The 115,343-nt window shown below is 59.1% G+C and carries 105 protein-coding genes, 2 tRNA genes and 1 pseudogene (2 of these 108 running past the window's edge); 51 read left to right on the top strand and 57 right to left on the bottom strand.

Features of this window, described 5'->3' with window-relative positions; genetic code table 11:
• Window positions 1-230: the 3' portion of a C40 family peptidase gene (locus WA928_RS08410; RefSeq protein WP_424302126.1), read on the top strand. It extends 424 nt beyond the left edge of the window; 230 of the gene's 654 nt are visible here — the last part of the coding sequence; the start codon falls outside the window, past its left edge; its stop codon occupies window positions 228-230.
• Between the two features lie 48 nt (window positions 231-278).
• Here WA928_RS08410 and WA928_RS08415 read toward each other — a convergent pair whose 3' ends face one another.
• Window positions 279-641, bottom strand: coding sequence for a DUF2325 domain-containing protein (locus WA928_RS08415; protein ID WP_424302129.1), 363 nt, complete (start codon window positions 639-641; stop codon window positions 279-281).
• 218 nt (window positions 642-859) lie between these two features.
• Here WA928_RS08415 and WA928_RS08420 point away from each other — a divergent pair, with 218 nt between their 5' ends.
• From WA928_RS08420 to WA928_RS08440, 5 genes are read left to right on the top strand one after another with little or no spacing between them, the layout of a single operon-like run.
• Entirely contained in the window at window positions 860-2,077 is a 1,218-nt protein-coding gene (locus tag WA928_RS08420) for an amino acid ABC transporter substrate-binding protein (RefSeq protein ID WP_424302131.1), read from the top strand.
• A 27-nt stretch (window positions 2,078-2,104) separates the two neighbouring features.
• Entirely contained in the window at window positions 2,105-2,968 is an 864-nt protein-coding gene (locus WA928_RS08425; RefSeq protein ID WP_424302134.1) for a branched-chain amino acid ABC transporter permease, read from the top strand.
• A complete protein-coding gene (locus WA928_RS08430; protein ID WP_424302136.1) occupies window positions 2,965-3,912 on the top strand; it encodes a branched-chain amino acid ABC transporter permease in 948 nt (315 codons plus the stop codon). The genes WA928_RS08425 and WA928_RS08430 overlap by 4 nt, the downstream gene beginning before the upstream one ends.
• Window positions 3,909-4,643 carry an ABC transporter ATP-binding protein gene (locus tag WA928_RS08435; RefSeq protein WP_417252323.1) on the top strand — a complete coding sequence of 245 codons (735 nt, stop codon included), beginning with the start codon at window positions 3,909-3,911 and terminating at the stop codon, window positions 4,641-4,643. The genes WA928_RS08430 and WA928_RS08435 overlap by 4 nt, the downstream gene beginning before the upstream one ends.
• Window positions 4,640-5,365, top strand: a complete 726-nt coding sequence (locus tag WA928_RS08440; protein ID WP_424302140.1) for an ABC transporter ATP-binding protein — start codon at window positions 4,640-4,642, stop codon at window positions 5,363-5,365. Before WA928_RS08435 ends, WA928_RS08440 begins: the two co-directional genes overlap by 4 nt.
• Window positions 5,366-5,412: 47 nt before the next feature.
• Here the strand turns inward: WA928_RS08440 and WA928_RS08445 are convergent, their stop codons facing one another.
• Window positions 5,413-6,375 (bottom strand): CysB family HTH-type transcriptional regulator, encoded by a 963-nt coding sequence (locus WA928_RS08445; RefSeq protein WP_424302143.1) that lies wholly within the window; start codon window positions 6,373-6,375, stop codon window positions 5,413-5,415.
• Between the two features lie 192 nt (window positions 6,376-6,567).
• On the bottom strand, window positions 6,568-8,061 hold the full coding sequence (locus WA928_RS08450; protein ID WP_424302146.1) for a CoA-acylating methylmalonate-semialdehyde dehydrogenase: 1,494 nt from the start codon (window positions 8,059-8,061) through the stop codon (window positions 6,568-6,570).
• 160 nt (window positions 8,062-8,221) lie between these two features.
• Here WA928_RS08450 and WA928_RS08455 point away from each other — a divergent pair.
• Window positions 8,222-9,130 (top strand): annotated as a pseudogene (locus WA928_RS08455) (LysR family transcriptional regulator); the annotation flags it as partial.
• 79 nt (window positions 9,131-9,209) lie between these two features.
• Here WA928_RS08455 and lptF read toward each other — a convergent pair.
• A complete protein-coding gene (gene lptF / locus WA928_RS08460) occupies window positions 9,210-10,328 on the bottom strand; it encodes an LPS export ABC transporter permease LptF (RefSeq protein ID WP_424302149.1) in 1,119 nt (372 codons plus the stop codon).
• A gap of 87 nt (window positions 10,329-10,415) precedes the next feature.
• On the opposite strand from lptF, the gene WA928_RS08465 reads away from it, so the two are divergent.
• The 3 genes from WA928_RS08465 to WA928_RS08475 all read left to right on the top strand — a co-directional run bounded on the left by WA928_RS08465 (window position 10,416) and on the right by WA928_RS08475 (window position 13,259).
• Entirely contained in the window at window positions 10,416-11,909 is a 1,494-nt protein-coding gene (locus WA928_RS08465) for a leucyl aminopeptidase (RefSeq protein ID WP_424302152.1), read from the top strand.
• Complete coding sequence (locus WA928_RS08470) at window positions 11,906-12,346, top strand: DNA polymerase III subunit chi (protein ID WP_424302155.1); 441 nt, start codon at window positions 11,906-11,908, stop codon at window positions 12,344-12,346. Before WA928_RS08465 ends, WA928_RS08470 begins: the two co-directional genes overlap by 4 nt.
• Window positions 12,347-12,557: 211 nt before the next feature.
• Window positions 12,558-13,259, top strand: coding sequence for a Bax inhibitor-1/YccA family protein (locus WA928_RS08475; protein ID WP_350381987.1), 702 nt, complete (start codon window positions 12,558-12,560; stop codon window positions 13,257-13,259).
• A gap of 3 nt (window positions 13,260-13,262) precedes the next feature.
• Here WA928_RS08475 and recO read toward each other — a convergent pair whose 3' ends face one another.
• The 17 genes from recO to WA928_RS08560 all read right to left on the bottom strand — a co-directional run bounded on the left by recO (window position 13,263) and on the right by WA928_RS08560 (window position 28,274).
• Window positions 13,263-13,856 (bottom strand): DNA repair protein RecO, encoded by a 594-nt coding sequence (gene recO / locus WA928_RS08480; protein WP_424302159.1) that lies wholly within the window; start codon window positions 13,854-13,856, stop codon window positions 13,263-13,265.
• Window positions 13,849-14,748 carry a GTPase Era gene (gene era / locus WA928_RS08485; RefSeq protein WP_424302162.1) on the bottom strand — a complete coding sequence of 300 codons (900 nt, stop codon included), beginning with the start codon at window positions 14,746-14,748 and terminating at the stop codon, window positions 13,849-13,851. Before era ends, recO begins: the two co-directional genes overlap by 8 nt.
• Window positions 14,745-15,503 (bottom strand): ribonuclease III, encoded by a 759-nt coding sequence (gene rnc, locus WA928_RS08490; protein ID WP_424302165.1) that lies wholly within the window; start codon window positions 15,501-15,503, stop codon window positions 14,745-14,747. The genes era and rnc overlap by 4 nt, the downstream gene beginning before the upstream one ends.
• Window positions 15,503-16,390, bottom strand: a complete 888-nt coding sequence (lepB, locus tag WA928_RS08495; protein WP_424302168.1) for a signal peptidase I — start codon at window positions 16,388-16,390, stop codon at window positions 15,503-15,505. The genes rnc and lepB overlap by 1 nt, the downstream gene beginning before the upstream one ends.
• A gap of 8 nt (window positions 16,391-16,398) precedes the next feature.
• The gene (gene lepA, locus WA928_RS08500) at window positions 16,399-18,192 is read right to left on the bottom strand and encodes a translation elongation factor 4 (protein ID WP_424302171.1); all 1,794 of its coding nucleotides are present in this window, start codon (window positions 18,190-18,192) and stop codon (window positions 16,399-16,401) included.
• 128 nt (window positions 18,193-18,320) lie between these two features.
• Window positions 18,321-19,820, bottom strand: coding sequence for a DegQ family serine endoprotease (locus tag WA928_RS08505; RefSeq protein ID WP_424302174.1), 1,500 nt, complete (start codon window positions 19,818-19,820; stop codon window positions 18,321-18,323).
• Between the two features lie 26 nt (window positions 19,821-19,846).
• Entirely contained in the window at window positions 19,847-20,848 is a 1,002-nt protein-coding gene (locus tag WA928_RS08510) for a MucB/RseB C-terminal domain-containing protein (protein ID WP_424302177.1), read from the bottom strand.
• On the bottom strand, window positions 20,848-21,351 hold the full coding sequence (locus WA928_RS08515) for a sigma-E factor negative regulatory protein (protein ID WP_424302180.1): 504 nt from the start codon (window positions 21,349-21,351) through the stop codon (window positions 20,848-20,850). Before WA928_RS08515 ends, WA928_RS08510 begins: the two co-directional genes overlap by 1 nt.
• A gap of 9 nt (window positions 21,352-21,360) precedes the next feature.
• Window positions 21,361-21,960, bottom strand: coding sequence for an RNA polymerase sigma factor RpoE (gene rpoE, locus WA928_RS08520; protein WP_424302183.1), 600 nt, complete (start codon window positions 21,958-21,960; stop codon window positions 21,361-21,363).
• A gap of 13 nt (window positions 21,961-21,973) precedes the next feature.
• Window positions 21,974-23,203, bottom strand: a complete 1,230-nt coding sequence (fabF, locus tag WA928_RS08525; protein ID WP_424302186.1) for a beta-ketoacyl-ACP synthase II — start codon at window positions 23,201-23,203, stop codon at window positions 21,974-21,976.
• Window positions 23,204-23,343: 140 nt separating this feature from the next.
• Window positions 23,344-23,583, bottom strand: coding sequence for an acyl carrier protein (acpP, locus tag WA928_RS08530; protein ID WP_043680887.1), 240 nt, complete (start codon window positions 23,581-23,583; stop codon window positions 23,344-23,346).
• Window positions 23,584-23,767: 184 nt separating this feature from the next.
• A complete protein-coding gene (gene fabG / locus WA928_RS08535) occupies window positions 23,768-24,508 on the bottom strand; it encodes a 3-oxoacyl-ACP reductase FabG (RefSeq protein ID WP_424302189.1) in 741 nt (246 codons plus the stop codon).
• 1 nt (window position 24,509) lies between these two features.
• Window positions 24,510-25,442 (bottom strand): ACP S-malonyltransferase, encoded by a 933-nt coding sequence (fabD, locus tag WA928_RS08540; RefSeq protein ID WP_424302192.1) that lies wholly within the window; start codon window positions 25,440-25,442, stop codon window positions 24,510-24,512.
• A gap of 12 nt (window positions 25,443-25,454) precedes the next feature.
• Window positions 25,455-26,429 (bottom strand): beta-ketoacyl-ACP synthase III, encoded by a 975-nt coding sequence (locus WA928_RS08545; RefSeq protein ID WP_424302195.1) that lies wholly within the window; start codon window positions 26,427-26,429, stop codon window positions 25,455-25,457.
• Between the two features lie 19 nt (window positions 26,430-26,448).
• The gene (gene plsX / locus WA928_RS08550) at window positions 26,449-27,507 is read right to left on the bottom strand and encodes a phosphate acyltransferase PlsX (protein WP_424302198.1); all 1,059 of its coding nucleotides are present in this window, start codon (window positions 27,505-27,507) and stop codon (window positions 26,449-26,451) included.
• Between the two features lie 27 nt (window positions 27,508-27,534).
• On the bottom strand, window positions 27,535-27,717 hold the full coding sequence (rpmF, locus tag WA928_RS08555) for a 50S ribosomal protein L32 (protein ID WP_424302201.1): 183 nt from the start codon (window positions 27,715-27,717) through the stop codon (window positions 27,535-27,537).
• 65 nt (window positions 27,718-27,782) lie between these two features.
• Window positions 27,783-28,274, bottom strand: coding sequence for a YceD family protein (locus WA928_RS08560; RefSeq protein WP_424302204.1), 492 nt, complete (start codon window positions 28,272-28,274; stop codon window positions 27,783-27,785).
• 151 nt (window positions 28,275-28,425) lie between these two features.
• Between WA928_RS08560 and WA928_RS08565 the strand changes: the two genes are divergently transcribed.
• On the top strand, window positions 28,426-29,004 hold the full coding sequence (locus tag WA928_RS08565; protein ID WP_424302528.1) for a Maf family nucleotide pyrophosphatase: 579 nt from the start codon (window positions 28,426-28,428) through the stop codon (window positions 29,002-29,004).
• Window positions 29,005-29,013: 9 nt separating this feature from the next.
• Window positions 29,014-29,721: an SAM-dependent methyltransferase gene (locus WA928_RS08570; protein ID WP_424302207.1), complete on the top strand. Its 708-nt coding sequence runs from the start codon at window positions 29,014-29,016 to the stop codon at window positions 29,719-29,721.
• Here WA928_RS08570 and WA928_RS08575 read toward each other — a convergent pair.
• Window positions 29,718-30,389 (bottom strand): HAD family hydrolase, encoded by a 672-nt coding sequence (locus WA928_RS08575; protein ID WP_424302210.1) that lies wholly within the window; start codon window positions 30,387-30,389, stop codon window positions 29,718-29,720. The genes WA928_RS08570 and WA928_RS08575 overlap by 4 nt on opposite strands.
• Window positions 30,386-31,345: an RluA family pseudouridine synthase gene (locus WA928_RS08580; RefSeq protein WP_424302213.1), complete on the bottom strand. Its 960-nt coding sequence runs from the start codon at window positions 31,343-31,345 to the stop codon at window positions 30,386-30,388. The genes WA928_RS08575 and WA928_RS08580 overlap by 4 nt, the downstream gene beginning before the upstream one ends.
• A 475-nt stretch (window positions 31,346-31,820) precedes the next feature.
• Here WA928_RS08580 and WA928_RS08585 point away from each other — a divergent pair, with 475 nt between their 5' ends.
• Entirely contained in the window at window positions 31,821-34,805 is a 2,985-nt protein-coding gene (locus WA928_RS08585) for an Rne/Rng family ribonuclease (RefSeq protein ID WP_424302216.1), read from the top strand.
• Window positions 34,806-34,907: 102 nt separating this feature from the next.
• On the opposite strand, the gene accD is transcribed toward WA928_RS08585, so the two are convergent.
• The 4 genes from accD to WA928_RS08605 form a co-directional block, all read right to left on the bottom strand.
• A complete protein-coding gene (accD, locus tag WA928_RS08590) occupies window positions 34,908-35,792 on the bottom strand; it encodes an acetyl-CoA carboxylase, carboxyltransferase subunit beta (protein ID WP_350381954.1) in 885 nt (294 codons plus the stop codon).
• Window positions 35,793-35,794: 2 nt separating this feature from the next.
• A complete protein-coding gene (gene trpA / locus WA928_RS08595) occupies window positions 35,795-36,622 on the bottom strand; it encodes a tryptophan synthase subunit alpha (protein WP_424302221.1) in 828 nt (275 codons plus the stop codon).
• Between the two features lie 9 nt (window positions 36,623-36,631).
• Window positions 36,632-37,831 (bottom strand): tryptophan synthase subunit beta, encoded by a 1,200-nt coding sequence (gene trpB / locus WA928_RS08600; protein WP_424302224.1) that lies wholly within the window; start codon window positions 37,829-37,831, stop codon window positions 36,632-36,634.
• Window positions 37,832-38,008: 177 nt separating this feature from the next.
• On the bottom strand, window positions 38,009-40,207 hold the full coding sequence (locus tag WA928_RS08605; protein ID WP_424302227.1) for a RelA/SpoT family protein: 2,199 nt from the start codon (window positions 40,205-40,207) through the stop codon (window positions 38,009-38,011).
• 197 nt (window positions 40,208-40,404) lie between these two features.
• Here WA928_RS08605 and fdxA point away from each other — a divergent pair, with 197 nt between their 5' ends.
• From fdxA to WA928_RS08650, 9 genes are all read left to right on the top strand, one after another.
• A complete protein-coding gene (gene fdxA / locus WA928_RS08610; RefSeq protein WP_350381948.1) occupies window positions 40,405-40,731 on the top strand; it encodes a ferredoxin FdxA in 327 nt (108 codons plus the stop codon).
• A 258-nt stretch (window positions 40,732-40,989) separates the two neighbouring features.
• Window positions 40,990-42,207, top strand: a complete 1,218-nt coding sequence (locus WA928_RS08615; RefSeq protein ID WP_424302232.1) for a polyhydroxyalkanoate depolymerase — start codon at window positions 40,990-40,992, stop codon at window positions 42,205-42,207.
• A gap of 26 nt (window positions 42,208-42,233) precedes the next feature.
• Window positions 42,234-42,845 (top strand): RnfABCDGE type electron transport complex subunit B, encoded by a 612-nt coding sequence (locus tag WA928_RS08620; RefSeq protein ID WP_424302235.1) that lies wholly within the window; start codon window positions 42,234-42,236, stop codon window positions 42,843-42,845.
• Window positions 42,842-43,480 (top strand): endonuclease III, encoded by a 639-nt coding sequence (gene nth / locus WA928_RS08625; RefSeq protein WP_424302238.1) that lies wholly within the window; start codon window positions 42,842-42,844, stop codon window positions 43,478-43,480. The genes WA928_RS08620 and nth overlap by 4 nt, the downstream gene beginning before the upstream one ends.
• 137 nt (window positions 43,481-43,617) lie before the next feature.
• Complete coding sequence (locus tag WA928_RS08630; protein WP_424302531.1) at window positions 43,618-44,400, top strand: ABC transporter ATP-binding protein; 783 nt, start codon at window positions 43,618-43,620, stop codon at window positions 44,398-44,400.
• Window positions 44,397-45,113, top strand: coding sequence for an ABC transporter ATP-binding protein (locus WA928_RS08635; RefSeq protein WP_424302241.1), 717 nt, complete (start codon window positions 44,397-44,399; stop codon window positions 45,111-45,113). The genes WA928_RS08630 and WA928_RS08635 overlap by 4 nt, the downstream gene beginning before the upstream one ends.
• Window positions 45,114-45,171: 58 nt before the next feature.
• A complete protein-coding gene (locus WA928_RS08640) occupies window positions 45,172-46,383 on the top strand; it encodes an ABC transporter substrate-binding protein (protein WP_350381938.1) in 1,212 nt (403 codons plus the stop codon).
• A gap of 101 nt (window positions 46,384-46,484) precedes the next feature.
• Window positions 46,485-47,372, top strand: coding sequence for a branched-chain amino acid ABC transporter permease (locus tag WA928_RS08645; RefSeq protein ID WP_424302245.1), 888 nt, complete (start codon window positions 46,485-46,487; stop codon window positions 47,370-47,372).
• On the top strand, window positions 47,369-48,352 hold the full coding sequence (locus WA928_RS08650; RefSeq protein ID WP_424302248.1) for a branched-chain amino acid ABC transporter permease: 984 nt from the start codon (window positions 47,369-47,371) through the stop codon (window positions 48,350-48,352). The genes WA928_RS08645 and WA928_RS08650 overlap by 4 nt, the downstream gene beginning before the upstream one ends.
• 89 nt (window positions 48,353-48,441) lie before the next feature.
• On the opposite strand, the gene WA928_RS08655 is transcribed toward WA928_RS08650, so the two are convergent.
• The 5 genes from WA928_RS08655 to WA928_RS08675 form a co-directional block, all read right to left on the bottom strand.
• A complete protein-coding gene (locus WA928_RS08655; RefSeq protein ID WP_424302251.1) occupies window positions 48,442-49,641 on the bottom strand; it encodes an ABC transporter substrate-binding protein in 1,200 nt (399 codons plus the stop codon).
• Window positions 49,642-49,838: 197 nt separating this feature from the next.
• Window positions 49,839-50,627 (bottom strand): ABC transporter ATP-binding protein, encoded by a 789-nt coding sequence (locus tag WA928_RS08660; protein ID WP_424302254.1) that lies wholly within the window; start codon window positions 50,625-50,627, stop codon window positions 49,839-49,841.
• Complete coding sequence (locus WA928_RS08665; protein ID WP_424302257.1) at window positions 50,624-52,522, bottom strand: ABC transporter permease subunit; 1,899 nt, start codon at window positions 52,520-52,522, stop codon at window positions 50,624-50,626. Before WA928_RS08665 ends, WA928_RS08660 begins: the two co-directional genes overlap by 4 nt.
• Window positions 52,523-52,525: 3 nt before the next feature.
• Window positions 52,526-53,563 carry a branched-chain amino acid ABC transporter permease gene (locus WA928_RS08670; RefSeq protein ID WP_424302260.1) on the bottom strand — a complete coding sequence of 346 codons (1,038 nt, stop codon included), beginning with the start codon at window positions 53,561-53,563 and terminating at the stop codon, window positions 52,526-52,528.
• 7 nt (window positions 53,564-53,570) lie between these two features.
• Entirely contained in the window at window positions 53,571-54,740 is a 1,170-nt protein-coding gene (locus WA928_RS08675; RefSeq protein WP_424302263.1) for an ABC transporter substrate-binding protein, read from the bottom strand.
• Between the two features lie 262 nt (window positions 54,741-55,002).
• Between WA928_RS08675 and msrB the strand changes: the two genes are divergently transcribed.
• Genes msrB through WA928_RS08695 form a run of 4 tightly spaced genes read left to right on the top strand, consistent with a single transcriptional unit; the run spans window position 55,003 to window position 57,090 of the window.
• Entirely contained in the window at window positions 55,003-55,410 is a 408-nt protein-coding gene (msrB, locus tag WA928_RS08680) for a peptide-methionine (R)-S-oxide reductase MsrB (protein ID WP_424302266.1), read from the top strand.
• Window positions 55,407-55,994 carry a septation protein A gene (locus WA928_RS08685; protein ID WP_424302269.1) on the top strand — a complete coding sequence of 196 codons (588 nt, stop codon included), beginning with the start codon at window positions 55,407-55,409 and terminating at the stop codon, window positions 55,992-55,994. Before msrB ends, WA928_RS08685 begins: the two co-directional genes overlap by 4 nt.
• Entirely contained in the window at window positions 55,991-56,296 is a 306-nt protein-coding gene (locus WA928_RS08690; RefSeq protein WP_424302272.1) for a BolA family protein, read from the top strand. Before WA928_RS08685 ends, WA928_RS08690 begins: the two co-directional genes overlap by 4 nt.
• Window positions 56,293-57,090, top strand: coding sequence for a peptidylprolyl isomerase (locus tag WA928_RS08695; protein ID WP_424302275.1), 798 nt, complete (start codon window positions 56,293-56,295; stop codon window positions 57,088-57,090). The genes WA928_RS08690 and WA928_RS08695 overlap by 4 nt, the downstream gene beginning before the upstream one ends.
• Before the next feature lie 70 nt (window positions 57,091-57,160).
• On the opposite strand, the gene wrbA is transcribed toward WA928_RS08695, so the two are convergent.
• Together wrbA and WA928_RS08705 are read right to left on the bottom strand one after the other, a co-directional pair.
• On the bottom strand, window positions 57,161-57,751 hold the full coding sequence (gene wrbA / locus WA928_RS08700) for an NAD(P)H:quinone oxidoreductase (RefSeq protein ID WP_350381925.1): 591 nt from the start codon (window positions 57,749-57,751) through the stop codon (window positions 57,161-57,163).
• 83 nt (window positions 57,752-57,834) lie between these two features.
• Window positions 57,835-58,155 carry a BON domain-containing protein gene (locus tag WA928_RS08705; RefSeq protein WP_417276429.1) on the bottom strand — a complete coding sequence of 107 codons (321 nt, stop codon included), beginning with the start codon at window positions 58,153-58,155 and terminating at the stop codon, window positions 57,835-57,837.
• A 265-nt stretch (window positions 58,156-58,420) separates the two neighbouring features.
• On the opposite strand from WA928_RS08705, the gene WA928_RS08710 reads away from it, so the two are divergent.
• Both WA928_RS08710 and WA928_RS08715 read left to right on the top strand, forming a co-directional pair.
• The gene (locus WA928_RS08710; RefSeq protein WP_424302280.1) at window positions 58,421-59,119 is read left to right on the top strand and encodes an MBL fold metallo-hydrolase; all 699 of its coding nucleotides are present in this window, start codon (window positions 58,421-58,423) and stop codon (window positions 59,117-59,119) included.
• A gap of 83 nt (window positions 59,120-59,202) precedes the next feature.
• Window positions 59,203-60,282 (top strand): permease, encoded by a 1,080-nt coding sequence (locus WA928_RS08715; protein WP_424302283.1) that lies wholly within the window; start codon window positions 59,203-59,205, stop codon window positions 60,280-60,282.
• A 98-nt stretch (window positions 60,283-60,380) separates the two neighbouring features.
• On the opposite strand, the gene WA928_RS08720 is transcribed toward WA928_RS08715, so the two are convergent.
• Window positions 60,381-61,376, bottom strand: a complete 996-nt coding sequence (locus WA928_RS08720; protein ID WP_424302286.1) for a glutathione S-transferase family protein — start codon at window positions 61,374-61,376, stop codon at window positions 60,381-60,383.
• Between the two features lie 138 nt (window positions 61,377-61,514).
• Entirely contained in the window at window positions 61,515-61,973 is a 459-nt protein-coding gene (locus tag WA928_RS08725; protein WP_424302289.1) for a DUF4148 domain-containing protein, read from the bottom strand.
• A 213-nt stretch (window positions 61,974-62,186) separates the two neighbouring features.
• On the opposite strand from WA928_RS08725, the gene WA928_RS08730 reads away from it, so the two are divergent.
• Window positions 62,187-63,101, top strand: a complete 915-nt coding sequence (locus WA928_RS08730) for a LysR family transcriptional regulator (protein ID WP_424302292.1) — start codon at window positions 62,187-62,189, stop codon at window positions 63,099-63,101.
• Between the two features lie 50 nt (window positions 63,102-63,151).
• Window positions 63,152-64,075 carry a 3-hydroxyacyl-CoA dehydrogenase family protein gene (locus WA928_RS08735; protein ID WP_424302295.1) on the top strand — a complete coding sequence of 308 codons (924 nt, stop codon included), beginning with the start codon at window positions 63,152-63,154 and terminating at the stop codon, window positions 64,073-64,075.
• Between the two features lie 96 nt (window positions 64,076-64,171).
• On the opposite strand, the gene WA928_RS08740 is transcribed toward WA928_RS08735, so the two are convergent.
• Complete coding sequence (locus WA928_RS08740; RefSeq protein ID WP_424302298.1) at window positions 64,172-64,870, bottom strand: GntR family transcriptional regulator; 699 nt, start codon at window positions 64,868-64,870, stop codon at window positions 64,172-64,174.
• A 120-nt stretch (window positions 64,871-64,990) separates the two neighbouring features.
• Here WA928_RS08740 and WA928_RS08745 point away from each other — a divergent pair, with 120 nt between their 5' ends.
• From WA928_RS08745 to WA928_RS08765, 5 genes are all read left to right on the top strand, one after another.
• Entirely contained in the window at window positions 64,991-65,713 is a 723-nt protein-coding gene (locus tag WA928_RS08745) for an aspartate/glutamate racemase family protein (protein ID WP_424302301.1), read from the top strand.
• Between the two features lie 76 nt (window positions 65,714-65,789).
• A complete protein-coding gene (locus WA928_RS08750) occupies window positions 65,790-67,295 on the top strand; it encodes an NCS1 family nucleobase:cation symporter-1 (RefSeq protein WP_424302304.1) in 1,506 nt (501 codons plus the stop codon).
• Between the two features lie 163 nt (window positions 67,296-67,458).
• On the top strand, window positions 67,459-68,256 hold the full coding sequence (locus WA928_RS08755; RefSeq protein ID WP_424302307.1) for an amino acid ABC transporter substrate-binding protein: 798 nt from the start codon (window positions 67,459-67,461) through the stop codon (window positions 68,254-68,256).
• A gap of 46 nt (window positions 68,257-68,302) precedes the next feature.
• Complete coding sequence (locus WA928_RS08760) at window positions 68,303-68,983, top strand: amino acid ABC transporter permease (protein WP_417252361.1); 681 nt, start codon at window positions 68,303-68,305, stop codon at window positions 68,981-68,983.
• Window positions 68,980-69,723 (top strand): amino acid ABC transporter ATP-binding protein, encoded by a 744-nt coding sequence (locus WA928_RS08765; RefSeq protein WP_424302310.1) that lies wholly within the window; start codon window positions 68,980-68,982, stop codon window positions 69,721-69,723. Before WA928_RS08760 ends, WA928_RS08765 begins: the two co-directional genes overlap by 4 nt.
• Window positions 69,724-69,777: 54 nt before the next feature.
• On the opposite strand, the gene WA928_RS08770 is transcribed toward WA928_RS08765, so the two are convergent.
• The 5 genes from WA928_RS08770 to WA928_RS08790 all read right to left on the bottom strand — a co-directional run bounded on the left by WA928_RS08770 (window position 69,778) and on the right by WA928_RS08790 (window position 74,648).
• Window positions 69,778-70,692: a Rossmann-like and DUF2520 domain-containing protein gene (locus WA928_RS08770; protein ID WP_424302313.1), complete on the bottom strand. Its 915-nt coding sequence runs from the start codon at window positions 70,690-70,692 to the stop codon at window positions 69,778-69,780.
• A 253-nt stretch (window positions 70,693-70,945) separates the two neighbouring features.
• On the bottom strand, window positions 70,946-71,935 hold the full coding sequence (locus WA928_RS08775) for an HNH endonuclease (protein ID WP_424302316.1): 990 nt from the start codon (window positions 71,933-71,935) through the stop codon (window positions 70,946-70,948).
• Between the two features lie 107 nt (window positions 71,936-72,042).
• A protein-coding gene (locus tag WA928_RS08780) for an IS3 family transposase (RefSeq protein WP_424302319.1) occupies window positions 72,043-73,403 on the bottom strand; the annotation gives its coding sequence in 2 pieces (ribosomal slippage) (window positions 72,043-72,923 and window positions 72,923-73,403; 1,362 coding nt in all).
• An 83-nt stretch (window positions 73,404-73,486) separates the two neighbouring features.
• A tRNA-Leu gene (locus WA928_RS08785) sits at window positions 73,487-73,571 on the bottom strand.
• Between the two features lie 42 nt (window positions 73,572-73,613).
• A complete protein-coding gene (locus WA928_RS08790; protein WP_424302322.1) occupies window positions 73,614-74,648 on the bottom strand; it encodes a GlxA family transcriptional regulator in 1,035 nt (344 codons plus the stop codon).
• Window positions 74,649-74,935: 287 nt separating this feature from the next.
• On the opposite strand from WA928_RS08790, the gene WA928_RS08795 reads away from it, so the two are divergent.
• On the top strand, window positions 74,936-76,363 hold the full coding sequence (locus WA928_RS08795; protein ID WP_424302325.1) for an L-serine ammonia-lyase: 1,428 nt from the start codon (window positions 74,936-74,938) through the stop codon (window positions 76,361-76,363).
• Window positions 76,364-76,380: 17 nt separating this feature from the next.
• Here WA928_RS08795 and WA928_RS08800 read toward each other — a convergent pair whose 3' ends face one another.
• The gene (locus WA928_RS08800) at window positions 76,381-77,229 is read right to left on the bottom strand and encodes an EamA family transporter (protein ID WP_424302328.1); all 849 of its coding nucleotides are present in this window, start codon (window positions 77,227-77,229) and stop codon (window positions 76,381-76,383) included.
• A 228-nt stretch (window positions 77,230-77,457) separates the two neighbouring features.
• Between WA928_RS08800 and WA928_RS08805 the strand changes: the two genes are divergently transcribed.
• Window positions 77,458-77,910 carry a PaaI family thioesterase gene (locus WA928_RS08805; RefSeq protein WP_424302331.1) on the top strand — a complete coding sequence of 151 codons (453 nt, stop codon included), beginning with the start codon at window positions 77,458-77,460 and terminating at the stop codon, window positions 77,908-77,910.
• The gene (locus tag WA928_RS08810) at window positions 77,907-78,890 is read left to right on the top strand and encodes an LLM class flavin-dependent oxidoreductase (protein ID WP_424302334.1); all 984 of its coding nucleotides are present in this window, start codon (window positions 77,907-77,909) and stop codon (window positions 78,888-78,890) included. The genes WA928_RS08805 and WA928_RS08810 overlap by 4 nt, the downstream gene beginning before the upstream one ends.
• On the opposite strand, the gene nadE is transcribed toward WA928_RS08810, so the two are convergent.
• The 3 genes from nadE to WA928_RS08825 all read right to left on the bottom strand — a co-directional run bounded on the left by nadE (window position 78,880) and on the right by WA928_RS08825 (window position 82,349).
• Window positions 78,880-79,656: an ammonia-dependent NAD(+) synthetase gene (nadE, locus tag WA928_RS08815; RefSeq protein ID WP_424302534.1), complete on the bottom strand. Its 777-nt coding sequence runs from the start codon at window positions 79,654-79,656 to the stop codon at window positions 78,880-78,882. The genes WA928_RS08810 and nadE overlap by 11 nt on opposite strands.
• A gap of 161 nt (window positions 79,657-79,817) precedes the next feature.
• Complete coding sequence (gene ilvD / locus WA928_RS08820) at window positions 79,818-81,506, bottom strand: dihydroxy-acid dehydratase (RefSeq protein WP_424302337.1); 1,689 nt, start codon at window positions 81,504-81,506, stop codon at window positions 79,818-79,820.
• 108 nt (window positions 81,507-81,614) lie between these two features.
• Window positions 81,615-82,349, bottom strand: coding sequence for a Crp/Fnr family transcriptional regulator (locus WA928_RS08825; RefSeq protein WP_424302340.1), 735 nt, complete (start codon window positions 82,347-82,349; stop codon window positions 81,615-81,617).
• A gap of 145 nt (window positions 82,350-82,494) precedes the next feature.
• Between WA928_RS08825 and ppc the strand changes: the two genes are divergently transcribed.
• Entirely contained in the window at window positions 82,495-85,437 is a 2,943-nt protein-coding gene (gene ppc / locus WA928_RS08830; protein WP_424302343.1) for a phosphoenolpyruvate carboxylase, read from the top strand.
• Window positions 85,438-85,513: 76 nt separating this feature from the next.
• Here ppc and WA928_RS08835 read toward each other — a convergent pair whose 3' ends face one another.
• On the bottom strand, window positions 85,514-88,030 hold the full coding sequence (locus tag WA928_RS08835) for a YbcC family protein (RefSeq protein WP_424302346.1): 2,517 nt from the start codon (window positions 88,028-88,030) through the stop codon (window positions 85,514-85,516).
• Window positions 88,027-89,607 carry an NADH-quinone oxidoreductase subunit L gene (locus WA928_RS08840; protein ID WP_424302349.1) on the bottom strand — a complete coding sequence of 527 codons (1,581 nt, stop codon included), beginning with the start codon at window positions 89,605-89,607 and terminating at the stop codon, window positions 88,027-88,029. The genes WA928_RS08835 and WA928_RS08840 overlap by 4 nt, the downstream gene beginning before the upstream one ends.
• A 117-nt stretch (window positions 89,608-89,724) precedes the next feature.
• Between WA928_RS08840 and WA928_RS08845 the strand changes: the two genes are divergently transcribed.
• Together WA928_RS08845 and WA928_RS08850 are read left to right on the top strand one after the other, a co-directional pair.
• Window positions 89,725-90,627, top strand: a complete 903-nt coding sequence (locus WA928_RS08845; RefSeq protein WP_424302352.1) for a LysR family transcriptional regulator — start codon at window positions 89,725-89,727, stop codon at window positions 90,625-90,627.
• A 101-nt stretch (window positions 90,628-90,728) separates the two neighbouring features.
• The gene (locus WA928_RS08850; RefSeq protein WP_424302355.1) at window positions 90,729-91,364 is read left to right on the top strand and encodes a carbonic anhydrase; all 636 of its coding nucleotides are present in this window, start codon (window positions 90,729-90,731) and stop codon (window positions 91,362-91,364) included.
• A 63-nt stretch (window positions 91,365-91,427) separates the two neighbouring features.
• On the opposite strand, the gene WA928_RS08855 is transcribed toward WA928_RS08850, so the two are convergent.
• Together WA928_RS08855 and WA928_RS08860 are read right to left on the bottom strand one after the other, a co-directional pair.
• A complete protein-coding gene (locus WA928_RS08855; protein ID WP_424302358.1) occupies window positions 91,428-92,009 on the bottom strand; it encodes an NUDIX domain-containing protein in 582 nt (193 codons plus the stop codon).
• Window positions 92,010-92,049: 40 nt separating this feature from the next.
• Window positions 92,050-94,650: a bifunctional diguanylate cyclase/phosphodiesterase gene (locus WA928_RS08860; RefSeq protein WP_424302361.1), complete on the bottom strand. Its 2,601-nt coding sequence runs from the start codon at window positions 94,648-94,650 to the stop codon at window positions 92,050-92,052.
• Between the two features lie 253 nt (window positions 94,651-94,903).
• Between WA928_RS08860 and WA928_RS08865 the strand changes: the two genes are divergently transcribed.
• Window positions 94,904-95,410 (top strand): GAF domain-containing protein, encoded by a 507-nt coding sequence (locus WA928_RS08865; protein ID WP_424302364.1) that lies wholly within the window; start codon window positions 94,904-94,906, stop codon window positions 95,408-95,410.
• A 71-nt stretch (window positions 95,411-95,481) separates the two neighbouring features.
• Here the strand turns inward: WA928_RS08865 and kdgD are convergent, their stop codons facing one another.
• The 3 genes from kdgD to WA928_RS08880 form a co-directional block, all read right to left on the bottom strand.
• Window positions 95,482-96,393, bottom strand: coding sequence for a 5-dehydro-4-deoxyglucarate dehydratase (gene kdgD, locus WA928_RS08870; protein ID WP_424302367.1), 912 nt, complete (start codon window positions 96,391-96,393; stop codon window positions 95,482-95,484).
• 259 nt (window positions 96,394-96,652) lie between these two features.
• Window positions 96,653-97,396, bottom strand: a complete 744-nt coding sequence (locus WA928_RS08875) for a FadR/GntR family transcriptional regulator (RefSeq protein WP_424302370.1) — start codon at window positions 97,394-97,396, stop codon at window positions 96,653-96,655.
• A gap of 84 nt (window positions 97,397-97,480) precedes the next feature.
• Window positions 97,481-98,755, bottom strand: coding sequence for a glucarate dehydratase family protein (locus tag WA928_RS08880; protein ID WP_424302373.1), 1,275 nt, complete (start codon window positions 98,753-98,755; stop codon window positions 97,481-97,483).
• A gap of 370 nt (window positions 98,756-99,125) precedes the next feature.
• Between WA928_RS08880 and WA928_RS08885 the strand changes: the two genes are divergently transcribed.
• The 7 genes from WA928_RS08885 (at window position 99,126) to WA928_RS08915 (ending at window position 107,893) form a co-directional block, all read left to right on the top strand.
• A complete protein-coding gene (locus WA928_RS08885; RefSeq protein WP_424302376.1) occupies window positions 99,126-100,694 on the top strand; it encodes an aldehyde dehydrogenase (NADP(+)) in 1,569 nt (522 codons plus the stop codon).
• 23 nt (window positions 100,695-100,717) lie between these two features.
• Complete coding sequence (locus WA928_RS08890; RefSeq protein WP_424302379.1) at window positions 100,718-102,049, top strand: enolase C-terminal domain-like protein; 1,332 nt, start codon at window positions 100,718-100,720, stop codon at window positions 102,047-102,049.
• A 326-nt stretch (window positions 102,050-102,375) separates the two neighbouring features.
• Window positions 102,376-103,350 carry a Bug family tripartite tricarboxylate transporter substrate binding protein gene (locus WA928_RS08895; RefSeq protein WP_424302382.1) on the top strand — a complete coding sequence of 325 codons (975 nt, stop codon included), beginning with the start codon at window positions 102,376-102,378 and terminating at the stop codon, window positions 103,348-103,350.
• A gap of 92 nt (window positions 103,351-103,442) precedes the next feature.
• Entirely contained in the window at window positions 103,443-103,892 is a 450-nt protein-coding gene (locus WA928_RS08900) for a tripartite tricarboxylate transporter TctB family protein (protein ID WP_417252582.1), read from the top strand.
• 11 nt (window positions 103,893-103,903) lie between these two features.
• Entirely contained in the window at window positions 103,904-105,409 is a 1,506-nt protein-coding gene (locus tag WA928_RS08905; protein ID WP_424302386.1) for a tripartite tricarboxylate transporter permease, read from the top strand.
• Window positions 105,410-105,627: 218 nt separating this feature from the next.
• On the top strand, window positions 105,628-107,034 hold the full coding sequence (locus tag WA928_RS08910; RefSeq protein ID WP_424302389.1) for an MmgE/PrpD family protein: 1,407 nt from the start codon (window positions 105,628-105,630) through the stop codon (window positions 107,032-107,034).
• A 13-nt stretch (window positions 107,035-107,047) separates the two neighbouring features.
• Window positions 107,048-107,893, top strand: coding sequence for a phosphosulfolactate synthase (locus WA928_RS08915; RefSeq protein ID WP_424302392.1), 846 nt, complete (start codon window positions 107,048-107,050; stop codon window positions 107,891-107,893).
• 98 nt (window positions 107,894-107,991) lie between these two features.
• Here the strand turns inward: WA928_RS08915 and WA928_RS08920 are convergent.
• Together WA928_RS08920 and ispB are read right to left on the bottom strand one after the other, a co-directional pair.
• Window positions 107,992-108,068: transfer RNA gene (locus WA928_RS08920), tRNA-Pro, on the bottom strand.
• A 58-nt stretch (window positions 108,069-108,126) separates the two neighbouring features.
• Window positions 108,127-109,092 (bottom strand): octaprenyl diphosphate synthase, encoded by a 966-nt coding sequence (gene ispB / locus WA928_RS08925; protein WP_424302395.1) that lies wholly within the window; start codon window positions 109,090-109,092, stop codon window positions 108,127-108,129.
• A 101-nt stretch (window positions 109,093-109,193) separates the two neighbouring features.
• Here ispB and WA928_RS08930 point away from each other — a divergent pair, with 101 nt between their 5' ends.
• Together WA928_RS08930 and WA928_RS08935 are read left to right on the top strand one after the other, a co-directional pair.
• Entirely contained in the window at window positions 109,194-110,045 is an 852-nt protein-coding gene (locus WA928_RS08930) for an ATP-binding protein (protein WP_424302537.1), read from the top strand.
• Between the two features lie 41 nt (window positions 110,046-110,086).
• Entirely contained in the window at window positions 110,087-111,079 is a 993-nt protein-coding gene (locus tag WA928_RS08935; protein WP_424302398.1) for a Nudix family hydrolase, read from the top strand.
• 40 nt (window positions 111,080-111,119) lie between these two features.
• On the opposite strand, the gene WA928_RS08940 is transcribed toward WA928_RS08935, so the two are convergent.
• Together WA928_RS08940 and WA928_RS08945 are read right to left on the bottom strand one after the other, a co-directional pair.
• Entirely contained in the window at window positions 111,120-112,571 is a 1,452-nt protein-coding gene (locus tag WA928_RS08940) for an efflux transporter outer membrane subunit (protein WP_424302401.1), read from the bottom strand.
• On the bottom strand, window positions 112,564-115,343 hold the 3' portion of the coding sequence (locus tag WA928_RS08945; protein ID WP_424302404.1) for an efflux RND transporter permease subunit. The gene runs 331 nt beyond the window's last position; 2,780 of the gene's 3,111 nt are visible here — the last part of the coding sequence; its start codon lies off the right edge, out of view; its stop codon occupies window positions 112,564-112,566. Before WA928_RS08945 ends, WA928_RS08940 begins: the two co-directional genes overlap by 8 nt.

The raw sequence follows: 115,343 nt of genomic DNA on the forward strand, positions 1-115,343 counted from the left end.
AAGGCATCTCCGTCAACCGCAGCGAACTCCGTCGCGGAGACCTTGTTTTCTTCAATACCCTGGGGCACCGGTTTTCACACGTGGGCATCTACCTGGGCGATCACAAGTTTGTGCACGCGCCACGCAGCGGGGCGTCCATCCGTGTCGAAAGCATGGACATCGCCTACTGGCGCAAGCGCTACAACGGCGCACGCCGGCTGCAAAAGCTGCCAGAAACCGCACAGCGCTAAACCAAAAATTATCGGTTATATGTCAGGCCACCCTTGCGGTGGCCTGATTTAATTCAGGTGCAGCGGTGCACGCACAACACCTGGCTGCGCGCGCAAGGGACACGTCTTGCAATAGCCCGACTGATCCAACGCCTGTTGCATGCTGCACACCGACCGGCGGCATGCCAGCACCCGGACACCAGCCCGTTGCGCGGCTGCACGAAACGTCTTCATGACGTTATGGCCCAGAAAGTCAGTCAGCAAAATCACCAGATCCGTGCCTGAAGGCAAAGAAGCCGACTTCTTTTGGTGTGCGGGATCGCGACCACTGATGTGATGACGAACAGCAATATTGTGGTCTCGGAGCAGATCCGGAATATTGCCCAGACGGTCTGCTCCCACCACCAAAGCCCTGACTTGAGACTGAACCATGACATGATCCCTGAAGCAAGAACATGGCTACCCGGAAGTGAGTGCCATCATCCGTATTCGGATAATTCAAATAATAATCATTCTTATTTATAAACGCAATTTGTTTTTGAGAACCCAAGCTGTGGGGCTGGATTCAGTCCACTGTCAGCCCCTGTTCAGACGCCTGTTACCAGGACACGCGCAAAATAACGGCCATAAAACCGACAGGAGACGATGTCATGAAAAAGATTTTTCGGCACACCTTATCGTGTGCAGCCGTTGCGCTGGCTTTGGGTTTAACCGGCACAGCCAGCCAGGCGGCTGGCAACGAGATTGTGCTGGGTGCATCCGTACAACTGACTGGGCCTGTGGCCAATACAGGCCGCTACTATAACGACGCCTACAAGCTGGCGGTTGATCAGATCAACCGCAAGGGCGGTGTGACGGTAAACGGCAAGAAGTACACGCTGGCCCTAAAAATCTACGACAACCAATCGGATGTAAATCTGAGCGTGCGTCAATATACCCAGCTGGTATCGCAAGACAAGGTCAACTTTTTGCTTGGACCCTTTGCCAGCAACTTTGCTCTGGCAGACTCCGCTGTATCAGAGAAATACCAGATCCCGATGGTACAGGGTGGCGGTGCCTCCGATCAGATCTTTTCGCGTCATTTCAAATACGTGTTTGGCACCCTGGCACCGGCGAGCAATTACTTCAGCAGCACCATCAAGATGTTCAAGCAGCTGAAGCCCCAGCCCACCAAGGTGGCCTTGCTGTACGCAGATGACTCTTTTGATGTTTCGGTGGCAAACGGCACCCGTCCCCTGCTCAAGGCCTCTGGTGCAGACACGGTACTGGACGAACGCTACAGCTCGAATGCCAGCAATTTCAATACCCTGCTGTCACAAATCAAGTCCAAGCAGGCAGATGCCGTTCTGGTGGCAGGCCACGAGACAGAAATCCTGAACTTCATCCGGCAGGCCAAGAGCCTGGATGTCTCGCCCAAGTTTTATTCATTTACGGTGGGCGTACCCAGTGACGATTTCCGTAAGGCACTGGGCAAGGATGCTGAATACGCCTTTGGCATGACGGCCTGGTTGCCCAGCCCCACCCTGAAAGACGACTGGTTCGGCGATGCCGCACAGTTTGCAAAAGCATGGGGTGCCCAATATCGCTACGAACCCGACTATCACGCTGCCTCAGGGGTTGCGGATGTGGAGGCGCTGGTAAAGGCAATTGAAAAAGCCAATTCCCTGGATCCAAAAGCCGTGCGCGACGCGCTGGCCGCCAGCGACTTCCAAAGCCTGTACGGACACATCAAGTTTGCCGACAACGGTCAGATCCACCTTGATCAAACCGTCATCCAGGTACAAAACGGCAAGCCTGTCGCAGTATTTGACGGCGAGAAGTTTCTCAAGCAGCCGCAATACCCGATGCCAGACTGGGCAAAGCGTTAATCCTTCCAGGACGCCGGAGCCGACACCTTGGACCTACTGCTGCAAGTCCTGATCAACGGCATCCTGCAGGGCGGGCTGTACGCCATTGTGGCGCTCGGCCTTGCCCTTGTGTGGGGAGTGCTGAATATTGTCAATTTATCCCATGGCGCCTTTATTATGCTGGGCGCCTATTTCTCCTGGTACAGCTTCCAGTGGCTGCACCTGGACCCGTTTCTGGGTCTGCCACTGACGGCGCTGATGATGTTTGGAGTGGGCTACGGCATCCAGCGAGGGATCCTCAATCTCATCGTCCGATCCCCCATGTTCAACACCTTGCTGATCACGTTTGGCATGGAGGTGGTTCTCACCTACCTGGCTCAATTGGTATTTTCAGCCGATTTTCGCACCATCAACCCGGTTTACTCTGGGCAGAACATCACCATTTCAGGCATCACGATCCCGCTCGTACGTCTCGGTGCCTGTGTCATGGCCATCGTCCTGACGCTGCTGATGTGGTATTTCCTGCTCAAGACGCGGCTGGGCCGGGCGATCCGGGCAACTGCCCAGAATTTGTCGGCCGCCCGGCTGTATGGGGTTGAACCCCGGCACCTGTATGCCGTGACGTTTGGCTTGGGGCTGGCCCTCGCAGGGGCTGCAGGCGGCCTGTACGGCACGGTTTCACAGATCAACCCATACATTGGTGCCACCCTGACCGCAAAATCGTTTGCAATCGCCATCATCGGTGGCCTGGATACGCCGCTGGGCGTCATTGCCGGCGGGCTGATCCTGGGACTGATTGAAGCCCTGACCACGCTGTATATCGGTGCCACGTATGCCGACGTGGCCAGTTTCGGAGTGCTGGTACTGGTGCTGATTGTTCGCCCCACCGGCCTGTTGGGGAAGACAGCATGAAAACACTTCGCCTCCCTCTGATCCTGCTGGTACTGATTGCACTGGCCGCCCTGCCCTGGTATGGCTCCGACACACTGGTACAGTTTGGCATCAGCACCCTGCTGCTGGCGGTGCTGGCACAAGGCTGGAACATCATCGGTGGCTATACCGGTTATCCCTCCTTTGGCAATTCGGTGTTTTTCGGACTGGGTGCGTACGGCGTAGGCATTGCCATGGTGCAGTGGCAATTGCCGTTTGCAGTAGGCATGGTCTTTGGCGTAGTGCTGGCAGTCGCCTTTGCGGTGCTTCTGGGCATCCCGGTGCTGCGTCTTAAAGGCCACTACTTTGCCATCGCCACACTGGCGCTGGCCCAGATCATGGCTGCGATTGTGTCCAATGTGCCGCTGGCCGGGCAAAACATCGGGCTGGTACTGCCACCGCTCAATGACGACCGTATGTTCTACGAGCTGTCCCTGATCCTGCTGGTTGCCGCCACGCTGACCGTGTGGTGGCTGACTCGCAGCCGCTTTGGCTTTGGCCTGATCGCCATCCGCGAAAACGAGGAAGGCGCGGTGGTGATGGGTGTCGACACAACACGCTACAAGGTGCTGGCCTTTGTGCTGGCCGGCATATTCAGCGCGCTGGCGGGCGGGATCCAGGCCTACTGGATTACGTTTCTGGATCCGGCCAGCGCCTTTGACATCACGCTTAACGTCAAGATGATCATTATGGCCGTCTTTGGTGGCCCCGGCACCATCCTGGGCCCAATCGTCGGCTCGTTTATCCTGTCCGCCATCTCTGAGTTGCTCTCCAGCGAAATCACCAGCATCGCGGGGCTCTTCTTTGGGATTGTGATTGTGGTGGCCGTGGTACTGATGCCGCGTGGCCTGGCCGATGTGGTGCAACGCTTTCACAAGCTGGGCTGGCGCTATTTTGTCGACAACATCCGGACAAACCGCATATGAGCCCGATTCTTGAAGCCCGGCAACTGACGCGCCGTTTCTCGGGCCTGGTCGCGGTACACGACGTCAGCTTCACCTTGTCTCCCGGAGAGATCCTGGGATTCATCGGCCCCAATGGTGCGGGCAAGACCACGCTGATCAGCCTGCTGAGCGGCACACTGGAGCCCACGGAAGGCGAAGTCTGGTTTGATGGCCGGCGCATCGACCGCCTGGCGGCCTTTCGCCGGGCACGGCTAGGCATAGGCCGCACGTTCCAGATCATGCAACCGTTTCCAGGGCTATCGGTACTGGATAACGTGGCCGTGGGCGCACTGTTTGGCAGAGGCCAGGGAGAATCCCACCTGGCACGGGCCAGAGAAAGCGCCCGCGAATGCCTGCAGTTTGTAGGCCTGGGCAAACACATCGACCATCGTGCCGAAGATCTCGGCGGCCCCGACCGCAAGCGGCTGGAGCTGGCCAAGGCGCTGGCCATGCAACCTCGCGTCCTGCTCTGTGACGAAGTCATGGCGGGCCTGAACCTGGTTGAAATCGACGAAGTGATCGACATCATCCGTAAGGTTCGCGACACCGGGATCAGCATTATCGTCATCGAACACGTCATCAAAGCCATCCGCAATTTGTCGGATCGGATCATGGTTCTACACCATGGCGAAAAAATTGCCGATGGCCCGCCCGATAGCGTCCTGAGCGACACACGGGTGGTTGAAGCCTATCTGGGAAAAAAACGCACATGAATACGGCAGCCACTCCACTCCTGCGAGTCCAGGGCCTCAGTGCCGGATATGGGCTTGTTCAGGTGCTCCAGGACATCACACTCGAAGTACGGGAAGCAGAGTTTCTAGCCTTGGTAGGCAGCAATGGCGCAGGCAAAACCACCTTGCTGCGTGTCCTGTCAGGCCTGCTGCCCAGTACCACAGGCCAGATTCTTTGGCACGACACGCCCGTTCAGGGCAGTACACCCGACCAGATCTTTCGCCATGGAATTGTGCAGGTGCCCGAAGGCCGTCAGCTGTTTCCGCGCATGTCGGTTCAGGACAACCTGCTGATGGGCGCCTATCGCAGAAGCAACAAGGCTGACATCCGGCACGACCTCAACCAGGTTTATCAGCAATTTCCACGTATGGCCGAGCGCCGCAAACAACTGGCCGGCAGCATGTCAGGAGGCGAGCAGCAGATGTGTGCCATGGCACGTGCCCTGATGGCACAACCACGCCTGCTGATGGTGGATGAAATGAGCCTGGGGCTGGCCCCCATCATTGTGGATCAGCTGATGGACAGCCTGGCTGCCATCCGTGCACAGGGAGTCACCATCTTGCTGGTAGAGCAGGATATCCATCTGGCCCTGGCGGGTGCAGACCGCGCCTATGTGCTGGAAACGGGCCAGATTGTGCAGGAAGGCCCAGCAGCCCAACTGCTGGAAGATCCCGAACTCAAACGCGCCTACCTGGGGGTGTAGACCGCTACCAGCATCGGCAGCGATCTGTGGCCTATGGCTAAAGGTGATCAGGCAACCTGACGAACAGCTGCAGTTGCGGGCGCAATGACATCTGCAACCCGATCACGGGTGAGTTCTGGTGCAAGCATCTCGAGCAATACATAGACATAATCGCGCAGGAACACACCCCGCTTGATAGCCACGCTGGTGGTGTGCTGGCCAAACAGATGGCCTGCCGGCATCCCCACCAGGCTCTTGTCGCGCCGGGGGTCGAATGCCATACCCGCAATGATGCCAATACCAAGACCAATATCAGCGTATGTTTTAACGACATCCGCATCAATGGCTTCGAGCACGATATCGGGGACGATACCTGCTTCTTCGAACGCTGCATCAATAGCCCGACGCCCCGAAAACGCCCGATCATAGGTGACGATGGGATATTGCGCCAGATGTTCGAGCGTCAAGTGGCGGGCGGCACTGGAGGTGAGGCTGGTGAGTGGGTGATCAGGTGGCACCACCAGGGTGTGCTCCCAGGAATACACCGGCAAGGCCACCAGACCCGGAGTGTCTGCCAGGGTTTCAGTGGCGATAGCGAGGTCGGCCTGCTCGTGCAGCACCAGCCTGGCCAGGTGTTCAGGGTTGCCCTCGGCCAGAGACACGTGCACCTTGGGAAACCGCTTGCGAAACGCCGGAATCACCTTGGGCAGCAAATATCGGGCTTGCGTGTGGGTGCAGGCAATCACCAGCGCACCTTCGTCACGCTGGGCAAACTCGTCGCTGACCTTTTTTAAATTATCTACCTCGCGCATGATGCGATCGATGACAGCAGCCACCGCAACACCAGGCTTAGTGAGGCCTTTCAGACGTTTGCCATGACGCTCGAAGATCTTGATACCCAGTTCATCTTCGAACTCGATGATGGACTTGGACACTCCGGGTTGTGAGGTATACAGCGTACGTGCAGCTTCGGTGAGATTGAAGTTGCGGCGGATGGTTTCCCGGACAAAACGGAACTGTTGAAGATTCATGTCATGGCCTTATCTGAAGCGCCATTATATGGAATATAAAACGTAGTCTTTATTATTTTTTATTATATGCTTAGGTAAAAAAAATAACCACTTATCGACTGTTTGGTACACCCAGGGCCAGGCAAACCCAATAAAACAGGCCTGCGTATCCAAGCAATACGCAGGCCCGGCAAGCACACCGCTTAAGCCAGATTATTTCATGGCGATGGTGGTGTTGATGTCTTGGGGATGCGCATGCCAGCGTGCCGTGATTGTTTTGGTTTGCGTCCAGAAATAAATGGACTGCCGGCCATTGGGGCCCAGATCACCCAGCTTGGAGGCCCGGGAGCCCGTAAAGCTGAACCAGGCCACTGGCACAGGGATGGGAATATTGATGCCCACCTGGCCGACATCCACGTTGCTCTGGAAGTAGCGCGCATGGCCGCCATCCTGTGTAAAGATGGAGGTACCATTGCCATTGGGATTGGCATTGATGAACTCGACAGCCTCTTCGAGGGTATCCACCAGCACCACTGACAGCACTGGCCCGAAGATTTCTTCTTCGTAGATAGTCATGCCGGCCTTGACCTTGCTGAAAATGGTGGGGCCCACAAAGTTGCCTTTTTCGTAGCCGGATACTTTGATCCCGCGGCCATCCAGCACCAGATCAGCGCCTTCGTCCACCCCTTTCTGGATAAGCCCCTCGACACGTTGCTTGGCGGCCGGTGAAATCAGCGGACCAAGATCAGCGGCACGATCCATACCGATATTGACCTTGAGCTTTTTGGCGCGTTCGACAAAATCAGGCAGCCACTTTTGAGCTTCGCCCACCAGCACCAACACTGAAATAGCCATACAGCGCTCACCGGCTGCGCCAAAGGCAGCACCCAGCATCGAATTAAGGGCAGCTTCGCGATCGGCGTCCGGCATGATGACGCTGTGGTTTTTGGCACCCATCATGGCCTGGCAACGTTTGCCGGCATTGGACGAGCGGCGGTAGATCTCGGTACCCACGCGTGTAGAGCCAATAAAGGATACCGCCTTGATATCCGGGTGGTCGCACAAGGCATTGGCCACGTCAGGGCCCCCATGCACCACGTTGAGCACACCGGGAGGCAAGCCGGCTTCGAGGGCCAGCTGAGCCACCATGAGCGACGCAGTGGGATCCTGCTCGGAGGGCTTATAGACAAAGGTGTTGCCCATAGTGACGGCAATCGGGAACATCCAGCAAGGCAGCATCACCGGGAAATTGAAGGCCGTGATACCGGCGCAAACGCCCAGGGGTTGCAACACGTTATAGACATCGATACCCGTGGCGGCGTTTTCGGCGTAATCACCCAGCTGCAACACGTTGGCCGAGACAGCATGCTCGACCCCTTCGAGACCGCGGGCGACTTCGCCTTCGGCATCGGGCACAGTCTTGCCATGCTCGCGCGAGAGAACCTCGGCAATCTTAGTGGTGTTTTCGCGCAGCAAACGGGCCAGATCCGTCATGATCTGACGGCGTTTGGCCTGGCTGACATGACGCCAGGTCTTGAAAGCCTCTTTGGCGTTGGCAACCGCGCGCTCGACCTCGGCGGGTGTGGCAAATGGCACCCGGGCAACCACTTCTTGGGTGGCCGGATCAATAACATCCCGCCATTGCGTGGTTTCGGATTGAACCAGCTTGCCGTCGATCAGCAGCGGGACGCGTGAAATATCACTCATGAAATGCCTCCTGGTGAATCAGATGAATTCTGTTGTTCAGCATCCGGGCACGCAATATCGCACCACCCGCGCTGTTTCTGAATTTAGTGTAGTTGTGTAAAAAAGTTATTGCTAGCAAAATATTTGCACATTGCTTGACGATATTTGCACAATGAAATCTATCACCAACTGGGATGCCATCCGGGATTTTCTGGAAGTGGCACGGACACAAAGAGCCAGCGCCGCCGCACATCGGCTGGGGGTACGCCACAGCACCGTGACGCGCCGGATCCGCGGGCTGGAAAACGACCTCGGCCTTACTTTGTTCGAGAAGTCGCGTGCCAACGGTTTTGCACTGACCGAAGAAGGTCTAAAATTCTTTGCCTATGCAGAGCAGGTTGAAAGCGCACTGCTGGCCGCCCAGGAGGCGCTGTCCGGCTCTGCTCAGGGGCTGAGCGGCCACCTGCGTATTGGCTCTACCGAGGGCTTTGGTAGCACCATCCTGACACCCCTGATGGTGGATTTTCAACGCCGGCATCCGGGCATGACGCTGGATATTCTGCCAGTTCCCCGGGACATCAGTCTGTCCAAGCGGGAGGCCGATATTGCGATTGCCCTGGAGCGCCCGCAGCGGGGGCCCTATTTATGCACCAAGCTGGCCGATTACACCTTACGGCTATATGGCACTCGACAGTACCTCGACCAGCATCCGGCCATCCGCCGCCCGCAAAATCTCGCCCGGCACCTGTTTATTGGCTATGTGGACGAGCTGCTGTTCAGCGACCGTCTGCGCTATCTGGACGAACTGGTTCCAACCGCCAATGTGGTGTTTCGCAGCACCAGTATCCTGGCACAGTATCAGGCCACCCTGGCAGGGCATGCCCTGGCGGTGCTGCCCTGCTTTCTGGCGGCCCACGATACCGGGCTGATCCCGGTGCTGCCCGCAGATATTGTGGTCAACCGTAGTTTCTGGATGTACTGCCACGAAGACTTGCGCAAAACCCGGCGTGTCACGGCGCTGTGGGAATACCTTAAACAAGCCCTGCAGCTGAATGCCGGCCTACTGCAGGGTGACAGCCGGATTCTGCGCACGCCAGGGCCCTATGCCCTCGCGCAAGCCAACCCCGACAGCCCTGTGCCTGCGCGACGCAAGGCCAGGCCAGGCACTGTCATGCGCGCGACTGCGCACCCTGCCGTCGAGGCTTTGGCATCCGGATCCGCCGCCATAACAGACCCAGCCCCAGAGACAGAAACAAAGCATGCACCAGCCAGACACCCAGCCAAAACGGTAGAACCCCATTGATAATCCAGCCGCGCGAGAGGTTGATGAGGTTCATGTAGAGCAAGGCCAGCAAGCCCGCCAGAAGGAGATCACCGGAACGCCCCAGCCGCGGATTGACTGCCCCCAGCGGCAAGGCAATCAGGGCCAGGTTAAGCACCGCAATGGGTAGCGCCAGACGCCACATCAACTGCGACAGTGCCTCGTTGTCGGGGCGCAGGAACAGATCGACCGTAGGCCGTGCCTTGATTTCCTGCAGCGCTTTTTGTTTGGCCGCTTCCAGAGCGCCTGAGTCTGTACGGCTTTCGATGCGCACCCCGTATTTATCGAAGTCCAGCAGCCGCAGCTCGGGGGTTCCGGGCTTGAGATCGTAGCGATGACCAGGCCCCAGAACAAGAAAGCGGTCGCCATTGGCTTCTGTGCGGATGGCGGCGCTGTCAGCGGTCACTACACTGAGCCAATCAGGCTCGATGACGCGAGCCATCACCCGGCCCAGCTCATCGCCCGGGCGCGTGGGCGATTCGGCAAAAAACACACGCTTCCCGTCATCGGTTTCGATGAATTGACCGGCAGTAACCTTGGAGAGGTCGGAGCGCTGCTCGAAACGCTGACGGTACTCGGAAATCTGGCCATAAGCCCAGGGCGATGCAGACAGCGTAAGCGCCGCCACCACCAGGGCCACAGGCACTGCAAACCACATGATGGGGCGCAGCCAATCGGTAAGCGACAGGCCACTGGCAAACCAGACCGGCATTTCGGATTCGCGGTAACTGCGCGTGACGGTGGTGAGCACCGCCACAAACAGCGCCACCGATAAAATCACGGGTAAGGCCGTGATGCTGGAAAACGCGGCCAGCCCAAGCACAACATTGGCACCGATATCGCCGGCGGCAGCATCACCCAGCAGCCGGACGATCAGCACACTGAGCCAGACCACCAGCAGCGTGGAAAACACAATACCGGCATGGCTGGTAATCTCGGCAAAAACAGCGCGCTTGAACAATGTCATGGGAAAATGCGGAATAATGAGCCGTTGGATTGGGTGGAAAGCTTCACCCGACGCCGGATACACGCCGCTGGAGTAAAGGAAAAACGAATGGAATTTAGCACAAGCACCTCGACCTACCTGCCCTCTGTAAAAACTCAGGCCCTGGCCGTTGGGGTATTTAAAGATGGCATTCTCAGCCCTGCTGCAGATATTCTTGATCAGGCCAGCAAAGGCGCCATCCGCTCGGTGGTGCAATCCGAGTTCGATGCCAGCCCCGGCAGTGTCTTGTGCCTGCACGCGCCGGCAGGCATTGCCGCCAGCCGGGTCATTTTACTCGGACTCGGCGCCCAGGACACCCTGAATGCCGCCACCCTGCGCCAGGCACACCTGGCATTTGCCCATTATTGCGTCAAGGCCAATGTCAGCACTACCTTCTCTACGCTGTGCTCGCTTAAATGTCCCGATGCCAGCCCCACCACATTGGCACGCCTGTGTGCCAGTGCATTTTGCACGGCGGTGTATCGCTACGACGAAACCTTCAGCCACGCAAAGCCGGCCATCAAGCTCAGAAGCCTCACCCTGCACGTGGCCCGCAACCAGACCACCCATGCCAAAGAAGGCATGGCACAGGGCGCAGCCATCGGATCCGGCATCAATCTGGCCCGCCTGCTGGGCGATCTGCCACCCAATGTCTGCACCCCCAGCTACCTGGGCCAAACCGCCCGCGATCTCGCCAAACAGTTCAAGACGCTCAAGGCGGAGGTCCTCGACCAGAAAAAAATCGAGGCCTTGAACATGGGCTCATTTTTGTCGGTAGCCCGCGGGTCTGCCCAGCCACCTGCTTTCATCGTACTGCGCCACACGCCCAGCCAGGCAGCTGCCCGCAAGGCGCCGCCCATTGTGCTGGTTGGCAAAGGCATCACGTTTGATGCCGGGGGGATTTCCCTCAAGCCCGGCCCAGCCATGGACGAAATGAAATTCGACATGTGCGGGGCCGCCAGCGTACTGGGCACCCTGCGCGCGGTCGCCCAACTCGACCTCCCCCGCGAAGTCATCGGCATCATCCCCAGCTGCGAAAACCTGCCCAGCGGCTCAGCTGTCAAACCGGGCGACATCATCACCAGCATGTCGGGCCAAACCATCGAGGTACTGAACACCGACGCAGAAGGCCGCCTGATCCTCTGCGACGCGCTCACATATGCCGAGCGATTCAAGCCGGCAGCCGTCATCGATGTCGCTACCCTCACGGGTGCCTGCGTGATTGCGCTGGGTCACGTCAATAGCGGCCTGTTCACCCGGGATGACGCGCTGGCAGCCGATTTGCTGGCCGCGGGACGCCAGGCCCTCGACCCCGCCTGGCACCTGCCACTGGATGATGCCTATCAGGATCTGCTGAAATCCAATTTTGCCGATATGGCCAATATTGGCGGCCGACCAGCAGGTTCCATCACAGCTGCCTGCTTTCTCTCGCGGTTTACCGGCAACTATCGTTGGGCGCACCTGGATATTGCCGGCACCGCCTGGCTGGAAGGCAAGCAAAAAGGAGCCACCGGGCGCCCAGTCTCTTTGCTCACCCACTATCTGCTGGGTCAGTGCCAGTGAGCCGTATCGATTTCGCTTACGGCGCGCAACATCGCTTGCGCGCCGCCTGCCGAACCGTTGCCCGCCATATGCAGGCAGGCCATTTGCTGCTGGTTTACTGCACCGATGCAAGACGGCTGAAGCGCTTTGACGCCCTGCTCTGGAGCTTTGAGCCTGCCAGCTTTATTCCCCACACCCGGATTGACGACCCTCTCGCCCATGAAGCCCGCGTGTGGCTGGTGCCGGACGCCCCAGCCCTGGCGGGCAGCTCCTCTACCGATTGGCTACTGAACCTGGATATCGACTGCCCTCCGGAGGCACACCGATTTACCCGCATCCTCGAAATTGTCTCAGGGCACGAAGCCGACATGCAGGCTGCCCGCCAGCGCTGGGCCAACTACCGAGAGGCAGGCCACGATGTCCGGGGACATCAGTTGCCCGCGCCTCAAGCCTTATAACTATTCAGGTTAAAAACCATCCTGGTTACAAACTGAACTTTCTGCATCTTTGGCTGTCCAATCCGCACCCGACCATCCCATGGTGGTTCACCGTGCAGAGCAAAGGCAAATTGCCGAACCCACACCGCAACCACCAAATGTTCAGCTTGTTGTAAGATTTGAATATTGATGTGCTATAACATCAGCACGCTCTCACCCACAGGAACTTAAGATGTCCGACTTCCGCCACACACTACCTCGCACCGGCACGTACGATGTGTCGGCTACTGCACGCAACCGCGTGTTGCGCAACACCTATTGGCTTCTAGCCCTGTCATTGATTCCCACCGTGCTGGGCGCAGCGTTTGGCCTGCAGTTTGGCATGGATCAAACCATGGCCGGCAACCCAGGCACCAGCACCATTGTGTTTCTGCTGGGTGCATTTGGCCTGATGTTCCTGATCGAACGCAACAAGAATTCATCTTTGGGCGTCGTGCTGCTGCTGGGCTTTACGTTCTTCATGGGCCTGATGCTCTCGCGCCTGCTGGGCCACGTCATGGGTCTGGCCAATGGTTCGCAGTTGATCATGTTGGCCTTTGGTGGCACCGCTGCCGTGTTTGGCGTGATGGCCACCGTGGCCTCCACCACCAAACGCGACTTCACGCACATGCAAAAGTTTTTGTTTGTGGGTGTGGTGCTGCTGCTGGTGGCGATGGTCGCCAATATGTTTCTGCAGATCCCCGCACTGATGCTCACCTTGTCAGTGCTGGCCATCGGTATCTTCTCGGCTTTCTTGCTGGTCGACCTCCAGCGCGTGGTGCAAGGCGGCGAAACCAACTATGTTACGGCCACGCTAGCGGTTTACCTTGATCTCTACAACATCTTCACCAACCTGCTGATGTTGCTGGGCATCTTCGGTGGCAACCGCGAATAAGCACTAATACCGCTGCAGATCCATCAACACCTGGCGCGTACGCAGCGGGCTTTCCAACAATTGATCCAGGCGTTCCCTCAGAGCCTGCCGCAAGGCAGGCTCTGTGTCTTGGTCGTCAAAGTCCGGTAAAGGCTGATCTACCCCATAACCGGCATGCTCCAGCAGCAACCACTCAAAACGGCGCAACACGGCAGCATGAGACCGTCCGGATCCAGTCAATGACAAGGCCGTGAGCGCTGCCTCGTAGGCCTCATATACTCCTGGATGCGGGTCTTCGCGGGCCAGCAGGCGCAGGATGAGTTCATTCAGATACCAGCCGGACATCATGCCCCTGCCATTAAGCAGACGCACAGGGCCAGCTTCTGCCCTTACCAAAGTATGGATGTCAGATACCCCCGACCAGGAAAGCATCAGAGGCTGAAAAGCCACCAACACAGGCCGCAGCGCCGAATATGGGCGCTTGGCCCCTTTGGCCACCACGGCCACACAGCCGTGATCACGGGTAAAACATTGGGCAATCAGAGAAGTTTCGCGCCAGGGGCTGGCATGCAGAACGTAGCCTTGCGCATCCTGGATGCGCAGACTGCGTTTAGTCATAGCCCAGCTCTCGCAGGGTTGCCTCGCGTCCAGACCAGCCCTTGCGCACCTTGATATAGACGTCCAGATGCACCTGCTTTTCGAGCAGATTGACCATGTCCTGGCGGGCCTCTGAGGCAATGCGTTTCATGTGCTGGCCACCCGCGCCCAGCAGAATCGGCCGGTGACCTTCGCGCTCGATGACGACGCAGGCGGCAATGCGGACACCTGTATCGTTTTCTTCCCATTGCTCGATAACGACGGTGCAACCGTAGGGAAGTTCGTCTCCCACCAACCGGAAGATTTTTTCTCGAATGAGTTCCGCCGCCAGAAAGCGCACGGGCCGATCAGTGAAGGTATCGGCCTCAAAGAGATGCTCGGCCTCCGGCAGGTACTGTGCCAGCTCTCGCAACAGCACATCCAGCTGGACAGACTTCATGGCACTGACCGGCACCACAGCCGCATAAGGAAACGTTTGCGTCAGCTTGGTGACGTATGCAAACAAAGCATTTTTGTCCTTGAGGGTGTCGATTTTATTGACCACCAGGACAACTGGCCGCTGAGAAGGCAACAACGGCACAATGGCCGCATCACCCGCCGACCATTTACCCGCCTCGACCACATGCACCACAACATCGACTTCGGCTAGCGCCTGGGTCACCACACGATTCATCATGCGGTTCATGGCTCCGCCATGACGGGTCTGAAAGCCAGGGGTATCGACAAACACAAATTGGTCGGCTTCTTGTGTAAGCACGCCATGGATGCGGTGCCGCGTGGTTTGCGCCTTTCGCGACACAATGGACAGCTTGGCACCAATCAGGGCGTTGCTTAGGGTGGACTTGCCCACATTGGGCCGCCCCACCAGCGCCACAAAACCGCAGCGGGAGGGCTGCATGGAAGGACTGCTCATTTTTTCTCCTGGGCCACTGCCACTGGCAGCGATAGCTGCGCAGGCTTGCGATGGTGCTTGCGCGTACTTTTGTGCGCGGGCGCCAATGCCTGTATCTGGGCAATCACAAGGCTGGCGGCGGCTTGTTCGGCCGCGCGCCGGCTGCTGCCCGAGGCTTGCACGCGAATATCCAGCTGTGCGGCCGCGCACATCACATCAAAGGTTTGATTGTGTGCCGCACCCCGCGTAGAAACGACCTCGTAGTGCGGCAGATCCAGACCGCGCCCCTGCATGATTTCCTGCAACAGGGTTTTGGGATCTTTACCAAAGGTGCGGACATCGATATGCGACAGCACCGGCCGGTACAGATGCTCGATGACGCGGCTGACTTCGGTATAGCCACCATCCAGGTACAGTGCACCAAAGATGGCTTCGACCGCATCGGCCAAAATTGAGGGCCGCCGGAAACCGCCACTTTTGAGCTCACCCTCGCCCAGGCGCAAATAATTGGACAGCGCCAGCCTTTGTGCAATCTCGGCCAAAGCCGACTGCTTGACCAGATTGGCACGCACACGGGACAAGTCGCCCTCGTCCATTTCGGCGTGCTCGGTAAACAGCAGGGTGGACACAACAAAATTAAGGATGGAATCACCCAGAAACTCGAGCCGCTCGTTGTGTGGCACCCCATGACTGCGATGTGTCAGGGCTTGTTCAAGAAGGGCCTGGTCGCGGTAGCGATAATCCAGTGCCGTTTGCAGGGTATCTAGCGCAGTCATTACTGAAACCCGCCTATTCGGCTGGGTGAACTGAAATTCATCCAGATAAAGAATGCCCGGCCAACAATGTTCTGGTCTGGGACAAAGCCCCAATAGCGGCTGTCCAGGCTGTTGTCCCGATTGTCGCCCATCATAAAGTAATGCCCTGCAGGCACAGTGCACCGCACGCCATCGCCCTGATAGTCGCAATTCTGAAAATCGGGAAACCGCGTAATGGGACCAAAATCCTGTGGGGCGTGGACATTAAGCAAAATACGATGGGATACCGACCCAAGCTGTTCGCGATATTGCCCAACATAGACGGCGCGGTCGGGCTCGTAGTAATCACCGGCGCGTTCATGCTGCACCACCTGCCCATTTACCGACAAAGTTTTATTGCGATACTCAATGACGTCTCCGGGCTCACCCACCACGCGTTTGATGTAATCCACCGAGGGATCAACCGGGTAGCGGAACACCACCACGTCGCCACGATGCGGTGTACCAATCTCGACGACCTTCTTGTCGATCACCGGAAGACGGATTCCGTACTGAAATTTGTTCACCAGAATGAGGTCGCCGTTTTCAAGTGTTGGCAACATCGACCCGGAGGGAATCCGGAAGGGCTCAACTACAAATGACCGCAACACAAACACAAACAGAATGACGGGGAAAAAGCTGACGCAGTACTCGACCCACCAGGGCGCCTGAAAGGCACGGTCGTAAGCTTGCTGGCACTCGGATTTTAGGGCGGCGGCGTCCAGCCCTGCAGCGTTATGACTGCAAGCCTGCATGGCCGCTTCGGCACGCGCGCGCCGCCGCTTGCGCAAGCTGACACGATCCCACAACCAGACCAGCCCGGTGAGAACCAGGGCGCAGAACAACAACAGGGCAAAATCCCAGCTCATGCTAATCCTTATTTATCGTCCACCTGCAAGACAGCCAGGAAGGCCTCTTGAGGGATTTCTACGTTACCCACCTGCTTCATGCGCTTTTTACCGGCTTTTTGCTTTTCGAGCAGCTTCTTCTTGCGGGAGATATCACCGCCATAGCACTTGGCCAGCACATTTTTTCGCAACGCCTTGACGTTTTCGCGGGCCACGACCTCAGCGCCGATCGCCGCCTGAATCGCAATATCAAACATCTGACGCGGGATCAGGCCGCGCATGCGCGTGACAACGTCACGGCCGCGGTGGCGGGCGTTGGCACGGTGCACAATCATCGATAAGGCGTCTACCCGGTCGCCGTTGATCAGGAGATCGACCCGCACAACATCCGCCACCCGGTATTCCTTGAACTCGTAGTCCATCGACGCATACCCGCGCGAGACAGATTTCAGGCGGTCGAAGAAATCCAGCACGATTTCAGCCAGCGGGATCTCGTAGCTGAGATGTACCTGCCGGCCGTGATAGCTCATGTTGAGCTGTATCCCGCGCTTGGCCGTACACAGTGACATCACCGGCCCCACGTACTCTTGAGGCATAAACAGTGTCACCGTCATGATGGGTTCGCGGATCTCCTGGATATTGCCTACTTCAGGCATCCGTGCAGGGCTGTCCACCATCAGCAAAGTACCGTCGCGATGCAGAACCTCATACACCACGGACGGCGCCGTGGTGATGATATCCATATCGAACTCTCGCTCAAGGCGCTCTTGCACGATATCCATGTGCAGCAGGCCCAGAAACCCGCAGCGAAACCCAAACCCCAACGCCTGTGAGACTTCGGGCTCGAACATCAGGGAGGAGTCGTTCAGCTTGAGCTTTTCGAGGGAGTCGCGCAGTTGATCGTACTCGCTGGATTCGATCGGGTAGACCCCTGCAAACACCTGGGGTTTGACCTCTTTGAAACCGGGCAGTGGCTTGGCCGCCGGCCTTTGCGCCAGGGTGACGGTATCGCCCACCTTGGCGTGTTCGAGCTCTTTGATGCCCGCGATCACAAAGCCCACCTCGCCGGCAGACAGGGCATTGCGCGGCTGGGTCTTGGGAGTAAACACGCCCAGTTGCTCACACAGATGGCTGGCGCCGGTTGCCATCAACAGCAATTTGTCTTTGGGTCGCAAAACACCATTGACAACCCTGACCAGCATCACCACACCCACGTAGTTGTCAAACCAGGAGTCGATGATCAGGGCCTGCAGGGGTGCATCCGCATCCCCCTGGGGCGGTGGCACACGCGCCACGATGGCTTCGAGGATTTCGTCGATCCCTAGGCCCGTCTTGGCACTGGCCTGAATCGCATCGGTAGCATCAATGCCGATGACATCCTCGATCTCGGCCGCAGCGGCATCGGGATCTGCGGACGGGAGATCCATTTTATTGAGCACCGGCACCACCTCGACACCGAGCTCGATGGCGGTGTAGCAGTTGGCCACGGTTTGCGCTTCGACCCCCTGCGTGGAATCGACCACCAGCAAGGCGCCTTCGCAGGCAGACAAAGACCGGCTGACTTCGTAGGAGAAATCGACATGCCCCGGGGTATCGATGAGATTAAGCGCGTAGGTTTTACCGTTGGCAGCGGTATAGCTCAAAGCAGCGGTTTGGGCCTTGATAGTGATGCCGCGCTCGCGCTCGATGTCCATGGAGTCGAGCACCTGGGCCGCCATCTCGCGATCCTGCAACCCTCCGCAACGATGAATCAGGCGATCCGCCAGCGTGGATTTACCGTGATCAATGTGCGCGATGATGGAGAAATTGCGGATGTGGTCCATAGACAGCAGGCAGGAGTTAAAAATACTGAGGAGGGCGTGGCAGACAGGCTGGCCAGCAAAAAAGGGGGGCGCCGCAAGGCGCCCCCCTTCCGTTCTGGCTGTATTTTAGCTTTTTCCCGACACGCGGATCAGCGCAGCTTGACAATCACCCACTGGGATTGCTGATCGCGGCTGACCAGCAACACCACCGGATTGGATTTATCCAGATCTTTGACGACTTTCTCGTATTGCGCCGGGCTGGTGATATCCGTGTTATTGACACGCAAGATGATATCACCCGGTTCGATACCAGACTCGGCGGCGGCACCTTCTGCCTGGGCAACCAGCACGCCCTGGTCAGCTTTGGCCTCAGCCGGCAGCGCCTTTACCACCAGGCCCAGACGATCGCTACTGTCCTTGGCGGGCGCAGAAGGCTCGGAAGCCGTGGCCACTTTGGTGTCGAGCTCACCAACCTGGGCTTTAAGATCCAGGGATTTACCCTTGCGCCAAACCTGGATGGTGGCATCGGTATCCGGCTTGGTCGCCCCCACCAGACGGGGAAGATCCGTCATGTGCTTGATCTCGTGTCCGTTGAAACTCGTGATCACATCACCCGCATGCACACCGGCCTTGGCGGCAGGACCATCAGGATCGACGCTGCTGACCAATGCACCATGGGCAGTACCCAGGCCCAGCGCCTTGGCGACATCATCCTGCACCTCGGTGATCTGCACCCCGATACGGCCTCGTGTGACCTTGCCATGTGCCTTGAGCTGATCCACCACGCGCATGACTTCATCGATTGGGATAGCCAGGGAGATACCCATGAAGCCACCACTGCGGGAGATGATCTGGGAGTTGATCCCCACCACCTGTCCTTGCAGATTGATCAGCGGACCGCCGGAGTTACCGGGGTTTACCGCAACGTCCGTCTGGATAAAGGGCAGATAATCGCCGGTATCACGGTTAATGGCACTGACGATACCTGCAGTGACAGTGGAATCCAGCCCAAAGGGCGAGCCAATGGCCAGTACCCACTGACCTTTCCTCAGCTTGTCAGAATCGCCGATGGTCAGCGGCTTGAGGCCCGTGGCATCGATCTTGAGCAGGGCAATATCGGTACGAGCATCCGTGCCGATCACTTTGGCCTTGTATTCTTTGCCACTGGTCATGGTGACAAAAATGCCATTGGAATTATCCACCACATGGTTGTTGGTAAGGACATAACCATCGCTGGACAGAATAAACCCGGAACCAATCCCGCGAGGCACCGTGCGCTCTTTGGGGCCAGGCTGCTGCGACTTGTTGTGCGGCTGTACCTGTGGGCCTTGGCCCTGGGGCCCTTGGGGGCCAAATCCGGGGGGCATGAAGTCGGGCCCAAAGAACCAGCGAAACAGATCGGATGGATCGCCACCAGGGCCACCGGGCGAACGGCGCACCGGAACAGCTTCGGTTGTGCGGATATTGACCACGGAGTTTTCGGTTTCTGCGACAACCTGTGTGAAATCAGGCAGTGCCGAAATAGTAGACGAGACAGCGGGTTCAGCCTGAACCGCGGCCATGGGCAGCGTGGTCAGCAACAGGGCACCGGCGGCTACACCGGCAGCCATCCGCTTGACGCCAGCGACCTTGGGCAAATTAAAAACCATGAGAAATTCTCCTTGGAAGAATGTATTCAGTGAGCAGCCTGCGGGAGGTACTGTGCATTGCGGGCGAATTCCCTCACAGTATCGGCGGGCGCTTCACCCACGGCAGTCAGCCAATAGGATGCCAAACGCATCCGGTAAATATTGACCGCTCCTTGATGCAGGTCTCCCTGTTGAATGTTTTGATCTCGTTTTGGGTCAAAGGTTTCAATAAATATTGAAATTGCGGCCAAGCCGTCTGAGACCACCAACTGATTCACCACATGATCGAGCCCAATTTGCCTGGAGAGCTCAGCCACCGGCTGGAAACCCGCAGGCAGCACAAAGCGCCAGCCCAGCGACTCCAGGCTGACTGGCTCACTGGACTCGGCGATCAAATGCCAGGATCGCGTATCCCAGCTGGAAGAAATGTCGTGTGGATCTACATCCTTGCCTATTTTCAGGCTGCTGAAGGACACCTGATCGACGAGATGGCCGGCGGCGTCCAGGGTCTGAAACCTGAGCAGCAGGTGCGTTTTGTTGTCGGTGCAGATGCGATAGCTGTAGCGCAAGGCATCGCGGGCACGGATATCGGACACCTTGCAATCACGGCCAGCGATCCGATACGGCTTGCCTGAGGGCAGCCACTCGTAGTGCTGGCTGATCCCATCGGCGTCATTCAGCAGCAGCCCCGGGAAGTGCTCGCTGCGAACCGGATGGCTGACGACCAGCTTGCTGCCTGGGTGCAGGCATTGTTCGATACCGTTTTGACGCAGGCACTCGCGAGGTGACCCATCCAGCGTTTCAAGGCGTTCGTGCTCACCCGTGCCATCCATCAGGTGAACCAAACGGGATGACTGCAGGATCGACCCCTGCTGGTACACATACACGCCGGAATAGTCCTGAGCACGGGCCGCTTCTTGAACCTGCTGCAAAAACGACTGCAGATCTGGCCCTGGCTCGGCTGCCTGCGCCCCTGCAACCAGTGCCAGCCCGATCAGCAGCCCTTCACCCCACTGGGCGATTTTGCCAAAGCGGCCTCCCGACCACATTAACGCGACCCCATGCCATCGTAAGAAACCTGACGTACGGGGCCCGCTCCGGCCATGGCCTGATGCGCCGCCATGTAATCTGCCAAACCGGCATCTGCCGGTGGCGTATCGGAGGCCTGTGCCAATACGGGTGCTGTGGGGGCTGGGTCTTGTCCGGATAACAGCGGTTGCGCCATCCAGACCACCGACGCCACCGCTGCAGCCACTGCCAGGCCGGACACTCCTACGCGCCAGGCATGGCGCCGCGCCAGAGGCGCCGGAGCAACGATCAGGGGCTCGGCATCCAAGGCTGCAGACACCCGCGCATAGAAGCGCTCGGAGGGCTGCAGGGCCAGATCCTGGCTGCGCATGACATCGCCAATGAGATGATAGGTATCCCACACCTGACGACCATAGGGGGTATCAAGATCTTCGGTACGGATGTCGGATTCGCCATCCACCCAGCTGGAAACCGAGGCTTCCCAGTCTTGATCCTGGACGTGTTCACGTTGATCATTGTTCATGAGGGCTCCTTACCAGCGGCGTTCGGTATCCTGATCCATAACCGGCCGCAAGCGGCTGGCAATCGCCTCGCGGGCTCGAAAAATACGCGAACGAACCGTGCCGATGGGGCACTGCATGGTGCTGGCGATATCTTCATAACTCATCCCTTCGATTTCCCGCAAAACAATGGCTGTGCGCAAATCATCCGGCAAAGCCTCGATCGCCTCGTTGACCGTCTGGGCAATCTGGCGGCTGGCCATCAGCGATTCAGGGGTACTGTGATCACTTAGGCTGTCAATTTGCTCAAAAGTTTCACCGTCTTCGTTTTCGAGCACGGATACCGTAGATGGACGCCGGGCCCGCGAAGCCTGCCAGTTGCGGGCGGTATTGATCGCAATGCGGTACAGCCAGGTGTAGAACGCACTGTCGCCACGAAACCGAGGCAAGGCCCGGTAGGCCTTTATAAAGGCCTCCTGGGCAACGTCCTCGATCTCGGCGGGTTCGGCAATCATGCGCGACAGTAGGCGCATGATCTTGCGCTGATACTTGATTACCAGCAAATCAAAGGCATGCCGGTCGCCGCGGCGGACGCGCTCGACCAGCGCGAGGTCGACCTCGCGCTCGCTCACGCCGGAGCCCTGATCAGAAGCGCCTCACGATCATGGATCCGTTGGTGCCGCCAAACCCGAACGAGTTGGACAGCGCCACATCGATCTTGAGATCGCGGGCCTGATTGGCGCAATAATCCAGGTCGCATTCGGGATCCTGGTTAAACAGGTTGATCGTGGGAGGCGAAATCTGGTTATACACAGCCAAGGTTGTGAATACTGCCTCGATACCGCCTGCAGCCCCCAGCAAATGGCCTGTCATGGATTTGGTGGAGTTGACCACAAGCTTGCGGGCATGATCGCCAAACGCCAGCTTGAGCGCCTCGGTTTCGTTTTTGTCACCCAGCGGCGTGGAGGTGCCATGTGCGTTGACATAGCTGATCTCGTCGGCGTTTACATGACTGTTGCGCAGCGCGTGCAGGATCCCGCGGCGCGGGCCGTCTTGGTCTGGGCTGGTGATGTGATGGGCATCCGAGCTCATGCCAAAACCGAGAAACTCGCCATAAATGCGGGCGCCCCGTTTCTTGGCGTGCTCGAGTTCTTCGAGAACCACCACGCCGGCGCCTTCACCCAACACAAAACCGTCGCGGTCGCGATCCCAGGGACGGGAGGCCGTGGCGGGATCATCGTTGCGCGTGGACAAGGCGCGCATGGCAGCAAAGCCACCCATGCCCAAAGGCGACACCGAGCTTTCGGCGCCTCCCGCCACCATTACGTCGGCATCGCCGTATTCGATCAGGCGGGCCGCATCGCCGATGGAGTGCAAACCGGTTGTACAAGCCGAGACGACTGCGTAGCTGGGACCCTTGAGGCCCAGCATGATCGACAGTTGCCCCGAAATGAGGTTGATCAGGGACGCCGGTACAAAAAATGGCGAGATACGCCGGGCGCCACGCTGCAGGTATTCGATCTGGGTTTCTTCGATCCGCGGCAGACCGCCGATCCCTGAGCCAATGATGGTACCAATACGATCAGCGTTTTCGTTATCGATCTCGAGACCTGAATCACGCCAGGCCTGAATGCCGGCAGCCACCCCATAATGGATAAAGCTGTCCATTTGCTTGGCTTCTTTGACACCCATGTAGTCGGTGACTTCAAAGCCTTTGACTTCGCCGGCAATCTGGCTGTTTAGTACGGAGGCGTCGAATCGGGTAACGCGTCCGATGCCGGAACGACCCTGGATAATGTTGTCCCAGGCAGTATCGACATCATTGCCCACCGGCGACACGATGCCCAACCCGGTGATGACGATTCGTCGTTTCACATACGGCTCCTGAAAAGAAAAAAGCAGCTCATGGCAGATCATCAGGTCGGACATGCAGTCCCGCCTGCCCGATGATCACCCGTCACGAACTGCTTGTGGCCCTGACACCGCCTTTTGGCGTGCACAGGGTTTGAATAAGATTACTGCTTGCTATGCGAGGTGATGTAATCGACCGCCTGCTGCACCGTCGTGATTTTCTCGGCTTCCTCGTCGGGGATTTCGGTTTCGAATTCGTCTTCAAGGGCCATCACGAGCTCGACCATATCGAGCGAGTCGGCACCGAGGTCGTCAAGGAAGGAAGATTCGTTTTTGATCTCGGCTTCGTTGACGCCGAGCTGTTCAGCGACGATCTTCTTGACGCGCTGTTCGATGCTTTCCATGCATATCTCCAGTTAGGAAAAATCCCGCGAATTATAGCCAAACGAGGACAGCTGGGCTGCGGGGTAATAAAAAAATGACAGTTCGGGGCCAGAAAATGAATACCTGGCCGGATTAAACACCGAGGCCTGCCTACTGAGTTTGAACGGATTTTACCTTAGACGGTGAGCATCCGTTCTTGTAACCCTACATGTACATACCACCATTGACGTGCAAGGTCGTGCCTGTTACGTAGCCAGCCTGAGGACTGACCAAATAGCCAACTGCGTTGGCGATCTCGGCGGCAGACCCCAGCCTGCCCAGCGGAATTTGCTGCAAGATGGCGGCTGTTTGAGTTTCGTTAAGCGCACGAGTCATGTCGGTATCGATAAACCCGGGCGCAACACAATTGACAGTAATGCCGCGACTGCCAAGCTCCTGGGCCAGAGCCCGGGACATCCCGGCCACACCCGCTTTGGCTGCCGCATAATTGGCTTGCCCCGGGTTACCGCTATAGCCAACCACAGATGTGATGTTGACGATACGGCCCCAACGGGCTTTCATCATGATTTTGGCCACGCCTCGCGACAAGCGAAACACAGCCGACAAATTAGTGTTCAGCACGGCCGCCCAATCTTCATCCTTCATGCGCAAAATCAATCCATCGCGAGTGATGCCGGCGTTATTGACCAGGATGTGGGGCCCACCCTGAGCGGCCAGCTCGGTCAGCAAGGCATCGCAAGCAGGGGCATCATCCACATTAAGCACCACACCCCGTCCACCTTGGGGGGCGAGGGCTTCGGTGATGGACTCTGCACCTGCTGGTGAAGTGGCGGTACCGATGACTGTGGCGCCTGCGTCTGCAAGCTCTTGGGCAATCGCACGGCCAATGCCTCGCGACGCGCCGGTGATTAGGGCAATTTTGCCTTGCAAAGTAGCTTCGGACATATCAGCCTCCCAGAGACTTGAGCGTCTGTTCAAGCGACGCAGGATCGGTGATGTTGAAGGTGGTGAAATCGCGGTCGATGCGTTTGATCAGGCCCGCAAGCACCTTGCCGGGGCCGCATTCTACGATATGCGTGACACCGGCGTGTTTCATGGCCTGGATGGTTTCAACCCAGCGCACCGGATGCCATGCCTGACGCACCAGAGCGTCACGAATGGCCTCGGGCGAGGTGGCCTGAGCAACGTCAACATTATTGATGACAGGAATGGAGGGCGACTGCACCGCCACCCCTGCCAGCGTATCGGCCAGCACGGCTGCAGCGGGCTTGAGCAAGCGGGAATGAAACGGCGCGGATACAGCCAGCGTAACCGCGCGCTTGGCACCTGCCGCGCGGGCAAGTTCGCAGGCGCGTTCGACTGCTGCGGTATGGCCTGCGATCACTACCTGAGCGGGCGCATTGTAATTGACGGCTTCGACGATCTCATCTCTGGAGGCCTGCTCGCAAGCCTTGCGCACAGCCTCGTCATCCAGACCCAAAATGGCAGCCATGCCCCCCTGGCCCACTGGCACCGCAGACTGCATGGCCTGGGCCCGCACACGTACGGTACGCACGGCATCCGCCAGCGATATAGCACCGGCAGCCACCAGGGCGGAGTATTCGCCCAGACTGTGGCCGGCCACGATGGCCGGTACGGCGCCACCCGCCTGCTGCCAGGCACGGTACATGGCCACGGAGCACAGCAACATGGCTGGCTGGGTGTTGGTGGTGAGATTGAGTGCGTCAGCCGGGCCGTGTGCAATCAGGGTGGCGAGGTTCTCGTTCAAGGCCTGATTGCCTTGCCGCAGGGTTTCCTGAACACCCGCATCCTCAGACCAGGCATCCATCATGCCCACTGTTTGGGAGCCCTGCCCCGGGAATACAAATGCGATTTTCATGTGACTGATGCCTTACAGACGAACGAGGACAGAGCCCCAGGTAAAGCCACCGCCAACCCCTTGCAACAGTGCCAGCTGACCAGGCTTCATCCGGCCATCGCGCCAGGCCACATCGAAGGCCAGCGGCACACTGGCTGCCGAGGTATTGGCATGGAGGTCCAGTGTGACAATGAGTTTTTCTTCGGGCAGCCCAAGCTTACGGCTGATGAAGTTGAGAATCCGGATATTGGCCTGGTGTGGCACCATCCAGTCAATCTCGGAAAGATTGATACCGGCTTCGTCACAGACTTCGTGGGCCGAGCGAACCAGCGAATTGACCGCCAGCTTGAACACCGCCTGACCATCCATGCGCAGGAAGGGATCGCCGGTAACCTTACCATCGGAGACATTGCCAGCGGCGCACAGAATATGCTGTTGACGGCCATCAGCGTTCAGCCGTGCCGCCAAGATACCTGGCTCATCGGCGGCACTCAGCACCATGGCGCCCGCGCCATCACCAAACAGCACGCAGGTGCGGCGATCAGACCAATCGAGAATGCTGGAAAAGACTTCGGCACCAATGATCAGCGCGTGGCGCGCACGACCGGCACGCACTATTGCATCAGCCGTCGCCAGCGCATAAACAAATCCGCTACAGACAGCCTGCACGTCGAAGGCAGCCGCACCGCCCACACCCAAATTGGCCTGCACCAGACAGGCAGTACTGGGAAAAATAAAATCGGGGGTGGACGTGGCAACGATGATCAGATCGATATCGTCCGCCTGCAAACCTGCGTTTTCGAGGGCTGCACGTGCCGCATGTGTGGCGAGCTCGCTGGTTTTGGTGCCAGGCGCTGCGATATGACGCTGACGGATGCCCGTACGCTCGACAATCCAGTCGTTGGAGGTTTCGACACCACGAGTGGCCAAATCGGCCGCCAAATCGTCATTGGTGACGACACGAGGGGGCAAATAGCCGCCCGTTCCGGTAATCCTGGCGTAAGGCATATTGATCCCGAAAAAGAGACTAGACTGCTGCAGACGTATCGCCTACCGAAGGCGAAGGCATTCTGCTGCGCAAGGCATCAAGCCGCTGAATGGTGCCCTGAAGCAGACCATTAAGAACCGCATCACGGGCCCTTTGCAAGGCTTGACCATAAGCATACACATCCGCCGAGCCATGGCTTTTAATCACAATGCCGCGCAGGCCCAGCAACGCTGCGCCATTGTAACGACGATTGTCGACCCGGGCACGGAAACGCCGCAGAACCGGCATCGCGATTCCGCCTGCCAGCATGGTTAATGGCGTACGACGAAACTCTTCACGCATCATGGTGCTGACCATCTTGGCCAGGCCTTCAGCGGACTTGAGCACGACATTACCGACAAAACCATCGCAGACCACGACATCGACAGTACCCTTGAAGATGTCATCGCCCTCGACGTTACCGTAAAAATTAAGACCACTGCCGCGCAAAAGCTCGGCTGCCTGTTTGACAACTTCGTTGCCCTTGATGAGTTCTTCGCCGATGTTCAGCAGACCAACCGAGGGCTGCGCCTGATGATCGACGGCGGACACAAGGGCAGACCCCATCAGGCCAAACTGCAGCAGGTGCTCTGCCGAGCAATCCACGTTGGCACCGAGATCCAGCACAGTGGTTGCCCCACCCATTTGATTGGGCAACGCAGTGGCAATGGCCGGACGATCGATGCCATCCAGTGTTTTGAGAACATAACGGGAAATTGCCATCCAGGCACCCGTGTTGCCTGCAGACACGGCTGCATCCGCACGGCCATCCTTGACAGCCTGGGCCGCCAGCCGCATGGATGAATCTTTTTTACGACGCAAAGCTACCTCGACGGAGTCGTCCATGGTGACGACTTCGGAGGCATGCAGGATTTCGATTTGGCCCTCGCGCCCGACGCCCTCACCCAGCAGGGGGCGAATACGAGCTTCGTCCCCTACAAGCAGGCAGCGGGTATCGGGAAACCCCTTGGCAAACGCCAAGGCGGCCGGTACGGTAACGGGCAAGCCGTAATCGCCGCCCATGCAATCGATGGCGACGGTAAGTGAATAATCAGACATCAGCGCGATAAATCTCGGGCGCCGGGATTACTCGTCGTTCTTGGTTTTCAGAACTTTGCGACCACGATACACGCCATTGGGGCTGATATGGTGACGCAAATGGGTTTCACCAGTAGTGGGCTCGATGGCCGTTGCGGGGCCGGTGAGGAAATCGTGCGAGCGATGCATACCGCGCTTGGACGAGCTCTTTTTGTTTTGCTGGACAGCCATGATGACTCCTGTGTTCGGGATCGGTCATTTTAAAGTAAGCACGAGCCCGCAAGTTGAACGAGATGTTAATGTTTCCTGAGCTGTTCCAGAACAGCGAAGGGTGAAGGCTTGGCCTGCACCGATGTTGCATTGGACTCCCCGGTTTGAGGGCAATCCTGATGTCGTGGCGCATATGGCAGCACCAGGATCAGTTCGTCCTCAAGGAGACCCAACACATCCAGATGCTGATCAGCCACCACGTATTCGGTGTCGGTGCCTTCGCCACTGGCTTCGAGCTCATCCATGGCGTCAAGCTGCGCCTGATTACGCACCAGGCCAACCGTATTATCCACTTGCAAGGCAAGCAAAAACGGCGACAGGCATCGCTGACACATCACCCTGACCTGCCCTTCTGCCTGGATATCAAGCCACAGCTGACCAGTTACCTGATCGCGGCGACCCGCCAAACGCCAGCGAATCTCGGTATCCTGCGGCACGGGCAAATCCTGGCAAAGACGTGTCAGTTTGGATGCCTGCAAAGTGCCTTGAAGCACCCGGCTGGCAAAAGCGAAATCCAAGGCATCAATAACCACGAATTCTGACTTCCAGGAAAACTCTAGATTCTACTTGGCATTTACCAGGCAAGTCAATTTGAACACCACAATTACCCTACCAGCCAGCCTATTGTTTAGCAGTACACTGCCCGGGCCTGCTCAATACACACCCACCATGACCCTGATTTTAGCTTCCAGCTCACCTTACCGGCGCGAGTTGCTGCAAAGACTGAAACTGCCCTTCCAGTGCGTTTCACCCGACGTTGACGAACAAGTGCGCGCGGGTGAATCACCGCAGGCACTGGCGCAGCGCCTGGCCAAAGAGAAGGCAGCCCGGGTATTGCAAAGCTGGCCTGACGCACTGGTGATTGGATCCGACCAGGTTGCCTGCTGCGACGGACAGGCAGTTGGCAAACCCGGCACCCACCAAGTTGCACAGGCCCAGTTGCGCCGGTTCAGCAACCGCGAAGTGCTGTTTCACACCGCTGTGTGTGTCATGGACGCCCGACGCATGCAACAGGATATCGTCACAACCCAATGCGGGTTTTTGCCGCTCACCGACCAGCAGATCGAACACTATCTGCTGGCAGAGCAGCCCTACGATACGGCCGGTAGCGCAAAGGCGGAAGCATTGGGCATTGCATTGATGGCCTACATGCGCAGCGACGACCCCTCAGCCCTGATCGGCTTGCCCCTGATCGCGGTGTGCCGCATGCTGCGTGAGTTTGGACTCGACCCTCTTGGCAACGGCTGAATATCAACCATGACAACATTGCACCTAATCCCGGTTGGCCTGGGCCATACCGCACCTGATACCTGGCTGCCCCAGGCAGCACAGGAAATCACCCGCCAGTTACGGTATTTCATCGCAGAAAACGCCAAGACGGCACGCGCCTTTCTGAAGCTGATCAATACCCCCCTGGCAATACAGGACATCCAGATTGAAACCCTGCGCGCCAGCACCACCGAGGCCGAGATCCGTGCCTGGTTAAAGCAGGTACCGGCCGACCAGGATATCGGTCTTGTGTCCGAGGCAGGCTGCCCGGCTGTGGCGGACCCTGGCGCACGGGTGGTCAAGCAGGCCCACCAACACAATATACGGGTAGTGCCCTGGACAGGGCCTTCGTCGATCATGCTGGGGTTGATGGCCAGTGGCCTAGAGGGGCAACGATTTACGTTTCATGGTTACGCCCCCGTAAAAGCACCCGAACGCGACGCACAAATCAAGGCCTGGGAGTCGGCCTCACACAAGCTGAAGCAAACTCAAATCCTGATTGAAACACCGTACCGCAACGAAGCGATGTTTCAAGCTTTACTGAACACCCTGCGTGACTCTACCCAGGTATGCGTGGCCAGCGCACTGACGTGCCCGGACGAGACCATCCAGACGCACAGCGTGGCGCAATGGCGCAAGCAGCCCATCCCGGATTTCGACAAAAAACCCACGCTGTTTCTGTTTCTGGCCAGTTAAATTCGCACGCTGGATCTTACCCAGGCCTGCATCTCGGCCACCGAATGCACCAATGCGGTGGGCTGGGAGGTTTGCAGCAAAGAAGCCCGATGTGCACCATATGACACCGCCAGGCTGTCGATGCCGGCGGCTTTGGCCATCAGGACATCATGCGTGGTGTCGCCCACCATCAGCACGGCATCCTGAGCCAGTTCCAGCTCGGCCAGCAACTGCTCGAGCATATCGGGATCGGGTTTGCCGCGCGCCTCATCCACGGTACGCGTCGCTTGAAACAGTCCTTGCAGGCCAAGTGACTGGATCGATGTATCCAACCCACGGCGACTTTTGCCGGTGGCTACCCCCAGCACCACACCATAGCCATGAAGCTCTTGCAGCAACTGTGCTTGACCCTGGAAAAGGTGCAACTCGTGCATCAACCGCCGATAGTGCGTCTTATAGTGCTCGGCAAATGTATCCGCCTCACTGGCAGGAAGTTCGGGTGCCAGCTGATACAAGGCCGCCTGCAACGACAAGCCAATCACCCAACCGGCCTCTTCGGGACTGGGAACCTTGAGACCAAGATCCTGACATGCGCCGATCAGGGCCCCCACAATATGGTGAGTGGAATCCAGCAAAGTGCCATCCCAATCGAAAATAACCGCCTGGTAAGGCGCTCTGGAAGCGTTCATGAGTAATTTTTGTCGAGGAAATCCAGCACCGCCTGACAGGCGGGTGGAAGGGGTGATTCGATAACCAGGGATACGCCGGTCACAGGATGCGGGATCTCGAGGCGATGGGCATGCAAAAACATGCGACGAAATCCCTGCTCGGCCAAAGCCGCCCGCACGGCATCCGGGCCGTACTTCTCGTCGCCCGCAATCGGGTGGCCTTGTGAAGCCAGATGCACCCGGATCTGATGGGTGCGCCCGGTACGAAGCTCAGCTCCCAGCAAAGACCATGCCCCGCCATACCGGCGTTTGAGGGTAATGATTGTGTGTGACGACTTGCCCAGGGCATCTACCCGTACCCGGCGCTCACCGCCAGGCGTGAGGTACTTGAGCAAGGGCAGGCGGATGTGCTGGCGGTCGTTGACCCAGTCGCCCACCACCAGAGCCAGGTAATGCTTGCGGCCCTCACTTTGGCGCATCATCTCGTGCAACGCCACCAAAGCTTTGCGCGAGCGCGCCACCATCAACACGCCGGAGGTCTCACGATCCAGTCGGTGTGCAAGCTCGAGCATGCGATCTTCGGGGCGACCAGCGCGCAGCTGCTCGATCACGCCAAACGATATACCGCTACCGCCATGAACAGCCACCCCGGCCGGCTTGTCGATCACCAGCAGGTGCTCGTCCTCGTAGAGCACTGGAAACACGGCTGGAGGTGCCGGAGGCCGGGCCTGTGGATCGGGGCGCCGGATAGGCGGAATACGAACCAGATCGCCCAGCTCCAGACGCGTGTCTGCGCGACATCGGCCTTTGTTGATACGCACCTGGCCATCGCGAATGGCTTTATACAGATGGCTTTTAGGAACACCCTTGTTAAGCCGCAGCAAAAAATTATCGAGACGCTGCCCTGCAGATTGCTCGTCAACCACTACCTGGCGTACGGCTGGCAAGCGGCTGGACGACATATCTATTTTGCGCATAGGGAAAAGCAGCATATAATCACGACAGCCTAGAGAGGCCGAAAACCGCCCGACGTAGAGACGCAATGGATGCGCTCCGCCTGGCAGCAGGGGTTTTATTGTACTGCCTTGATTTCGGTCTCCGGGTGCTTGGTCGCCGGTTCCGTCCTGGCTTTTGGCTCGCTGCATGTGCAAGCCCCGAAGCCGATCAATAACCGCGTGCGACGCTGTAGATTTCTGCTCGCTCTTCCGCACCGGATGCCCTATTTCTGGCATCCGCCGTTCCCAGCAACTTTTTTTGTCAACCACAACTGTGCCCCTGACCTCCCTGCTGAAAGAACTTCGCACCTATCGGTGCGCCGTGCCCCCCGATCCGGAGACTGGCGCGGCCTGAATTCGCCCGCAGCCACCTCCACCGCAGACTGCCGCGTTGCATACCGAGTACCCGTGGTCGTGCGCCAAATTTGGCGCACCCTGACAACGGAGAAACCCACTCATGAAACGCATGTTGTTCAATGCGACGCACCAAGAAGAACTACGCGTCGCCATTGTCGATGGTCAGAAACTAATTGATCTGGACATTGAAACTGCCGGCCGCGAACAGCGCAAAGGCAATATCTACAAAGGGGTCATCACCCGCATCGAACCCGGCCTCGAAGCCTGCTTCGTAAACTACGGCGAAGAGCGCCACGGCTTTCTGCCGTTCAAGGAAGTCGCTCGCGCTTATTTCAAGGAAGGCACCGATGTACGCAATGCGCGCATCCAGGATGCCCTTACCGAAGGCCAGGAACTTATCATCCAGGTCGAGAAAGAAGAACGTGGCAACAAGGGTGCTGCGCTCACCACATTCATTTCTCTGGCCGGTCGTTATCTGGTACTGATGCCCAACAACCCCCGCGGGGGTGGCGTGTCCCGACGCGTCGAAGGCGAAGATCGCCAAGAGCTCCGCGACACAATGGACCAGCTCGAGATCCCCTCGGGCATGAGCATGATTGCCCGCACAGCCGGCATCGGCCGCAGCGTCGAAGAACTGCAATGGGATCTCAATTACCTGCTGCAACTCTGGACAGCCGTCGACGGTGCCGCACGTGAGAACAAGGCGCCCATCCTCATCTATCTTGAATCCAGCCTGGTCATCCGGGCCATCCGCGATTATTTTTCGCCCGAAATTGGCGAAATCCTGATCGATACGGACGACATCCACGATCAGGCCACGGCATTCATGAGCGTGGTCATGCCCGACAACGTCAATCGCGTCAAACGCTACCACGACGATGTCCCGCTGTTCTCCCGCTTCCAGATCGAGCATCAGATCGAAACCGCCTACTCCCGCACGGTGACGCTGCCCTCGGGGGGCGCTATCGTGATCGATCATACCGAAGCGCTGGTAGCTGTCGATGTCAACTCCGCACGCTCGACGCGCGGCTCGGACATCGAAGAAACCGCGCTGCGCACCAACGCTGAAGCCGCCGACGAAGTAGCCCGCCAATTGCGCCTGCGCGACCTCGGCGGACTCATCGTGATCGATTTCATCGACATGGAAGAAAACAAGAACCAACGCGCCGTCGAGCAACGACTGCGCGATGCCCTGCATTTCGATCGGGCACGGGTTCAGATGGGCAAGATCTCGCGTTTTGGCCTGATGGAGCTCTCCCGCCAGCGCCTGCGCCCTGCCCTCAACGAGGGTTCGCACGTCACCTGCCCGCGGTGTACCGGTACCGGCGTCATTCGGGATGCCGAATCCAGCGCACTGCACGTATTGCGACTGTTGCAAGAAGAAGCCATGAAGGAAGGCACCGCAGCGCTGCACGCGCAGGTGCCGGTTGATGTGGCCACCTTCCTGCTCAACGAGAAGCGTCACGACATCAGCCAGATCGAATCCCGGCTTAAGGTCAACCTGGTGCTGATTCCTAACAAGTCGCTCGAAACGCCGCACCACCACATCGAGCGTCTGCGCCACGACGACCCGCGTCTGGACGAAACCAAAACCAGCTTTCAACTCGTCCAGGAGCCTGAAGAACAGCTGGTGTGGCAGGCCAACAAGGCACAAGAGGCCAAGTCTCGCCCCGAAGCCCTGGTCAAAGGCATTCAACCGGCAGAACCCGCACCACATCACATCGAAAAGCCCGCCAAGGTACAGGCACCCGCTGCCGCTGCGGTCAGCACCGCAGCCTCAGGGGGCGGCATGCTCAAGCGCATCGTGGCCTGGTTTACAGGTGGCACCCCAGCAGCAGAAACCGCTGCTTCAGTTGTCGCACCACAAGAAGACGACAAGCCCCGCCGCAGCAATGGTGGACGTCATGGCCGTCGTGGCGACAGCCGCACCGACAGCCGCAGCAATCACCGCAGCGAGCGCCAGCACCGCAGCGATAAACCCGACACCGAGCGCAAAGAGCGCACCACTGCCGAAGGGCGATCCTCTCAGCGCCGAGAACGTGCCCAGGAAGAGCGCATTGCCAAGGTTGCGTCCGATACACCGGAAGCCAGCCAGGACACCGTCGAACCCCGTCGCAGCCGCAACCGTCGGGGCCGCGGACGCAGCCGTGCCGAAACCGCCACAGAAGCCAGCGTGGCCGAAGCCGTGACGACAAACGCTGTGGTGGCAGAGCAAACAGCCATCGACACACCGATGCCTGAGGCAGCTTCTGAAACCTTCGCGCCGGTTGCCGAAACCGAACCCCTGCTTGCTGAGACCGCTGCTCCAGTTGCCGGCCCCGCTGTAGACATCGAAGGTGACACCGAAGTCGAAACGCCAGATCCAGAGCGCAAGCGCCGCCGTCGTCGTGGACGTCGGGGTCGCCGCACCGGTGACAGCACCGAAACCGCAGCAGCTACCGAAGCCACCGAGACGTCCGACGCAGTATCGTTGCAGACACACGAAACCCCGCGCTTTGATCCTGAAGCACTGGATGCCGAGTCTCAAGCGCAGGAAAACACGCAAGCTACCGAGCCCCAGGTAACAAACGCCGACGCGCAAGCTCAGGCCAGCCGCCAGCCGCTTGACGCCGCAACACCGGCAAGCACCTCTTTCGAGTCTGATGCACAACAGGCGCAAGCGCCGGTATCCGAGGCTCAGCCCGAGGATGTCACGCCAGCCAGTACTCCTGCGGTAAGTGCTACTGCCGTCAAGGCACCTGTCGAGACCACGCCTGCAGTGGCTGAAGTCGCGGAAACCGCCACCGAGGCAACCACCGAAACCGAAGCAGCAACTGAAACATCTGCCGAAGTCACACCCGTGGTCACAGCGCAATCATCCAGCAACGGGGTATCGCCCCAGCCTGCGGCTGCAGCAGCTTCGCAAGCCATCGTGCTGCCCACCATCGGCGCGTCTCTCGAGGCCGCCGGTATGCAGCTCATCGAGACCCGCGTAGAAGCGGTCTCGTCAGCACCTGTGGCAGCTCCAAAACCGGTCGGCCGACCTCGCAAATCGGCACGCAAGGTGCAGGATGAACCCCTGCAGCAGGTAGAAACCTCGCACTAAACCTTGGATAAAAATCCCCGGGATCCTGTTAAAAGGATCCCGGGGATTTTTTATGGGCAAATCAGCCGAAGGGGACATGGAGCCCCTGCGGCGCTGGACGGCTCAGGCTGCTTTGGAGACCACTTCGATGGGCTGACGCGTAAACAAGGCCAGCAGATGCGCAAGCTCTGCCTGCATTTCGCGGCGGTCGATGACCTGATCGATAGCACCCTTGGACAGCAGGAACTCGGCACGCTGGAACCCCTCAGGGAGCTTTTCGCGAACGGTCTGCTCGATGACGCGCGGCCCCGCAAAGCCGATCAGGGCATTGGGCTCGGCAATCACGACATCACCCATAAAGGCGAAGGATGCCGAAACGCCACCCATGGTGGGATCGGTAAGAATGCTGATAAACGGCAACCCGGCCTCGGCAAGCTGATGCAACATCGCAGTGGTTTTGGCCATCTGCATCAAGGAAAATAGAGACTCTTGCATGCGCGCGCCACCCGATGCGGCCACGCAGACAAACGGCATATGGCGGTCGATGGCTTCTTGTACGCCACGGGCGAAACGCTCGCCCACCACAGACCCCATCGACCCTCCCATAAAGGAGAATTCGAAGCTGGCCAGCACGGCGGGCACCGACAGAATGGTACCGCTCATTACCACCAGCGCCTCGGACTCGCCCGTTTGCTTGATGGCTTCGGAGACACGCTCGGGATACTTGCGCGAATCCTTGAATTTGAGGGGATCCATCGGACGCGTCTGTGAACCGATCTCAACCCGGCCGTCGGCATCAAGCAGCGCGTCGATACGGGCACGGGCACCAATACGCATGTGATGGCTGCATTTGGGGCAAACATTAAGCGTGGCGAGGAGGTCTTCTTTGTAGAGGACTGACTCGCACGACGGACACTTGACCCACAGGCCTTCAGGAACCCGCTTGTTGGCCGCTGCGTCGCTGTTACGGTTGATACGCGGGGGCAGAATTTTTTCGAACCAGCTCATGGTTAACCTTTTTTAACAGTATCAAGGGCTTGGCGAACACCCGCCAGCCACTGGGCTGCAGCCTGAACGGCGGCCTGGGGGCCCGCCTGATGGGAGGCTTCTTCGAGAACCTGGATCAGCTTGCTGCCAATCACCACCGCATCGGCATATTGTGCCAAACGCGCGGCGCTGGCGGCATCCCGAATGCCAAATCCAACGCCAACCGGAATCTGGATATGTTGACGGATCAGGGCCAGATGCCGGGCAACATCATCGGTATCCAGATTGCCTGCACCCGTAACCCCTTTTAAGGACACATAGTACACATAGCCACGCGCAAGTTGTGCAAGCTGTGCCATGCGCGCTTGCGTGGAAGTTGGCGCCAACAGATAGATGGGATCGATAGCCGCCGCAGCCAGCCGAGTGGCGAACCCGGCGGATTCTTCGGGGGTGTAATCCACCACCAGCACGCCATCCACCCCGGCAGCCTGGGCAGCCTGAACAAAAACGTTCTGGCCCATGGACTCGATGGGATTGGCATAGCCCATCAGCACCACGGGTGTGAGGGTGTCTTGTTGCCGAAACTGGGAGACAAGGTCGAGCACGACCGCCAGACTGACGCCTGCCGCAATGGCGCGATCGCCGGCCTTCTGGATAACGGGGCCATCCGCCATGGGATCGGAGAACGGGACACCAAGTTCTATGACACTGGCCCCTGCTGCCACGAGGGCATGCATAAGATCGGGCGTAGAGCCAGCAAGCGGATCACCCGCTGTGATGTAGGGAATCAGGGCCGTGCGCCCGGACGAACTGGCAAACGTATCGGCCAAACGGGAATTGGATGCAGTCAACAGAGGCTCCTAAAGCGTAATGCCGCTGGTTTCGGCCACAGTATGCATGTCTTTGTCGCCACGCCCCGACAAATTGACCAGAATGATCTGATCCTTGGGCAGTTGAGGAGCCAGCTTGACCGCGTAGGCAATCGCGTGGGCAGACTCGAGCGCAGGCATGATGCCTTCGGTGCGACAGCAATCGTGAAAGGCTGCCAGTGCTTCTTGGTCGGTGATCCCCACATACTGCGCACGGCCGGATTCTTTAAGCCAGGCGTGCTCGGGCCCGACACCGGGGTAATCGAGGCCGGCCGAGATGGAATGCGTTTCGGTGATCTGGCCGTTGGCATCTTGGAGCAGATACGTGCGATTGCCATGCAGCACGCCCACCACCCCACGATTGAGCGATGCAGCATGATGGCCGCTATCCAGGCCTTCACCGGCTGCTTCGACCCCCACCAGCCTTACTGCATCGTGGTCGATGTAAGGGTGAAAAATGCCAATGGCATTGGAGCCACCGCCCACGGCGGCAACAATGTAATCGGGCTGACGCCCGGCATCGCGGGGCATTTGCTCGAGACATTCGCGCCCGATAATGGTTTGAAAATCCCGGACCATCTGCGGATAAGGGTGCGGCCCGGCCACGGTACCAATGATGTAGAAGGTGTTTTCGACATTGGTGACCCAGTCGCGCATGGCTTCATTGAGCGCATCCTTGAGCGTGCGCGAGCCCGACTCTACCGGCACCACCTGAGCACCCAGCAGTTTCATGCGATAGACATTGGAGGCCTGGCGGCGGACGTCTTCGCTGCCCATGTACACCACGCACTCAAGCCCGTAGCGGGCGGCTACCGTAGCGGTAGCCACACCATGCTGGCCGGCCCCGGTTTCGGCGATGACACGCGGCTTGCCCATGCGGCGCGCCAGCAGGGCCTGCCCAATGCAGTTGTTAACCTTGTGTGCACCCGTGTGATTGAGGTCTTCGCGTTTGAACCAGATCTGGGCCCCACCCAACTGCTTGGACCACCGGCGAGCGTGATACACGGGGCTGGGGCGCCCGACAAAGTGTTCGAGCTCGTCGGCGAACTCGTGCAGGAACTCTGGGTCTTCGCGGTAATGGAAATACGCCTCGCGCAATGCGTCGAGGGCATGCACCAGGGTTTCGGACACGAAAGAACCGCCAAACTGGCCGAAATGCCCTTGGGCATCCGGCAAATGATAGGGTTTCAAATCCAGACTCGCTTCAAAGGTGCCCGATTGCGGGCTGCCATGCCATCAAAGCACCCAAAACAACTGCGCCGGGCAATGCCCGGATGGGTGGGCCTGATGGCCAAACGGGCATTTTAACAGCGCAGGCCAGCAGCGGCGTCTGTCAGGCGGGCAACTACCTTTGCCGTGTGGTAAAGGCTACTGGCGACTGGCCTGTACGCCCGAGAGCTCGTTGACAGCGTCCAGGGCCTGACGGATCTGCTGGCCGTCACGCACCTCGATGGTAAACACCATATGGGCCAACGACCGGCGGCTGTGCGTGGTAACGCGCACGACACGCAGGCGCAACCGCGCAAACACCTCGGAAAGGTCGCGCAAGAGGTTGGGCCGATCCTGAGCATGGATGCTGAGGTCTACCGGATACAGCGCCTGGCCGGTATCGCCCCATGCGACATCGATGCAGCGCTCGGGTGACTTGCGGGCCAAGGCCGCCCAGGAGGCACAGTCGCGGCGATGAATGGACACACCCCGGCCACGCGTGACAAACCCTTCGATGGCATCAGGCGGCGCCGGACGACAGCAGCGCGCCAGCTGCGTTAGCAGAGAATCCACCCCCACCACCAGCACCCCGCTTTTACCGGTGCGCGACACGCTGCCCGCATCACTGGCATAGACGCGCGCTTCATCAGTGGCCACCGGCGCGGCATCAGGGTCACGAAACACGTAATCAATCTGACGCAGGCTGAATTCTTCTTTGGCAGCAGCGACATAGAGATCATCCGCCCGCGCAAAGCCCAGTTGCTGAGCCAGCTGCTCTTGATTGACGGCAGTTTTACCCAGGCGTTGGAGCTCTTTTTCGACCAGTACCTGCCCTTGTGCAATACGCTGCTGAAGCTCGACGGCATTGAACCAGGCCCGCACCTTCGCGCGTGCCCTGGGGCTGGCCAAAAAGCCCAGTTGCGGATTGAGCCAGTCGCGCGAAGGGCCGCCCGACTTGGCCGCCAGAATTTCGACGGTTTGCCCGGTTTTGAGCGGTGTGGACAAGGGCACCATCTGGCCATCCACGCGCGCCCCCCGGCATCGATGCCCCAGATCGGTGTGCAGCAGATAAGCGAAGTCTACCGGTGTGGCGCCCTCGGGAAGCTCGAGTACGCGTGCCTGGGGCGTCATGACATAAAGACGGCGCTCGGCCTGGGGTGCCTGCGGAGCAGGTGCTGACCCACCTTCTTCCTGCCAGGCCAGCAGCTGGCGCATCCAGGCAATTTTTTGATCGTAATCGCCCGCGGCGGCCACCTGCCCACCACGCGCACCGGCTTCTTTGTAGCGCCAGTGGGCGGCCATCCCAAACTCGGCAAACCGGTGCATCTCTTGGGTGCGGATCTGAATCTCGAAGACGCGCCCCTGCTGATCGGCCACCACGGTGTGCAAGGAGCGATAGCCATTGGGCTTGGGCCGGGAGATGTAATCGTCAAATTCTTCGGGTACTGGCGTCCAGAGCGCGTGCACCAGTGCCAGCACTGCATAGCAGGTGCGTTCGTCAGGCACAATCACGCGCAGAGCCCGCAAATCAAACAGCTGGTGAAACTCCAGATGCTTGTTGCGCATTTTGTTCCAGATACTGTAAATGTGCTTGGGGCGTCCGCTGATGTCGGCCTGAATATGCGCATCCTCCAGTGCCGCCTGCAGCCGCTGAACCACCTCGTCGATAAATTGCTCACGCTCGGTACGTTTTTCTTCAAGCTGCCGGGCAATAGCCTTGTAGGTATCGGGCTGCAAGAAACGAAACGCGAGATCTTCCATCTCCCATTTCAGTTGCCAGATACCCAGCCGGTTGGCCAGCGGCGTATACAAAGACATGGTTTCGCGGGCAAACTGCACCGGACAGGGCGTGTGCGTGGCAGCATACCAGCGCAAGGATTGCAGGCGCGACGCCAGACGCATCAACACAATGCGAAGATCTGCGGCCATGGCCAGCAACATCTTGCGCTGCATCTCTTTTTGCTCGGCCCCGGATTCTGATCCCACCTTGCCGGTAATCTCGCCCAGGTGCAGCAGCGCACGCGCACCCTGCACCAGCGTGGCAATTTCTGGCCCGAACGCCTTGCGCAGGGGATCCGAGTGGGAGAGATCGCCTGCAGGCACCGGCTGAACCGCCAGCAGTGCGGCTGCTCGCGTAGGAGCATCCGAGCCCAGGTCTCGAAGAATCAGAACCACTGCGGCACAATGTGCAGACAGGGGTTCGCCGGTACTGGCCAAGGCGTTGTGTAAAGGCTCACGAACCCAGTCGACGGCGTCTTGCAGCACTTGCCGGCCGCCGGCATCCAGCCCCTCCGCCGCTTGGCCCAGCCAGCTGGCATCAAAGGGATCTACCGGGGAAACATCAGACGGAGTGCTCATGGACAGACGACAGCAAGCAATAGCAGTCCTCTATACTACTTGACTCGCCGGTGCCGTGGCAGCCGAATTTCGCATAAGAATCCGCCCCGGTACCCGCCATCCCTACCCTCATATCAGGCTCTTGGGGTTCTCCCGGATAAATTCGGTAAAATCCTGTTTGGCCTTCAGTGGCCGTGTTTGCCTGACGGAGTACCCACATGACCCACGTTGTCACCGAAAACTGTATCAAATGTAAATACACCGACTGCGTCGATGTCTGTCCGGTCGACTGTTTTCGCGAGGGGCCCAATTTCCTGGTGATCGATCCCGAAGAGTGCATCGACTGCGCTGTTTGCGTGCCCGAGTGCCCGGCCAATGCCATTTTTGCCGAAGAAGACGTTCCTCAGGATCAGGTCGACTACATCCCGCTCAATGCCGAGCTCGCCCCCACTTTTGGCCCCATCAACCGGTCGATTCCCGCACTGGATGGTGCCGACGACTGGAACGGCATCGCCGACAAGCTCAAGTACCTCGAACGCCCGTAGCCGCTCCAACCATCCCTCACACCTCTGCAAAAGCCTTTAAAACCTTAAATAAACACTTCCAGCTATTCGGCCACCTCCATGGCCACCCCACCGCCAGGCGCGGCGGTTGTCTGCAAAATCCCACAATATCGCTTCCGTACGGCCAATATCGGGTAATTCCGGTAGCGCACCGTAACGTTTACCAGTACCGTGGGTCTGGACTACCGATACGACGACGCATGAACTGCGCCGGCCCTGACCTCCGGAACGCACCCATCTATGCTGTACGACCTCCACGAACTCCAGCGCTCATTCCTCGCGCCTTTCACTGCTTTTACCGAAACCGGCTCTCAGCTGTTTTCCAACCCGTACAGTCCGCTGGCCTACACGCCGCTCTCCCGGCAGTTTGCAGCCACCTACGAGCTGGCCCACCGGATGGGCAAAGAGTACGAAAAGCCCCAATGGCAACTGGACACCACCGTCATTGGCAAGCAAACCGTCGCCGTCCACGAGGACGTTGCCCTGGCGCAACCCTTTTGCCGCCTGATTCACTTTCGGCGAGACACGCAACGCCAGGATCCCTGTGTGCTGCTGGTGGCGCCGTTGTCCGGCCATCACGCCACTTTGCTGCGCGACACCGTGCGCACCCTGTTGCCCGAACACGACGTCTACGTCACCGATTGGATGGATGCCCGCATGGTGCCGTCGGAAAAAGGTACATTTGGCCTGGACGACTACGTTCACTACATCCAGACCTTTTTACGCCACCTGGGCCCCGACACCCACGTCATCTCTGTCTGTCAGCCCACCGTGCCGGTACTGGCGGCGGTTTCTTTGCTGGCGCAGGCCGATGAGTCCTGTCAGCCACGCAGCATGGTCATGATGGGTGGCCCCATCGATACCCGCAAATCGCCTACTCAGGTTAATCGCCTGGCCACCACCAAACCGTATGCCTGGTTCGAAGACAACCTGATCCATCGTGTGCCTTCCCGCTACGTGGGTGCAGGCCGCCTGGTGTATCCCGGCTTTCTGCAGCATGCCGGCTTTGTGGCCATGAATCCCGATCGCCACCTGAAATCCCACTACGAGTTCTACCTGCATCTGCTGCGCGGCGACGACAATGACGCCGAGGCGCATCGCCGCTTCTACGACGAATACAACGCAGTGCTGGACATGCCGGCGCGCTTTTACCTGGATACCATCCGCGTGGTGTTCCAGGAGTTTCGCCTGCCACAGGGCACTTGGGAAATCGACGGTACCACGGTCGACCCCGGTGCCATCCGCAAAACCGCCCTGCTCACCATCGAAGGCGAGCTCGACGATATTTCGGGGTCTGGTCAAACCCATGCCGCCCATCAATTGTGCGCTAACCTGGCTCCCTCCAAGCGCGAGATTCACACTGCCCAGGGTTGCGGTCATTATGGGATTTTCGCGGGACGCCGCTGGCGCAACCAGATCTGTCCTAAAATCTCGGCATTCATCCGCACACACGCCTGATCCCCCGCAGGGGCTCCGCTTTTTTCATGTCTTCACTCACTGATGCACTGGATGCCGTACTGCCACAAACGCAGTGCGGCCAGTGCGGCTTTGACGGCTGCCGGCCCTATGCACAGGCTATGGCCGAAGGCCGCGCCGAACTCAACCGTTGCCCACCCGGCGGGCCCGATACCATCCAGGCCCTGGCAAAGCTGTTGGGCAAGCCCGCCCAGCCGCTGGATCCGTCGTGCGGCACACATCAGCCGTTTCGAGTAGCGCTGATTGACGAAGAACACTGCATTGGCTGCACGCTGTGCATCCAGGCATGCCCGGTTGACGCGATCCTGGGGGCCAATCAGTGTATGCACACCATCATCGAAGCTGACTGCACCGGGTGCGAGCTGTGCGTGGCCCCCTGCCCGGTAGACTGCATCACCATGGTGCCTGCCGAACGCAGCTGGACTCACACAGACGCCCAGACCGCCCGTCAGCACTATCAGGCGCGCAACACCCGGCTGCAGGCACGACACGCAGAAACCCGGGGGCTGGCTGCCCGCACCCTGGCGAACAAGCCGGCTCTGGTGCCAGACGCCACCGAACACGACAAACAAGACCGCATCGCCCAGGCACTGGCGCGCGCACGGGCCCGACGCTCATGAAACGCACGGCCATCGAAGAATGCTTCCGGCGCTTGCGGGAGGCCAACCCCCATCCCAAGACCGAACTCGAATACGCCACACCCTTTCAGCTGCTGATTGCCGTGATGCTCTCGGCGCAAGCCACAGACAAGTCGGTGAATCTTGCCACCCGCCGGTTTTTTCCGACGCACGGCACGCCGGAGGGCATCCTGGCACTGGGCGAAGTCGGCCTTACCGAGGCGATTTGCACCATTGGCCTGTACAAAACCAAGGCCCGCAACGTAATCCGTACTTGCGAGCTGCTGCTGGAGCGACACGAGGGCCAGGTGCCCGACCAACGTGAAGCCCTGGAAGCCTTGCCAGGCGTGGGCCGCAAAACGGCCAATGTGGTGCTGAATACGGCGTTCGGGCAGATCGCCATGGCGGTGGATACCCATATTTTCAGGGTCTCCAACCGTACCGGCATCGCTCCCGGGAAAACCGTACTGGCTGTCGAACAGGCCTTGCTGCGGCGGGTACCCAAAGCGTATCTGCTGGATGCCCATCACTGGTTGATTTTGCATGGACGATACGTATGCGTGGCGCGCAAGCCCAAGTGCCCCCAGTGCCCGCTGGCCGATCTGTGCGAATATCCCGACAAAACCCGCCTTCCCTGATTTTTTGCTGCATCGCAGCATCAGTATTTACCATTAATGAACTGTGACAAACCCCTATGGAGGGGCCGTCAGATCCGTTTCATACTTACGCCATTGCGCTCATTGGCGCTGCACTGCGACAGGATACTTTCGGCACTATGGGCACAGATCAATCCACCATTCTGGAAACCCGCAACCTCACCAAAACCTTTTTGGGGTTCACTGCGGTCGATGACGTCAACCTACAGGTACAACGTGGCCACATTCATGCACTTATCGGCCCCAATGGTGCAGGCAAAACCACCTGTTTCAACCTGCTCACCAAGTTCCTGAAGCCGTCCCTGGGCAAAATTTTCTTCGAAGGCAAGGAAATCACCGGAGACCAACCAGCCGAGATCGCCCGTAAGGGGATCATCCGCTCGTTCCAGATCTCCGCGGTGTTTCCGCAATTGTCAGTGCTCGAAAACGTGCGCATCGCGCTGCAACGCAACACCGGTCTGTCCTTTCATTTCTGGCGCAGCGGATCCAGCCTGAAACCACTGAACAACCGCGCCCTGGAACTCCTCGCAGAAGTCGGCCTGGCCGATTTCGCACAAGAACTTACCGTCAATCTGCCTTATGGCCGCAAACGCGCTCTCGAGATCGCCACCACGCTGGCCATGGAGCCCAGCCTCATGTTGCTCGACGAGCCCACCCAAGGTATGGGCCACGAAGACGTCAATCGCGTCACGCAGCTCATCAAGCAGGTCAGCGCCGGTCGCACCATCCTGATGGTCGAGCACAACATGAAAGTCGTCTCTTCCATAGCCGACCGCATCACCGTGCTGGCGCGCGGCGCCGTGCTGGCCGAAGGCGATTATGCCGCCGTATCAAACAATCCCGCCGTCATGGAGGCCTATATGGGCACTTCCCAGGGCGAACTCGAAGGAGCCCAAGCATGAACAGCGCGCCTGCCCTCGAAATCTCCGATCTGCACGCCTGGTACGGAGAGTCCCACGTCCTGCATGGGGTCAATATGCGCGTCGAGCCCGGCCAGGTGGTTACCTTGCTGGGCCGCAACGGCGCCGGCCGCACCACCACGTTGCGCGCCATGCTGGGCCTTACCAGCAAGCGCACGGGCTCCATTTGCATCCAGGGCACCGAATCCATCCAGATGCCCACCTATCGGGTGGCGCACCTGGGCATTGGCTACTGCCCCGAAGAACGCGGCATCTTCGCGTCACTTTCCTGCGAAGAAAACCTGCTTTTGCCGCCCACAGTGGGCGACACGCTGGGCGGGGGTATGTCGCTGGCCGAAATCTACGACATGTTTCCCAACCTGCTCGAGCGCCGAAATTCACCCGGCACACGGCTATCCGGCGGCGAGCAGCAAATGCTGGCCGTGGCCCGCATCCTGCGTACCGGTGCCAACCTGCTGCTGCTCGACGAGATTTCCGAAGGCCTGGCACCCGTCATTGTTCAGGCATTATCCCGGATGATCACCACACTTAAATCCAAGGGATACACCATCGTCATGGTCGAGCAAAACTTCCGCTTTGCCGCCCCCCTGGCCGATCACTTCTACATCATGGAACACGGCCAGATTGTCGAGTCCTTTCCCGCCACCCAATTGCAAGAAAAGCAAGAAACCCTCGACAGCCTGCTCGGCGTTTAACCCCATCCGATCAAAACCCACTTGCCGGCTGGCCCGGCTCTCTATCAGGAGACACCACATGAAACTACGTACCCTATCTGCTGCACTGGCCGTTGCCGGTCTGGGGTTCGGTCTGTCCGCACACGCCGCAGGGATTTCTGACGACGTCATTCGTATTGGCTTTATCACTGATATGTCCGGGGTTTACGGCGACGTCGACGGCAATGGGGGCGCTGACGCCATCCGCATGGCCATTGCCGACATGGGTGGCGAAATCAACGGCAAAAAAATCGAGCTCCTCGCGGCAGATCACCAGAACAAGGCTGATATCGCCTCTGCCCGCGCCCGCGACTGGTTCGACACTCAAAACCTCGACATGCTGGTCGGCGGTACCAACTCCGCCACGGCCTTGGCCATGGCCGGTGTCGCTGCCGAAAAGAAGAAGCCCTTCATTGCCATTGGCCCGGGCTCATCTCTCCTGACCAACGACAAATGCACGCCCTACACGGTGCACTACGCCTATAACACCACTGCCCTGGCCAACGGCACGGGGTCTGCCGTGATCCGCGAAGGCGGAAAATCCTGGTTCTTCCTGACGGCCGACTACGCCTTTGGGCACTCCCTCGAGCAAGATACGGCCAAGGTGGTCAAAGCCAATGGCGGCACGGTGGTCGGCGAAGTCCGCGCACCGCTGTCCACCACCGACTTCTCCTCCTTCCTGCTGCAAGCCCAATCATCCGGCGCACAAGTGCTGGGCCTGGCCAACGCCGGGGGCGACTTCATCAACTCGGTGAAGGCTGCCAAAGAATTCGGCATCACCGAAACCATGAAACTTGCCGGCCTGCTGGTGTTCATCAACGACATCAACTCACTGGGCCTGGACAACACAGCCGGGTTGTACCTCACCACCCCTTGGTACTGGAACCAATCCGACGACTCCCGTGCCTGGGCCAAGAAGTTCTTTGACCAGCACAATCGGGCACCGTCCTTTCTGCAAGCAGGTGATTACTCTGCCGCCCTCAATTACCTCAAAGCGGTCAAGGCCACTGGTACTGACGATGGCGATAAAATCATGGAATACCTGAAGTCGCATAAAATCAACGACATGTTCACCAAAAATGGCTACATCCGCAAAGATGGCCTGATGATGCACAGCATGTACCTGGCGCAAGTAAAACGGCCCGACCAATCCAAAGCGCCCTGGGATTACTACAACATCGTCCGTGAACTCCCGGCCGAGTCCGTCTACGGTCCCGAGTCCGCTTCCACCTGCCCCCTGATCAAGGGCTGATTCAGGTTGCAGCACCAGGGCCCCGTATCTATCCATCGCGGGGCCCTGGTGCAACCTGCTCCGGTTGTTTTATCCCCCGCCACAGCCTTTGACGCAGCGTTATGACAGAACTCTTCGGTGTCCCTATCCAGGCCTTGCTTGGGCAACTATTGCTCGGTCTGGTTAACGGCTCTTTTTATGCCGTACTATCGCTTGGGCTAGCCATTATTTTTGGCCTGCTCAACATCATCAATTTCACCCACGGTGCGCTCTATATGCTGGGCGCCTTCGTCGCCTGGCTGGGCCTCGAATACCTTGGCCTGAACTACTGGGTCATGCTCTTTGTTGCGCCCATATTGGTGGGGGCATTTGGCATCATCCTCGAACGCCTGCTGCTCAGGCGTCTCTACAAGCTCGATCCCCTCTACGGTTTGCTGCTCACATTTGGCCTCGCACTGGTCATCGAAGGAGTGTTCCGCAGCATCTACGGGGTCTCCGGGCAACCTTATTCCACGCCAGAACTCCTGAAAGGCGGTGTCAATCTGGGCTTTATGTACCTGCCCATTTACCGCGCCTGGGTTGTGGTGGCCTCCATCCTGGCCTGCCTGCTTACCTGGGGGCTCATCGAAAAAACCCACCTGGGGGCATTGTTGCGCGCCGGCACTGAAAACGCCAAACTGGTCGAGGCATTCGGCGTCAACGTGCCACTCATGATTTCGCTCACCTTTGGTCTAGGTGTGGGCTTGGCCGCCTTTGCCGGCGTGCTGGCCGCCCCCATCCTTCAGGTGTCACCACTGATGGGATCCAACCTGATCATTGTAGTGTTTGCGGTGGTGGTTATCGGCGGTATGGGATCCATCCTGGGATCCATCGTCACCGGTCTGGGCCTGGGCATCGTCGAAGGCTTCACCAAGGTGTTCTGGCCCGAGGCCTCCAGCACGGTGGTGTTCATCATCATGGTGATTGTGTTGCTGCTGCGTCCCGCAGGGCTGTTCGGGAAAGAATCATGAATCGACAACTGATTGGCTACCTGGTTGCAATCATCCTGATTGCAGCCCTCCCCACACTGGGTGCATACCCGATCTTCGTCATGAAGGTCATGTGCTACGCCCTGTTTGCCTGCGCCTTCAACCTGCTGCTGGGCTACACCGGGCTGCTTTCGTTTGGCCATGCCGCGTTCCTGGGCCTGGCGGGCTATGCCTGCGGGCAAGCACTGTCGATCTGGGGCTGGTCAACGCTAAGCGGGCTGCTGTTTGGCACACTCAGTGCCGCTGTACTGGGCCTGGGCTTCGGCCTGTTGTCCATCCGCCGCAGTGGCATCTACTTTGCCATGATCACCCTCGCGTTGGCGCAGATGCTGTTCTTCTATTTCCTGCAAGCGCCCTTCACCGGCGGTGAAGACGGCCTCCAGGGCATTCCGCGCGGCACACTGTTTGGCCTCGACCTCAGCCAGGACATCAACCTGTATTACGTGGTGATGGCCATCTTTGTGCTGGGCTATGCGCTCATCTGGCGTACGGTCAACTCTCCGTTTGGCCACGCGCTCGAAGGCATCCGCGAAAACGAGCCGCGGATGATCTCCCTGGGCTACCACGTCGACCGCTTCAAGCTGCTGGCCTTTGTGCTATCCGCAGCCTTGTCCGGCCTGGCAGGCGCCACCAAATCGGTTGTATTTGTGTCAGCCACCTTGTCCGATGCCACCTGGCAGATGTCGGGGATGGTGATTCTCATGACACTGATCGGCGGGATGGGTACGCTCACGGGCCCCGTGCTGGGAGCCATTATCGTGGTGGCCCTCGAAAACAAGGTCGGTGACATCGGCCGCTTCCTGATGAACGAAACCGGCATTGTGTGGTTCCGCGTACTGGGTGAGTCTGTCACGATCGTGATTGGCCTGATCTTTGTTGTGTGCGTACTGACATTCCGCCGTGGCATCATCGGCGAATGGCTGCACCGCCAGCAAGCCAAGCGGGCCGCCAAGGCAAGCTAGCGCAGCGTCTTACCTGCCACAAACAAATAGGGCTTCTCAAAGAGAAGCCCTATTTGCTGTTTTTACCAGCTGAAACTTAAATGCTGGTATCAGCCCTTGACCAGCGGGCAGCTGCTTGCGGACAAAGGCACTGAAACCAGATCAGCGGGCAAGGTACGCAGCACCTTGTAGTAATCCCAGGGCCCTTTGGATTCGGCCGGTGTCTTGACCTGAATCAGGTACATGTCGTGAGCCATCCAGCCATCTTTGCGAACAACACCGTTGTGGGCAAAGAAATCATCCACCGGAAGCTCGCGCATTTTCTCGGCCACCGTCTTGCCATCGGTGGTGCCGGCTGCTTTGACTGCCTTGAGGTAATGCATGGTGGACGAATACACGCTGGCCTGAACCATCCCTGGCTTGCGGTCTGTGAGTTTCTCGAAACGTGCCGAGAACTTGCGGCTGGCATCATCGCGATCCCAGTAGAACGGCGTGGTAGCCACCAGGCCCTGGGCTTTTTCGAGACCCAGTGCGTTGACGTCACTGATCACAATGCCCAGTGCAACCAATTTTTGGCCGGCCTTGGTGAGACCAAACTCGGCGGCCTGCTTGATGCTGTTGCTGGTATCGGCGCCTGCGTTAGCCAGGGCCACGGCTTGCGCCTTGGACGACTGGGCCTGCAGCAGGAAAGAGGCGAAATCAGAACCGCCAACCGGATGAAAGACTTCGCCCACAACCTTGCCGCCGTTTTTATCTACGACCTTGGTGAGGTCGGCCGCCAGTTGCTTGCCATAGGCATAGTCGGCTGCCAGAATGAACCACGACTTGGCGCCTTCTTTAACCAGGCCGGTGGCCGTACCGACAGACGACGCATAGGTATCAAACGCCCAGTGAAAACCGGTGGGCGAACATGCCTTGCCGGTAAGCGCAGCTGAAAACGGCCCGGAGGCGATGGTGATCTTGCCTTTTTCTTGTGCCAGACCCTGCACGGCCAAGGCCACGGCCGAGTTGGTGAGATCACCAATCATTTCGACGTGATCAAGATCGAACCACTTGCGTGCAATTGACGTACCGACGTCCGTTTTATTTTGATGGTCGGCAGACAGAACTTCGATTTTGCGGCCCAGAACCTCTCCGCCAAAGTCTTGCACAGCCATTTTGGCGGCAGTCACGGAGGTAACCCCGCCAAAATCCGAATACAGGCCAGACTGATCGTTCAGGATCCCGATGCGCAGGGGCTCTGCTGCACCCGCAAACTGCGGGATCGCCGCGGAAATTGCCAGACACAGCAACAACTTGTTCATCTTCATGGATTGCCTCCGTGGATTATGAGTATGTTGTCTGAGCGTATCGTTGGCACCGAGAACGTGTCAATGCGACAGAACCCTGCCTGCCGTTACGGAAGGTAGGGCCTGCAAATGCGCATAAAGACGCAATCCACCGCGGGACTATGGATGGGGATCGGGACGCTTTTGACCGCAGAAGCCGAGGCAAAAATAAAGGCAGCTTAAGTGCGCTGGCGCGCACCGCTGAGGCCGAGATAGCTTTCGAGCACCTGCGGGTGATTGGCCAACGAAGCGGCACCCCCCTGAAGCACCACTGCACCGGTTTCCAGCACATAGCCGTAGTCGGCCACATGCAAGGCCGCCCGTGCGTTTTGCTCGACCAGCAAAATGGATACCCCGGTACTGCGCAGCTGAGAGATGGTCTGGAAGATCTCACGCACTACCCGGGGTGCCAACCCCAGGCTGGGCTCATCGAGCATCAATAGCGACGGCCGAGCCATCAGTGCCCGCCCCAAGGCCAGCATCTGGCGCTCTCCGCCCGACAATGTGCCGGCAGCCTGCCCGGCGCGCTCGCGCAACCGGGGAAACAGGGCATACACATCATCCAGCGTGTCGCGCCAGCCCCGCACGCCAGCCCGATGCAGGCGAAACCCGCCCAACAGCAGGTTATCCTGTACAGACATGCTGGCAAACAGCTCGCGGCGCTCGGGTACAAGCGTCAGCCCCAAGCCAACCCTTTGCTCGATATCCCAGCCCTGAACAGCCTGGCCCTGAAACAGAATCGATCCATGGCTTTGGCCTCTTGGAGGCAGTGCCCCCATCAGCGCGTTGAGCAAGGTGGATTTGCCCGCCCCATTGGCGCCGATCACCGTGACAATCTGGCCCTTACCCACCTGCAGGTCAGTAGGATCCAGTGCTGCTACTTTGCCATACTGCACCGTCAGGCCGGTGACCTGCAAAATTGAAGTATCCGGAGGGTTCAAGGCCGTCTGGCCTGCGGAGGGGATCATGGGCGTGCCCCCGTTGCAGGCGCCATGGGCAAGCCACTCGACGCGTCAGGAGCGGCCAGGGTAGTTGCCGCCGTGGCTGCGCCTGAGCCGGCAGGTGCACCCCAGGTTTCATCCAAGCCGCCCAAATAGGCCTCCAACACCGCCGGATTACGCTGAATCTCGGACGGCACGCCTTCGGCCAGCCGGGTGCCAAAATCCATCACCAGCAGGTGGTCGGTCAGATTCATCACAAAATCCATGTCGTGTTCTACCAGCAGCAGGCTCATGCCCTCCTGGCTCAATTGCTTAAGCACTGCCGACAGCGCCTGTTTTTCTTGATAACGCAAGCCAGCCGCGGGCTCGTCGAGCAACAGCAAGGCGGGATCACCACATAGGGCACGCGCGATTTCAACAATGCGCTGCCGACCCAAGGGCAAGCTGCCCGCCGCATGATCCATGACATCACCCAGACCCACGCGCTGCAGCTGCCGGGCGGCTTCATGCAGCAGCGAGGCTTCGCTGGCACGATCCAGCCGCAATGCCGCCTTTGCGACACCCGCCCGGCTGCGCAGGTGGGCGCCCAGTGCCACGTTATCGAGCACCGACATATCCGACAGCAGCTGGACATGCTGGAAGCTGCGCACCAGACCACGACGGGCAATCTCGTGCGCAGGCAGGCCGTCGATGGGCTGGCCCATAAAACGCACATGGCCGCCACTGAGAGGCAACACCCCGCTGATGAGATTAAAGGTGGTGCTTTTACCGGCGCCGTTGGGCCCGATCAGGCCCATGATCTCGCCGGCGTTGAGATTGAAGCTGATATCGTTGACAGCCACCAGGCCGCCAAACTCTTTGCGCACCTGGTCAACTTCGAGCACCCGTTGACCCGCTTCCGGCAAAGGCCGCTGTGGCAACGGGTCAGCATCCTGGTACCAGGGCACAGGTTTGGCTGCAGTTGCCTGATGGCGCCCCAGCCAGCGGCCCAGGCGGGCAATCAGCGGCCAGATGCCGTCGCGGGCAAACTGCAGCACCAGGATCATCAGCACCCCAAATGCAAGCAGCTCGAGGTTGACACTGGTACCCACCAGGGCGGGCAAGACGTTTTGCAGCTGGTCTTTGATGATGAGAATGCTGGCCGCACCGGCCACAGCCCCCCACACGCTGCCCGCGCCGCCCACCACCGCCATGAACAGGTATTCGATGCCATAACCAAGGCCAAACGGGCTGGGGCTGACGGCACGTTGCATGTGCGCATACAACCAACCCGACACACTGCCCAGCAAGGCGGCATAGACAAACACCACCACCTTGTAATGTGCCAGATCCACACCAAAGGACTCGGCCATAGAGCCACTGCGCAAGGCCCGGATGGCCCGGCCCGCCCGGGAATCCAGCAGATTATGGGTGGCCCACAAGGCTAGCAACAACACCAGCCAGATCAGCAGATACATCGACTGGGTACTACCTAGTGACCAGCCGGCAATCGACAGCGCCGGGATACCTGCGATGCCATCGTAGCGGCCGAGAAAATCCAGATTGCCATACAGGTAATACAGCGCCAGGCACCAGGCTAGCGTGCACAACGGCAGATAGTGGCCCGACAAGCGCAGCGTGATGGCCCCCAGGCCATAGGCCACCAGGCAGGTAAGCAACAGGCCGGCCAACAAGCCCAGCCAGGGCGATACACCCATTGCTGTAGACAGCCAGGCTGTGCTGTAGGCCCCGAGGCCCACAAAGGCAGACTGGCCAAACGATGTCATACCGCCCACACCTGTTAACAGCACCAGGCCCAGCACCACCAGGCTATAAAGCCCGATGTAGTTCATCTGGGTGATCCAGAACGGGGGCACCCCCGGCAGCCAGGGCAGGCATAACAGCACAGCCAGCGCCAGGGCTTGTATCCAGCGTCGCGACATGGCTCAGTCCTCCTCGTCCAGCTGAACACTGCCAAACGAGCGCCACAGCAGCACCGGGATAATCAGCGTAAACACGATCGCCTCTTTGAAGGGGCTGGCCCAAAACGAGGAAAAGGCCTCGAGCACGCCCACAAACAGGGCCCCCGCAGCCGCGATGGGATAACTGACCAGCCCACCAAAAATAGCGGCGACAAAACCCTTGAGCCCAATCAGGAAGCCCGTGTCGTAGTAAATCGTGGTGATGGCGGCAATCAGCATGCCCGACAGAGCCCCGATGGCAGCCGCCAGGGTGAATGTCAGGCTGCCCGCCATTCGCGTGCTGATGCCCACCAAGCGGGCCCCGCGCCGGTTGACGGCGGTGGCACGCAAGGCGCGGCCATACAGGGTACGGCCAAAAAACAGCCACAGCGCGGCAATCAGCGCAGCACAAAGCGCCAGCACAGCAAAGGTCTGTGCTGTCCATTGCACCGGGCCGATCTGGATGCTGCCCTCAAGCAGCGCAGGTGTGCGCCAGCCTTCAGCACCAAAAAAGATCAGGCCCAGGCCAGTGAGCGCAAAATGCACAGCCACCGAGATGATGAGCAGTACCAGCACGCTGGCCTGCTCTACGGGCTGATACACCAGGCGATAAATCATCGGCCCCATGGGGATGACCAACGCCAATGCAAACAGCACCCGCACCGGTAGTGGCACATCGGGCCCCGCCACCCAGGGCGACATCCACAGGAGAACCAGCGGCAGCACCAAGGCCCAAAGCGCAGTACGGCCCAATCCACGCCATTGCCCCGATCGCCAGGCCGAAAATGCCTCGACCAGCAATACCAGCCCTCCCAGCAGCACCAGTAAATAGGCCGTGCCGGGCACCTTGCCATTGGCCAGGAACGCCAGCGACAAGGCCCCAAAGGTGACGAACTCACCCTGGGGGATAAAAATGACCCGGGTGACCAGGAACACCAGAACCAGCGCCAGCCCCAAAAGGGCATAAATGGCGCCGTTCAGGATGCCGTCCTGCAGGAGAATCAGGGCAATGGTTAAATCCATGACAGGTTTAGAGATCCGGCTGATATGTCCACTTGCCATCAACCACCTTGACCATCACCCGGCCGCGCACATCCAGGCCTGCGTGTTCGGTGGGGCTCATGGTGAAGATTCCTTGAGACGCCGGCAGCTCTTTGACTTGCTCAAGCGCATCGCGCAACGCTGAACGGAACTCGGGCGTCCCGGGCTTGGCGCCGGTTTTCAGGGCACGCGGGATTGCATCCTGAATCAACTGGCCCGCATCCCACATATGTCCGCCAAAGGTGTTGGTAGACCCCACACCGTATTTGGCCTCGTAGGCTTTGACATACACCAGTGCGCTTTTCTTGACCGGATTGCTGTCGGGCAACTGGGCCGCCACCAGCAACGGGCCGGCCGGCAAAATCATGCCTTCGCAGGCCTTGGCGCACACGCGCAGCACATCGTTATTAGCCGCACCGTGTGTTTGATAGATCTGGCCCTTGTAGCCGCGCTCGACCAGCTCTCGCTGGGGCAGTGCCACCGGCGTGCCGGATGCGGCAATCAGGATGCCATCAGGTTTGGCTGACAATAACTTGAGCACCTGCCCTGTGACACTGGTGTCGGGCCGGGCGAAGCGCTCGGCAGCCACTACCTTGATGCCCTTGGCTTGCGCTGCAGCTGTCATTTCTTTCAGCCAGCCATCACCGTAGGCATCGCTAAAGCCGATGAAGCCAAGGGTTTTGATGTTTTGCTTGACCATGGCATCGGCCAGGGCCCCTGCCATCAGGGCATCATTTTGGGGTGTCTTGAAGACCCACTTGCGCGGGCCGTCTACGGGCTCTACCAGCTTGGCGTTGGCGGCCACGCTGATCATGGGCGTACCGGTTTCGGCAGCCACATCCGACATGGCCAGGGAGGCAGGCGTCACGGAAGTACCCAGCACCACATCGACGTGGTCTTCAGCTGTGAACTTGCGGATGTTTTTGACCGCCTGAGTAGTATCTGTGGCGTCGTCCAGCACGATGTATTCCACAGACTCGCCACCGATCTTGGTGGGCAGCAGTGCCACAGTGTCTCGCTCGGGAATACCCAAGGACGCTGCCGGCCCGGTGGCCGACACGGTAACCCCTACCTTGATTTGTGCCGACACGGCCAGTGGCAAAGCTGCCAGCAGGGCCGCTGCGCCCAGGGTGAGGCGAAAGGAACGTGCAAATGTCATGCTTGTCTCCGTGTAAATTGGGCCGCGTCCGACACAAGCGGCGTACTGCCCGGTAATTTTTGTTGCCGTGCAATTGAAGATTACAAAACCAGCCAATTTCGGCATGAATCATAATCGGCGGTCATATTATCGCAGGCTGCCGCAATTTGCTGCTCAATACAGCCCATGCAAACCCTGACACCCAAAATGCAACCTGGCGTGACCACGGGGGACAAGCTTGAAAAAGTCGTTTACCATAAGCAGCTTACAGGTTTAAACGTACATGGCTGTTTCTGTGGATAAAGATACACACACCGACGCCCACTGGCGCCAGCAGCTCTCGGCAGACGAGTTCGCCGTCACCCGCCTCAAGCACACTGAACGTCCCTTCACGGGCCGCTACTGGGATAACCAGCAGGCCGGCACCTATGTGTGCGTATGCTGCAACACTCCGCTGTTTGTGTCCGATACCAAATTCGACGCAGGCTGCGGCTGGCCCAGCTACTTCGAACCTGTCAGCCCCGGCTGCGTCATCGAAGAACGCGACACCAGCCACGGCATGGTACGCACCGAAACCCTGTGCGCCAATTGCGGCGCTCACTTGGGGCACGTGTTTCCGGATGGCCCACCACCCACGGGCCTACGCTATTGCATCAACTCCCTTTCTCTCAAGTTCATCCCGGCCGAATGAAAAAATTTCTTTTCGACCTCTTCCCGCTGATCCTGTTTTTTGTCGCATTCAAATTTGCCGACATCTACGTAGCCACTGGGGCCGCCATGGCTGCAGCCATCGGCCAGATCTTATGGCTGCGGCTCACGCATCGCGCCATCGAACCCACGCACTGGATCAATCTCTCGGTGATCGTCATCTTTGGCGGCGCCACGCTGCTGTTTCACGACGACACCTTCATCAAATGGAAGCCCACCGTACTGTATTGGCTATTTGCCGGCATTTTGCTGGGTGCACGCCTGTTTATGGGACGCAACCTGATGCGTCGTTTGATGGGCGATAAAGTTGCCCTGCCCGAGGCCGCCTGGAGCCGCCTGAACGACAGCTGGGCTGTGTTTTTCATTGCTTCGGGTGCGCTTAATTTGTACGTGGCGTTCTCCGGCCGTTTTACCGAAGCGCAGTGGGTCAATTTCAAGGTGTTTGGCCTGATGATCCTGCTGCTGCTGTTTGTGGTGGTGCAGTCCGTTTGGCTGGGCCGCCACATTCAGGCCGATCACGCCTCGAGCAACACCCAGGCCCCGGCCAACAGCAACGATCCCACATGAGCCCCACCCCGCCTCTGCCTGCGACAGGCACCGATCTTTCGCAGCTGCTGCATCAGCGACTCCAAGCGCTGGCGCCACAGGCGTTAAACCTGATCGACGAATCCCATCTGCACGCAGGCCATGCGGGCGCAAAAAACGGCGCACGGCACTTTCGCGTACAAATCGTGTCCAAACAATTTGAGGGGCTCGGAACCCTCGCACATCATCGGCTTGTGTATGATTGCGTGCGGGATCTGATGCCCCATCCGATTCACGCGCTGGCCATCGAGGCTGGCACTACCCCAAAAGAAGGACTTTCATGAAACGTATCGCTGTTGTCGCGCTGGCTTGCTCGCTGGCTTTACCCGTCTATGCCAAAGACCTCGTCACCGTCAACGGGCAGGGGATCTCTCAAGAAAAATTTGACCAATTTGTAAGCCTGCTGGTTACTCAGGGCGCCAAGGATTCACCCCAGCTGCGCGATCAGGTAAAGCAAGAGATGATCAACCGTCTGGTGGCCGTGCAAGCGGCCAAAAAGGCTGGTCTGGATAAAGACCCAGCAGTGAAGCAGGAAACCGAACTGGCCAGCCAAAGCATTTTGGTTCGTGCCCTGATGGCCAAGTACCTGAAAGACAATCCGGTCACCGAAGCTGATCTGCAAAAAGAATACGACAGTATCAAGGCCGAACAAGCCGATCACAAAGAGTACAAGCTGCGCCATATCCTGGTAAAGGAAGAAGCCCAGGCCAAGGCCCTGATTAAGTCCATCAAAGCCAAAAAGGTGACCTTTGAAGCTGCGGCCAAAAAGGATTCCATCGACACGGGCAGCGGTAAAAACGGCGGCGAACTTGGCTGGGGCCCCACCAGCAACTATGTTCCCGAGTTTGCCCAAGCAGTTGAAAGCATGAAAAAAGGCGACATCAGCAGCGAACCGGTGAAAACCCAGTTTGGCTGGCATATCATCCAGGTAGAGGATGTTCGCCCGGTGGCTTTCCCTTCGTTTGAGGAAGCCAAGCCTCAACTCGAAGAAATGATGCGCCAGCAAGCGCTGTCCAGCTATCAGAAAGGCCTGATGAAAGAAGCCAAGATCGAAGACGATAGCGCCGCCGCCAAGTAAAGTCTCTGGTAACGGCAACAAAGACAAGGGCCTCTTGCGAGGCCCTTGTCTTATTTACAAGCCCGCTGTATCAAGCCAGTTTTTCTGCAAACTGCACCAGACGGCGTGCCTGGTGGCCAATGGCGGCCTTCACGTCGTCAGTAAATGGCTTGCCCTGAGTGTGGCTGTAGCCATAAGGATTACCGCCTACCTTGAAAATAGAGGGGTCTGTAAACCCGGGGGCCACGACAATGCTGCCCCAATGGCAAACAGTGGCGTAAAACGACAAGATAGTAGCCTCCTGGCCACCGTGATCGTTTTGCGCCGAGGACATCGCCGAGATAGCCTTGTTGGCCAGGCCACCTTTTGCCCACAGGCCACCAAGGGTATCGATAAAAGCACGCATCTGGCTGGCCATCACACCAAAGCGCGTGGGGCACGAAAACAGATATGCATTGGCCCATTCCATATCGGCAGCCGTAGCGGCGGGCACATCAGCGGTTTTGTCGGCCTGGGCTTTCCAGGCTTCTTGGCCGGCCACCACCGCGGCAGGTGCGGTTTCGGGTGCTTTTATCAAACGCACCTCGGCACCTGCTGCTCGCGCGGCTTCGGCTGCAATCGACGCCATCTGGTAATTGGTGCCATACGTAGAGTAATAAATAATCGCGAGACGAACGGACATAGGAGCTCCAAAAAAGTGACGCCCGCAAAGGCGTCACTGGCAGTGGCGCAATAATCTTTTGCGCCCCCAAAGCAGGCGGAAGATCAGGGCTTCACGATGAGGTTATTATGCACTGAAGTAACGCCTTTGACTCTACTGGCAATTGTGCCCGCACGATCTTTTTCGTTTTGGTTTTTGACAAAACCAGACAGCTGAACCGTACCACCATCCATGGTTTTGACATTAATGGCCGTGGCAGAGGTTATGGGATCTTCAGCCAGCTTGGCCTTAACCTGCGCAGTGACCGCAGATCCATCAATGTACTCTCCCATTGTTTCCTGATTGTTCGCAACCGAGCAACCTGCCAGCATCACAGCCGACGCAGCCGAAAAGGCAGCGATCATCAAAGCGCGAGTGATTTTCATGGTTTTTAGCTCCTTGAAGTGTGCTTACATGTTACGCGTGACGCCTTTTGTGATGGCTACCAGTTGCGACGTATTCCCACCCAATTGTAACAATGACATGGGATGATCTCTCAACCTGCTGATTTACAGGATTAAATATCGTCAGAATCTCTGGCTGGCGCTTAGGTACACAGCACAATGCCTGTCGCAGCTTGGGTTCTGGTGCGATACTATATTTTCATAAGATATATGTCTATTTCTTCAAGAAATATTGGAGTGCGCCATTATGCTGTTCCGCCAGTTTTTCGACGTTACCTCCAGTACATATACCTATCTGCTGGCCAGTGCCATCGGGCGTGAAGCCGTTCTCATCGATCCCGTCAAAGAACAAGTCGAGCAATACATTCTTGCCATCCAACAGCTCAATCTGCGCCTGGTCAGGGCCATCGACACCCACACACACGCCGACCACATCACGGGCCTGGGCGATCTGCGCGAACTCACGGGTTGCATCACGCTGATGAGCGAATTTTCAAAAGCCCAGTGCGTTTCTGCACACGTCAAAGAAGGCGATCTCCTGGACATTGACGGCGTCAAGCTCAAGGCGCTGTACACCCCCGGCCATACCAACGAGTCCTTCAGCTTTGTTCTCGACCCCGACAGCCCCCGTGCCGTGTTTACAGGCGACGTCCTGCTGATCCGCGGCAGCGGCCGCACCGATTTCCAAAACGGCGACCCTGGCGCCTCGTGGGATTCGATCACCCAAAAGCTGTTCACTTTGCCCGATCACACCACCGTGTACCCTGCCCACGATTACAAAGGCTGGACCGCCTCGTCGATTGGCGAAGAAAGGCACCACAACCCACGCGTGGCAGGCAAAACACGGGATGAGTACATCCAGATCATGAACGGCCTTAATCTGCCCAACCCAAAAATGATGGACATTGCCATACCTGCCAACCTGGTCTGCGGACGGCCTGCTTAGATACACCGGGCCACCCAGGCCGCAATACCTGGCGTATTGGCCCGCATACTGCCTGAGTTTAGGGGTGTAAAATTCGCCCCACCATGAGCCATACTCACACCTCCTCTCTGCGCGCCCCACACCCTACCTGGGGCATTATTGTTTTTATCCTGATCGCCGCGATCGGCCTGTACTTTGTGAAGTGGTCGCCCTACTACGACCGCAGCTTTGTTGCGGCCGAAACCCATTCGATCGGAGCATCCATATTGGCGGGCGCTGATGGTGCTGTGCCCGCAGCCTCCTGGCAGGCCGCACTGGATTATGCCATCCGCTACGGCAAAGCCATCTGGCAAGCCATGCTGCTGGGCCTGTTGTTGGGATCAGCTCTGCAAGCCCTGTTACCCTCGCAGTGGATACGCCGCTGCCTGGGCGGCCTGAGCATGGGCAGCGTGGTGGCCGGTGGCCTGCTGGCCATCCCCAGCATGATGTGCACCTGCTGCTCGGCCCCTGTGGTAGCCGGGATGCGCCGCTGCCAGGCAGGCCCTGGCAGCACGGTTGCCTGGTGGTTGGGCAATACCATGCTGAACCCCGCTACTCTGGTGTTTATGGGATTTGTGCTGGGCTGGCATTGGGCCGGCTTACGCCTGGGGCTGGGGCTGGCCATGGTACTGAGCCTCGGATGGTTGCTTAACCGCATCAACCGCGGGGCCGATCGGCCAGACATGCAAGAAGCTCTACCCATGGATCCAGAAGAGCCCGAACAATCGATGCGCGCCGGAGCCATCCTGCAACGCTGGGCACGGCTATTTGCTGGCATGGCCATGCGCCTGCTGCCTGAATACCTGATTTTGGTGCTGCTGCTGGGTGCAGCCCGCGCCTGGCTGTTCCCGGTGATCGACATCAGCGTGGACAACAGCCTCTTGTGGATCGTGGGTGCCGCCGTTGTCGGCATGCTGTTTGTGATCCCCACTGCAGGCGAAGTGCCCATGGTGCAAGCCATGCTGTCACTGGGCGTGGCTGCCGGCCCTGCCGCAGCCTTGCTGATGACCCTGCCGCCCATCAGCCTGCCCTCGCTGGCGATGGTGGCCAAAGCGTTCAAACCCAAAGAACTGGCTGCATTGATGGCCAGCGTAGTGGGCTTTGGTGTGCTGGCTGCAGGATTGGCGATCGGATTGGGGTTTTAGGGGGTGGGCGTTAGAGCGGCAATGTCCGACGATTTTGAAATACTACTGAAGCCGTAACCGCCCTACTACGCCAGACTGTTGCTTACGTAAGCTCCTGTTTATACGTGCGGTTGCAACGGTGCTATCTTGCGATTTGGCGCACGATCCAGATCCAGAACGGGGCCGCTTGGCACAATGCCGTTGGGGTTGATGGTGGGGTGGCTGCGGTAGTAGTGCTGCTTGATGTGGTCAAAGTTAACCGTCGCGGCTACGCCAGCCCACTGGTAGAGTCCACGGGTATAGCTCCACAGGTTCTCGTAATCAGACAAACGCTTCAGGTTGCACTTGAAGTGTCCGTGGTAAACCGAATCAAAGCGGATCAGCGTGGTAAACAGGCGCCAGTCGGCTTCGGTGATGCGATCACCCACCAGATAGCGTTGGTGGCCCAGCATGATTTCGAGCTTGTCCAGATAGGCAAACAGCTTTTTGACTTCCTGCTCGTAGACGACCTGATCCGTTGCAAAGCCTACTTTGTAGACGCCATTGTTGACGGCATCATAGACCTCGGCATTGATGGCATCGATTTGCGGCAGCAATTCTGCCGGGGCGTAATCGCCTTCACTGGCGCAGATACCATCAAAGGCAGAGTTGAGCATGCGAATGATTTCGGACGACTCATTGCTGACGATGGTGTTGCGATGCAAATCCCACAATACCGGGACAGTGACGCGCCCACTGTAGTCCAGCCGGGCACGCTGATAGACTTCATACAGGTAATGCGCTTGCCCAACGGGGTCGGCCACGACACCAGGGGCGGGCTCAAATGTCCAGCCGCGCTCACCCATGTACGGGTTGACCACCGACACGCTGATCATTTTTTGCAGACCTTTCAGTGTCCGCAGGATCAGGGTGCGATGCGCCCAGGGGCACGCCAGCGACACATATAAATGGTAACGGCCGGGTTCAGCCCTGAAGCCACCCGTACCAGTCGGGCCGGCGCTGCCATCGGGCGTCACCCAGTTACGAAACTGTGCATCACTGCGTACGAAACGCCCGCCCGTACTGGCAGTGTCGTACCACTGGTCATGCCATTTTCCGTCTATCAGAAGTCCCATGTCAGCTCCTTATGATCGAGGCGCCACGCGGGCGCCTCTTTTGATGCATTTGATACCGGGAAGCCGCTGCTGCGCCGACCGCCGATGGCGGCTTCGATTTATCCAGCGCAGGGCTGCTTCCGATGTTTGCCTGCTACCTTACGCAGGATAGTTTTCCGGGAATAGCTGGTTCAGGCGCTGGCCGCTTTGACCAACCATAATGTTACCGGTACGAATCGCTTCAGTGAGTTCTGCCTGGACTTGCGTGCGGCTCTTGCTGGCAACATGTTGTGCAGGGTAGTTTTCCGGGAACAGCTGGTTCAGGCGCTCACCACTTTGACCAACCATAATGTTGCCGGTACGGATGGCTTCTGCGAGTTCAGCTTTAACTTGTGCGCGGGTCTTTTCGGCAACATGTTGTGCAGGATAATTATTTGGGTAAAGTTCGTTCAGCCGGTATGCGCCTTCGCCCACGGTGTAGTTACCGGTGCTGATGGCTTGTGCCAGCTCGGCCTTGACCTGGTCGCGGGTGACGGGGGCGTTGTCGGCGGCCATGGCTTGGCCGGCAAACACGGCTGAGAAGGCAAGAGCAATGGCTGAGATTTGAGTGCGTGTCATGATCAGTTTCCTTTACATCAATCAGTTAGGTGTACCAAACGAAATATTCTTGAGTAGCTTCAGCAAGTGATTTACTGCGTTAGCTCGTCGATGTGGTAACTTTAAAACTTCCTGATAAATGAATAAATACCAAAATTTAGAATTTACTATTCTGAATTAGACAATAATGAGGTCGCCCATATAAGGGAGAACACTATGGATCATTTGATTTCCATGCGAGTTTTTGAAAAGGTGGCCGACGAAGGCGGTTTTGCAGCAGCAGCCCGTGTCATGGACATCTCGCCGCCGGCAGTCACACGTATGGTGGCCGAGCTTGAGACACACCTTGGCACGCGGCTTTTCCAGCGCACCACCCGACAGGTGTCCCTGACAGAAGCTGGTCAGGCATATCTGGCCCGCGTACGGCATATTTTGCAAGATATCGACGAAGCTGACGCCCTTGCCAGTGAGCACACCAACAAGCTGCCAGGCCGATTACGTGTGCACGCACAACCCGTACTGGCCAGCTATGTGATCGCCCCCTTACTATCGGCATTTCACCAGCGTTATCCTGATATCGTGGTTGATGTAGAGGTAGAGACGCACAGAGCCCCGTCCATCGAAGATTACGACATCACCTTGCTGGGAACCGATGTCAATTTTGATGCGGATATCGTTGCCCGAAAAATCATTGCGTCTGATGTCATCCTGGTTGCCTCACCAGCCTATGTCGCGCGCAAAGGGTTGCCGGCAACGCCCAAGGATCTGGCAGGCCACGATTGCCTGCGTCTCAAACGTATCGACGGGCCGCTACGGGCCTGGCGCATGTGGCAGGATTCAAATCCTGATCGCATCATTGAACCCAATATCGATCCGGTGCTTATCGCAAACCACACCGATACATTGCTTCGCGCTGCGGTCGACGGGGCTGGTATCACATCGATCGCACTGGATATCGCAGCACCCTACCTAACCAAAGGAACCCTGGTTCGTGTCCTGCATCCGTGGGTCACTGGCCGGTTGGCCATGTACGCCGCCCTACCCAGCCGCAAGTTCATCCCGCAACGTTCTCGGGTGTTCCTGGAATACCTGGTAGAACACACCCGCGAGCAAAACGGCAAAGCCATGAGCGTGTGTGCGGCCTGTTAGGCCTGAAGTACCATTGCCGTATACGAAGGACTGCACAGGGCAATGACATCATGAACTACCAGAACATCACGATATTGGGTGCAGGCACCATCGGCCTGAGTTGGGCAGCACTTTTTGCCGCCACGGGCCGCACCGTGACCATTTATGATCCCTCCCCCGAGATGCCACAAAGGCTTGCACAGTTTGTCCAAGGCACCGCGGCGACACTGACCGCATTGGGCTGGCACCATGCGGGTGACATGTCGCGAATAATGCTGATCAACGATCCAGCAGAGGCTGTAAAGGACGCCGATTTCATTCAGGAAAGTATCCCCGAACGGCTCGAGCTCAAGCATGTCCTCTATGCCGCCATCGAGCCCCAACTGAAGCCTGATGTCATTATCGGGACGTCAACCTCCGGACTCCGGTTAAGCGAATTACAAGCGGGTTTCCAGCATCCCGGCCGGCTGATTCTGGCGCACCCATTTAACCCGCCCCACTTGATACCACTGGTGGAGGTGATGGAAAACAAACACACGGACGATGGCGTGCTACAAAGTGCCATCGATTTCTACCAATCCATCGGGAAGGTCTGCGTGCAGTTGCACAAAGAGGTACCCGGCCACGTTGCGAACCGGCTCCAGGCTGCCGTCTGGCGCGAGGCAATCCACCTTGCACAAGAAGGTGTTGCCAGCGTTGAAGACATCGACAAAGCCGTTGCCTATGGCCCAGGCCTGAGATGGGCGGCGTTTGGCCCAACAACTCTCTTTCACCTGGGCGGGGGCGCAGGCGGAATCCGTGCATTCTGCGACCATCTCGGCAGCCACGTGGAAAACTGGTGGAACGATCTCGGATCACCCGATCTGACACCCGCAGCCGTTGATACGCTTGAAGCCGGGATGAAGCACGTGCTTGCAAACGCCGACAACCAGGATCTTGCCGCGCAACGCGACAAAATGGTGCTGCGATACATCCTGGCGCGCGCGAAGCAATAAGACCTTCTACGCGGCAACCCGGGAGCCTCCGGCGAAGCGGGCTCAATATCGGCTCTGCTAGCCATTGCGGCCAGCGGGATCATCAACTTCGCCGACCTATCCCTGGATCAGTACCGCATCCCGGCTATGCAGCACATTCACGCCCCACCAGCGCAGAGTGCCTGCCAAGTGCCCGCGAACCGCCTGCATGGCGGCCTCTTCCCGCCCCTGCAGAACAGCATCCAGAATCTGCAAATGTTCGTCCATTGCCGGGATGATGCGTTCTGGCAACAAGCGGCGCGAGAGCTGCAGCACGGTGATGCGGTCATGGTTGCTGGCATAGACACGGGCCGCAAGCGGGTTGCCCAGGGCATCGGCCAGGGCCAGATGCAGTTTCCAGTCGACTTCCATGGCCTGGCGCTGCAGTTGTGGAGTAATGCCTTCTTCTGCCCGGATACGCACCACGGCGTGTTCCTCGCGCAATGCCTGCAAATCGTCTTTATTCGGGCGGGTGGACAAGACCCTGGCCCCTTCCTGATCCATCATGCAGCGCAAATGAAAACAGGCCCGGATGGTGTCCGGGGTTGGTTCGATGACCAACACCCCGCGCTTGGGCAGGATTTTCACCAGACCCACGGATTCTGCGTGTTTGACGGCTTCCCGCACAGGTGCCAGGGGGTAGCCGGATCGTTCGACCAGTTCTGCGATCGATACCATCTGCCCCGCACGGACGTCTCCCCGCAGCAGCAACTGCTTGAATGCCAGGAAAGCCTGATCGGCCAGCAGTAGATCTCCAGTACTTTTTCTTGGGCTCATTTCAGGGAAACCCCTAGGCTATGGATAGAACATTCAGCTTTATTATACGTTACATCATAATTAACATATATCTTTAAATGTCAGTGTGAGTACTTACACAACTGACTCTGGAGTCAGGACATGCGTATTCTTGTCGTCAACGTCAACACCACCCAAGCCATGACGGATTCCATCGTCGCCTCGGCACGTGCCACCGCAGCTGCGGGCACAGAGATTGTCGGTTTGACACCAACTTTCGGGGCGGAATCCTGCGAAGGAAACGTCGAAAGCTACCTGGCTGCGCTGGGGGTACTGGACTGCGTGCTGAAATATCCCAAGCCCTTCGATGCCGTTATCCAGGCCGGATTCGGCGAGCACGGACGTGAAGCCCTGCAGGAAGCGCTGAACGTCCCCGTTGTGGACATCACCGAGGCTGCCGCCCTTACAGCCGGCCTGCTGGGACACAAATTTGGGGTGGTCACCACACTGGATCGCACCGTGCCCCTGATCGAAGACCGCCTGCTGTTGGCAGGCCTGGATCGTCGCTGCAGCGCCGTCATCGCCACCGGCCTAAGCGTCCTGGAACTGGAACAGGATCACGCCCGGACAATCGCCACCATCATCGAGAAGGCCCAGCATATCGTTCGCGCGCACGGTGTAGAAGTCATCTGCCTGGGCTGCGGCGGCATGGCCGGCCTGAACGAGGCCGTGGCACAAGCAACCGGCGCTCCGGTTGTGGATGGGGTCGCATCCGCCGTCACGCTGGCCGAAGGCCTGATCCGCATGAAACTCAGCACATCAAAAATCCGTACCTATGCCCCCGCCCGCCCGAAACAACTGCGCGGTTGGCCCCTGAGTTCCTGATCTTTCAGCAACGCACAAAACCACCCCCCCTTTCCAGCCAGTTGCACGATGGCTCAATTTCTCTAAAGAGAAGCTCATGTCGTCACAGGAAATTTCCAACGCCCCCTCCAACCAGGAGCTCTCCGCCCAGGACCCCACTGGCCGGTTGTACAACGAGGATCTTGCTCCCGCCCATCCGTCCCACCGCAAATGGAACAGCTACCAACTCTTTTCCCTGTGGATGAACGATGCCCACAATGCGGGAAACTACACATGGGCAGCCGGCTTGTTCGTCGGCCTGGGCATGTCGGCCTTCGACATCACGCTAGGCATTTTCCTGGGCTCCCTGATCATTCTGGCAGGATGCTGCCTGTCGGGCTTCATGGGCCAGTCTACCGGCACCCCGTACCCGGTCATCAGCCGCATCACCTGGGGGATTTGGGGCGCCAACATCCCGGCCGTCGTGCGAGGCATCGTCGCCATCGCCTGGTACGGTGTGCAAACCTATCTGGCCTCCATTGCCCTGAATGCCCTGCTATCCCGGGCCATCCCGGGCTTCCGCGAGCTCAGCCTGGATACCTCCGCCAGCTTCCTGAATCTTTCCCTCGGCGGCTGGATCTGCTTTCTGGCGCTCTCCGTCATCCAGTTGATAATCGTACGCAGAGGCATGGAAGCTGTCCGCCACTTCCAGGGCCTGGCCGGCCCTGTGATCTGGATCGTCATGCTGGTGCTGATGTTCTACTTCCTGTCCAAGGCAAACTGGTCGTTTGACTGGTTCACCGGCCCCAACGGCACCAAGGTTTCGGGGGATGCGCAAATGCGCAACATCCTGATTACCATGGCGCAGACCGTCGGGACACTGGCCACATTGATGCTGAATTTTTCTGACTTCGCCCGGTATTCCCCAGATCGGAAGTCCATCATTTCCGGCTGCGCCTGGGGCCTGCCCATCAACTGGACAGCATTCGCCATCACCTCCGTGGTGACAACAGCCGCCGCTGCCCAGGTACTGAACGCCGACATCAGCCAAATCAAGGATCCCGGCATCCTTCTTGAGCACGTCGACAATTCGGTAATGTTCTATGTCTTCACGACCGCCTTCGTCTTTGCCACCATCGGCGTCAACATCGTCGCCAATTTCGTCTCGGCGGCCTTTGATATTTCCAATATCAATCCACGGCGCATCAGCTTCCGCACGGGCGGCCTGATCACCGCCATCGTTTCAATCATCGTCACCCCCTGGAACTACTTCAACAATCCGGTGATTGTGGGCTACTTCCTGGGCAGCCTGGGCGCCCTGCTGGGGCCGTTCTTCGGCATCCTGGTCGTCGACTACTACCTGATCCGCAAGCAGAAATTCAGCATCCGGCACATGTATCTGCCGACGCCAGAATCCATCTATTACTTCAACAAAGGTATCAGCCACTACGCCCTGTATGCCCTGATTCCATCCGCCATCGTGTCACTCAGCGTGGCACTGCTGCCAGCTTTCTCCGAGATCAAGGACTTCGGCTGGTTCATCGGCGCGCCCCTGGCCGGCATCCTCTATTATTTTCTGGCCAATAACCGGGTTGTGATCCTGCCCGCTGACGAGATCAAATAACCCCTTGCCATATGCTTAAGATCTGAAAAGCTTTGCAGCCACCCGGCAGTCTGGATAGAATAAAAAACCATAATAAATGCCGTTGATATAACGGAACCGATTAAACCCCGCCGTCTGGGCCTTCCCTTCCGGGCGGCGGGGTTTCTACTACCGAGGCCTGCTCATGAAAAAACTTTCCGCACTCATTCTGGCTGCCGCCCTGCCCTTGCTGACAATGGCACCCACCACCCAGGCTGCCACCAATGATCTGGCCGCCATCCAGAAGGCCGGCGTCATCCGCATCGGCACCGAGGGCACCTACGCGCCGTTTTCCTTTCACAATCAGAAAGACAACGCGCTGGTGGGCTTCGACGTAGACATCGGTCGTGCCATCGCCAAGCAACTGGGCGTCAAGGCAGAGTTTGTTGAAGGTAAATGGGACGGCCTGATCGCCGGACTAAACGTCAACCGCTACGATGTTGTCATCAACCAGGTGGGCATCACGGCAGAACGCCAGGCCAAGTACGATTTTTCCAAGCCGTATATTTCTTCGGCTGCTGCACTCATCGTCCGCGACGACAACACCTCGATCCACAACTTCAAGGATCTGAAAGGCAAGCGCTCGGCCAACACCATCACCAGCAACTTTGGCAAGCTGGCACAGAAATACGGGGCTGAAGTCGTGCCGGTGCAAGGCTTCAACGACGCCATCGCGCTGCTAACCTCCGGGCGGGTGGACGCCACCATCAATGACGAGCTGTCCTTTCTAGACTTCAAGAAGCAGCAACCAGCCGCCAAGGTTCGGGTTGTGGCCACAGACACCAGCGCCGAATTCAGCCAATCGGGTGTGCTGATGCGCAAGGATCAGCCGGCCCTGAAAGCCGCTGTCAACAAGGCGCTGGACGCCATCCGTGCAGACGGCACCTACAAGACCATCTCAGAACGCTACTTCGGCACCGATCTGTCCTCACGAGTGAAGTAAGCTTGGTGATTTATACTGCGACACGATCCGCAAGGAGCACCCGACCGTGCCAGACTGGCTGCATCTGATGGCAAACTCCCTCTGGCCGCTGCTGGTCGGAGGGATTCAATTCACAGTACCACTGGCAATCCTGTCTTTCCTGATAGGGTTGGCATTGGCTTTCCTGGCCGCCATTGTGCGCCTGTTTGGGCCTCCGCCGCTGGTGGCCCTGGTGCGCTTCTATATCTGGCTGATTCGGGGCACGCCCCTGCTGGTGCAACTGTTTGTCATTTTCTATGGTCTGCCCAGCATCGGTTTTGTTCTCGATCCGCTGCCCGCCGCCCTGATCGGCTTCTCGCTGAACGTCGGCGCCTACAACGCAGAAGTCATCCGCGGGGCCATCGAGGCCATTCCTCGTGGACAATGGGATGCCGCTTATTCCCTGAGCATGACCCGCGCCCAGGCACTGCGGCGCACGATCTTGCCGCAGGCAGCCCGGGTGGCAGTGCCGCCGTTGGCCAATTCCTTCATCTCGCTGGTCAAGGACACCTCATTGGCAGCCGTCATCACCGTACCCGAAATCTTCCAGGCAGCACAGCGTATTGCGTCTGTTACCTACGAACCGCTGATCCTGTACACGGAAGCCGCCCTGATCTACCTGGTGCTGTGCTCTTTCCTGTCCAGTGCGCAAACAAGGTTGGAACGCCATTTCAGCCAGCATGCCGTCTTTTCGGAGGGCCAGCGATGATCCAGATGCAAGGCATCCGCAAATCCTTCGGCGGACATGAAGTCTTAAAAGGCGTCAGCGTGGCGATCGACGAAGGTCAGGTCACGGCGCTGATCGGCCCCTCGGGCAGCGGCAAGAGCACGCTGCTGCGCTGTGTGAACCTGCTGGAAACCCCCGACGAAGGCACGGTCACCATCGGCACTGAAAGCATTGATTTTCAGGCAGGACGGCATCCCAACCGGCCCGCCGTGCAGCGCATCCGCCAGCAAACTGGCATGGTGTTCCAGAACTTTCAATTGTTCCCCCACCAGACCGCCATCCAGAACGTGATGGAAGGCCTGATCACCGTCAAGCACTGGCCGCGCGAAAAAGCCTACACACGCGCCTGCGAACTGCTGAACAAAGTAGGTCTGCGCGACAAGGCCGACGCCTGGCCCGCCAGCTTGTCGGGCGGCCAGCAACAACGCGTGGCAATTGCCCGCGCCCTGGCACCCGAGCCACGCGTGCTGCTATGCGACGAACCAACCTCTGCCCTGGATCCAAGCCTGGCAGCCGAGGTTGTGGCCGTGCTGAGCGACCTTGCCGAAGAAGGCATGACCATGCTGATGGCCACCCACGATCTACGGCTGGCCGCCCAGATCGCCCGCCAGACCATGTTTCTGGAAGACGGTACTATTGTCGAATCAGGCCCATCGCAGGAACTCTTTAAGCATCCGCAAGATCCCAGAACGCAGCAGTTTGTGATTACGCTGCAAGGTTGATTCCGAAGCCCACAGCAACAAGCAACGCGCGTCAGACAGAAAATTGAGCAAACGTTATTCGTTCTGATCGAGCGGCGCATCCAGCGTCTGTTCCAGCAGCCTAGCCTGGGCCGCATCCAGCCGACCCGTCGTCCGGGCCAGGGCAACCCCGCGCACGCACAGGCGATCATACAGATCGCGCATATCCGGATCCACCGCTTGCAGCGCCTGCCGGTGCTGACGCACGGTGCCGGCATCCCCGCGCGAAATCGGGCCCGGCATGCCGTCCGCAACCCCACTGCGGGCCAGCGACGCCAACGTCCCGCGCAGCAGAGGCAGCAAGGCATCCAGCGCCTGCTGCTCCGTCGCCCCCCAGGACTGCCACAGACGCACGGCCTCGGCCAGTAGTACATGTACGTGCTGCGAGGCATAACCCCCCGAAGCGTGATAGCGCGCCCGCACGCCCGGCGGCAAGGTCAGGCCTGCGCATCCCAAGCGCTGTGCCAGCTCATGCAGCCGGATATCCAGCAGCGGTTCGGCCGCTTCGATTGCCACAGTGCAACCCGGCAGGCTGCGCACCGCCGCCTGCGGATCGGCACCGAAGGCCTGCATGGGATGAAAACCACCGATCAACGCGCCTGCGGCGGCGGCCGGCTGCAGCACCGCCACGGGCGTCGCGCCGCTGCAATGCACCACCCCCTGGCCCGTGTGCCAGCTCAGGGATTCGGCCACCCGAGCGATTGCGGCATCCGGCGTCGTGATAAAGACCAGATCACAGTGATCGGCCACGTCTTGTGGGTCGCAAGGCAGGCAATCCTGCAGCATCGCGGCCGTGGCGCGGGCACCTTCCGCGCTGCGGCTGCCCACCCGCGCCACGGGCAGCCCAGCCTGCTGCAGGGCCAATGCCATGGCCCGTGCCAAGCGGCCGGCGCCGATAAAGCCCAGCACCAATGCCTCCGGCCCAGACCGATGTTTAGATACAAGATTCATTGCATGCGCCTCTCTTTCTTGAACTGCCACCAGAACACACGCTCATTGCATATCGGTCGCGGTGACGGTGGAGATGTCTGCTGCTAGGGCGACCGCCCCGGTTGCATTCGGAACCGTGGCACGGGCCCAACCATGCGATCTGTTGCTGACGTAATCTGCAGCGAACTTGAACATTCTTCTCCGACGCGGGGTGGCGGTCGCTCGCCGGGCCAACCCCGGTGAGAAGACGCTGTTTTGCGTGCTGTCGGATTTGTTATAAATGATCCAGAAACCTGGACACAAGCAGTACATTTTCGCGATGATATTCCAGATATTTGCGCTGCCCGCTGGAAAAAGACCCGACATTGGGCAGGCGCTTTGGATCCAATCCCATCCGGACCAATGACGCTTGATGGGCCACAGGCGACACAATGGTCTGACCGTTGCCGTCAAACCCAATAAATCCCCGGTCGAACAGATGGTCCATGCTGGGCGTCAAAAGCAACCCATTTTCACCGTCCAGTCGCTCTTCGTTATTGGCGTCACGCCAGGGCTTGCAATGACTGGCCCGTAAGTGCTCTTCACGATCCACACCCGTAATACGGCAGGCATGCTCCAATGCCATGACGCGCTGCTTGAACAATCCTTGCCCGCGACGCGCAAGAACGATCGCTTCCCTCTCAGTTTCAATCAGTGTCGCGTCTGCCTGCACCTGGCTTAGTTCGTGCTCCTCCCATTGCACAAGCCCGACTCCTGTGGCCGTATACATTGGCTGTTCTTCGGCGAGAGAATATCCCATCACTAAACTATGTGCCTCAGCACCTAGCAAATCGATAAGCACTACTGCAAACGTTTCTGGAAGGCGTGTCAGGTAAACGCTTTGCAGGCCGGCGCCGTTGGGTTGAAGTGGTGCGTATTTCCTGGGCAGCAGCGGTGCCAGCACTGCCATGTGATCAGCAGGCCTGGTTGGTAATCGAAGCTCATGGAATTTCACATCAATACGCCAACCGATGTTGTCCCAGTAAGCCCCAGCCTGGCCAAACTCGAGGGGCTTCGGGGCTTCGTAGGCATGTGAAGCTGCAATCCCGATTGCGCGGATATTGGTACTGCTGAAAGAAAAGATGATATCGCCCGGCATGACCTCACGCATGAAGTCATAGAACGGGTTCTGCGCTTGGTTTGCTTTACGTTTGGGCGACCAAAGATAACCGCCTGGCACTTCATGGCGGTAAGTTTGATTCTGATTGACCCACCAATAACGCATGCTCGGCTAATCATCCTTTGGGCGACCGAAAAAGCTTACAGGATACAGCCATAGAAAACAAAAAAGCCGTCTCTTGAACTGACCCCCAAAAGTTGGACCGTCGAGGGTTAAGTGGCCAAGGCCTGATTTCGGTATTGAACCGGACTCAGGCCTTTTAGTTTTGTCCTGATGCGTTCGTGATTGTAGTAGTGGATGTACTGGCAGATACCGGCCTGCAATTGCTCAATGCTCTCGAAGCGGTTCAGATAGAAGAACTCCGACTTCAGTGTGCCGAAGAAGCTTTCCATGGCGGCATTGTCCAGGCAGTTCCCCTTGCGTGACATGCTCTGGATCAGGCTGTGCTCTGCGAGCTGGTGCTGATATGCCGTCATCTGATACTGCCAGCCTTGATCGGAGTGCAAGAGGGGGGCATCCTTGCCAGAGAGCTTATCGATAGCCTTTTTGAGCATGCTGCTCACAAGTGCGAAGCGGGGCCGGCGCTGCATCGTGTAGGAAACAATTTCGCCGTTATAGAGGTCCATGATCGGCGAGAGATAGAGCTTTTCACCCCGGACATTGAACTCGGTCACATCGGTGACCCATTTCTGGTTAGGTTGCTGCGCCTGGAATTGGCGCGACAGGATGTTAGGAACCTTAGCCTGCTGTCCCTTGTAGGAGCGGTATTTCTTCGGTCGCACCAGCGACTTCAGCCCCAGCACCTGCATTAGGCGTTGAACCGTCTTGTGGTTGACCATCTCCCCCGCCTGGCGCAGCGTCGCTGTGATGCGTCGGTAACCATAGCGCCCCTTGTGATACTCATACACGGCACGGATACGCGCTTTCAACCCGGCGTGCTGATCTTCAGCCTGTAGCGCCCGGGCCTGGTAGTAGAACGTACTGCGTGACAGACCGGCGGCCTTTAGCAACATCACCAATGCATGGCCTTGCCTCAGTTTGAGCACTATTTGCGCTTTTTCGGCGCAGCTTGCTCTTTGGCCTGAAGCAAGGCCCGCAATTTTTTTAGGTAAGCCACCTCCGCACGCAGATACTGAACCTCTTTGACTAGGTCTTCGCGTGAGCGTGCATCATCCGGTAGCGGATTGATCGGTTTGGACGATTCAGGTACAGGCATCTTCTTCGGGCGGCCTCGAGGTTTGGGCTGTAATCCAGCCAGACCCTGCTCATGATACCGACGTTGCCAATCCGTAATGACGCCTGCTCCACCTCGAATATTGAACAGAGCAATCGCCTGGGTCGCCGACAGACTCTCTTGTTGCATGCGGCGCAATATGGACAATTTAAATTCCGCGTCGTAGTGGCTGAACTTCTTGCGTAGGCCTTCTAAGCCATGGTGCTGATAGGCTTGGATCCAGCGTCTCACCATTGCATGGTCAAGACCATAGCGGTGCGCGACAGACATGACGCTGTCCGTCCCCTGTTCGTAGCGTTGTACTACGGACAGCTTGAATTGCTCATCGTACTTCGTCATGAAAAACACCCCAAAGGTTGGATCGATGTCCAACTTTTGGGGTGCAGTTCATCTATTCAAAACAGAAACGGCCTTTTAAATTCTGGTGCCCGGGGCCGGAATCGAACCGGCACGCCTTGCGGCGGGGGATTTTGAGTCCCCTGCGTCTACCAATTTCACCACCCGGGCAGGGTCGGGATGGCTGAATGCCAACCCGGAAACGGATGGCCATTATACGGTGTTTTTTGGTTTTGTCTCCTGGCGGCGCCAGGCACCGGGGCTGCGACCATAACTGGCCTTGAAACTGCGCCCCATGTGGGCGGCGTCCGAGAACCCGCAATCAGAAGCAACCGTTGCAATGCTTTTGTCGGTTTCGCGCAGCAGCCAGCAGGCCTGCTGCAGGCGGGCCTCGCGGGCGCATGCCTGGGGGCTGGTGTGCAGGTGCTGGCTAAACAGGCGCTGCAGCTGGCGGGGTGATACACCCACGTGGCTGGCCAACTGGGCCAGCGTAAGAGACTGGCCGGCATATTGCTGTATCAGCAGCATGGCGCGGCGCACGGCGGGCGGGCTATCTGCAGGCACCCCGGCAGGCGGTGGCTGTACCTGGCTGTGAGATTCTCCTGTCTGGATCTGCAAGCCACGTAGAGCACGCTGAATATCGGCCATGGGCAGGTGGCGCGCCAGGATGCGGGCGGCAACGTCCACCACGGCGGGGCCGCCGGCGCAGCTGATCCGGCGGCGGTCGAACACTGTGGGTCTGTCGGTGACCAGGGCCTCAAGTGGCCAGGATGGATAGGCGGCCAAAAATTGCCGATATAGCCCGCCGGGCATACACAAGCGATGCTGCGCCATCACGCCCGCCTGAGCCGTGGCAAACACGCCGTTGGCCAGGGCAACAATATGGCAGCCCGCCTTAGCGGCCTGGCGCAACCAGGACATCAGGCCGGGCGAGTAACCACCCGCAGGAGCCTGCGGGCCGCCCACCACAACAATGTAATCAAAGCGGGCCGGATTTCCGGACAAATGGGTGGGTGTTACTTGCACACCACTGGCGGAGCGCACGGGAATCAGGGTATCGGCCACAACTTCCCAGGCGCAGGGCCCATCAGCATCGGTTTGGGAATCCAGCATGCCCAATAAATCTGCAAAAGCCGCCAGTGCCCCCATGGCAAATTGCGGCAACAACACAAAGCCCATTCGCAGCAAGATGGGGGGAGGGCTGTCTGTTGGATTGACAAGCATATCATTGATGTCGTTATTATTCATTTATCTCTTATTTATGTCCTTATTATTCTAAATAAAATCGCCCGTACCGAAATAGAACTTACCCAGATACTAAATTTACCCTTAAGAATAATATTTATACATAAAAGATGTCGCATTTATGCAAGATAGATTATGGCAAATGTCTAGAATCGTAAGCCATCCAAGGTGGGTGTCGTGCCGGCCTCAATTTGCGAGCCAGTCACGCCAGGGTAAGTACCCCTATTGTCAGGTGTACTTACCATCAACTGCGGTTTCACACCTTCAACTGTGGGGTTTTTGGGGGCACCATGGCTTTATCTGTGTTTGATATTTTCAAGATCGGCATTGGGCCGTCCAGCTCGCACACGGTGGGTCCGATGCGTGCAGCACGCAACTTTGCGCGCAATTTGCAAGATCGTCAGGTGCTGGATAAGGTGGCCAGGCTATCCATCCATTTATATGGCTCGCTGGCCGAAACCGGTGCTGGGCACCGCACCGATATGGGAATCATGCTGGGCTTGATGGGCGAGGCCCCCGATACCGTGGATCCCGCCGCCATCAGCGGGCTGATGGACCAGGTTACGCAAACCGGGCAGTTAAGGCTCTGGCATCGGCACAGCATTGCCTTTGACCCTAAAACCGTATTCTCCGGGCGGGTACAGCCGCTGCCTGAGCACCCCAACGGGATGCGTTTTATTGCTCTAGATGCACAGGGGGCACCGCTTCTGGATGAGCGCTACGTATCGATTGGCGGCGGGTTTATCCGCGCACTGGACAGCATCGAAACAGATGAAACCGTACCCGAGCACGAGCCCATGCCCTACCCGTTTGCGCACGCCAATGAGTTGATGGCGCAATGTGCCCGGCACAATCTCACCATTGCACAGCTGATGATGGCCAACGAAGCCACCTTGCGGCCCACCACCGAAGTGCGGGCGGGTGTGCTGCGCATTGCGCGGGTCATGGACGATGCCATCGACCGCGGCTGCGGGCTGCAGGGGTCGCTGCCAGATGCCATTTTGCCGGGCGGGCTTAAGGTAAAGCGCCGGGCGCCCGCGCTGTATCAGGAACTACTGTCCAAATCGCGCTCACGCGAGCCGGGCAGTACGCGGGCACCCGCACCGGTCAATCCGGACGATGTGATGTTTGCCATGGATTGGGTCAATCTGTATGCCATGGCTGTCAACGAGGAAAACGCCGCCAGCGGCCGGGTGGTCACGGCCCCCACCAATGGGGCATCGGGCCTGCTGCCCGCCGTGTTGCGCTATTACCGCACGTTTATCCCGGGCTGGTCTGAAGACGGCGTGGTGGATTTTTTACTCACTGCCGCTGCCATCGGCTTTTTGTACAAAGAAAACGCCTCCATCTCGGGCGCCGAGGTTGGTTGCCAGGGCGAAGTAGGCGTGGCGTGTTCGATGGCGGCAGGTGGGCTTACCGCCGTGATGGGTGGCACGGTGGCCCAGATCGAGAACGCCGCCGAGATCGGCATGGAGCACAATCTGGGTCTTACCTGCGACCCTGTCGGCGGGTTGGTTCAAATCCCCTGCATCGAGCGCAATGCCATGGGCGGCAACAAGGCAATCAACGCTTCACGGCTTGCCATGCATGGCAACGGCACACACCATGTGACACTGGACATGGTGATTGAAACCATGCGCCAGACTGGCGCCGACATGAAATCCCAATATAAAGAAACCTCACGCGGTGGCCTGGCAGTTAACGTGGTGGAGTGCTAAGGCAACCATGCCAGGCATCAGGCAGGCGGTGCGTTGGCAGCGCGCACCACGCCAATGCTGGCTGCCACCACCAGGCCCACGCCCAGGATTTGCTGGCCATCCATGCTCTGCCCCAAAATAAGCCAACCGGCCACTGCGGCGATGGCGGGCTCCAGGCTCATCAGCACGCCAAAGGTGGCCGCCGACAGGCGGCGCAAGGCCTGAATTTCAAGAATGTACGGCACCAACGGCACCAAAATAGCCAGGCCGGCTGTCAGCAGCAACTGTCGGGCCGGAAACACCAGGCTGCCAGTTTCTGCCGCAGCGAAGGGCAATGAAAACAGCGCGGCCACCATCAGGGACACCGTCAGGCCTTGTAATCCCGGAAACACGCGCCCTACCCGCTTCATCATCACGATATACGTGGCCCAGCCAGCGGCCGCCAATAAAGCATACGCAATGCCCAGCACATCCACGCCGCCCAGCCTGGCGTCGCCAATGGCCAGTAGCACAATGCCGGCGGCAGCCAGCACAGGCCACACTAGGGCGCGATGCCCGCGGGCGCCCACGGCGGCAACCAACAGAGGACCGCAAAACTCCAGGGCCACGGCCAGGTGCTGGGGCAGACGCTCGATAGCCATGAAAAATGCCAGGGTAAGCACCGCCATGCCCGCACCCAGCATCACGGCAGCTTTCCATTGGAAGGCCGTCATGCGGTGCAAGGGCGGGCGCACCACCACCAGCAAGGCCAGCGCGGCCCAACTCAGGCGCAAGCTGGAAGAGCTGAGTGGCCCATATGCCTCGATCACCGGCACAAACAGGGACACCCCCAGCTGCACGCTGATAATGGACACCACAGCCATCACAACCGCCCAGAGCTGACCCACGGGACGGGATGGTGTGCCATCCCGGGATTTTATCTGTGTGTTTTCGTGCGACGGGCGCGGCGACCCGCGGGCTGCGGAGGCTGCCGGAGAGGGATTGCGGACCTGCGCTGAAGTGTTTTGGCGGGCAGGCGAAAATGGCTTATCGTTGGACACTGAAAATCTTTGTGGCAGGAGCGATCCGCCCCTCAGCAACCTTTGCGAATCCATGACTATACAGGACACTCATCCATGACTTCTTCGTCCCCAACCCCACCTGCCACCGAGCTGCGTCAGCGGATCCAGACGCAGTTTGACCGGGCGGGCATGATGCACCACCTGGGTGCTCGCCTGGGAGACGTGGCGCCAGGCCGGGTACATGTGCACCTGCCCTACGCACCCAGCCTCACCCAGCATATGGGATTTTTCCATGCGGGTGCCACCGCCACTATTGCGGATTCTGCCGGCGGCTTTGCCGCCATGACACAAGCCCCCGAGGGCTACACGGCACTGTCGGTAGAGTTCAAGATCAACATGCTGGCGCCCGCCCGGGGAGAATCCCTGGAAGCCATTGGCCAGGTCATCCGTAAAGGCCGCACGCTCACCATCGTGCAGGTCGATGTGTTTGCCCTGAATGCCGGAGAAAAAACTCCGGTGGCCCTGATGCAACAAACCATGATCAACATTCCGGATCGCCAGCCATGAGTCTTGCCGTACCTTTGTCGGTGCTTGATCTTGCTCCCATCACCGAGGGCGGCAGTGCCGCTGAATCCTTTGCCCATACCGTAGATTTGGCCCAACATGCCGAAACCTGGGGCTACCACCGCTACTGGATGGCCGAACACCACGGCATGACAGGGATTGCAAGCGCGGCCACATCCGTGCTGATTGGCCACGTGGCCGGCGCCACCAGCCGTATTCGGGTGGGTGCCGGCGGCATCATGCTGCCCAATCACTCACCCCTGGTGATTGCCGAGCAGTTTGGCACACTGGCCACACTGTATCCGGGCCGCATTGACCTCGGCCTGGGCCGAGCGCCAGGATCGGACCAAACCACGGCACGCGCGCTGCGCCGGGCACTGAACACATCAGCCGACGCATTCCCGCAGGACGTGGTTGAGCTGATGGGCTATTTTCAGGGGGCCAACCCGGTGCGGGCCACCCCTGGCGAAGGCTGCGAGATCCCGGTGTGGATCTTGGGCTCCAGCCTGTTTGGTGCACAGCTGGCAGCAGCTCTGGGCCTGCCATACGCGTTTGCCTCGCACTTTGCGCCGGCACAGATGATGGACGCCATCCGGGTGTACCGCCAGCATTTTCAGCCCTCCGAGCATCTGGACAAACCTTATGTGATGCTGGGGTTCAATGTCTTTGCAGCCGACACCGACGACGAGGCCCGGTATCTCGCCAGTTCGTGGCAGCAGTCTTTTGTGAACTTGCGCACCGGGCGGCCGGGCCGCCTGCCACCCCCCGTAGACGGCTACTTCGACAACCTGCCCTTTGCTGCACGCGAACTTTTACAGCAGATTCTGTCTTGCACCGCCCTGGGCAAGCCCGACACCGTGGCTGCGCAAACCGCCGCATTTATTGCCCGTACGGGCGCCGACGAGCTGATGATCACCTGCAATATGCACGATCACGCCGCACGCCTGCGCACCTACGAGATTGTGGCGGGGCTTATGGCGTAAGTGGCAAGGCGCGCTTATGCGCGCTGCGCCGCCAGGCCGAGACAATTTTCTCAAAGACCTGGGCAGACACGTCTTTGCCTTCGAGAAAATCGTCGATCTCGTCGTAACTGACACCAAAGGCGTCTTCATCAGGCTTCAGAGGGTTTAATTGCTCGAGATCGGCGGTGGGCACTTTGTACACCAGGGCGTGTGGCGCACCCATTTGGGTGGCCAGCGCACGTACACGGCGCTTGTTTAAACCCGCCAGGGGGGTCACATCGGCCGCGCCATCGCCAAACTTGGTAAAAAACCCCATCAGCGCCTCGGCGGCGTGGTCGGTACCCACCACCAGGCCGCCTCGCGCGCCAGCCACCGCATACTGGGCCACCATGCGCTGACGCGCCTTGATATTGCCGTGTAAAAAATCCTGCTGGGCGGCATCGCGAAACCCCTGGCCTGCAGCCTGCACAGCCGCCAACACGGCGTCGGCCGCAGGCTGGATATTCACCGTCTGCTGGATATCGGGCTGGATCACCAGCAAACCAGCCTGGGCATCAGCTTCGTCAAGTTGCGCGCCGTAAGGCAGGCGCATAGCCACAAACTGTGTCTCCAGGCCTTGTTCGCGGGCACGCTGCACAGCCCGCTGGGACAAACAGCCGGCCGTCAGAGAATCGACCCCGCCGCTGATGCCCAGCACCAGGGCATGCGCGCCCACAGACAGCAAAAGTTGCGACAAAAACTCTACCCTGAGCTCGATTTCAGTGGCGACATCAAAATCATCGCGCATGCCCAGACCCAGACGAATCTGCAATTGCAGGGCACGTTGTTCGGGGGTTAACAAGACAAGTCTCCAGAAAAACAGATGGGGCTACATCACCCAAAGAAATGCAGCCCCGTACGATACAGCGAAATGGCCCGCCCCAGCGGCGCGGGCCGTAGCCAATGGCCTTAGCGGTCGTCGAAGCGATCCAGCACTGCGCCCGTGCTGGCGTCAGAGCAGTTGAAGGCAAACTTGGCCTGCACCCCACGTGTATAACGGGGGGCCGGCGCCGTCCAGGCGGCACGGCGCTTGGCCAGGACTTCGTCGGATACATTGACCTGCAACAGCTGTTTGTGGGCGTCGATGGTGACGGAGTCGCCTTCTTCGACCAGCGCAATGGTGCCGCCCACAGCGGCCTCGGGAGCCACGTGCCCCACCACCATGCCCCAGGTACCGCCCGAGAACCGGCCATCGGTAATAAGGCCGACGGAATCACCCAGGCCTTCGCCCACCAGGGCGCTGGTGGGTGCCAACATTTCGGGCATGCCCGGGCCGCCTTTGGGGCCCAGGTAACGCAGAATCATGACATCGCCGGCATGGATCTTGCCTGCCAGGATGGCGTCCATGGCGGATTGTTCGTCGTCGAAAACACGCGCCGGGCCGGTGATGGCCGGGTTTTTAAGGCCGGTGATCTTGGCCACTGCACCGAGTTCGGCCAGATTGCCTTTCAGGATGGCCAAGTGGCCTTCGGCATATAAGGCCTTATCCAGGGTATGGATGATGTCCTGATCTGCGCTGGGTACATCAGGAATATCGGCCAGAGTCTCGGCAATTGTCTTGCCTGTGATGGTGATGCAATCGCCATGCAATAGGCCGGCATTCAGCAGGAGTTTCATGACTTGCGGCACGCCACCGGCTTTGTGAAAATCAACCACCAGGGCTTTGCCGCTAGGCTTGAGGTCGCAGATAACGGGTACGCGGCGGCGCACGCGTTCGAAGTCGTCGATCGTCCACTCGACTTCTGCGGCATGGGCAATGGCCAGAATATGCAGCACCGCGTTGGTGGAGCCGCCCGTGGCCATGATCACCGCCACGGCGTTTTCGATGGATTTGCGGGTAACGATATCGCGCGGCTTGAGATCCAGTTCTACCGCCTTGAGCAACACCCGGGCAGACTCGGCCGCCGAATCGAGTTTTTCTTTGTGCACATTGGCCATGGTGGACGAATACGGCAGGCTCATGCCCATGACTTCGAAGGCAGAGCTCATCGTATTGGCGGTGTACATGCCACCGCACGAGCCGCTGCAGGGGATGGCATGGGTTTCGATATTGCGCAGATCTTCTTCGGACATGCGCCCGGCAGCGTGCTCGCCAACAGCCTCGAAGACACTGACAATATTGAGTTCTTTGCCATCGTAGGTGCCCGGCAAAATGGTGCCGCCATACACGTAGATGGAGGGCACATTGGCGCGCAGCATGCCCATCATGCCGCCCGGCATATTTTTGTCGCAGCCGCCGATCACCAGCACGCCGTCCATCCACTGGCCCTGCACGCAGGTTTCGACGCAGTCGGCAATGACTTCGCGCGACACGAGCGAGTATTTCATGCCTTCGGTACCCATGGCCATGCCATCGGAGATGGTGGGCGTACCAAACATCTGCGGATTGCCACCGGCTTCTTTGACAGCTGCCGCGGCAGCATCGGCCAGCGGCTGCAGGCCGCTATTACAGGGGGTGATGGTGCTTTGCCCGTTGGCAATACCGATCATGGGCTTGTTGAAGTCATCTTCTGTATAGCCCAGGGCGTAGTACATCGAACGGTTTGGTGCGCGGGCCACTCCCTGGGTGATATTGGATGAGCGCAAAGGCTTGGACATGATCGGATCCTTACGGGTTATTTCGGCAAACAATCTTAAAGTGTACGGCTTGTTAAAAGAACGCGCAGCACAGCGCAGCCTGCAACAAGGGTATTGGGCAAAGGCCTCTTAAAACTGGCGACGGCTGGCTTGCGCCAGCGACTGCAAAAACGTGGTGTCGCACAGAGCCCAGTTGCGCCGTGCGCCGGATAAATACCCTTGTGCCACCCAGTCTGCCAGCAAGCGGCTGAGGGTTTCGGGGCGCACCCCCAGATGGGCTGCCAGTTGTCGCTGGGTAAGCGGCAAATGGACGGTGCCGGCGTGATCAGTGGGCAGGCGCAACAGGTAATCCGCCAGGCGCTGGGCCGCCGTGCTGTCGCTATACCACTCTACTTCGTTCACACGTCGATAAACCCGGTCGCTCAGGCGTGCCAGCAGGCGCAAGGCCAGCTCGGGCCAACAGCGGACAGCCTCTTGCAGGCCGGCACGCTTCAAATGCAGCACCACGGCATCCTCGCGTGAGCGTGCCTCCATGGGATAACGGCCATGACTCATGAACATCGCGGTTTCTGCCAGCATCTGGCCGCCGCGAAAAATCGAGAACACGCGCTCCTGGCCCTCTTGCGTATGACGCAGCACTTCGACGCTGCCACTGAGCACGTACAGGTACTCCACTGCATCCGCACCCTCTTGAAACAGGATTTCGCCAGCTTGCACATGCAGCACGGCCGCATCGCGCAGCAGTACAGGCTGCAACTCGGGAGGCAGATCTTCGAAAAGCGGATAGGCAAGTACCTGTGCAGGGTTGTTTATATTGACTTCTGTCATTGTCGGTGGCGTATTGATAATCCAGTCATATGCCATGCATGATACTTCGCGCAGCGATGATCCTGCATTTTGACTCTCACACCGCTGGCCGGGCACACCCAAGCCGCTCCTGCAGCAGAAACACCGCCTGCAATATGCATAATCGGCATATTGCAAATCAGGTTTCAGCCATAATGCGCTTATGATTAGAGCTCGCCGCCTGGCCCTCAGCACACGGCAGCGTCCTATCTGCACGCCTGCTTTCACCCACGCTTCAAATACCTTCGGAGACCCTGTGAAGTCCACACCCTCAACCGACACGATTTCTCCCCTTCGACAAGACATCCGGCTGCTGGGCCGCACACTGGGAGAAGTGATCCGCGAATGTGAGGGTCGCCCCATCTACGACGTGATCGAAAAACTGCGCCGCGCCGCGGTGAAGTTTCGGCGCGAGGGGCTGGACAGCGATGGCCGCATGCTCGAACGCCAGATCCGCAAATTGGCTGCGGGCGAAGCCAACTCGGTAGCACGTGCTTTCAGTTATTTTCTGCATCTGTCCAACATCGCCGAAGACCGCGATCAAACCCGCCGCCAGCGCGCACAGTGGCAAACCGAAGGCCAGGCAACCCCCGGCAGCCTGCTGCACGCCGTCGAGCAACTGACAGCCAGCGGCCTATCGGGCCGACGCATCCGCCAGCATCTGGCGCAAGCCTGTATTGTGCCGGTGCTGACTGCACACCCCACTGAGGTACAGCGCAAAAGCACCCTGGATCTGCACCAGGGGATTGCCCAGCAGCTGCGCCAACTGGATATCCCTCATGCTCCGCTGGAGGCCGCCCATACACAGGAGCGCCTGACCGGCCTGATTGCTTCTTTATGGCAAACACGCATGTTGCGTCAAAGCAAGCTCACGGTGCTGGACGAAATCGACAATGCTTTGTCTTACTACACCAGCACATTCTTCAGCACCCTGCCCCAGCTGCATCTGGATATGGCAGCATTGTTGCGCAAGCCCGCCAAAACGCCTTTTGATGTCGACAACACCCCATTGCCACCGTTTGCACACATGGGCAGCTGGATTGGCGGTGATCGCGACGGCAACCCAAACGTAAACGCAAGCACGCTGGAAGAAGCACTGCTACGCCAGTGTGCCCACGTGCTGCGTTATTACCTGACCGAAGTGCACGAACTGGGTGCCGAGCTTTCGCTCTCGCAATCGCTGACGCAGTCAAGCCCCGAGCTGTCCGAACTCGCCCGCATCAGCCAGGATCCTTCTTCTCATCGCCAGGACGAACCCTATCGACGCGCCTGTATCCACATCTATGCCCGGCTGGCAGCCACCGCCGTGGCACTGATCGGACGCCGGCTGGCACGGCGCAATACTTACGAGGCCCCGGCCTACACCACGGCAGCCGAGTTTGCCACCGATCTGCGCGTCGTCGCCACGTCCTTGGATCAGCACCATGGCAGCCTGATCAACCGTCTGCGTCTGGCGCATCTGTGCCAGGCCGTGGAGATCTTTGGGTTTCATCTGGCCACGGTAGACCTGCGGCAAAGCTCAGACGTGCACGAGCGTGTGCTCGACGAACTGATGAAGCAGGCTGAAGTGCGCCTGGATGGCCAGCCGGTGCAGTATGCACGACTGCCGGAGGCCGACCGCGTCCGCGTCTTGCGCCAGGAGCTGCGCGAACCCCGTCCGCTGGTATCTCCGTGGGTGGAGTACTCGGCCGAGACCACCAAAGAGCTGGCTATCCTGCGCATGGCGGCCACCTGCCGCCAACGCTTTGGCGCAGCCGCCATCCGTCAGGCGATTGTGTCGCACACCGAGACGCTCAGCGATTTGCTTGAGGTGCTGATCCTGCAGCAGGAAACCGGCCTGATTGCCCCCACCGTAGGTGACAGCACACCGCAAGAGGGCCTGATGGTGGTGCCCCTGTTTGAAACGATTCCAGATCTTGAGCTTGGCCCCGAAATCATGGATGCCTGGCTGTCGCTACCCGAGGTATTGGCACGTGTGCACCACGCACAGCACGGTATCCAGGAAGTGATGCTGGGGTACTCGGATAGCAACAAGGATGGTGGCTACTTAACGTCGCACTGGTCTTTGTATCAGGCGGAGCGCCGCCTGGTGGAAGTATTTCGCAAGCACCGCACACGCCTGCGCCTGTTTCACGGTCGCGGCGGATCGGTGGGCCGTGGCGGCGGCCCCAGCTACGATTCGATCATTGCGCAGCCACCTGGCACGGTCAACAACCAGATCCGCCTCACCGAGCAAGGCGAAATCATCCAGGGCCGCTACAAGAACGCCGAGGTGGGCCGCTCGCACCTCGAATTGTTTGTGGCCGCAACACTGGAGGCCAGCCTGGCCGGTGCGCCCGACACGCAACACGAGGACCAGCACGCCACAGCGTTTGGCGAAGCCATGGCCTGGATGTCGCAGACTGCCCGCGACGCCTACCGGGACCTGGTGTACGGCACCGAGGGCTTTACCGAATACTTCTTTACCTCCACCCCCATCCGCGAGATCGCGGGCCTGAACATTGGTTCACGGCCCTCCTCGCGCAAGGCACTGGAGCGCATCGAAGACCTGCGTGCGATCCCCTGGTCATTTTCATGGGCTCAGTGCCGCCTCCCACTGCCTGGCTGGTATGGTGTGGGCACGGCACTGAGCCGCTACCTGGAGGACGGTGGCCCCGACCACACGCTGGATCGGGCCACGCGCCTGCTGCGGCTGCAAACCATGGCACGCGACTGGCCGTTTTTCCGCACCTTGTTGTCCAATATGGAGCAGGTGCTGGCCAAAACCGATCTGGCCATCGGCCGGGCCTATGCCGAGCTGGTGCCCGACAAAACGCTGCGCAAGCAGGTGTTCTCTCGCATCGAAGCCGAGTATCACACCACGGTGCGTATGTTTGAGGACATTACCCGCCACGGCCTGCTGGCCCATGATGCCCCGCTGCAAGCTGCGCTGGCCGAGCGCTTTGCCTATATCGACCCACTGAACCACCTGCAGGTAGAGTTGCTGCGCCGCATGCGCGCAGGCACTGCCTCGGCGCACCGCCCCAACGAACAGGAATCCCGCGACCAGCGCGCGATTCACATGACAATCAACGGGATTGCCGCCGGGCTGCGCAACTCTGGTTGAGACACAGTAAAGCAGGCGGCCTGGACTAGTAGCATCAAGCCAGGCCGGGCTTGCCCGCAAACCACAAACACCCGGGTTAAATGGCCAGCGGCAGCCACTGCCCCCGCTGATACCGCTGCAAAGCATCGCCTTCGTAGCGCCACAACAGCATCCAGCCGTTGTTGCACAGTTGCCCCAGCACGGGATTGCGGTTGATGATGCTTTCGATGGACGCTGCAGGTGCATCAATCAGCACCGTCAGGCGCACGGGCTGGTGATACCAGCCCTCGCCATTGTGCAGGGATTGCTTGGGCAGGCCGATGCGCAGATCCCCGCCATTGCCTTCAAAAACGCCCACATGGCCATCCACCACGTTGTGCAGCACCTTGTTGCCAGAACCATAATGAAGCGGATCACAGGTGGAGGCATGGTATTGCCATGACAGCCAGTGGGTAACCACCATTGGCCCCATCATCAGTTTTTCCAACACGCTGCCATCCGCATCGTATTGCGCATCGTAATCATGCAGGTAGGTGCGGCTCAGCACCTTGTTGCGGCTACGCGCACGCGGCCCGATGATAAAGGCGGCATTGCGCGTCAGGCCCCACTCGGGACGGGTTTGCGAGCCGTCATTGGCCCGGCGCCGAAACGAAGTCAGCAAGGCTGCCGGATCCACCTCGGCATCCATCCACAAGGCCGGGGCACGCTCGCGCCGGATCAGATCGCCCGCACGCAAGAAGGTCTGCTCCATGCGTTGCCAGCGGGCCAGGGCGGCCGGTGGCAGCAAGTCCAGATCAAATCCGGTGACATCATCCGTGGTGGTATTGTGCAGCGCCCCCATAAAAAAAGTGTCCGGCGGTATATTGAGCCCGCGATAGCGCAGGCCGTCACGCACCTGTGGGTCATTCAGCAGCTGCGCCAGGGCCCGGGCATTGGCTTCGCCGGGGCGGCCGTAACACGCCCCACAATCCAAGGTAGAGGCATGGGCATTGTTGGTGCTGTGGCCGGCATGGCCACACAAAATCACCAGCGGCGCCAGGCGGTCGTCCAGACCCATGGTGTGCAGCACCCCGGCCGCCAGATCCACCTGCGCTTCGATTTCCAGGCCGACAATCTCGGGACGGCACTGATCCTGAACTTCGGCGGGCACCCCCAGGCGATCCACCGATACGCGGGGGCTTGCCGGCGGATGGATCCAGCGGGCAATCTTGCCCAGATACCCTAGCCCAAAGGCCTCAACAAACGAGAAAGTGGCATTGGACCAACGCACGGCACCCAGCCATTGATCAAGCTGGGCCAGACGCTGGCGCCGCACGGCGCCAATCCGGGCCGTCTGTTTTGCGTCCGGCTGTGCATGGCCGTGGGACGTGATGACATCCTGCACCGCGACGGAGGGGTACGCCGGCCCGGGCAACTGTGGCCGCTTGATGTCGGTGCCCAGCAGCTGATAACGCACAGGAATGCCAAAAAAGCCGGCGAATGCCCGGGTTTCAATCCCCGACCAAAGAGACTCCAGCGCACGCCGCATGCGCTCGCTGCGGGTATCAATGCAAAAAACTGCCTGCACCTCGGGGGTGGTGTGTGCTAGCGCAGGCGCGGCTGCCCGCAGGGTGTTGGCAAAGGGTCGTTGAAAGCTGATTTCCAGTGCTTCCTGCCAGATCTCATCCACCCTGAGCGTGGCATCTGCCTGCGCAAGGCGCTCGGGGAATTCTCGCCAACTGGCATCCAGCGTCGCCACAGCAGTTGATCGTGCGGCAGGCTTGACGGCCCGTGCCAGCAAGGCTTCCCAGGCAATGCGGCAAGCCAGCAACTCGCGCAGGCGTGGGTCGTCCTGCCCCGAGGGTACCTTTTGCCAGGCAATATACGCGCACCACGAGGCCCAGCCATTGATGGAGAGCAGCAGGGCTTCAAAATAATCCCGCCAGGTGGTGGCATTGAGTTCAAGCTCGGCCAGGGCCCAGGCCATGGCTTCGTGCGGCGATGCCGGCAACCGGCGGATATGCTGCATCAGACCCGCAATCCCCAGCCGGGCGCCCAAACCGTGATCACCCACTATGCTTTCGCGCCAAAACCCATACAAACTGGGGCTTCCCGAGGCGCGCCAATCGGCCTGATGGCGGTCGTAATACGTGGCACAGGTCTGGCTGATCTGAAACACAATGGCCTCACGCCAGGGCCAGCGCCTGTTTTTCTGGATATCATCATCCAGCAAATCCACCAGCAGGGGCTCGTGGCGCACCCGCAAAGGGCTGGAAAGCGCAGCCACACAATGTTCGGCCGACACCTCATGGGGTTCGTCGGCAACACGGGCCGCCAAGGCAGCCTCCAGATCGGCCTGCGCCAGACGCTTGGTCTGCCATTCTTGCAGCAAATAGTCGCGGGCCGGAAACACACGAAAATCACCCAACACCGCCAGGCGCGCAGCAACCTGGCGGATGGGCTGGCCGATCCGGCGCCAATGCGGGTTTACCGCCACCGCCTGATCCAGCGGCCACACCGGCATGATGCTGCCACAGGCCTGCGCCACAGCCTGCTGCAAGACTGGATCATCCACCGGTGTCGCAGCCTCCCCGGGTGCGTCATTTGCACGATCAAGATCCATGACGGGATTCATGATTTTGCACTCCTCCATACGGAGGACGGCGGCGCAGGCCGGGGTACCGGCCCACGGCCCGCGCCTGCCCAGCGGGCGGGCCACAAGCGCAAGACCCAGTGGGTATAGCCTTCATCCATGTAAAACCCGGCGTACACCCAGCGACGGATGGCAATGACGGATTGTGGCCACAGCTGAAAAATAATCATCCAGAAATACATGACGGCCATACCGACCAGTGCCACCATGCCGCCGGCATGCAAGGGGTCGTTGGCCACGCCCACCGGGGCGCGATCCACCACTCCGGCGGCCAAGGTCAAAATGCCGGCCATCAGCACCGCGGTCAGCAGACGCACTGGCACCTTGGCGGGATAATCGGCGGGCGACGCAGGCAGCCAAAGCAGCGGCGCCCAGGCAAAGGCCAGCACCGCACTCCACCACCAGGGCCAGGCATGTGCGCCCATCAGCGCCTGCAGCCCAAACACAATCGCAAACGACACCGGCACAGCCAGCACCATACTGAACCCGGAGTTATGGACTTCGCCTGTCATCACCTTGCGGTCACAATCACGCACGATGCTGGAGGCATTGAGAAAATTGTGCGCCTTGTACAGCGAGTGGCCCAGCAGGTGCAAGGCGGCAAACAAATACAGGCCCAGACCACATTCCAGCAGCATGAATCCCATCTGGGCGATGGTAGACCACGCCAGATGCACCTTTTGGCTGACCCGGGTCAGTAGCACCAAGCCCGCCACCATGGCCGATACCAGGCCAAAAATCACCAGCAGCCAGCGCGCCGCCAGGGACACCCCCAGCAACGGGGCAAACACCACCAGCACGTAGCCGCCCAGATTGACAACCCCGGCATGCAGCAGCGCAGAGACCGGCGTGGGGGCTTCCATCACCTGCACCAGCCAGCCATGCACCGGCATCAGGGCCGTGCGGGCAATCACAGCCAGTACCAGGCAAATGGCACTCCAGCCCAGGGTCGCTGAAAACCGGCCCGTGGCAATGTGCTCGTTCAGCACCGCCAAAGAGCCGCTACCCACCTCAGACCAGGACAGATAAGCCGCCAGTATCAGCAGGGCATCGGCCGCACGGTCCGTGACAAACTTCTTGTGCGCGGCCAGCAGCGCAAAGGGCCTATCACGGTAAAAACACAACAAACCATGCATCGCGTGGCCAATAGCAGCCCAGGCAGCAATCAGAACCACCCAGTGATTGGCCAGCAGAAGCAGGTGAACGGCGGCCAGCACGGCAGCCAAAGCCGCAATGTAGGCTGCCTGACGTGGTTCGCCACGCAGATGATTGCTGGAGTAAATAACGATAGCGGCACCCAGCAGCTGTACAAGCAGGCTGGTCCAGGCACCAAATGTGCTTACCGACAACCACAGCGCAAGGCCCGAGGCAGGCATCTGCCCCGACGTTGCCAACCACAGCTGAGACACCAGGCCCAGGGCCGAGAACCCCAGCGCAAGCAGCGTGAGCCGGTTGAAATCAACCCACAAGCCTGGCACAGCAGCCTGGCTGCGCCAGGCTTGTCCGGCGGCGACGGCCATCAGCACCACGGGGATGAAAGCCAATGCAAAATTAATCATGTCAGGCAAAATCAAGATGCCTACTCCAATATGCGACAGGCGTATTTTTCAGATTTTTATATGTTCTGTAAATTACATTTATAATATTTGAACGTTCTTAAAAACAGAACAGACACCATGGATGTCAACCAGCTCAACTTCAAGCATCTTTATTATTTCTGGCGGGTGGCCAAAGAAGGCTCACTAACGCATGCAGCCAACCAGATCCACACCTCGCAATCCGCACTGTCCACACAAATCCGCCAACTCGAGAACCGGCTGGATACCCCTCTGTTTGACCGCCAGGGCAGGCACCTGGAGCTGACAGCCAAAGGACAGCAGGTATTTACCTATGCTGAAAACATCTTCGGTCTGGGCGAACAGATGCTGGGCTGGCTGGATGGCCGCGAAGAAGGCACCACACGTGTGCGGGTGGGCAGCGTGTCAACCATGTCACGCAACTTTCAAGTCAACTGGCTGCGCCCACTGTTGCGAGATCCCTCAGTGGTGCTGTCCGTGGATTCCGGCTCCCTGCAAACTCTGATCGAGCGCCTGCTACGCCACCAACTGGATGTGGTGCTGGCCAACGAGCCTGTACCATCCGACCCTACCCGCCCGGTTTCTTCGCGGTTCCTGGGCAGCCAGATCATCTCGTTGGTGGGCCGTGCCGACCGCTGGGCAGGTGCCAGCCTGCAAGTGCCCGAAGAACTGGATGCCGTAGAGATGGCCATGCCCAGCGTCCGCCACAGCGTGCGTCTGCAATTTGATGCCCTGTGCTTTGCCGCCGGCGTGCAACCCCGCGTACGCGCCGAGATCGACGACATGACCATGCTGCGGCTGATTGCTCGCGACAGTGGCTGGCTATCCATCCTGCCCGAAGTGGTGGTACAGGACGAACTGCATTCGGGCGAACTGGTGCACGTGGGGCAATCCTCTCAGTTGACCGAGCACTTCTATGCCATCACCGTGCAGCACGGCCGCCTGGTGGGGCCACTGAACCAACTGCTGGTCGACGCTGCCACCCGCACCATCTTTACCTGATGAAGGCTGGTGCGCTAAAACCATTTTCCTGACACGACACATTTTTGGTATGGCCGTCTCTTTGCCAGCTGTGCTGATCTAAACATCAAAAGGATATGCCTGTGTTTCCCCAACGACTCTCCGAAGGCTATGCCTCTTTTCAAAATGGTGCACTCGACACCGAACGGGCGCGCTATCGTGAATTGGCCGAGCACGGCCAGCACCCGGACATCATGATCATCAGCTGCGGGGATTCCCGTGTGGCGCCCGAAATCATCTTTGACGCGGGCCCCGGCGAGATGTTTGTCGTACGTAATATTGCCGGCATCGTGCCGCCTTGCGATGAGCAGCCCGAATCTGCCTTTCACGGCACCAGTGCCTGCGTCGAATTCGCCGTCAATGCCCTGCGCGTGGGACATATTGTGGTCATGGGCCACGCCAGCTGCGGTGGGGTAGCCGCGTACACAGACCGCACCCAGCCACTGTCCACCCGGGACTTCATTGGCAAGTGGGTGTCACAGATCAAACCTGTGGCTGATCGCATCGGCCCACCGGGGGCCGACCGCGCCGAGTGGATACGACGCATGGAATGGGGCGTGGTCGAGTACAGCATGGAGAATCTGCTAACGTTTCCGGCTGTGCGCGAGCGTCTGGACGCAGGCAAGCTGCAGATTCATGGTGCCTATTTTGGTATTGCCACGGGCATCCTGTTTATCCGTAATCCCCGTACCGGCCGCTTTGAACCCTGCACAGATTAAACAGGGTGCCTTGCTGCCTGATCCGCGCAAAGCGAAGCCGGCCAGATATTTGCCGGGCTCGGCTCAAGCGTTTTCCCAACGCAGCGGCCATGCCCCCTGGCGCACATTCTGCAGCCACAAGGCGCAAGTGAGGGTCTTGGCATCTGTCACCCGACCGCTTTGACAGGCCTCAAAAAACTCAGCTTCAGGCTGAACCAGCAAATCCAGGAACTCATCCTCATCCAGATGCCGCTGCCCCGGACTCAAGTGGCGGGCAAAAAAGATATGGATGATCTCGGTGGAATACGCAATGGCCAGATGCAGTGCCCCGGCCTGGGCCCACTGCCCTGCGGTATAGCCGGTTTCTTCCAGCAGTTCGCGCTGCGCACAGCACAAGGGGTCTTCGCCAGGCTCCAGCTTGCCCGCCGGAAACTCCGTCATCACCTGCCCCACCGGGTAACGAAACTGGCGCTCAAGCAGGATATGGTGGTCATCCAGCAAAGGGATGATTACCACGGCCCCAGGATGAATGATGTACTCACGGGTGGACAGCGCACCGTCCGGGGTGCGCACCGTATCCTGGCGTGCCTTGAGAAAACTGCCCTCGCACAGCGACTGCGACTGAACACAGGTTTCCTGCAGATGGGCATCAGAATCGTTTGGCATGAAAATATCCTTGGTGGGGCAATCGCGCAGCAGCCCGGTCTCAGGCAGACGCATCATGAGCCGACTGCAGCCATTGTCGCGCCTGCAACTCGGGCTGCGGGTAGCCAATCCAGTAGCCCTGGCCCACGTCGCACCCCAAGTTCAACAAAAGATCCTGTATTCCCTGGCTCTCGATCCCTTCGGCGATCACTTCCAGGCCCAGGGTATGGCTCATTTCAATGATGGATCGCACAATGGCACGCAGGTCTGGATCATCCACCACACCAGCCACAAACGATTGGTCGATCTTCAGGGCGTCAACCGGCAGCCGGTTAAGGTAGGCAAACGAGGAATACCCCGTGCCAAAGTCGTCGATCGAGAGCCTGACCCCCAGGGCGTGCAGTGCATACAGCGTGCGCAGCGCACGCGCCGGATCCGCCATGATGACGCTTTCTGTGACTTCGAGTTCAAGCAGCTCGGGCGCCAGGCCATGCTGGTTCAACGCCGCTTCAACTTGCTGGGGAAACTGTTCGTCCATCAGATTGCGCGCCGAAATATTGACGGCAATGGTGGCACCCGGGTGAATCTCCTGAAAACGCACGCAGGCCCCGAGTGCCTGATCAATCACCCATTGTGTAAACGGATGGATCAGGTCGCTGACCTCGATGATGGGAATAAATTGTGCCGGCGGAATCATGCCGCGTTTGGGATGATGCCAGCGTGCCAGCGCCTCAAAGCCCAAGGGCACCCCCAACGACCGCCCGGCCTGCGCCAGGGCAATCTTGGGTTGCATATGCAACGCAAATTGCCCTTGCGCCAAGGCATTGCGCAACTCGGCACGCAAGAGCAGACGATCATCCACCCGCGATTGGTCCTGCTGGTTAAAGACGGCAATTCCCAGACCATCGCGTTTGGCACGCCGCATGGCCATATCGGCATAGCGCAGCAAATTATCCGGCTGGCGCGCATGCACAGGGTACATGGCCATACCAAAACTGCAGCTGATGCGGACTTGCAGCTCATTCAGGGCAAAGGGCTCGCGGATCGAGGCCAGCAAGGCACTTACCTGCGCACGCGCATGGGCTTCGGCGCCCGTGGCCAGCACCCAGGCAAACTCATCCGCTCCCAGCCGGGCCAGCAGGCTGGATTCATCCAGCACCGCCTGAAACCGCTGGGCAGCCACTTGCAACAGGCGATCACCCACATCATGACCCAAGGCACTGTTCACTTCTTTGAAACCGTCCAGATTGGCAATCACCAATGTCAGGGAACCATCACCTGCCCCCCGCATGGCATTGTGCAGACGGTGCTGGATTTCACCTCGGTTGAACAGTTTGGTGAGCGGATCGTGGCTGGCCTGAAACGCCAGGGCCAGCTGCTGCGCCCGCCGCTCGGTACGATCCAGGAAGGTGACCAGACAAAAATCCAGCCCGTTGCCTTCGCGGATCGGATATACCCAGTACTCTACAGGGAAGCAGCTGCCATCCTGGCGCCACAGCACTTCGTCATCCACATGCACACGGGAGCCACTAGAGCAACTGTTTCTGATCCTGGACTCGCTTTCCAGCATGACCCGGCCGTCTTCGTAACGATGCTGGAAATATGCGTGAAACTCCAGGCCCAGCAACTCTTCCGGGCGACTGAAGCCCAGACGATCCGCGCACGCCTGATTGGCAATCACCACCCGGCCAGAGGCATCAAGCCCCACAATGGCTTCTGCCGTGACATCCATCAATTGACTTAACAGGCGATCACGCTCATGCGAGCGCCGCAAGGAACGCTGCATCAGGTTGAAGGCAATCAACAAGGTGACGCACAGCAGCAGACCCACCAAAAGGATGCCGTTCCACAAGGCCTGGCGAGCATCGGCATATAGCGCGGTTGTGGGGACTTCATAGCGCACCGACAAACCCCGGGGGTCTCCTATGGGGCCTGCAGCCATGGCAAAGACAGTCCACTCTTCATCTCCAGCACCCATATACTGGGTGCGAAACAAGGTATCTGCCAACAGGGGCTCTGGCGCCAGACGCTCACCCAGATGACTGGAATCCCCCGGTATGCGCTGCAGGACGTGACCATAACGATCCAGAATCCACAGCCGGGATCCCGGCAGCAGATCCGGGATAGCCGCACCGGCCAGCAGATAACCAAGATTCAGACTGGTGTAGGCTACCCCGGCGGCAAGACCGGAATGTCCCGGTACGCGCGTAGCCAGCACCATAGTTGGGATACGGGATATCCGGCCCAAAAGGAACTCACCAACCACCACATCGGTGGATTGCACTGCCTTCTGGAAATACAGGCGATCACCCAGTTGGGAGCCTTGGGGGTCGGGATCTGGCAGACCTGAACAGGCCAGCCGGCCATTGGTCTCGACAACCCCGAAATTGAGGTAACGCGGCAACCGCCCCAGCAGGATCGCCAGGTAGCCACGACATTCGTCCCAGTTGCCGTCGCGCAGCACAGGCGAATTGGCCAGGGTCAGCAGCACATCGCGGGCATCGTTGAGCAAGGTGCGATCGTAGGCAGCGGTAAGCTGCACCAGGTTTGCAGCAGCGCGCTCGTCGTTTCGCGACAGGGCCTGGTGTTGATGCCAGACGTAATAACCCAGGCCTCCGATAACTGGCAGGGCTGTTGCCAATACTGCGAGAAACACACGCACGCGCAAGCCGTCAAAGAGCCTCGGCCCTCCACGTGTGCGACGTAACGCAGAAAAAAAACCTGTGTCTCCAGCCAATCAGGATCCTTTGTACAGGACGACCCGGGCGCTATACCCGACCAATAAGCTTTGGAATATACACAAAAGCAGCAAGCCTGTGGGTTTGCCACTCAGCGGCCTACTCTGTGCAAACAGGCACCACCAAAAGGGCAACTGACCTAGAATAGTGGTTTTTACCTACTGCAGCCAACACGCCATGTTTCATCTATCGCCACAAGAATTTGCCAGCAAGAAAGAGCACTATGCCAGCCTGGCCGAACAGGCCCGCCACTTGATTGCCGGCGAGCCGAGCCTGATTGCCAATGCGGCAAATTTCAGCGCGCTGGTGTATCACAGCCTGCCACAAGTCAACTGGGCAGGATTTTATCTGTACGACGGCACTGAGTTGGTGGTGGGTCCATTCCAAGGCAAGCCGGCCTGCATCCGGATCGCCATCGGCGCGGGGGTGTGCGGCACGGCAGCGCATACGCGCAAATCACAGGTGGTGCAGGATGTGAATCAGCATGACGGCCACATCCCCTGCGATGCTGCCTCACAGGCTGAAGTGGTGGTGCCGCTGGTGCGTGCCGACGGCAGCTTGCTGGGTGTATGGGATGTAGACAGCCCAGTGGCGGGGCGCTTTGACGAAGAAGACCGCGCGGGCATGGAATCCCTGTGTCAGGTATTCATGGCGCATCTGGACAGCAGCAAGGCAGCTGCTTGAATTTGTTGCGGGGTACCTGCCACAAAGCCGCCCCGCAACCAGCCCAGCCCCAGCGGGCAAACAGAACGTAATCAAGCAGGCAAGGCTTCGATGAGTTCGCGCAGTGCTGCTGCTTCCTGAGGATTCAGATCCGAGAGCGGTGCACGCACAGGCCCAGCCGGATGGCCAACAATGCGGGCGCCCGCCTTGACAATGCTGACCGCATAGCCGGCCTTGCGGTTGCGTATTTCCAGCAAGGGCAGAAAGAAAGTATCCAGCAGATGGCCGGTGGTTGACTCATCACCGGATTTCACGGCTTCATAGAATTTCATGGCAGTGGCCGGAACGAAGTTGAACACAGCCGAGGAATACACCGGCACGCCCAAGGCACGATAGGCTGCGGCAAAGATCTCGGCGGTGGGCAGGCCACCCAGATAGGCGAAGCGGTCTCCCAGGCGGCGGCGCACCCGAACCATGTTCTCGATGTCGCCTACCCCATCCTTAAAGCCAATCAAGTTGGGGCATTCTTCGGCTAGTTGCTCCAGCACGGAAGCCGACAGGCGGCACTGGCCACGATTGTAGAGAACCACCCCAATACCCACGGACTGGCAGACTTCCTTGATGTGACGTGCAATGCCGTCCTGGGGCGCCTCGGTGAGATAGTGAGGCATCAATAGCAAACCGGCAGCCCCCTGGCGCTGAGCTTCCTGGGCAAAGGCGATGGCGTTTCGGGTAGGGCCACCCGCTCCGGCCAGAATTGGTGTGTGATCCTGGCAGGTCTTGACGGCGGTTTCCACAACCTTCGAATACTCATCCAGAGTCAGGGAGAAGTATTCTCCCGTGCCGCCGGCAGCAAACAGCGCCCGGGCACCAAACGGCATCAGCCATTCCAGGCGAGCCTGATAGCCCTTGGCGTCGAAATCGCCATTTTCCTTGAAATCGGTGACGGGAAAAGACAGCAGCCCGTCATTCATTATTTCTTTCAGTTCCTGGCAAGCGATCATGAGAGCATCCTCTGGTGAATAGAGAGGGGCTTTCATCCCCTCATCACATATAAGTTATACGTTATCATACAACATAAGAATTGGAGCTGCAATGGTAATAGCGATAAGGTCTTTTTTCCCTAAGGGAGTGCCCGGGCAAGCGCACCAAAGTACGTGCTGACTTCAGCCGCTGGAAACCGTATACGTTGGCTCGAGGCCAGCAACAAGGCAGAAGCGTGCCAATATCTGAAAAACAGATACGACGACCGATTAGTGGTGGTCAGGAAGACTGATCCTGGTGCGCCACAACCTCTTGCGCCTTACGCAGGCGCTCTCTGCTGTTGGCCAGGTGGGTACGCATGGCGGCCCTGGCGGCATCCGGATCCTTGCGAACAATAGCGTTGTAGATGTCCTCATGTTCCAGATGGACACGTTCCAGGTAGCGTACGCGATCGCTCTCCGCCAATGCGACGGAATCAACCCGCGTCCGGGGGATGATGGCTTTGCCCAGCTGCTTGAGAATATCGTGGAAATAGCGGTTGCCCGTTGCCGTGGCCACCAACAGGTGGAAAGCCACATCAGAGACAACCGCATTACCGGTTTTTTTGCGGATGTGCTCGACGAACTCGTCCAGGACAGCACGCAACTGATGCACATGAGCATCCGTACGGCGCAGGGCAGCCAGGCCGGCCGCCTCGGTTTCGAGACTGATGCGCAACTCCAGGATAGCAATCACATCCAGCATAGTGAGGATATTTGCGGTGCGGATACGTAACTGCTGCTCGTTTTGTGGCTCAAGCAGGAAGGTGCCGATCCCGTGCCGGGTTTCCACCAGCCCGCCCGCCTGCAAACGGGAGATCGCCTCGCGGATGACCGTGCGGCTGACGCCGAATGATTCCATCAGCTCGGATTCAGTCGGTAATTTCTCGCCGACATGAAATTCTCCGTTGCGGATACGCTCGGACAGCGCAGTCACGACATCCTGAGTCAGACTGCGAGAACGACGGACGGTACCAGTAGCCATGATCGGTGGGATATTTTTAATGTTGGATGACTGTCATCATACTTCAAGCCCGGCTGATCGAATTGCAGACACGCCTTTGCACACTTAGAATCTGGGCGCCTTTCCAGTCCAGTCTGGCTGGTATTTACGCATTTGCGCGGTATCGTTTCGCGAACGAATCCCACAATCCAAATACTGCTGGTGCAAACGAGCCAGTGCATCCTGATCAATATCCACACCCAGCCCTGCAGCGGCACCCAGCACAATGGCCCCATCCTCAAAGCGCAACTGCCCACCCGCGATCACCTCTTCTTGCGGATCCAGCCACGGATAATGGGTATCGCAGGCATAGCTGAGCAAGGGCACGCTGGCCGCCACATGGGCCATGGCCATCAGGCTGATGCCCAGATGCGAATTGGAATGCATGGACAAACCCAGGCCGAAAGTCTCGCACATACGAGCCAACAGTTGCGTATCACGCAGTCCGCCCCAGTAATGATGATCCGACAAGATGATCTGACAGCCTTGTGACCCGGTATTGACGCGAAACTGATTCAGGTCGGTGACCACCATGTTGGTAGCCAGCGGCATACCCGTGGCCTGATGCAAAGCAGCCATATCCGTCAGCGTGGGGCACGGATCTTCGTAGTATTCCAGCAACCCGTCCAGCTGCCCACCCATCACAATCGCAGTAGACAAAGACCAGTTGCCATTTGGATCGATCCGCAAGGGCACGCCCGGAAACCGGCTGGCCAGCGCCCGGATGCAAGCCACTTCCTGATCGGGCGACAGGACGCCGGCCTTGAGCTTGATGCTTTTGAAACCATGCCGCTTGATCATGGTTTCTGCCTGGGCCACCAATTGATCCGGGGTCAATGTCTCACCCCAGGCATCATCGGGATAGCGGGCATCGATATGACGTGCATATTTGAAGAACAGATACGCGCTAAATGGCACGGCATCGCGCACCCGCCCGCCCAGCAGATCCACCAGTGGCATGCCCAGATACCGGGCCTGCATATCCAGAAAAGCAACCTCAAACGCGGCATACAGCTTCTGCAGATTTTTTGCCGGATCCGTGCCCGGCGCCAGGGTAAAGGCCGCGCCGGCACTGGTTTGCGTACGCGCAACAACATCCTGCGCCCGTCGCCGCAAGCCGTTCAGATCGAAGGGATCCAGCCCCACCAGATCCGGCGCCAGCACCTCCAGCAAGTCGAGTACCGGCGCGTCCCCATAGGTTTCCCCCAGGCCGATATGCCCCGAATCACTTTCCAGTTCAATGATGGTACGCAAGGCGTAGGGCTCGTGGATACCGGCCGCATTGAGCAGCGGTGCATCTTTGAACGCGATAGGGGTGATCCGGATAGTCTTGAGTTTCATGAGGTCGTGGATATAAGGAGAAGTGGAATATTTTCAAGATGTCATACGACAAAAAAACTTCCGAAACCAAAGAGATTCGGCCTGCTCAAAAAGGCTGCTCCAAAGATGAAGGTCTCCGAAGCTTTTATTTATCAACGCATTACCAGACAAAAGTACGCATATGCCTATTCTGAAAATATCGGTGAAAAGTTCATCAATCTTCCGATCAAGTAGATCATACGATGACTTACAAGATAGAATTTAACTCCGGCTGACACGCACTGTCCAATAAAACCTGGCTTGACCAAAACCCGACGGACACGCGCTCTGACGCGGTATTACATACGTTGTATGATAACTTACCTGTGAACCTATTCCTCGGAGATTTTCCATGCCCATCACCGCCATGCAACTCATCGGCAAGCAAAACATCCCTGGATCCGGCAAGGCTTTCCAGGCAGTCAATCCGGCCACCGGGCAGTCCCTGCCTCCAGCCTGGAAAGGCGCTGACGCCAGCCAGGTCAACCTAGCCGTCACCCTAGCGACCCAGGCATTCACCAGCTATCGGGAGACCACGCTTGAGCACCGGGCGACCTTCCTGGAGACAATCGCACAAGCCATCCTGGATCTGGGTGACGAACTGATCGAACGGGCCATGCTGGAAACCGGCCTGCCCCGCCCTCGACTCGAAGGCGAGCGTGGCCGTACAGTCAACCAGTTGCGCCTGTTTGCCCGGGTCGTGCGCGACGGCGACTGGATCGATGCCCGCATCGATCACGCTTTGCCCGAGCGAAAACCCGCACCACGCAGCGACCTGCGCACACGCCACATTCCACTTGGCCCCGTCGCCATTTTCGGTTCCAGCAATTTTCCTTTGGCCTTCTCTGTGGCAGGGGGCGATACGGCCTCGGCACTGGCTGCAGGCGCACCCGTCGTCATCAAGGCGCATCCCGCCCACCCCGGCACCTCAGAGCTCGTCGGCCAGGCCATTCGTTCTGCCGTTCAGCAGTGTCAGCTCCACGAAGGGGTCTTCTCTCTGCTCGCCGGCCCTGATGTCGAGCTCGGTCTGTCACTGGTGGGCCATCCCGGTATACAGGCCGTGGGATTCACGGGTTCCCGCCAGGGCGGCATTGCCCTGATGCACGCCGCCGCCCAGCGCCCTGTACCGATCCCTGTCTATGCAGAAATGAGCAGCACCAACCCGGTCTATCTGCTACCGGGCGCTCTGGCCGCCCGGACGACATCCCTGGCTGATCAATTTTCCGTCTCGCTACTGGGCAGCGCAGGACAGCTGTGTACCAATCCGGGCCTGGTCATTGCTCTGGACGGCCCGGACCTGGATCGTTTCATCTCACAAGTCACCAGCAAGGTGTTGGCGGCCCCCGCCACCACCATGCTCACCCCCGGCATTGCCCGCGCCTACCGCACTGGTGTCGAGCGCCTGCTGGCTCATCCGGCCGTCGACAGCCTGGCGCAGGGCACCTCCGATGAGACACCCGCGCATTGCCAGGCCAATCTTGCCATGACGACAGCCCAGGCATTCCTGGCCGACCCGGAAGGCCTGGGGGCGGAAGTCTTTGGCGCAAGCTCTCTGATTGTGCGTTGTGTGGATACGGGGGAATTCACCGCCCTGGCGCAGGCCCTGGAAGGCCAGCTGACAGCAACGATCCATCTGGAATCCGGCCCCGACGACGCACTCGCTGCCGCCCTGATTCCAATCCTGGAACTGAAGGTAGGCCGCATTCTGGCCAACGGCTTCCCGACAGGGGTTGAAGTCTGCGACGCGATGGTTCATGGCGGCCCCTTCCCCGCCACCTCCGACAGCCGCACCACCTCGGTTGGTACTCTGGCCATCCGCCGGTTTCTGCGTCCCGTGTGCTATCAGGACATCCCTGACGCACTCCTGCCTGTTGCGCTGCAGGCGGCCAACCCCTGGCACCTCACCCGATCCGAACGTTGAACACGCACTGCGCTGGAAACCTCATGACACAAACCCCTCAGATCACCAAAGTCACGGTCGTGCCGGTTGCCGGCCAGGACAGCATGCTGCTGAACCTCAGCGGCGCGCATGGCCCTTACTTCACTCGCAACATCGTTCTGCTCGACGACAGCGCCGGCCACCAGGGCCTGGGCGAAGTCCCTGGCGGCGAGAAGATCCGTGCCGAAATCGAGCGGCTTGGCCAACAGCTGATCGGCCAGCCAATAGGCCAAATGAACGAACTGCTGGAACGCTGTCGCACCGCCACGCAGGGGGGCACCGAAGACCGGCGTGGAACCCAGACCTTTGACTTGCGCACCGGCGTTCACGTCGTTACTGCGCTGGAATCCGCACTGCTGGATCTGCTTGGCCAGCACCTGGATGTCCCCGTCGCCACCTTGCTGGCCGATGGCCGCCAACGCGATAAAGTCGAGGCCTTGGGGTATCTGTTCTACATTGGTGACACCAGCAAGACGACGCTGGGTTATCGCCAGGAAGACACCGCGGATGATGAGTGGTTCCGCCTGCGAAACCAGAAAGCCATGACTGCCGACGCGGTGGTGCGTCTGGCCCAGGCAGCTCAGGCGCGCTATGGCTTTCGCCATTTCAAGCTGAAGGGCGGTGTCCTTGCTGGTGACGCTGAAATCGAAGCAGTCACAGCCCTGGCTGAACACTTCCCGGACGCGCACATCACGCTGGATCCAAACGGTGCCTGGTCCCTGCGTGAGGCCATTCGCCTGTGCAGAGACCAGCATCACGTACTGGCCTACGCCGAAGACCCCTGCGGTGCTGAAGCTGGGTACTCCGGCCGGGAAGTCATGGCAGAATTTCGCCGTGCAACCGGCCTGCGCACGGCCACCAACATGATCGCAACCGACTGGCGCGAGATGATGCACGCCATTCAGTTGCACTCCGTGGACATTCCCCTGGCTGACCCACACTTCTGGACAATGCGTGGTTCAGTCCGGGTGGCCCAGATGTGCCACGAATGGGGCCTGACCTGGGGCTCTCACTCCAACAACCACTTTGACATTTCACTGGCCATGTTCACCCACGTCGCAGCTGCCGCGCCCGGTGACATCACAGCCATCGATACACACTGGATCTGGCAAGACGGCCAGCACCTGACGGCCGACCCATTGCGCATCGTCGATGGCGCGATCACCGTCCCGCAAGCACCCGGCCTGGGAGTCCACATCGACACCGACCGTCTGGCCAGGGCGCATGCGCTGTATCTGGAGAAAGGCCTGGGCAGCCGGGACGACTCCGTGGGTATGCAGTTCCTGATCCCTGGTTGGCGTTTCGACAACAAGCGGCCCAGCTTGGTTCGGCCCTGAGAAAACTCATTGTTATTCTGCTGCCAGGCTGCTGATCCTCAGCACCTGGCTATTTTTTTCTCATTGATGTGAGTCTTCGTGCTTGGAAACCAGCCATCCAGACGGCCTCTACTTCTCTTGTTATACGATGACCTATATCAATATTTTCAATGACCATAAATGTCTATTAGTGGCTATACATCGTTTAAACAAGCTATTTCAGGGTAATTACCGATTACAAGTTGTATGATGACTTATCATAATAAGTTATGCGACGTACAAGTACGGGCAGTCACGACACATCGTGCATACCGTGCACCCTCAGCAACTTCCAGGAGACATCACCCATGACGACAGTAAAAAAGATTACGCCAGTACTGGCCGCGGCCTCTCTGGGCCTGGCAGGGCTCTTTGCCACGCAAACCGCGCTGGCTGCCTTCCCAGACAAACCCATTAACGTGATTGTGGCGTACTCTGCAGGCGGTGGCACTGACACCACGGCGCGCACACTGGCCCCCTTCCTGGAAAAAGTACTCAAAGTACCCGTCAACGTCGTCAATCGCCCGGGTGGCTCAGGCTGGGTGGGCTGGGTCGGCTTGGCCAATGCCAAGCCCGACGGCTATACGATCGGCTATCTGAATTCACCCAATATCGCCAGCGGCCTGGTCAATCCAGCCATGGAGCGCCCCGTCAAGCTGGACGACTTTGTGGCCATCGGCAACCAGGTCTCGGATCCCGGCGCAATCGTGATCCGCAAGGACGAAAAACGCTTCAGCAACTTCAAAGAACTGGTGGAATACGCTAAAACTCACGAGCTCACCACCACCGCCACCGGCGTGGGAGGCGATGACCACCTGGTTACGCTCAAGCTCAATAAAGAGCTGGGCACTCAATTTCGGGCCATTCAGTTCGAAGGTACCGCGGACAGCCGCACCGCCTTTCTGGGCGGGCACGTTGACATCCTCATGACCAGCGTGGGTGAGGTCTACACGCTTAACGACAATGGCCAAGTCAATGTAGTAGCCGTCACTGCCCGCAAGCGCTCGCCGTTCATGAAAGACGTCCCCACCGTTCAGGATGTCACCTCCAAAACCGTTATCTCAGCGTCAACACGCGGCCTGGTGGCACCCAAAGCCATCTCTGCCGACAACCTGAAAACCCTCAGGGATGCCATGCAAACGGCAGTCAATGACCCCGACTACCAGGCCAAAATGAAAAGCCTGGGCATCGGTGCCGATTACATGGCTGGCCCTGAATACATGAGCGCCCTGAAAAAAGATGTCGAAGACATCAAGGGCGTCAGCGATCTGATCGGCTGGTAAGCCAGACGGCGTTAGCGTGTCCCCCCAGGCCGCACTGTCATATTTACGTGGCAATGCGGTCTGGGACGAGTGATTTTTGAGGTGAGCTTATTTTGAAGAACATTGGTGTCTGGGTAGGGCTGCTGATTGCAGTGTTCGGCGCAAGCCTGTTTGTGATGTCGCTGTCCATGAACTACTACGGTAAATACGGGCCCGGACCCGGGCTGTTTCCCTTATGGATCAGCGGCCTGCTGGTGATCCTGTCGGTGATGTACATCATCGACTCCATCAGCAAAGAAAGCCTTTCATTCAAGAACGTCATTCCAGAAAAACGCATTGTCAAGAAACTGGCAACCATTCTTGGCGCAATCCTGTTTTTCATTATTACCGCCCCCTATCTTGGGTTCTTCAGCGCCAGCACCATCGCTGTCACGATGTTGCTGTGGAAGGACTACAACTGGCGCTGGTCAGTGGGGATCGCAGTGATTCTGACCGCGGCACTGTACGTGATTTTCGGGACATTGCTGGATATCCCGCTGCCGGTAAACATCTGGGGTTGGTAAGGAGATTACAGGTGGAAGCAATCAATCTGCTGTTATCCGGGTTCGACACTGCCTTTTCGGGCTGGAACCTGCTGTATTGTCTGATCGGCGTATCCATCGGCATGGTGGTAGGTATCTTGCCAGGGCTGGGGCCCAGCGCAGGCACGGCCCTCCTGATACCCGTGACGTTTGGCATGGAACCCGTCTCGGCCATCATCATGCTGGCCGGCATTTATTACGGCTCCATGTACGGCGGCACCATCACCACGGTGCTGGTCAATGTCCCCGGCGAAGCCGCATCGGTCATTACCTGCCTGGACGGCTACCCTATGGCTAAAAAAGGCCGGGCAGGCGTGGCATTGGGCGTGGCGGCCATCGGCTCATTTGTGGGCGGCACGGTTTCCATCATTGCCGTCAGTCTCATCGCCCCCCATCTCGTCAAATTTGCCCTGGCGTTTGGCCCCCCAGAATTCTTCGCCCTGGTGGTGCTGGGGATGACGATGGTCATGGGGCTGGCCGGCAAATCCGTGCTGCGCGGTGCAATCTCCGTGGTACTGGGCTTACTGCTGGCTACGATCGGCATGGCGCCCAGCTCGGGGGTTCCCCGGTTCTACCTGGGCATCCCACAGTTGCTGGACGGCCTAAATTTTGTCACCATCGCCATGGGCTTGTTTGGCCTGGCAGAAATCCTTGCCGGCGCCGAAGAAAGCTTTAAAAACCCCAGCAAACCCGCAGAAGTTAAAAAGCTGCTGCCCGAACGCGACGAATGGGGCGCCACCGCCAAGTCCATCAGCCGGGGCACCGCCCTGGGGTTTTTTTGCGGCCTGATCCCTGGCACCAGCTCGGTGGTGCCGGCGCTGCTGTCCTATTCCCTCGAAAAGAAACTTGCCAAAGATCCTTCGCGCTTCGGCCAGGGCGCCATCGAAGGCGTGGCCGGCCCCGAGACCGCCAATAACTCTTTTTGCGGCGGCGCCTTTGTGCCCCTGCTGCTTCTGGGTATTCCAAGCTCGGCCACCATGGCGGTTCTGCTGGGTGCCTTCATCCTGCACGGCCTGACACCCGGCCCGATGTTGTTTGTGCGTCACCCAGACTTTGTATGGGCAGTGATCGCCAGTATGTTTATTGGCAACGCCCTGCTGCTGGTGATGAACCTGCCTATGGCCAGGATGTGGGCCAAGGTCATCAACATCCCCTCGAAGCTGCTGTTTCCCATCATTATCGGCATCTCGATCGTCGGTACATATTCGATCAGCAACAGCCTGTGGGACGTGGGCGGCTTTCTCGTCTTCGGCATTTTGGGCTACCTGCTGAAAAAGGCCGATATCCCCGTGGCACCAATTGCCCTGATGTTCATCCTGGGAGAGCTCATGGAGAAATCCCTGCTTGAATCCCTGGCAATCTTCAAAGGCAATCTCTTTGAGATCATCACGCGTCCGATCGCCGGCAGCCTGATCCTGGTGTCTGTCCTGATTCTTGTCCTGAGCGTCTTTGCCGGGAAAATGAACAAAAAAGAATACTTCCAGGACGTCGAAGCATAACAAAGCCTGCCGCAGCACAAGGCCTTCAGCATCATCGATGATGCTGAAGGCCTTGTGCCGTGCAGCCGGTGTGTATGCCTGAATATGTATGTCGCAACAAGGGTTAACCCTTAATTCATTCCCATTGAAGATTAGAATGAGAATCGTTACGAACCCATACATCCACCGTGGAGCTTGCCTTCAAGCCCGCCGTGCCGCAGACCGACAGGGAGAACCAGATGACAGAAACCAGAACGGAAGTCCAACGTCTTGCCGAGTTTGCTGCGCAGGCCAAGCTCGAGGATCTAAGCCCAGAGGCACTTGAGCAGCTCAAGATTCGGGTGCTGGATACGGTGGGCGTGGCGATCGGAGCCCTGGACGCACCACCGATGGTCGCCATTCGTGCACTGATCGAGGAGCTTGGCGGCAAGCCCGCCTGCACCTTGCTTGGCGGTGGCCGCACCAGCCCCGAACTGGCGGCATTCTTCACAAGTGCACTCAGCCGCTATCTTGATTTCATGGATGCCTACATCGCCCCCGGCGAGACCAACCATCCATCGGACAACTTCGGTGCGGTACTGGCTGCGGCGGAAAGTGCAGGCGCCTCAGGGGCAGAGCTGCTGACAGCGCTGGCCGTGGCCTACCAGGTGCATACTCGGCTGTCCGATGTGGCGCCCGTGCGCGCACGTGGCTTCGATCACACGACGCAGGGCAACTTCGCAGCGGCAGTGGCGGCAGCACGTGCCATGGGGCTGTCGCAGGCGCAGATCGCAAATGCGGCGGCCATTGCCGGGACAGCCAATGTCGCGCTGCGCGTCACGCGCACCGGTGTGCTCAGCAACTGGAAGGGCCTTGCCTATGCGCACGTCTCCAAGGAGGCGATTTTCGCGGCACATCTGGCGGCCCATGGTATCACCGGGCCGGAAGCAGTTTTCGAAGGCAACAAAGGGTTCAAGGAATCGGTTTCCGGCCCGTTCACGATCGACTGGCAGGCGGAGAATCTGGAGCACGTGCGCCGGACAATCGTCAAGAAACACAACGCCGAGATCCACTCACAGTCGGCACTGGATGCAGCACAAGAGATTCATACCTCAAGCGCCTTCCGGGCCGAGGCCATCGACTACGTGCGGCTACGCACCTTCCAGGTGGCGTATTCGATTATTGGCGGCGGCGAGGAAGGCGACAAACGCAGCGTCCGGACCAAGGAGGATGCCGATCATTCCTTGCCATGGATGCTGGCGGCCGTTTTGCTGGACGGCAAGCTCACGCCTGCGCAATACACCACGGAACGCATCAGTGCACCCGATGTGCAGTCGCTCATGCAATGCATCACGATCACGCCCGATGCGGCGCTCTCGGCACAGTTCCCTCAGCACATGCCGGCAGAACTGGAGGTTGTCTTGCTGGACGGCACAACATTGAAGGCCTCACGCAAGGCCTACCGCGGGTTCTACACCGATCCGCTCGACTGGACCGAAGCACGCGCCAAGTTTGACGCACTGGCTGCACCCTTTACCGATGAGGCGCTGCGCGACGAGCTCGCAGACATCATCCACCATCTTGAAAAGTATCGCAGCACGGATCTGACAACCGCCCTTGCCCGCGTAAGCTGCGCGCGCCAGGACACCACCGATCTTTATTCGTAGCAAGGAGAAAGCAATGGCTGATATGAGCACACACGATGTTTCGTTCAATTTTGTGCCACGCGCCTGGCGCCCGGCCAAACCGCGCACCACAGGCATCACCGAAATACGCGCACCGTACTACTCCACTTTCGGTACCCGACACATGAAGGATGTCTTCGAGGCAGCCGGGCAATGGATCGACGGTATCAAGTGGGCAGGAGGTTCGTTTTCCCTCATGCCACGCCAACAAGTGAAGGCGATGAACGACGTCGCCCACAGCAACGGCGCCTATGTGTCATCCGGCGGCTGGATCGAAACCGTCCTGCGCTATGGAGATGCGGCAGTTGATCAGTACCTGTCGGAAGCCAAGGAAGTGGGCTTCGATGTGATCGAAATCTCCACTGGCTTCATCATGGTGCCCACCAGCGGGCTTGAGCGCCTGGTGAAACGTGTCGTTGCCGCCGGCCTGAAGGCCAAGCCCGAGTTGGGCATTCAGATCGGCTCTGGTGGAGATTCGGGCGAAGCGGAGCTTGCCGCCGAAACGAAGAAAGACATTGGCGACCTTATCGATCGGGGCAAGCGTGCCCTTGATGCCGGCGCTTCCATCATCATGATCGAATCCGAGGGCATCACCGAGAACGTTGTGCAATGGAATACCGCTGCAGCGGCGGCCATCATCAACGGGCTGGGCATCGAAAACGTCATGTTCGAAGCGGCCGACGGCCCGGTGTTCGAGTGGTATATCAAGAACTACGGCAACGAGGTGAACCTTTTTGTTGATCACAGCCAGATCCTGCAGCTCGAGGCACTGCGCCAGAACATCTGGGGCAATAAAAGCACCTGGGGACGCGTGATCAACCCGGCACCCACCGGGAGTTGACGGCCAGGACGTGTTCGCACAGTGAGTACCTTACTAAGCGAAATCCCCGTATAAAAACAAAAAGCCCTTGTTTAACAAGGGCCTTCTATTAAATGAATTGGTCGGGGTGACATGATTCGAACATGCGACTCCTACGTCCCGAACGTAGTACTCTACCAGGCTGAGCTACACCCCGACGGTGATGCCAGACGGCCAATGGCCCAAAAAAGGGCCCGCCATCTGCGGGAAACATTTCAGCGGTCGCGCTCGACCGCGAAAGCAGAGAATTTTATCAGAGTTTCGCGGTAAACGGAATCGGGAAAGACATCCAGTGCCTGGCGCGCGAGGCTGGCCTCGTGGGCCGCTGCTTGCCGGGTGTACTGCAAGGCGTCAGTGGCATGAATCGCGCGGGCCACGGCCTCGAAATCGGCTTCACCGGTTTCGATGGCACGGCGGATCAGGGTGCGTTGCTCGGGTGTGCCGATTTCGAGCACCCGGATAAGCGGCAAAGTGGGCTTGCCCTCGCGCAAGTCGTCACCAACGTTTTTGCCCAGGGCCTGAACATCACCGCTGTAATCCAGCACGTCGTCGATGAGCTGAAAGGCCGTACCGATATGTCGACCATAGGCTGCCGCAGCAGATTCTTGTTGCGCAGTGGCACCCGAGATAATGGCGCCCACCTGTGCCGCCGCCTCGAAGAGTTTGGCCGTTTTATAACGCACCACCTGCAGATAGCGATCCAGGGAGACATCCGGATCGTGCACATTGAGCAGCTGCAGGACTTCACCCTCGGCGATGATGGTGGTGGCGGCAGACAGCACGGCCATGGCCTCCATGGAGTCGGACTCGACCATCATTTCGAAGGATCGGGAATACAGGTAATCACCCACCAACACGCTGGCTGCATTGCCAAACACGGCATTGGCGGTTTCACGGCCGCGGCGCATGTCAGACTCATCCACCACATCATCGTGCAGCAAGGTGGCGGTGTGGATGAACTCCACCACCGCAGCCAGGCGGTGGTGGTTATCTCCGTGGTAGCCCAGCGCCCCCGCCACCAGCAGCACCATGGCCGGGCGCATGCGCTTGCCGCCGGCCCCCACGATGTAATCACCGATGGTGCGGATCAGGACAACTTCGGAATCCAGGCGCGAGCGGATGACAGCATCCACTGCTTGCATATCGGACACTATGGGGGCGAAGAGTTCGGAGAAATTCAAGACTGACCTGCAGACGGGTGGTGCGGCGCCGGCAGCGGCCGCAAAGACCCAGATTATACTTTCCTGATCACATTCAGGAGAAACCCGTGTCCGACCCTCAAATGCAGGCGCTTGTCCAACGTGCCATGGGCGTGCTGGCCCAGATCGAGGCCTGGTTGCCGCCTGCTCCCCCCGCCATCGACTGGACTGCCCAAGCGTTTCGTTGGCAGCGCCGTGGCGCACGGGGTTGGCTGGACGCGGTACACCGCATCGCGCCCATCCACCTGGACGATCTGCAACACGTCGAGCGCCAAAAAAGTGTGCTTGAGCGCAACACGCGGGCGTTTCTTGAGGGCAAACCCGCCAACAACGTCCTGATGACCGGCGCCCGCGGTACGGGCAAGAGCTCGCTGGTGCGGGCGCTGCTGGATGCCTATGGTGCACAGGGCCTGCGTCTGATCGAAATCGACAAATCCGATCTGGGCGACCTGGGCCAGATCATCGAACTGATCTCCGGACGCCCCGAGCATTTCATCATATTTTGCGACGATCTCTCGTTTGAAGAAGGCGAGGCAGGCTACAAGGCTCTGAAATCCGCACTGGACGGCTCAGTGTCCTCTCCTGGCGACAATCTCCTTATTTACGCCACATCCAACCGCCGGCACCTAATGCCCGAATACATGCACGAGAACCTCGACGCCCAGCATCAGCCCGATGGCGAAATCCATCCCGGTGAAACCGTCGAAGAAAAAATCTCGCTCTCCGAGCGCTTTGGCCTGTGGCTGTCTTTTTATCCTTTTGCGCAAAACGATTACCTGGATATCGTCAACCACTGGCTGGCGTTTCATGGCTGCACCGACAGCCAGATTCAGGCCTCACGCCCCGAAGCCCTGCAGTGGGCACTCGAGCGCGGCTCGCGATCCGGCCGCGTGGCGCGCCAGTTTGCGCGTGACTGGGCAGCACGCCAGCTTTGATGGCCTATGATGATCACCCCGTCTCCCAATTGATTGCACGTATGAGCACTTCCAAACCGTATATCCGCGTGGCTGCAGGCCTTATCCTCGACTCCCGTGGACGCCTGCTCCTGGGACAGCGTCCCGATGGCAAGGCCTGGCCGGGCTGGTGGGAGTTTCCCGGAGGCAAGATCGAGGCCGGCGAGACCGTCGAGCAGGCACTGGTGCGCGAGCTGGACGAAGAGCTCGGCATCCATGCCACTCAGGTATATCCATGGATAGTGTATGTGCACGAATACCCCAAATCCGTGGTCGAGCTGGCCTTCTGCCAGGTCACTGCCTGGGAAGGCGAGCCCCATGGCCGCGAGAACCAGGCGCTGGATTGGGTAGACCCCTGGGACATCCGCCTGAACGAATCCGAGCACCCCATTGCGCCGGGCGGCGGGTCTTTGCTGCCCGCAGCCACCCCGCCGCTGCGCTGGCTGCGGCTGCCGCCGCTGTATCGCATCAGCCAGATTGGCAGCCCAAGCCAAACAGAAGATTGGCTAACCCGGTTGCGCCAGGAACTGCTCTCGGGCTTGCAACTGGTGCAATTCAGAGAACCCCACTGGCAAGGCGACGAGACCAGCCTGCTGGCCGCCTTTGAAGCCACCCTGGCCTTGTGCCGCCAGCATGGCGCCCGGTGCCTCATCAATAGCACGCACCCGCAGGCCTGGTGGGCCCGGGCAGACGGTGTGCAACTGCGTGCCACCGATGCTGCCCTGGTATTGCAGCAAGACACCCGCCCTCCCGGCTGGTTGGGCGTGTCTGCACACAATGCCCAGGAGATCGACTGCGCGCGTGAGCTGCAAGCCGATTTCGTGGTGCTGGGCCATGTGCTGGATACCGACACGCACCCCACGCAAGCCGCCATGGGCTGGGAGACATTTGCCCAACTGGCAGCCACTGCAGGACGCCCGGTGTTTGCTGTAGGCGGGCAATCTGCCGCCACTCTGGAGACTGCTCGCCAGCATTGGGCCCACGGCGTAGCCGCCATCCACGGCACCCTGGTGTAGCCAAACAGCCTGGCGGCTGCCCAGGCCCCCCTGCGCCTGATTACTCCGCGCTGACGGGCGTTTGCCCGGCCTTGGCGGCATCCTGACTGGGTTGTGTATAGCCACCGCCCAGTGCCGCCATCAGCAGCACGGCTGCCGTGAGGCGCTGCGCCTGAAGATCCAGGGTGTTTTGCTCGGCCGACAAGGCACTGGCCTGGGCCTGCACCACACTCAGATAATCCACCAAGCCTGCCTTGTACTGATTGGTCACCTGTCGCAAGGTCTCGCGCGAGGCGGCCAGGGCACGGTTTTGGGCGGCTTGTTCGCGCACTAGTGAAGCCGATTGCACCAGGGCGTCTTCTACCTCACGCATTGCATCCAGCACGGTTTTGCGGTAGGCCGCAGCCTGGGCATCGTAGCCCGCCTGCGCCGAATCCACAGCCGCACTGCGGGCCCCTCCGTCAAACAAAGACAAGGCCAGGGCCGGCCCGATAGTCCAGAACCGTGCGGGTGCCAGCAACCACGAAGCAAACTCACCTGCACGATAGCCCCCCTGTGCGCTGAGCGTGATATCCGGAAACCATGCGGCTTGCGCCACGCCGATCCGTGCATTGGCCTCACGCACACGGCGCTCTGCCGCTGCAATATCGGGACGATGCTGCAGCAATACCGACGGGACACCCACCGGTACCTCAGGGGCTTGCACCGGCATGGAACCCGCCGGCAGATTGAAATGCGCCGGCACCTGGCCCACCAGCACGGCCAGTGCATGGATGCTCTGTTCACGCTGCCAGCCCAGCCGGATCCGTTGCACCCGCACCTGCTCGAGCTGGGCTTGCGCTGCTGCCACATCGGCCGAGGACGCCACGCCGGCTGCATAGCGGTTACGGGTCATCTCCAGGGCACGCTGGTATTCGTCGTAGGTTTGGCCCAGCAAGGCGTCCTGCTGCTGACTAGTACGCACGGAAAAATAGGTTTGCGCCAATGTTGATTGCAGGCTCAGGCGCATGGCTGCGAGATCTGCCTGGCTGGCCTGTGCGCCGGCCCGTGAGGCCTCGATACCACGGCGCACCCGCCCCCAGAGATCAAGCTCCCAGCTGGCCGTGGCCGACAAAGAGTAATTGGTGGCGGGATTATTGGCACTGGAGATTCCCTGGCCCGCCCGGGATCTGGAGGCCGAGGCATCCAGCGTGGGGAAAAGCCCCGCCCGTGAGCTTGCCAGCGCAGCCTGCGCCTGGCGATACTGCGCCTCGGCCTGGACGAGATCCAGGTTTTGTGCCGACAACCGCGTCATCAGCTCATCCAGCTGCGGATCATTGAAGCCCTTCCACCAGGCAGGCTCGAGCTGCGCCATTCCTGGTTCTGCCGGACGCCACTGGCCGTCGGGGGCATGGGCGTAGACCACCCCAACATCCTGGACAGGCCGCTGATAATCCGGCCCCACGGCACACCCCGCCAGCAACACACTGGCCAGCAATGACAACAGACGACAGGACAGACGGACATCAGGCATGAGGCACCACAGGGTGATAAGAACGGGGCGTATGCGGGCGCCAGCGCCGGTGCAGGCGATCCAGGCTCAGATACACCACTGGGGTGGTATATAGCGTCAGTATCTGGCTTACCAGCAATCCCCCCAAAATGGTAAGCCCCAACGGCTGGCGCATCTCGACACCTGCCCCCGTAGCCAGAATCAGGGGCAAGGCGCCCAACATGGCCGATACGGTGGTCATCAGGATCGGGCGCAGGCGCGCCAGACAGGCGCGGTAAATGGCTTCGCGCGGATCCAGCCCCTCGCGGCGCTGCACCTGCAGGGCAAAATCCACCATCATGATGGCATTTTTCTTGACAATGCCAATCAGCAAAAACACCCCGATCAGCGCGATCAGAGTGAACTCCATATTAACCAACCGCAGGGCCAGCAAGGCACCGATCCCTGCGGACGGCAGCGTAGAAAGGATCGTGATCGGATGCAGCAGGCTCTCATACAGCATCCCCAGCACCAGATACATGGCCACCAGTGCCGCCAGCAACATCCAGGGCTGCTGCGCCACCGAATCACGCATCAAACTGGAGCTATCATCCAGACCTGCCTGCAGTGCCTGACTGGGCAGATTGATGCGGGCGACAGCGCGATCAATAGCCGCCAGGGCCTGGGCCAATGACACGCCCGGTGCCAGCCCGAAGGACACTGAGTCAGCCGCCAACAGTCCTTCATGATTGACCGACCGTGGTGCAGTGCCCTCTTCCACCTGGGTAAAGGCCATCAGGGGCACACGCAGCCCCTGATCATTGACCACCTGCAAGGCCTGCAAAGAATGGAGATCACGGGCATATTGCGGCTGCACCCCCATCACCACATGGTATTGGTTGAGGTCGCCATACAGCACGGCCACCTGACGCTGACTGAAGGCGTTATTAAGCACACCCGCGAGATCCGCCATCTGCACCCCGGCACGTCGCGCGGCATCACGATCCACTACCAGCTCCAGGCGGCGGCCCTTGTCATCCACGTTATCGTCCACATCCACCAACTCGGGCAAGCCCGCCAGCACAGTCCTAACCTTGGGCAACCAGTGAGTCAGCAGGGCAAGGTCGCTACCCATCAACTGGTAGGAATACGAACCCGCCCGCGACGAGTGGCCGACAAAGATATCTTGCTGTGGCACCAAAAACATGCGTGCACCCGGGGTGTGCTCGAACTTTGGGCGCAGGCGGTTGACCAACTGGTTGGCACTGACATCACGCTGATCCAGTGGCTTAAGCTGGATCTGGATGAAGCTGGAGTTGCTGCCCCCGCGCCCGCCGGCATAGGCGGTGACAGTATCTACCGCCGGATCAGACAGCAGCACCTTGCGAAACGCATCCAGCCGCTGCTGGGTTTCTTCAAACGACGTGCCGGTATCCACCCGAAAAAAGCCCAGCAGCTGCCCGGTATCCTGTTGCGGAAAAAACCCTTTGGGCACGCTGATATACAGGTAGACATTCAAACCGATGGTGGCCAAAAGCAGCAGCAGCACAAGACGGGAGTGATCCAGCGCCCAGCGCAAAGAATGCTGGTAACCCACCGCCACCCGCTGACCCATCGCCTGCAGGCCGCGTGCCAGCAGGTTGCGCCGCACAGGCGCCGTGGGCGGGCTGATACGCAGCAGGCGTGCCGCCATCATCGGCGTCAGGGTGACGGAAATCAGCAGGGACACCGCGATGGCGGCCGAGAGCGTGACGGCAAATTCTTCGAACAACCGCCCCACCAGCCCGCCCACCAGCCACAAGGGGATGAACACGGCAATCAGCGAGATGCTCATGGCGAGCACGGTAAAACCCACTTCGGTGACACCGCGCAAGGCCGCCCGCGCAGGCTTCATCCCCCGCTCGACATAGCGCATGATGTTTTCCAGCACGACGATGGCATCATCCACCACAAAACCAGTGGCAACGATCAGGGCCATCAAGGAAATGCTGTTAAGGCTGAAACCAAACCACCACATCAGGCTGAAGGTGCTGATCAGCGATGCTGGCACTGCGATGGCCGGAATCAGCGCGGCCCGCCAGTTGCCCAGAAACGCAAACACCACGGCCACCACCAGCACCACCGATAGCACGAGGGTAAGCTCGGCTTCGTACAGAGACGCCCGGATACTGGGCGTGCGATCCTGGGCAACCGTCAGGCGCACCGACTCGGGCAGCAGCGCCTGAAATGCAGGCAACAAGGCCCGCACCGCATCGACTGTTTCGATGATGTTGGCGTCTGTCTGGCGGCGAATGATCAGCAATACAGCCGACTTATCGTTGAAATACCCCACCTGATTGGTGTCTTCAATTGAGTCCTGCACCTGGGCCACATCACTGAGCCGCACCGGGCGCCCGTCTTTCCAGGCCACGATCAGGGGCGCGTAATCAGCCGCGCGGCGCAGCTGGGGGTTGGCCAGAATCTGCCACTGGCGCTCATCCACCTGCACCAGCCCGCCAGGGCGCATCGAATTCACATCCTGCAGCACCTGACGCACGCGATCCAGCGACACACCCATGGATTCAAGGGCTCTGGGATTGAGCAGAACCCGCACGGCCGGCAAAGAGCTGCCACCCAGGGTAACCTGCCCCACCCCGTTCACTTGCGAGAGCTTCTGGGAAAGCACCGTGGAGGCGAGATCATAGAGCTCACCCTGAGTAGCGGTGTCTGAAGTCAGTGCCAATGTCATCACAGGCGACGAGGACGAGTTGACCTTGCGATACACCGGATTGCCACGCATGCCCGAAGGCAATGACGGCCTGGCCGCATTGATGG

Source organism: Castellaniella sp. (assembly GCF_049651205.1).
GTDB lineage: Bacteria > Pseudomonadota > Gammaproteobacteria > Burkholderiales > Burkholderiaceae_B > Castellaniella.

Coding starts and splice junctions, on each gene's coding strand:
- WA928_RS08415 (WP_424302129.1), bottom strand. CDS start 641: ATGGTTCAGTCTCAAGTCAGGGCTTTGGTGGTGGGAGCAGACCGTCTG.
- WA928_RS08420 (WP_424302131.1), top strand. CDS start 860: ATGAAAAAGATTTTTCGGCACACCTTATCGTGTGCAGCCGTTGCGCTG.
- WA928_RS08430 (WP_424302136.1), top strand. CDS start 2,965: ATGAAAACACTTCGCCTCCCTCTGATCCTGCTGGTACTGATTGCACTG.
- WA928_RS08435 (WP_417252323.1), top strand. CDS start 3,909: ATGAGCCCGATTCTTGAAGCCCGGCAACTGACGCGCCGTTTCTCGGGC.
- WA928_RS08440 (WP_424302140.1), top strand. CDS start 4,640: ATGAATACGGCAGCCACTCCACTCCTGCGAGTCCAGGGCCTCAGTGCC.
- WA928_RS08445 (WP_424302143.1), bottom strand. CDS start 6,375: ATGAATCTTCAACAGTTCCGTTTTGTCCGGGAAACCATCCGCCGCAAC.
- WA928_RS08450 (WP_424302146.1), bottom strand. CDS start 8,061: ATGAGTGATATTTCACGCGTCCCGCTGCTGATCGACGGCAAGCTGGTT.
- lptF (WP_424302149.1), bottom strand. CDS start 10,328: ATGACATTGTTCAAGCGCGCTGTTTTTGCCGAGATTACCAGCCATGCC.
- WA928_RS08465 (WP_424302152.1), top strand. CDS start 10,416: ATGGAATTTAGCACAAGCACCTCGACCTACCTGCCCTCTGTAAAAACT.
- WA928_RS08475 (WP_350381987.1), top strand. CDS start 12,558: ATGTCCGACTTCCGCCACACACTACCTCGCACCGGCACGTACGATGTG.
- recO (WP_424302159.1), bottom strand. CDS start 13,856: ATGACTAAACGCAGTCTGCGCATCCAGGATGCGCAAGGCTACGTTCTG.
- era (WP_424302162.1), bottom strand. CDS start 14,748: ATGAGCAGTCCTTCCATGCAGCCCTCCCGCTGCGGTTTTGTGGCGCTG.
- rnc (WP_424302165.1), bottom strand. CDS start 15,503: ATGACTGCGCTAGATACCCTGCAAACGGCACTGGATTATCGCTACCGC.
- lepB (WP_424302168.1), bottom strand. CDS start 16,390: ATGAGCTGGGATTTTGCCCTGTTGTTGTTCTGCGCCCTGGTTCTCACC.
- lepA (WP_424302171.1), bottom strand. CDS start 18,192: ATGGACCACATCCGCAATTTCTCCATCATCGCGCACATTGATCACGGT.
- WA928_RS08505 (WP_424302174.1), bottom strand. CDS start 19,820: ATGGTTTTTAATTTGCCCAAGGTCGCTGGCGTCAAGCGGATGGCTGCC.
- WA928_RS08510 (WP_424302177.1), bottom strand. CDS start 20,848: ATGTGGTCGGGAGGCCGCTTTGGCAAAATCGCCCAGTGGGGTGAAGGG.
- WA928_RS08515 (WP_424302180.1), bottom strand. CDS start 21,351: ATGAACAATGATCAACGTGAACACGTCCAGGATCAAGACTGGGAAGCC.
- acpP (WP_043680887.1), bottom strand. CDS start 23,583: ATGGAAAGCATCGAACAGCGCGTCAAGAAGATCGTCGCTGAACAGCTC.
- fabG (WP_424302189.1), bottom strand. CDS start 24,508: ATGTCCGAAGCTACTTTGCAAGGCAAAATTGCCCTAATCACCGGCGCG.
- fabD (WP_424302192.1), bottom strand. CDS start 25,442: ATGAAAATCGCATTTGTATTCCCGGGGCAGGGCTCCCAAACAGTGGGC.
- WA928_RS08545 (WP_424302195.1), bottom strand. CDS start 26,429: ATGCCTTACGCCAGGATTACCGGAACGGGCGGCTATTTGCCCCCTCGT.
- plsX (WP_424302198.1), bottom strand. CDS start 27,507: ATGTCTGATTATTCACTTACCGTCGCCATCGATTGCATGGGCGGCGAT.
- rpmF (WP_424302201.1), bottom strand. CDS start 27,717: ATGGCTGTCCAGCAAAACAAAAAGAGCTCGTCCAAGCGCGGTATGCAT.
- WA928_RS08565 (WP_424302528.1), top strand. CDS start 28,426: ATGACCCTGATTTTAGCTTCCAGCTCACCTTACCGGCGCGAGTTGCTG.
- WA928_RS08570 (WP_424302207.1), top strand. CDS start 29,014: ATGACAACATTGCACCTAATCCCGGTTGGCCTGGGCCATACCGCACCT.
- WA928_RS08575 (WP_424302210.1), bottom strand. CDS start 30,389: ATGAACGCTTCCAGAGCGCCTTACCAGGCGGTTATTTTCGATTGGGAT.
- WA928_RS08580 (WP_424302213.1), bottom strand. CDS start 31,345: ATGCGCAAAATAGATATGTCGTCCAGCCGCTTGCCAGCCGTACGCCAG.
- WA928_RS08585 (WP_424302216.1), top strand. CDS start 31,821: ATGAAACGCATGTTGTTCAATGCGACGCACCAAGAAGAACTACGCGTC.
- accD (WP_350381954.1), bottom strand. CDS start 35,792: ATGAGCTGGTTCGAAAAAATTCTGCCCCCGCGTATCAACCGTAACAGC.
- WA928_RS08605 (WP_424302227.1), bottom strand. CDS start 40,207: ATGAGCACTCCGTCTGATGTTTCCCCGGTAGATCCCTTTGATGCCAGC.
- fdxA (WP_350381948.1), top strand. CDS start 40,405: ATGACCCACGTTGTCACCGAAAACTGTATCAAATGTAAATACACCGAC.
- WA928_RS08615 (WP_424302232.1), top strand. CDS start 40,990: ATGCTGTACGACCTCCACGAACTCCAGCGCTCATTCCTCGCGCCTTTC.
- WA928_RS08620 (WP_424302235.1), top strand. CDS start 42,234: ATGTCTTCACTCACTGATGCACTGGATGCCGTACTGCCACAAACGCAG.
- nth (WP_424302238.1), top strand. CDS start 42,842: ATGAAACGCACGGCCATCGAAGAATGCTTCCGGCGCTTGCGGGAGGCC.
- WA928_RS08630 (WP_424302531.1), top strand. CDS start 43,618: ATGGGCACAGATCAATCCACCATTCTGGAAACCCGCAACCTCACCAAA.
- WA928_RS08635 (WP_424302241.1), top strand. CDS start 44,397: ATGAACAGCGCGCCTGCCCTCGAAATCTCCGATCTGCACGCCTGGTAC.
- WA928_RS08640 (WP_350381938.1), top strand. CDS start 45,172: ATGAAACTACGTACCCTATCTGCTGCACTGGCCGTTGCCGGTCTGGGG.
- WA928_RS08645 (WP_424302245.1), top strand. CDS start 46,485: ATGACAGAACTCTTCGGTGTCCCTATCCAGGCCTTGCTTGGGCAACTA.
- WA928_RS08650 (WP_424302248.1), top strand. CDS start 47,369: ATGAATCGACAACTGATTGGCTACCTGGTTGCAATCATCCTGATTGCA.
- WA928_RS08655 (WP_424302251.1), bottom strand. CDS start 49,641: ATGAAGATGAACAAGTTGTTGCTGTGTCTGGCAATTTCCGCGGCGATC.
- WA928_RS08660 (WP_424302254.1), bottom strand. CDS start 50,627: ATGATCCCCTCCGCAGGCCAGACGGCCTTGAACCCTCCGGATACTTCA.
- WA928_RS08665 (WP_424302257.1), bottom strand. CDS start 52,522: ATGTCGCGACGCTGGATACAAGCCCTGGCGCTGGCTGTGCTGTTATGC.
- WA928_RS08670 (WP_424302260.1), bottom strand. CDS start 53,563: ATGGATTTAACCATTGCCCTGATTCTCCTGCAGGACGGCATCCTGAAC.
- WA928_RS08675 (WP_424302263.1), bottom strand. CDS start 54,740: ATGACATTTGCACGTTCCTTTCGCCTCACCCTGGGCGCAGCGGCCCTG.
- msrB (WP_424302266.1), top strand. CDS start 55,003: ATGGCTGTTTCTGTGGATAAAGATACACACACCGACGCCCACTGGCGC.
- WA928_RS08685 (WP_424302269.1), top strand. CDS start 55,407: ATGAAAAAATTTCTTTTCGACCTCTTCCCGCTGATCCTGTTTTTTGTC.
- WA928_RS08690 (WP_424302272.1), top strand. CDS start 55,991: ATGAGCCCCACCCCGCCTCTGCCTGCGACAGGCACCGATCTTTCGCAG.
- WA928_RS08695 (WP_424302275.1), top strand. CDS start 56,293: ATGAAACGTATCGCTGTTGTCGCGCTGGCTTGCTCGCTGGCTTTACCC.
- wrbA (WP_350381925.1), bottom strand. CDS start 57,751: ATGTCCGTTCGTCTCGCGATTATTTATTACTCTACGTATGGCACCAAT.
- WA928_RS08705 (WP_417276429.1), bottom strand. CDS start 58,155: ATGAAAATCACTCGCGCTTTGATGATCGCTGCCTTTTCGGCTGCGTCG.
- WA928_RS08710 (WP_424302280.1), top strand. CDS start 58,421: ATGCTGTTCCGCCAGTTTTTCGACGTTACCTCCAGTACATATACCTAT.
- WA928_RS08715 (WP_424302283.1), top strand. CDS start 59,203: ATGAGCCATACTCACACCTCCTCTCTGCGCGCCCCACACCCTACCTGG.
- WA928_RS08720 (WP_424302286.1), bottom strand. CDS start 61,376: ATGGGACTTCTGATAGACGGAAAATGGCATGACCAGTGGTACGACACT.
- WA928_RS08725 (WP_424302289.1), bottom strand. CDS start 61,973: ATGACACGCACTCAAATCTCAGCCATTGCTCTTGCCTTCTCAGCCGTG.
- WA928_RS08730 (WP_424302292.1), top strand. CDS start 62,187: ATGCGAGTTTTTGAAAAGGTGGCCGACGAAGGCGGTTTTGCAGCAGCA.
- WA928_RS08735 (WP_424302295.1), top strand. CDS start 63,152: ATGAACTACCAGAACATCACGATATTGGGTGCAGGCACCATCGGCCTG.
- WA928_RS08740 (WP_424302298.1), bottom strand. CDS start 64,870: ATGAGCCCAAGAAAAAGTACTGGAGATCTACTGCTGGCCGATCAGGCT.
- WA928_RS08745 (WP_424302301.1), top strand. CDS start 64,991: ATGCGTATTCTTGTCGTCAACGTCAACACCACCCAAGCCATGACGGAT.
- WA928_RS08750 (WP_424302304.1), top strand. CDS start 65,790: ATGTCGTCACAGGAAATTTCCAACGCCCCCTCCAACCAGGAGCTCTCC.
- WA928_RS08755 (WP_424302307.1), top strand. CDS start 67,459: ATGAAAAAACTTTCCGCACTCATTCTGGCTGCCGCCCTGCCCTTGCTG.
- WA928_RS08765 (WP_424302310.1), top strand. CDS start 68,980: ATGATCCAGATGCAAGGCATCCGCAAATCCTTCGGCGGACATGAAGTC.
- WA928_RS08770 (WP_424302313.1), bottom strand. CDS start 70,692: ATGAATCTTGTATCTAAACATCGGTCTGGGCCGGAGGCATTGGTGCTG.
- WA928_RS08775 (WP_424302316.1), bottom strand. CDS start 71,935: ATGCGTTATTGGTGGGTCAATCAGAATCAAACTTACCGCCATGAAGTG.
- WA928_RS08790 (WP_424302322.1), bottom strand. CDS start 74,648: ATGAATAATAACGACATCAATGATATGCTTGTCAATCCAACAGACAGC.
- WA928_RS08795 (WP_424302325.1), top strand. CDS start 74,936: ATGGCTTTATCTGTGTTTGATATTTTCAAGATCGGCATTGGGCCGTCC.
- WA928_RS08805 (WP_424302331.1), top strand. CDS start 77,458: ATGACTTCTTCGTCCCCAACCCCACCTGCCACCGAGCTGCGTCAGCGG.
- WA928_RS08810 (WP_424302334.1), top strand. CDS start 77,907: ATGAGTCTTGCCGTACCTTTGTCGGTGCTTGATCTTGCTCCCATCACC.
- nadE (WP_424302534.1), bottom strand. CDS start 79,656: ATGCGCGATGATTTTGATGTCGCCACTGAAATCGAGCTCAGGGTAGAG.
- ilvD (WP_424302337.1), bottom strand. CDS start 81,506: ATGTCCAAGCCTTTGCGCTCATCCAATATCACCCAGGGAGTGGCCCGC.
- WA928_RS08825 (WP_424302340.1), bottom strand. CDS start 82,349: ATGGCATATGACTGGATTATCAATACGCCACCGACAATGACAGAAGTC.
- ppc (WP_424302343.1), top strand. CDS start 82,495: ATGATTAGAGCTCGCCGCCTGGCCCTCAGCACACGGCAGCGTCCTATC.
- WA928_RS08835 (WP_424302346.1), bottom strand. CDS start 88,030: ATGAATCCCGTCATGGATCTTGATCGTGCAAATGACGCACCCGGGGAG.
- WA928_RS08840 (WP_424302349.1), bottom strand. CDS start 89,607: ATGATTAATTTTGCATTGGCTTTCATCCCCGTGGTGCTGATGGCCGTC.
- WA928_RS08845 (WP_424302352.1), top strand. CDS start 89,725: ATGGATGTCAACCAGCTCAACTTCAAGCATCTTTATTATTTCTGGCGG.
- WA928_RS08855 (WP_424302358.1), bottom strand. CDS start 92,009: ATGCCAAACGATTCTGATGCCCATCTGCAGGAAACCTGTGTTCAGTCG.
- WA928_RS08865 (WP_424302364.1), top strand. CDS start 94,904: ATGTTTCATCTATCGCCACAAGAATTTGCCAGCAAGAAAGAGCACTAT.
- kdgD (WP_424302367.1), bottom strand. CDS start 96,393: ATGATCGCTTGCCAGGAACTGAAAGAAATAATGAATGACGGGCTGCTG.
- WA928_RS08875 (WP_424302370.1), bottom strand. CDS start 97,396: ATGGCTACTGGTACCGTCCGTCGTTCTCGCAGTCTGACTCAGGATGTC.
- WA928_RS08880 (WP_424302373.1), bottom strand. CDS start 98,755: ATGAAACTCAAGACTATCCGGATCACCCCTATCGCGTTCAAAGATGCA.
- WA928_RS08885 (WP_424302376.1), top strand. CDS start 99,126: ATGCCCATCACCGCCATGCAACTCATCGGCAAGCAAAACATCCCTGGA.
- WA928_RS08890 (WP_424302379.1), top strand. CDS start 100,718: ATGACACAAACCCCTCAGATCACCAAAGTCACGGTCGTGCCGGTTGCC.
- WA928_RS08895 (WP_424302382.1), top strand. CDS start 102,376: ATGACGACAGTAAAAAAGATTACGCCAGTACTGGCCGCGGCCTCTCTG.
- WA928_RS08910 (WP_424302389.1), top strand. CDS start 105,628: ATGACAGAAACCAGAACGGAAGTCCAACGTCTTGCCGAGTTTGCTGCG.
- WA928_RS08915 (WP_424302392.1), top strand. CDS start 107,048: ATGGCTGATATGAGCACACACGATGTTTCGTTCAATTTTGTGCCACGC.
- WA928_RS08930 (WP_424302537.1), top strand. CDS start 109,194: ATGCAGGCGCTTGTCCAACGTGCCATGGGCGTGCTGGCCCAGATCGAG.
- WA928_RS08935 (WP_424302398.1), top strand. CDS start 110,087: ATGAGCACTTCCAAACCGTATATCCGCGTGGCTGCAGGCCTTATCCTC.
- WA928_RS08940 (WP_424302401.1), bottom strand. CDS start 112,571: ATGCCTGATGTCCGTCTGTCCTGTCGTCTGTTGTCATTGCTGGCCAGT.